This window comes from Cupriavidus consociatus (assembly GCF_017814975.1).
Lineage (GTDB): Bacteria > Pseudomonadota > Gammaproteobacteria > Burkholderiales > Burkholderiaceae > Cupriavidus > Cupriavidus consociatus.
Genome location: NZ_JAGIQA010000017.1, coordinates 54,893 through 163,326 on the forward strand (window position 1 = coordinate 54,893; position 108,434 = coordinate 163,326).

The window sequence follows — 108,434 nt, forward strand, 5'->3', positions numbered from 1 at the left end:
GTGTACGGCAGGCGATAGACCGGCATGGCGACCTGCGCCAGCGTGTAGCCGTCGGGCGCGGTGGCCTGCATCATCTGCGCGGGCAGCACGCCACCTGCGCCGGGCTTGTTCTCGACGATCACCGGCTGGCCCAGGATCTTGGACGCGTTCTCGGCCAGGACGCGGAACGGGATGTCGGTGGAGCCGCCGGCGGTATAGCCGATCACCAGGCGGATCGGGCGCTGCGGGAACTTGTCGGCCTGTGCCTGGGCAGGCATGGCGGCCAGGCCGATGGCTGCGGTGGCGGCGGCGAGGCCCGCGCGGGCGATAAATTGGCGGCGTTGCATTTGACTAGGTCTCCTTGTGCTGCAAGTCACTGCTGGAAAGGTCGGTGCTGCGTGTTTTCAGGATTGGCCGAAGGCGGCACGCAGCGCGGCGACGGCATCGGCATGCGCCTGCGCCACCGCCGGCACGAACCGGCCCAGCTTGAAGAAATCATGGATCATGCCCGGGTAGTCCGCCAGCGTTGCCGGCACGCCGGCGGCGCGCAGCTTGGCGGCGTAGGCGACGCCCTCGTCATGCAGCGGGTCGTAGCCCGCCACGGCGATCCAGGCGGGGCACACATTGCGCACGTCGGCGCCGGTGCCGCCACCATCCAGCGGGGCGAAGCGCCAGTCGTCGCGGCTGGCTTCCTGGTCCAGGTACTGCGCGAAGAACCAGCGGATCATTTCGGCGGTCAGCAGGTACCCCTCGGCCAGCGCGCGGTGCGATGGCGTGTCCTGGCGCGCGCAGGTGCCGGGATACAGCAGCATCTGCAGCACGGGGGCGTGCCCCGCGTTGCGCGCCTCCACGGCGCTGGCCGCGGCCAGCGTGCCGCCGGCGCTATCGCCGCCCAGCGCAATGCGGGCCGGGTCGGCCCCCAGCCGCCCGGCCTCGGCATAGATCCAGTGCAGCGCGTCGAATGCATCGTTGGCAGCGGTGGGAAAGCGCCATTGCGGCCCGAGGCGGTAATCCACTGCCAGCACCATGCAATCGGCCTGGCCGCACAGCAGCCGGCACAGCGCATCGTGCGAGTTGACGCTGCCGACCGTAAAGCCGCCGCCGTGGAAGTACACCAGCAGCGGCAGCGGCTCGGCCCAGCTGGCCTCGCGCGGCGTATACAGCCGCGCCGGGATGGCATGGCCGTCACGCGCGGGCACGTGCAGGTCTTCAATCGCGTGCACGGCGGGCGGGCTGATGTCGAGGATCGGCGCACTTTTCTCGTAGGCGATCTTGGCGTCCTCCGGATCCAGTGCGTGGATCGGTGGCCGCTTGGCGCGGGCGATCAATTCCAGCAACTGCGCCACCTGCGGGTCGAGCGGAGCCGATGGCCGGCCAGGCCTTTGGTTGACGGAGGAAGGTACGGCGGACATGGGAAATCGGTTAAATCCGGGCTTCGAGTGCAACGACAAGCGTGTCGAGCATGCCGCCCGCATCGGTGGAAGTTCGAATAGTGAACGATCGTTCGATTTTAGTATGATGCCAGATGTTTCTGAAACAAGGCAGTACGAGATAACCCCGAAACCCTCACGCCGGCCCGCCACACGAGCCAGTTTTTGCGCGATGATCGGCTGGACGCGCGGCGCGGGACACAGCAAACCATTGAAACCGAAGGCGGCGCGCCTGGCCAGTGCCTTACCCTGACCCCGGTTCGCGGCAGATCCCTGCAGGAGACAAGCAAATATGGCGTTCATCTACTATCTGACCCACATCCACCTGGATTTCGGCGCGGTCAACCTGCTCAAGTCGGAATGCGAGCGCATCGGCATCCGCCGTCCGCTGCTGGTCACCGACAAGGGCGTGGTTGCGGCCGGCGTGGCGCAGCGCGCCATCGACGCCATGCAAGGCCTGCCGGTCGCGGTATTCGACGAGACCCCGTCGAACCCGACCGAGGCGATGGTGCGCAAGGCCGCGGAGCAATACCGCGAAGCCAACTGCGACGGGCTGGTGGCCGTTGGCGGCGGATCGTCGATCGACCTGGCCAAGGGCATCGCCATCCTCGCCACGCATCCGGGCGAGTTGACCACCTATGCCACCATCGAAGGCGGCAGCAGCAAGATCACCGACCAGGCCGCACCGCTGATCGCCGTGCCGACCACCTCGGGCACCGGCAGCGAAGTGGCGCGTGGCGCGATCATCATCCTGGACGACGGGCGCAAGCTGGGCTTCCATTCATGGCACCTGCTGCCCAAGTCAGCCATCTGCGATCCGGAGCTGACGCTGGGCCTGCCTGCCGGATTGACCGCGGCCACCGGCATGGACGCGATCGCGCACTGCATCGAGACCTACCTCGCCCCCGCCTTCAATCCGCCCGCCGACGGCATCGCGCTGGACGGACTGGAGCGCGGCTGGACCCATATCGAGCGCGCCACCCGCGACGGCCAGGACCGCGATGCGCGGCTGAACATGATGAGCGCATCGATGCAGGGCGCGATGGCCTTCCAGAAGGGGCTGGGCTGCGTGCATTCGCTGTCGCACCCGCTCGGCGGGCTGAAGATCGACGGCCGCACCGGCCTGCATCACGGCACGCTCAACGCGGTGGTGATGCCGGCGGTGCTGCGCTTCAACGCCGATGCGCCCACGGTGGTGCGCGACGACCGCTACGCGCGCTTGCGCCGCGCCATGCATCTGCCCGACGGCGCCGATCTCGCGCAGGCCGTGCACGACATGACCGCACGCCTGGGCCTGCCCACCGGCCTGCGCCAGATGGGCGTCACCGAGGACATGTTCGACAAGGTGATCGCCGGCGCGCTGGCCGACCATTGCCACAAGACCAACCCGAAAGAAGCCAGCGCGGCGGATTATCGGCGTATGCTTGAGCAATCCATGTAGTGCATAGCAGCAAGGTGGCCCGCCGGCACCGCGGCGGGCGCGCTCTCAAACCAGGAGACGATATGACCGGCGAGCACCTGCAGGTAGTCCATGGCGACATCACCCGGATGGAAGTCGATGCCATCGTCAACGCGGCCAACAGCGGGCTGCTGGGCGGCGGCGGCGTCGACGGCGCCATCCACGGGGCCGGCGGCCCCGCCATCATGGAGGCCTGCCGCGCGATCCGCGACGCGCAGGGCGGCTGCCCCACCGGCGAGGCGGTTATCACCACGGGCGGGCGCCTGCCCGCGCCGTACGTGATCCACGCGGTCGGCCCGGTCTGGCATGGCGGCGGCAAGGGCGAGGACGAACAACTTGCCGACGCCTACCGCAACAGCATCCGCGTGGCCGCTCAGCACCACCTGCGCACGCTCGCCTTCCCCAACATCAGCACGGGCATCTACGGCTTCCCGCGCGAGCGCGCGGCGGATATCGCCATCGCCGCGGTGCGCGAAGCGCTCGCGGCAGCGCCCGAGATCGAGCAGGTGACCTTCGTCTGCTTCGACGACGAGAACTACCGCCTGTACCGCGAGCGCCTGGCCTGACGCTGGCCGCCGGGGCCGGCATCAGGCCTGATGGCGCGCATACCGGATGCGCGCCATGTCTTCGCCACGCGGCTAGCCCGCTGGCAGTGCGCGGCGGATCAGCAGGTTGACGTGCTCCGGCTGCTCGTGGACGACCCAGTGGGTGCCGTCCGGAATGCGCTCCAGGCGCAGGTCCGTGACAAAGTCCTCCAGGCCATTGAGCAGGGATTTCGGCAAGGCGCGGTCGCGTTCGCCCCAGATCACCAGCGTCGGCACGCGGATGACAAACCTGGCCGGATCGAGCTGCGACAGATCCGGCCCCGCGTCGCCATCGGCCGGCGGCCGCATCGGCGAGGCGCGGTAGAAGTTGACGCCGCCGGTCAGCGGATGCACCCCCTCCTCGCCAGGCTGCGACCACGCGGCGTGGTAGCGCTCGCGTGTCTCCGGCGTGTACCACGCGGCCGGCTTGCCGTCGGCGTCGGCCAGCATGCGGTCCAGCAGCGCAAAGTCGTTGGCGGCCAATGCCTTTTCCGAACCGGACTTGCGCAGCCAGTTCATGTAGGCGGAGGCGGCCTGCTGCTCCGGATCGGTGGCCAGTGCGCGCGCGAACAGGTATGGATGTGGGGAGTTGATGATGACGAGCTGGCGCACGAGTTGCGGGAACTGGATCGCCAGGTTCCAGCAGATCGCACCGCCCCAGTCGTGCGCCACCACGATTGCCTGGTCATAGCCCAGCGCACCGATGAACTGCACCAGGTCTTCGACGATATGGCGCGGCCGGTAGGACTCTACGTCGCCCGGTTTGCTCGACAGGTTGTAGCCGCGCAGGTCGGGCGCGACGGCGAAGTGCGTGTGCCCGAACTCGGCCAGCTGGGCTTCCCATTCGTACCAGAACTCGGGGAATCCGTGCACGAACAGCATCAGCGGCTTGCCGCGCTCGCCCGCGCTGGCGTAGTGCAGCCGGGTGCCGTTGGACAGGCTGGCGTATTGCAGGTGCCGGATAACGGCGGGGGCGGCCATGGTGGTCTCCATGTGCGTGGCTCCTCGTTGGTGGCGTTGGCGAGTCAGGCGCGCAGCGCGGCCACGAGGCCCGCACGGACTTCGGGCTTGTCGGCAAAGGGATCGCCGGGGTTGCGCGGCCCGACGATGTCCTCGAAGCGCTGGCGCACCGGCGCCAGTGCCTGCGGATGCGAATAAATATAGAAGCTATCGGCGCGGATGGCATCGAAGGTTGTCTGCGCGACCTCGGCCGCGGTCACCTTGCCCGAGCCCACCGCCTTGTCCGACAGCGCCTGCGACACCAGCTGTGAGCGCGTCGGCGGCGCCTGGTTGGCCAGCTCCGCCGGCCGGTTGCGCTGCGACTGGCTGATGCCGGTGGGCACGAAGTACGGGCACAGTACCGAGCAGCGCACCTGCTCGGTGACAAGGCCCAGATCCTGGTACAGCGTTTCCGACAGCGACACCACGGCGTGCTTGGACACGTTGTACACGCCCATCGCCGGCGGGTTCAGCAAGCCTGCCATCGACGCGGTGTTGACGATATGGCCCTGGTACGACGGGTCCTTTTCCGCGGCGGCCAGCATCAGCGGGGTGAAGATGCGCACGCCGTGGATCACGCCGTAGAGATTGACGCCGAGCACCCATTCCCAGTCCTGCAGCGAGTTTTCCCAGAGCAGTCCGCCTGCGCCCACGCCGGCATTGTTGAACAGCAGGTTGACTTGCCCGAATGCCTCCACTGCCGCGTCCGCCAGCGCCTGCACCTGCTCGGCGCGCGACACGTCGGTGCGCAGCCCGATCACCGGCACGTTGCGTGCCTTGAATTCGGCCACGGTTGCATCCAGCGCGTCTTCCTGCACGTCGGCGAGCACCAGCTTCATGCCGAGATCCGCCCCGATGCGGGCGAATTCCTTGCCGAACCCCGAAGCACCGCCGGTGATGACGGCTACCTTGTTGGAAAAATCCTTCATGTCGTCTGTCCTGTCGCGTGAAATCAATAGGGGGATGGCCGCGCGCAGCGGCGCAGCGCCGGTTCAGGCGGCGCGCTGCACCTGGTAGCCCTGCCGCGGGAAATGCACGTTGAGCGCGCCCGCGCGCGGGTCCTGCCGGCGCAGCGTGACGCGGTGCGGGCCCAGCGCCAGCAGCACGCCGGCGACGGGGTCGCGCGCGTAGTCGGTGGGCGTGACCGTGACCGGGTCGCCCGGCTGCAGCCCTTCGCCCTCGCGCACGCCTTCTTCGAGCGCTACCGGGTCGGCGCTGAGCGCCATGCCGATGGCCTGCTCGCCATCGATCACGCGCGGACGCCCGTGGCCGAAGATATTCATGCGCGCATACCACGCCTGCAGCCTGGGATAGGCCTCCAGCATCTGCGCCAGCGCGCCGGCGCGGCGGATAAACCAGAGGTTGTGGTACAGCGAAAAGTCCGCCACGGACAGCAATGGCCCGGCAACATGCTCCACGCCCGCGGCGAACTGCGCTTCGACCCTGCCAAAGGTATCGTGCAGCTGCGCGATGGCCTCGGGCAGCGGCATGCGCAGAGCGCTGGTGTCGCCACGCATGGCCTTGCGGTCGGCGACAAAGGCCTGGATCTGCGCCGGCGACAGATGGCCCAGCATGCTGGCGACGCCGGCCGGCTGGAATACGTAAGTCACCGCGGCGGTAAACAGCGCACTGTCGAACCATGCCGCCATCATGCGCGCCGTCGCGGCCTGCGCGGGCGGGTATAGCGGCGTGGCCGGCGCCATCGTGTCGATGATTTCGCAGATCAGTGCCGTGTCGCAATAGATATCGGCGCCGACCTGCATCACCGGCGTGCGGCGGTAGCCGCCGGTCAGCGCCAGCAGGTCGGGCTTGGGCAGGATGGCGGGGATTTCCACTGCCTGCCACGCCAGCCCCTTGGCGCCCAGCAACAGCCGCACCTTTTCCGAGAACGGCGAAGTTGCGTACTGGTGAAGGATGATGTCTGCCATGCTGCCACCTCACGGTTGTGGATCGACTGCAGGGATGGCCGCCATGCGGCGGCCGCATTGCAACGCTTTGTGGCGGCCGCTCAGTCCAGCAAATCGGGTTGTTCCTTGACGATGCGCGCGTACAGCGGCTGGAACTGGAACCAGCCCGCCTGCGCGGTGCCGACGATCGAATACGCCTGCCGGGCGGCAGCGTCGGCAATCACCTTCAGCGGCGCCTGCCTGCGCGCCGCGGCGGCTTCGGCCAGCAACTGCACCTGGCAGGAGCGCTCCATGGTGATGAACCACCACGCCGCCTCGTCCACGGTCTTGCCGACCGTCAGCAGGCCGTGGTTCTGCAGGATCGCCGCCTTGTTCTGCCCGAGCGCGTTGGCGATGCGCTGGCCCTCGTCCAGTTCCACCACCACGCCGCCAAAGTCGTCATAGACCGCGTGGTCGTTGTAGAAAGCGCACACGTCCTGCGTCAACGCATCGAGCGGGCGGCCGAGCGTCGACCAGGCGCGGCCATAGGTGCTGTGCGAGTGCGCGGCAGCGACTGCGTCGGGACGGGTCTGATGCACGCGCGAATGGATCGCAAAGGCCGCGGCATTGACCGGGTAGTCGCCCTCCACCACGTCGCCGTGGTGGTCGCACCGGATCAGGTTCGAGACCTTGACCTGGCTGAAATGCACGCCAAACGGATTGACCCAGAAGGTGTCGGGGAACTCGGGATCGCGCGCGGTGATATGGCCGGCCACGCCTTCGTCGAAGCCGAATTTCGAAAACAGGCGGAAGGCGGCGGCCAGGCGCTGCTTGCGATGCAGGCGCTCCTCGCCCACGGTGGCAAACTGCGGCGGCCGCGGCAGGTTGCGGTAGCGGGCCTTGACCTCTTCGGGCAGGCCGGCGCCGATGTCATCGCTTGTGTCTTGCTGGACTTGCGGAACTTGCGGGGCATTCATGGGTGTCTCCTCCTCTTGTCTTGCCTGCGCTGTCTTGCCTGCGCTGTCTTGCCTGCGCTGTCTTGCCTGCGTTCGCTGCCCGGCGCGCCCCTCGGGACGCGGCGTGCCGGTGCTGCGCTCAGACCAGCTTGACCAGCTGCTTGCCGAAGTTCTTGCCCTTGAGCAGGCCCATGAAAGCTTCCGGCGCGCTGGCCAGTCCTTCGGCAATGCTTTCGCGGAACTTCAGCTTGCCTTGTGCAACCGCGGTGCCGAGCTCCTTCAGCGCCTGCGGCCAGACTTCCATGTGCTCGGAGACGATAAAGCCCTCGATCGTCAGGCGCGAAACCAGGATCAGCTGCGGGTTCTTCAGTGGCAGCGGCTGGCCGTCATAGCCGGCGATCATGCCGCACATGGCGATGCGGCCGAAGGCATTCATGCGCGACAGCACCGCGTCGAAGATCTCGCCGCCGACGTTCTCGAAATAGCCGTCGATGCCGTCGGGCGTGGCTTCCTTGAGCATGGTGTAGAGCTCTTTCGGGTCTTTCGCCGCCTTGTAGTCGATACAGGCATCGAAGCCCAGCTCATTGACCACGTAGTCGCACTTGTCCTTGCCGCCGGCAAAGCCCACCGCGCGGCAGCCCGCCAGCCTGGCCAGCTGTCCCACCACGCTGCCGACCGCGCCCGACGCGGCGCTGACCGCAATGGTCTTGCCCGCCTTCGGCTGGATGATCTTGTTCAGGCCATACCATGCGGTCACGCCCGGCATGCCGACCGAGCCGAGGTAGGCCGACAGCGGGATATGCGTGGTATCGACCGGCTGCAGGCCGGTGCCGTCGCTGACGCCCATTTCCTGCCAGCCGAACATGCCGACCACCTTGTCGCCCGGCTTGAACTTGCTGTTCTTGCTTTCCACCACTTCGCCGACGGTGCCGCCGATCATCACCTCATTGAGCGGCTGCGGCGCGGCATACGACTTGCTGTCGTTCATGCGGCCGCGCATGTAGGGATCGAGCGACAGGTAATGGTTGCGCACCAGCACCTGGCCGTCGGCGATCTGCGGCACGGGTACTTCTTCCAGCCGGAAATTGGCCGGCGTCACCGCGCCCTCGGGACGCGAGGCCAGGACGATGCGCTTGAACGTGTTGGACATGGTCGGGTTCCTTCCAATGGGAGATGGAAACTGCATGGAAACAGCTGATGCGGGGCATGGACCGCCCCGCATGTCCTGGCGCCGGCGCTCAGCCGTCGGCGCCGGTATCGGTTTCGCCCGGGCGCTGCGGCGGCATGCGCCGGATGTACTTGAACGTGCCCGAGCCGCGCGCCACGGTCTTGCCGTCGGCATCGACGATCTCGGCCTCGCAGAACACCATGGTGGTGGTGCGATGCACTGTGGTACCGCGCGCGGTCAGATGGCCGCGGCCCGGCGCCATGAAGCTGCTCTTCATTTCGATGGTGACCACGCCGCGGCCATCGGCGTCGCTGCTGCGGCCGGCCACCGCCATGGCCACGTCGAGCAGCGTCATGATCACGCCGCCGTGGGCCATGTCCCAGCTGTTCTGGTGGCGCTTTTCGACCGGCAGCGAGATCTCGCTGCGCCCGCCTTCCGCGACGGTGCAGGTCACGCCGAGGTCGGCGAGGAACGGGATATGGCTCAGGGAGCCGGTGTACTGGTTCATGGCGATGCGAGTGGAAGTGGGGGTTGGAGAGGCGCCGGCGGCAGCTTGCCCGCCGGTACCGATCCCGCATTATTGCCGCAAACGCCGGCAGTCGCTCACACCGCGCTCAGACCGCGCTGACGCCGCCGTCGACCGCGAGGATCTGCCCGGTGATGTGCTTGCCGGCATCGCTGGCAAACAGCAGCGCGGCGCCCTTGAGGTCTTCGTCGTCGCCCAGGCGGTGCAGCGGCACGCCGGCGCACATCGCTTCGACGCCCATGCGCTCGAGCGAGCCCTTGGTCATCTTCGACGGGAAGAAGCCCGGCGCCAGCGCGTTGACGGTGATGTTGTGCTCGCCCCACTCGCCCGCCAGCGTGCGGGTGAAGTTGACCACCGCGCCCTTCGAGGTGTTGTAGGCGATGGTCTCCATCGACCCCGGCGGATTGCCGGCCAGGCCCGCGATCGACGCCACGTTGATGATGCGGCCGTAGCGGCGCGGGATCATCGACAGCTTGCCGATGCGCTGGCTCAGCAGGAACAGGCCGCGGATATTCAGGTTCATCACCTTGTCCCACGCTTCCACCGGATGGTCTTCGGCCGGGGCGCCCCAGGTAGCGCCGGCGTTGTTGACCAGGATGTCGACGTGGCCAAGCCTGGCGATGGCCTCGTCGGCCAGCCGGATGATCTCGGATTCCTGCGAGCCGTCGGCGGCGATCCAGTCAGCCTCGATGCCGAGGCCCTTCAGGTGTTCCTGCGCCGCGCGCAGCTCGTCGGCCTTGCGCGCCGACAGCACGATACGCGCGCCCTGCTCGCCCAGTGCCTCGGCGATCTGCAGGCCAAGGCCGCGCGAGCCGCCGGTGATCAGCGCGGTCTTGCCCTTCAGGTCAAACAGTTGCTGGATGGTGCGCATGTGTCTCTTCCTTGGTTGTCTTTGAATGATGTAGCAAGCGATCAGAACCAGTGATCAGAACCAGGCGTCCTGCATATCCAGCGTGGTGCGATCGAGCGATGCCAGCAAGTCGAGCTGGGGGCCGACCCTGGGCAGCTCGAAGCGGAAAAAGTACGCCGCCGCCGCCAGCTTGCCGCGATAGAAGTCCTGGTCCTCCTTGCCGCTGGACTGCGCCAGCGCCGCCTGTGCCAGCAGCGCCTGCTCCAGCCAGATCCACGCGACCACCACGTGCCCGAAGGCCTCCAGGTAGACCGACGCGTTGGCCAGCGTCACGTTGGCATCGCCGGCACTCCACAGCGTCTGGGTCACTTCGGCCAGGCGTTTCGTCGCGGCGCCGAGCGCGTGCGCCTGCTGGGCGAGTTCGGCATCGTCCGCGGCCAGTGCGCGGCCGATGGTGGCCTGCACGCGCTCGCCCAGCAGCCTGAACGCGGCGCCATCCTTCATCACCACCTTGCGGCCCAGCAGGTCCAGTCCCTGGATGCCATGCGTGCCTTCGTGGATCGGGTTCAGGCGGTTGTCGCGGTAGAACTGCTCGACGTTGTATTCGCGGGTATAGCCGTAGCCGCCGTGCACCTGGATCGCCAGGTTGTTGGCCTCCAGGCACCATTGCGACGGCCAGCTCTTGGCGATGGGGGTCAGGATGTCGAGCAGCAGCGCCAGGCGCGCGTGCGCTTCCTGGCCGCCCGCGGCGGCAGCGGCTTCTTCCTCGTCCACCAGCCGCGCGCAGTACAGGTTCAGCGCCAGGCCGCCCTCGACATAGCTCTTCTGCGCCAGCAGCATGCGGCGGATATCCGCGTGCTCGACCAGCTTCACCTGCGGGCTGGCAGCGTCCTTCCCGCCGGGCCCGACGGGGCGGCCTTGCGGACGGTTGCGCGCGTAGTCCAGCGCATGCAGGTAGCCGGTATAACCGAGCATCACCGCGCCCAGGCCCACGCCGATGCGCGCCTCATTCATCATGTGGAACATGCAGGCCAGGCCCTTGTGCGGCTCGCCCACCAGGTAGCCGATGGCACCGGCCTTGCCGCCCGGCTGGTACTTCATGCCTTCGCCGAAGTTCAGCAGGCAGTTGGTGGTGCCGCGGTAGCCCATCTTGTGGTTCAGGCCGGCCAGCACCACGTCGTTGTGCTCGCCGAGCGAGCCATCCTCGTTGACCAGGTACTTGGGCACGATGAACAGCGAGATGCCCTTCACGCCCGGGATCAGCTTGCCGTCCGGGCCGGGGATCTTGGCCAGCACCAGGTGGACGATGTTGTCCGACAGCTCGTGCTCGCCGGCGGAAATCCACATCTTGTTGCCGCGCAGGCGGTACTGCGCACCCAGCGGCGATTCGCCTTCATACTCGGCGCGCGTCGTGATATCCGACAGCGACGAGCCGGCCTGCGGCTCCGACAGGCACATGGTGCCGAAGAAGCGCCCTTCCATCTCCGGCTTGACGAAGGTTTCGACCTGCGCCGGCGTGCCGTGCGTCAGCAGCAGGTTGGCGTTGCCGATGGTCAGGAACGGGTAGGAACTGGTGCCGACGTTGGCGCCCTTGAAGTAGGCGAAGCCGGCTTTCTCGACCACCACCGGCAACTGCATGCCGCCCAGTTCGTAATCCTGGCCCGCTGCCATCAGCCCAGCCTCGCAGAAGGCCTTCAGCGCGGTGCTGACCTCGGGGATGATGCTGACGGTCTCGCCGTCGAATTCGGGTTCGTGCTGGTCGTTCTTCTTGTTGTGCGGCGCGAACAGGTCGGTGGCGATCTTCTCGCAGGTGTCCAGCGCGGCATCAAAGGTCTCGCGCGAGTGGTCGGCGTAGCGCGGAATGCGGGTCAGTTCATCGACCTTGAGCCATTCGTACAGAATGAAGTTCAGGTCGCGACGGGAAAGGATCATCGACATGGTGTCTCCAGGCGGAGCGCTGCGTGGGCGCTCGCGAATGCATGTAGCTTACTTGCCCGAACCGCCGGAACCCTGGAATACACCGCGTGGGTGTTCCCTCTCCCGCTCGCGGGAGAGGGTTGGGGTGAGGGCCGGGCGGTACTACGAAGTCCGGGCCGGCGGCATGCCACCGCCTGCCCTCACCCCCTGCCCCTCTCCCGCGAGCGGGAGAGGGGAGCAAACCGGCAGCGCGCCGGCGTCGCTGGCGATTACAGGACTTCGAACAACCCAGCCGCGCCCTGCCCGCCGCCGATGCACATGGTCACCACCACGTACTTCACGCCGCGGCGCTTGCCTTCGATCAGCGCATGGCCGACCAGGCGCGCACCCGACACGCCGTACGGATGGCCCACCGCGATGGCGCCGCCGTTGACGTTGAGGCGGTCCATCGGGATGCCCAGCTTGTCGGCGCAGTACAGCACCTGCACGGCGAAGGCTTCATTCAGCTCCCACAGGCCGATGTCCTCGACCTTCAGGCCGGCCTTCTTCAGCAGCTTGGGCACCGCGAACACGGGACCGATGCCCATTTCGTCCGGCTCGCAACCGGCCACGGCAAAGCCGCGGAACACGCCCAGCGGCTGCAGGCCGCGGGCCTCGGCCACGCGCGCGTTCATCACCACGGCAGCCGAGGCGCCGTCCGAGAACTGCGAGGCATTGCCGGCGGTGATCACGCCGCCCGGCACCGCGCTGCGGATCTTGGCCACGCCTTCCAGCGTGGTGTCGGCGCGGATCCCTTCGTCGCGGTCGATGGTGACTTCCTTCGTCACCAGCTGGCCGGTGGACTTGTCGGCGACGCCGGCAAGCACCGTCATCGGCACGATCTCGTCCTTGAACTTGCCGGCTTCCTGCGCGGCGGCGGCGCGTTGCTGGCTGCGCACGCCGTACTCATCCTGGCGATCCTTCGAGATGCTGTAGCGCTTGGCCACGTTCTCGGCGGTCTGCAGCATGTTCCAGTAGATTTCCGGCTTGTTCTTGACCAGCCAGCTTTCCTGGACCATGTGGCGGTTCATTTCCTGCTGCACGCAGGAGATGCTTTCCACGCCGCCGGCGACGAAGATGTCGCCCTCATCGGCGATCACGCGCTGCGCGGCCATGGCGATGGTCTGCAGGCCCGACGAGCAGAAGCGGTTGACGGTGGCACCGGGCACGGTGACAGGGCAGCCGGCGCGCAGTGCGATCTGGCGCGCAATATTGGCACCGGTGGCGCCTTCCGGGTTGGCGCAGCCCATCAGCACGTCTTCCACTTCGGCGGCGTCGATCCTGGCGCGGGCGATCGCGTGCTGCACGGCGTGGCCACCCAGCGTGGCGCCGTGGGTCATGTTGAAGGCGCCCTTCCAGCTCTTGGCCAGGCCGGTCCGTGCGGTGGATACGATGACTGCTTCGTTCATGTGTTGCTCCTCGGAATCTTGTGTCGTTCAGTTCGGTGGTTTTGGTTCAGCCCTGGCCCTTGAGCACATCGGTGGACATGACACGTGCAACGCCGGCGGCGCCGAGGTCCTGCCATGCCCTGGCCAGCGACCCCTGCAGGTCGATGGCGCGGCACGCATCCTCGATCACCGCGGCCTCGAAGCCAGCAGCGCGCGCATCGAGCGCGCTCCAGGCCACGCAGTAGTCCGTCGCCAGCCCGGCGCAGAACACGCGCTTCACGCCATGCTCGCGCAGGTAGCCTGCCAGCCCGGTGCGCGTGGCGCGGTCCGCTTCAAGGAAGGCGGAGTAGCTGTCCACGTCGGCATGGTGGCCCTTGCGGATCACCAGCCGGGCGTGCGGCACGTGCAGGCCCGCATGCAGCGCGGCGCCGGGCGTGTCCTGCACGCAGTGCACAGGCCACAGCACCTGCTCGCCATACGGCAGCGTGAGCATCTGGAACGGCTGCGTGCCGGCATGGTTGGCCGCGAATGAAACGTGCGCGGCCGGATGCCAGTCCTGCGTCACCACCACGTGCCCGAACGCACGCGCCAGCCGATTGATGACGGGCACCACCTCATCGCCGTTGGGCACGGCAAGCGCGCCGCCCGGCATGAAGTCGTTCTGCACGTCGATCACCAGCAGGCAATCGTCCGGTCCGATGGTGGTGTTCATGGCCGCTCCTGGCTGAACCCTGTCGGTGTATTAGCCGCTATTACCCGTTAAAGCCCTTGCCTTCGTCCGCCAGCTTCTGCAGCAGCGGCGCGACCTGCCAGGCTTCGCCGTGGTAGCCCTTGGCGTAGCGCCTCATAGCCAGCGCCACGTTGTACAGGCCGACCTGGTCCGCATACAGCATCGGGCCGCCGCGGAACAGCGGGAAGCCGTAGCCGGTCAGGTACACCATGTCGATATCCGAGGCCTTGGAAGCAATGCCCTCTTCCAGGATCTTGGCGCCTTCGTTGACCAGCGCGAACACCAGGCGCTCGACGATCTCTTCGTCAGAGATCTTGCGGCGCGTGATGCCCAGGTCCTTGGAGTGTTGCACGATCATGTCGTTGACCTGCTGGTTCGGGTACGGCTTGCGGTCGCCCGCCTTGTAGTCGTACCAGCCCGCGCCGGTCTTCTGGCCGTAACGGCCCATCTCGCACAGCAGGTCGGCGGTCTTGGAGTACTGGATCTCGGGCTTGTCTACGGCGCGGCGCTTGCGGATGGCCCAGCCGATGTCGTTGCCGGCCAGGTCGCCCATGCGAAACGGGCCCATGGCAAAGCCGAACTTCTCGATGGCCTTGTCGACCTGCTCCGGCAGCGCGCCTTCATCCAGCAGGTAGCCGGCCTGGCGGCTGTACTGCTCGATCATGCGGTTGCCGATAAAGCCGTCGCACACGCCCGATACCACCGCGGTCTTCTTGATCTTCTTGCCGATCTGCATGACCGTGGCCAGCACGTCCTTGCCGGTCTTCTCGCCGCGCACCACTTCCAGCAGCTTCATCACGTTGGCCGGGCTGAAGAAGTGCATGCCGACCACGTCCTGCGGACGCCTGGTGAACGAGGCGATCTTGTTCACGTCCAGCGTGGAGGTGTTCGAAGCCAGGATCGCGCCGGGCTTCATCACTTCATCCAGCTTCTTGAACACGACTTCCTTGACGCCCATTTCCTCGAACACGGCCTCGATGACCATGTCGACGTCCTTGATGTCGTCATAGGACAGCGTGGTGCTCAGCAGGCCCATGCGCTGCTCGACCTTCTCCGGCGTGAGCTTGCCCTTCTTGGCGCTGTTCTCGTAGTTCTTGCGGATGATGCCGATGCCGCGGTCCAGCGCTTCCTGCTTGGTTTCCAGGATGGTGACCGGGATGCCCGCGTTCAAAAAATTCATGCTGATGCCGCCGCCCATCGTGCCGGCGCCGATCACGGCAACCTTCTCGATCTTGCGCACGGGAGTGCCTTCGGGCACGTCGGGGATCTTGCTGGCGGCACGCTCGCCAAAGAAGGCGTGGCGCAGCGCGCGCGATTCCGGGGTGGTCACCAGGTACAGGAAGCCCTCGCGCTCTTCCTTCAGGCCCTGCTCGAACGGCTTGAGCGAGCCGGCCACCGCTTCCAGGCACTTCAGCGGCGCCGGGAAGTTCTTGGCCATCGCCGCCACGGTGTTGCGGGCAAAGCCGAGGTAGCCTTCGGCGTTCTCGTGGCGGACCTTCAGGTCGCGCACCTTCGGGTGCGGGCCGCTGGCGGCGCCGACGTTCTGCGCGAACTTGACCGCCGCGGGCAGCACGTCGCCCTCGACGATTTCATCGAACAGCTTGGTGCCGGCGAACTTCTCGGACAGCACCGGGGTGCCGGACACGATCATGTTGGCGGCGGCCTCGAGGCCGATCACGCGCGGCAGGCGCTGCGTGCCGCCGGCGCCGGGCAGCAGGCCCAGCTTCACTTCCGGCAGCGCGATCTGCGCGCCCTTGGAAGCCACGCGGTAGTTACAGCCCAGCGCCAGCTCCAGGCCGCCCCCCATGGCGACCGAGTGCACGGCGGCAACCACGGGCTTGGACGAGGCCTCCAGCACGCGGATCACCGAATGCAGCGTCGGCTCCTGCATGGCCTTGGGGGTGTTGAATTCACGGATATCGGCGCCGCCCGAGAATGCCTTGCCGGCGCCGGTAATGACGATCGCCTTGACGGCGGCATCGTCCAGCGCACGGGTCATGCCTTCGACGATGCCAAGACGGGTGCTGTGACCCAGGCCGTTGACAGGGGGATTGTCGAGCGTGATGACGGCTACGCCGTCCTGAACCTGATACTGCGCTGTCATGCTGGTTCCTTTGCTAAAGGTTGTCTCGGGATTCGAATTCTCGAATTATTGTTTTGCTGCCAGGTACGGGGGGGCGATTGGCACAGGGTAAACCCGCCGCGACTCCCGCTTGCCGCAAGCCTTCCGGGGCTTGGGCGAAACAAGCATACACAAAATAGCACGGTCGTTCAATTTTAATTTCGGGGGTTTTGGGGTGGCATGAGTGGGGTGAATTTTGGTTTTTATCGCGGTGCATGGAAGGTCTGAGTCGAGGATGGCGTCGCCCGTTCGCTGGTGGCGCATCGGGCACATCTTGGGAGAGCTGGGTTTAAGGTCAGTATGGGCGTTAAATTCGGGCTGGGGCGGGCCGAGTTGCATTGGAACTGGGTTGGTTTTGGCGTCGCTGTTGGTGGCATGCTGTCGGCCTTTGAAGCTTTGTTGTCGCCATTGATGACATGCTGTCGGCTTGTGAACCGCTTGGTTCCGCCCTCCTGGGCGGGTCACTTTTTGGCCGAGCGCCAAAAAGTAACCAAAAAGCGCGTTAACGGCCCTGCGGGCGGCCACTCTTATCGTAGTGCGCGAGAGCTTTCGTACGGGGCTAAGCTTCCTCACAAAGCAGGACTGCCTGACGCCCTGGTGCGCCGAGGCGGCTCGGGATAGACCCATTGGTTGAACGAGCCCAGAGCTGTGGGTGGCCCCTGCTGCTGGCGGCATGGTAGGAACGCCTTCGGCTGCGCTGCGCGCCGGCCCTAAGAGCAGGGTTGAGCCCACGTCCTCGCCCGGCTTCGGGTCCGGCGTCTTTCACGACGGCGCTGTGCGAGCGCAGCGACGCACTCCGTGCCCGAGCCCTAAATCCCAGATGCTGCCGGCGCGCAGCGCAGCCGAAGGCGTTCCTGCGTTGACGCCGGCAGCAGGCGGCCTACGCCCGGCATGGGGATCGTCCAATAGTGGGTCGACGTAGCCACTATCCCAAACTCACCTGGCGTAGCAGGTTCGAACCACCAGCCACATCGAACGGAAATCGCCACCGTCCGAACCACCCACGCCGATGAATGGATAGCCAGCCGCTCAGGCGACGCGTTTTTTGGTTACTTTTTGGCGCTCGGCCAAAAAGTGACCCGCCCAGGAGGGCGGAACCAGGCGGTTCAACGGCCGACAGCATGTCACCAACAGCGACCACAACGCTTCAAGCGGCCGACAGCATGTCACCAAGCAAGCCCCAAAAAACAAAAACGGCCCGCCTCCCGCCAATCGCGAGAGCCGGGCCGCAGGCCAATCCCAAAAACCAGCTTAGAACTTGAAGTTAGCCGTCAACATCCCAAATCGCCCAGCACCCAACGCCCCATAGTGGTTATGCGCCTTGGTGTAATAAGTCTTGTCAAACAGATTCTGCACATTCAACTGCAACGACAGATTCTTGTTGACGCGATAAGCCGCCATCAGATCAAAGCGCCAGTACGAAGGCACATACAGCGAGTTGGCCGGATTGGCATAGACCTTGTCGACATAGTACGCACCACCGCCCACCGTCAGCGCCGGCAGCACCTGGTAGGTGGTCCACAGGCTGAAGCTGTTCTTGGGCGTATTCGGAAACTGGTTCCCGTTGTTGGCCGCGTTGGCAGCCTGCGGACCGTTATCGATCAGTTCGCTATTCAGGTACGTATAGCCGCCGAACAGACCCCACTTGTCCGTCAGGTTTCCGGCAAAGCCCAGCTCGAAGCCCTTCACGCGCTGCTTGCCGGCATTGACCGTGGTGTTGGCATCGACCGCCACGCGCGCATTGTTCTTCTCGATCTGGAAGATCGCACCAGTCAGCGACAGGCGCTTGGCCAGCAGATCCCACTTGGTGCCGATTTCCACCGAGCGCGCGGTTTCCGGTTCCAGGTTTCGCTGTGCCGCCGTGATGTTGTCGGCGCCATCACCGTTGGTCGAACCCGGCGGCGTCGACGACGTGCCATACGACACGTAGATGCTGCCGAACTCGACCGGCTTGTAGACCACGCCGGCCTGGTAGTTGAAGAAATTCGACTTGTTGCGGATATCGACCTGCGCCACTGCCGCGCCGGTATTCGGGTTGGTATAGGCGTTGGTGAAGGCGTGCGTGTCATAGCTGTCGTAACGAACGCCACCATTGACCATCCACTGCTTGGTGATCTCTACCGTATCGAACAGGTAGACCGAGCGCGTGTTGGTGGTGGTGTTGGTGGTGAACGGCATCTTGGTGATATTGCCGCGCCACGGGTCATTCGGGTTCGGGTTGGCCAGCGGCGTGCAGTCGAAGCTTGCCACCAGCGATGCGTTGCAAATGCCCGGCACCGTCGGCACAGCGGCCGTGGGATTGGAAGCAGGATTTGCCGACAGAACGTTATACGGCGTGTTGTTGGTATCGTCGCGGCTGAATTCGAAGCCGAACAGCACGCTGTGCTTGAGGCTGCCGGTCTCGAACTTGGCGGTCAGGTCGGTCTGGTTGGTCAGCGTTTCGGTGGCCGAGTCACGGTTCTTGGTATTGCGCCAGACAAAGCCGCGCGGCACGTTGCCGCGGCTGTCGTCAGGATTGGTAACGATGTAGTTGTTGCTGGCGCGGCCCCAGCGCGTGGTGTTGCTGAACACCAGGCCGTTGCGGAAATCATGCTGGACCGTGGCCGTCGCAATATCCGACTGCGTCTTCTGGAAATCGCGACCGGTCAGGCCATAGAAGTTGTTGCGGTCGACGGCAACAGGCTGCGACGGATTGGCCTTGGTCGACTGGCTCGCCGGGCGCGAGTACGGAATGCTGTAGTCCGGCATGCCGTTGCCCTGCAGGTGGTAGTACGACAGCGTGACCTTAGTATCCGACTTCATGCCGAACGTCACCGACGGCGCGAAGCCCCACGAGTTCTGGTCGACCTCGTCGCGGCCCGGCACGTTGGCGGTATAGCCCAGCGCGTTCAGGCGCACGGCGGTATTGTCGTTGACCACGTAGTTGCCATCGGCCGTGGCGCGGAAGTAGGAGTCCGTGCCCACGCCGATCGAGCCCTGCGCAAAGTTTTCGGCCTGGGGCAGCTTCGACACGATATTGATCATGCCGCCGGCCGAGCCCTTGCCGCCGAAGGCCGAGCTGGGGCCCTTGATGACTTCGATGTTTTCGATGTTGAAGGTGTCGCGGGTCTGCGACGCGGTGTCGCGCACGCCGTCGACATAGATGCTCGACATCGAGTCAAAACCGCGGATGAAAGGACGGTCGCCGATCGGGTTGCCGCCTTCGCCGGCGCCGAAGGTGATGCCCGGCGTGGTGCGCAGCGCATCCTGCAGCGAGTTGGAGCCGGATTGCTGGATCACCTCGGCTGGCACCACGGTCACGGACTTGGGCGTATCGAGCAGCGGCGCGGTGAACTTGGGCGACTGCGCCTCTTCCACCTTGTAGCCGTCCTCGCGCTTGCCGGTGACGGTGACCCGCTCCAGCGTCACCGGCGCAGCCTTGCCGGTGGTGGTGGCGGCAGGCTGGCTCTCCTGCGCCGATGCACCCTGCATGGCAAACGCTGCGACGGCACCTGCCAGCGCAGCGGCGAGCGGGGTCAATTCAAACGACTTCTGGTTTCCTTTCACGGTCTTGCCTTCCCTGTGTTGTCTTGTAGTTCTTGACGCGAACAAGCGTGGTCATGAAGACAAGCCCAAGGAAGCGCTACCTCCGTCGCCCGTGAATCAAGTCATCCATCCCCGGCGGGCGATTATAGGGATGCAGGAATCGAAGTACAAATGCGAATCATTCCCAATGCGGAATTAAGACAAATTTACAACAGTGTTACAAAGAGACTTGTCAACGACAGGAAAGTTGAATACTTAACCTATCGAGAGGATCGAAGCGGCCTAAGGTGGCGAAGGAGCCGCTTTCCCCCGAGCGGCAACGAAAGCGCTGAAGTCGCGCCGACGCTACATGGGCTGCGGCGCCGGCGCATCGCTCAAACCTCCAGCCACTCCTTCCGGATCTGCGAGTTCGCCTTGAGCTCGCCAGGCGTGCCCTCGAACACGATATGCCCATGTCCCATGACATAGACCCGCTGCGAGATATCCAGCGCAATCGCCAGCTTCTGCTCGATCAGCAGTACGGAGACGCCCCGCTCCTTCAGCGTTTTCAGGTAGTCCCCCACCAGCGCCACGATCATCGGTGCCAGCCCTTCGGTGGGTTCGTCGATGAGCACCAGGTCGGGATCGCCCATCAACGTCCGGCACAGCGTCAGCATCTGCTGCTCGCCGCCGGACAATACGCCCGCGGCGGTGTTCTCGCGCTCCCTGAGGCGGGGGAACATATTGAACATGTCCTCCACCGACCAACGCGGCCTGGGCTGCCGCGGATTGCGCTTTTCGCCCAGCAGCAGGTTCTGCCGCACCGTCAGCGTCGGGAAGATATCCCGGTTCTCCGGCACATAGCCGATGCCGAGGTGCGCGATCTCGAACGTCCGCCGCCCCAGGATCTCCTCGCCGCGGAACTTCACCGAGCCCTCGGCCTTGACCATGCCGAGGATGGCCTTGGCCATGGTCGAGCGTCCGACGCCATTGCGCCCCAGCAGCGCGACGATCTCGCCTTCGTCGATATGCGCATCGACGCCATGCAGGATATGGCTCTTGCCGTAGTAGGCATGCAGGCCCGTGACTTCCAGCATCCGCTTGCCCATCAGTGCGCTCCTTCGGTGGCGTCTTCGTCCAGCGTGGTCCCCAGGTAGGCTTCCTTGACCTTGCGGTTGTTGCGGATCGCCTGCGGGGTATCGGTGGCAATCACTTCGCCGTAGACCAGAACCGAAATGCGGTCGGCCAGCCCGAACACCACGCTCATGTCGTGCTCCACCATCACCAGCGTCTTGCCGACGGTGACCTTGCGGATCAGCTCGACCGCATGGTCGGACTCGGAGCGGCTCATGCCCGCGGTAGGCTCATCCAGCAGGATCACCTCGGCTCCGCCGGCGATGGTGATGCCGATCTCCAGCGCGCGCTGCTCGGCGTAGGTCAGCAGGCCCGCCTGCGTATTGCGCCGATGCTGCATGCCGATCAGCTCCAGTACCTCATCGGCCCGCTCGCGCGCATCGCGCAAACCCGTCAGCCGGTGCCAGAACGAATACTTGTAGCCGAGCGACCACAGCACCGCGCAGCGCAGGTTCTCGAACACCGACAGCCGATGGAAGATATTGGTGATCTGGAAGCTGCGCGACAGCCCCATGCGGTTGATCACGAACGGCTGCAGCCCGCCAATCTCCTGCCCGTTCAGGCGCACCGTGCCGCTGGTGGGCGCAAAGCGGCCCGAGATCAGGTTGAAGGTGGTGGACTTGCCCGCTCCGTTGGGACCGATCAGCGCGTGGCGCTCGCCCTTGGGGATGCTCAGGTTCACACCGCGGATGATCTCCGTCTGGCCGAACTTCTTGCGTACCTCGGTCAGTTCCAGTGCCGCCGTCATGCCATGCCTCCCGCGATCTCCGCCTGCACCTTGTCCCATTCCGCGCGCGATGCGCGCACCGTCAGCCGCCATGCGGCCAGCCCCACGGCCCACAGCAGCGCCGCCACCGCCCATGGCGTCCACGTCGCGGCATCGAAGCCGACGCCGAACAGCTTCATGGCCGTGCCATTGGCGCTGTCGACCTGCACCTTGTAGACCAGCTCGACCGTCACGATCATCGCCAGCAGCAGCACCACGCCGGCCGCGCCGGCCCTGGCGTAGGACGGCAGCATGCGGCGCAGCTTGCCCTTCGCCGCCAGCGGCAGCTGCATCAGCAGCAGGCTGGCCAGGCCGCCCGGCACGAACATCACCATCAGCACGAAGAACAGGCCCAGGTACAGCAGCCACGCCTTGGTCAGGTCCGACAGCGCCACGGCGAACAGCACGAACACCACCGCGCCGATGATCGGCCCGAAGAACACGCCCGCGCCGCCGATGAACACCGCCAGCAGCACGCCGCCGGAGCGCACCGCGCTGACGTTCTCGGCCGAGACGATCTCGAAGTTGATGGCAGCGAGAGCGCCGGAAATCCCGGCGAAGAACGCCGACAGCACCAGCACCAGGTAGCGCACGCGCTGGGTGTTGTAGCCGATGAACTCGACCCGCTCGGGGTTGTCGCGTACCGCGTTGGCGATGCGGCCCAGCGGCGTCTGCGTCCACGCGTACATGGCCACCATCGACACCAGGCACCACACCGCGATCAGGTAGTAGACCTGCCGCCCGGGCCCGAAGGTGAGGCCCAGGATCGGGTCGCCGACCACGCGGTTGGTGGAGATGCCGCCCTCGCCGCCGAAGAACTCGGGGAACATCAGCGAGCTGGCGAACACCATCTCACCGATGCCCATGGTGATCATGGCAAAAGTGGTGCCGGCCTTCCTGGTGGTGACATAGCCGAAGATCACGCCAAAGAACGCGCCGGCCAGACCGCCCACCAGCGGCAGCATCGACACCGGCAGCCAGACCTTGCCGGCGCCGGCCATGTTCAGCACGTGCACGGCAATAAAGGCGCCCAGCCCGGAATACACCGCATGGCCGAACGACAGCATGCCGGTCTGCCCGAGCAGCATGTTGTACGACAGCGCAAAGATGATCATGATGCCCATCTGCGACATCAGCGTGATGGCGAAGCCCCCGGTAAACACCAGCGGCAGCACCAGCATGATGAGGATGGTCAGGCTCCAGATGACCCAGCGCGCCAGGTTCAGCGGGCGGTAGCGCAGGGTGCGGCCGGTCGACACCGGCTCGCGCGGTTGTTGCATCGCTTGCTCCATGGCCTCAGCTCTCCCGGGTTCCCATCAGTCCACGCGGGCGGAAGATCAGCATCACCACCAGCAACAGGTACGGCAGCACCGGCGCCACCTGGGCCACCGTGAGCTTCCACAAGGCATAGAACGGCGTGGCTTCGCTGACTGCCATGCCCAGGCTGCGCAGCAGCCCCGCGAGCGATGCGTCGATCGTGACCGCGAAGGTCTGCAGCACGCCGATCAGGATCGACGCGATGAAGGCCCCCACCAGCGAGCCCATGCCGCCGACCACCGCCACCACGAATACGATCGAGCCCACCGCCGCCGCCATCGACGGCTCGGTGACGAAGGCATTGCCGCCGATCACGCCGGCCAGCCCCGCCAGCGCGGCGCCGCCGCCGAACACCATCATGAACACGCGCGGCACATTGTGGCCGAGCGCCTCGACCATCTCCGGATGGGTCAGCGCGGCCTGGATCACCAGGCCGATGCGGGTACGTGTCAGTACCAGGTAGATCGCCACCAGCATGCCCAGCGACACCAGCATCATGAAGGCGCGGTATTTGGGGAAAGTCGAGGTGAATACCTGGAACAGCGGCCCTTCCAGCTCGGCGGGGATGCGGTACGGCACCGCGGCCAGCCCCCACACCAGCTTGACGCCCTCTTCGATCAGGTAGGCCAGGCCGAAGGTGAACAGCAGTTCGGCCACGTGGCCGTACTTGTGCACCGTGCGCAGGCCGAAGCGCTCCACCAGCGCGCCCGCGCCCGCGACCAGCAGCGGCGCGAAGATCAGCGCCGGCCAGAAGCCGACCTTGCTGGCGATGGTGTAGGCGAAGTATGCGCCCAGCATATAGAAGCTGGCGTGCGCGAAATTGAGCACGCCCATCATGCTGAAGATCAGGGTCAGGCCCGACGACAGCATGAACAGCAGCAGCCCGTAGCTGATGCCGTTGAGCAGGGAGATGACGAAAAATTCCACAGCGTGTCCTTCAAGCTGGTGCCGCCGCAGTGGCTACAGTCACGTTTGGCCGGCATCCGTCCGGTTGGATTGGGGTGAGCGTCCCCCTCCGCAGGGCGCATGGCGCCCCGGACGCTACCGCTATCGATCCAGAAAGACCGAGAGTATGCAGGATCGGGCCGCCACGCTGTCACGCTCGCTGTCACGTTGGACTACGCCGCGTGTCATCGTGGCCGGCCCGCCATGGACAGGATCAGCCCGGCCGCTTCATCTGGCAGGAAGTGGGCTGCGCGGACACGTACTGGTCCATCTGCGCGTTGGTCTTCCAGCCGTACCCGGTGTTTTCCTGGTCGTACTTGATCTCCTTGCCGTCGATCTTGGTCCAGGTAGCCACCACCAGCGGCTGCTGGGCCTGGTGGTCGGTGTTGCGCATCTCGACCAGGCCGTTCATGCTCTCGACCTTGATGCCTTCCAGCGCCTTGGCCACCTTGACCGGGTCGGTCGAGTTGGCGTCCTTGAACGCCTTGGACAGCATGGCGATGCCGGTGTAGGACGCCATCACGTAGAAGTCGTCGTTGTACTTCTTCTTGAATCCCTCGATGACGTCGGAGCCCTTGAAGCCCTTGTTGTTGGGGTTGTAGTAGCCCACATACTTGACGTGCTCGGCACCGGCCGCGCCCATGGCGGTCGGCACGCCGGTGGTGCCGGCGTAGTAGGTGTAGTAGTTGGTGGTCAGGCCGGCGTCCTTGCCCGCCTTGATCAGCAGTGCCAGGTCGCTGCCCCAGTTGCCGGTGATCACGGTATCCGCGCCCGAGGCCTTGATCTTGGCCGCATACGGCGCAAAGTCCTTCACCTGCGCCAGCGGGTGCAGGTCTTCACCCACGATCTGGATGTCCGGGCGCTTGCGCTTCAGGTAGTCCTTGGCCGCCTTGGCCACCTGGTGCCCGAACGAGTAGTTCTGGTTGATCAGGTAGACCTTCTTGACGTTGGGGTCCTTGGCCAGGAAGGTGGTGAGCGCCTCCATCTTCATGTCCGAGTTGGCGTCGAGCCGGAAATGCCAGTAATTGCACTTGGCATTGGTCATGTCCGGGTCCACCGCGGCATAGTTCAGGTAGACGATTTCCTTTCCGGGATTGCGCTCGTTGTGCTTGGCCACCGCGTCCTGCAGCGCCAGCCCGACTGACGAGCCGTTGCCCTGCACGATATAGCGGATGTTCTGGTCGATCGCCTGCTTCAGGATGGTCAGGCTTTCCTGCGGCGACAGCTTGTTGTCGAAGCCCACCACCTCGAACTTGTGCGCGCCGGCCCAGCCCTTCTGGTTGGCCACGTCGGCCACGTACTGCCAGCTCTTGAGCTGGTTCTGCCCAACGGGAGCCATCAGCCCCGAAAGCGGATCGATGAAGGCGATCTTCACCGTATCCGCGAGTGCCGAACCCGAAACCAGCGCAGAACCCATTGCGGCGAACATGGCCACACCAGCCACCAGCGGACGCATCTTGGTCATACTGTCTCCTTCACTCTTGTCGTTGGCTTGTCGTTGATTGCGGCCGGCGGCGTGGCGCCCTCCTGTTCGCGCCATGCAGCCGCGCCCCGGCAGCGCCGTGCCGCAAGCAGGCACGGCGCACCGGATGCTGCCCTGCCGGCCTCAGGCGGCCGGCAGCTTGTAGTCCTTGAACTGTTCGCGCAGCTTGAGCTTCTGCATCTTGCCGGTGGCGGTCAGCGGAATCTCGGTGACGAAGGCGACATCGTCCGGAATCCACCACTTGGCGACCTTGCCCTCGAAGAACTGCAGCAGTTCCTCGCGCGTCACCTCTGCGCCGGGCTTCTTCACCACCACCAGCAGCGGACGCTCGTCCCACTTGGGGTGGTAGGCCGAGATGCAGGCCGCCATATGCACCGCGGGGTGCGCGGCGGCGACGTTCTCGATGTCGATCGACGAAATCCATTCGCCGCCGGACTTGATCACGTCCTTGCTGCGGTCCGTGATCTGCATGAAGCCGTCTTCATCGATGGTGGCAACGTCGCCGGTCGGGAACCAGCCGTCGACCAGCGGGTTGCTGTCGTTGCGGTAGTACCTGTCGATGATCCACGGCCCGCGCACCATCAGGTCGCCGAAGGCCTTGCCGTCCCATGGCAGCTCCTTCCCTTCGCCGTCGACGATCTTCATGTCGACGCCGTAGATCACGCGCCCCTGCTTCTCCTGGATCTTGTGGCGGTCCGCGTCGGAGAGTGCGTCATGCTTGGCCAGCAGCTTGCACGAGGTGCCCAGCGGCGACATCTCGGTCATGCCCCAGGCGTGGATGACTTCCACGTCCAGCGCCTCGAGCGCGCGGATCATCGCCGGCGGCGCAGCCGAGCCGCCGATCACAGTGCGGCGGAAGGTGGAGAACTCCAGGTTGTTCGACTGCACGTATTGCAGCAGGCCAAGCCAGACCGTCGGCACGCCTGCGGAGAAGGTCACCTTCTCCTGCTCGAACAGTTCATACAGCGATGCGCCGTCGAGCTTGGCGCCCGGGAACACCAGCTTGGCGCCGACCAGCGGCACCGAGTACGGCAAGCCCCAGGCGTTGACGTGGAACATCGGCACCACGGGCAGGATCACGTCGTGCGCCGAGCAGCCGAGCGCGTCGGGCAACGCCGACGCGTACGAGTGCAGCACGGTGGAGCGGTGCGAATACAGCGCGCCCTTGGGATTGCCGGTGGTGCCCGAGGTGTAGCACAGGCTCGACGCGAGGTTCTCGTCGAACAGCGGCCATTCGTAGTTGCCGTCCTGCGCGTCGACCAATTCCTCGTAGCAGAGCAGCGGCACCTTGGACTCGGCCGGCATGTGGGCGCGATCGGTCATCGCGACCCAGCCTTTCACGTTGGGACAATGCGGCGCGACGCCCTCTACCAGCGGCAGGAAAGTCAGGTCGAAGAAGACGTAGCCATCTTCAGCGTGGTTGACGATATAGGCGATCTGCTCGGGGAACAGGCGCGGGTTGATGGTATGGCAGACGGCGCCCATGCCCGACACGCCATAGTAAACCTCCAGGTGGCGGTAGCCGTTCCAAGCCAGCGTGCCGACGCGCTCGCCCTGCTGCACGCCCAGCGCGCCGAGCGCCTGCGCCACCTTGCGGGCGCGCAGTTCGCAATCGCGGTAGGTATAGCGGTGCAGGTCACCCTCGGTGCGGCGCGAAACGATTTCGGTCGACCCGTAATAACGGGCGGCGTGCTTGATGATGGAGGAAATGAGCAGCGGCGCGCTCATCATTTGACCCATCAATGCCATGAAACTGCCTCCTGAAGTCTGGTGGATCCGTCTAAAAACGAACAACCGTACTATTTTTGGGCGGTTGTCCGCGTGCCTCGAAACAGCGTCAAGTTGAATCTGGTGTGCACTGCCGTACTGCTGAGCTTAAGCCGTGGGGTGAAGCGTGGTAATCGGGGCCGCAATTCTGCGAAATCCATGCACCGGATTCATGTGCGCACTGAAGGAGGGAAATAACTGCGCGGTGCGTGGCGGTCTCACCAGATGTGAGCCGTTGAGGACGTACAATACTGCGTGGCATGTTGCACCTCAACATGTCGTTTTCCCTAGCCATCTACGCATTCCCGTGCCCTCGTCATGCGGCGCCGCACCGCCCCCGAAGCGGCCCTGCACGCCGCACCCGGACCCGCGGATTGCGCTTGCCGCGCGCCTCATTCCCGCCCCGATTCGCGATGCCAGACACGCCCCAGTACAACGCCTTGCACGACTCCGATACCAACGGTGCCGCGGCGCTCGCCGTACCCTTCGCCACCACACCCGGCTTCTCCATGCTTGGCGAGAAATTCTTTACGCGCCTGCAGCCAACGCCGCTGCCCTCGCCGTACCTGGTAGGCGTGGCGCCGGCCGCCGCGGCGCTGCTCGGCTGGGATGCCGGGGCCGGTGCCGAGCCAGGCTTTGTCGAGACCTTTGTCGGCAACCAGGTGCCCCGCTGGGCCGACCCGATTGCCACGGTCTATTCCGGACACCAGTTCGGCATCTGGGCCGGGCAACTCGGCGACGGCCGCGCGATCCGGCTGGCGCAGGCCGACACGGCCACGGGCCCCTGGGAAATCCAGCTCAAGGGCGCCGGGCTGACGCCCTACTCGCGCATGGCCGATGGCCGCGCGGTGCTGCGCTCGTCGATCCGCGAGTACCTGTGCTCGGAAGCGATGGCCGCGCTGGGCGTGCCGACCACGCGCGCACTCAGCATCGTCGGGTCGGACGCGCCGGTGCGGCGCGAAACCATCGAGACCTCGGCGGTGGTCACGCGCCTGGCGCCGACCTTTGTCCGCTTCGGTCATTTCGAGCATTTCGCCGCGCATGACGACGTGGCCTCGCTGCGCCAGCTGGCGGACTTCGTCATCGACAACTTCATGCCGGCCTGCCGCGACGATGCACAGCCCTACCAGGCGCTGTTGCGCGAAGTCTCGCTGCGCACCGCCGACCTGGTCGCGCACTGGCAGGCCATCGGTTTCTGCCACGGTGTGATGAACACCGACAATATGTCGATCCTGGGCCTGACCATCGACTACGGCCCGTTCGGCTTCCTCGATGCGTTCGACGCCAACCATATCTGCAACCACTCCGATACGCAGGGCCGCTACGCCTACAGCCAGCAACCGCAGGTGGCATTCTGGAACCTGCACTGTCTGGCGCAGGCACTGCTGCCGCTGTGGCTGCCGGCGGAGGACACCGACAAGGAAGGCGCCCGCGATGCCGCTGTCGAGTCGGCGCGCGCAGCGCTCGACCCGTTCCGCGACCGCTATGCCGCCGCCTTCTTCCGCCACTACCGCGCCAAGCTTGGCCTGCGCCCGCCGGCCGGCGGCGACGGGGTTGCGAACGACAAGGCCGACGAACCGCTGCTGACCAGCCTGTTCCAGCTGCTGCATGGGCAGCGCGTCGACTACACGCTGTTCTGGCGCAAGCTGTGCGGCATCTCGTCGCAGGATGGCTCGCGCGATGCGCCGGTGCGCGACCTGTTCCTGGACCGCGCCGCCTTCGACGCCTGGGCCGCCGACTACCGCGCGCGGCTGCGTGCGGAGCAATCGGACGACGCCGCGCGCGAACTGGAAATGCTGGCGGTGAACCCCAAATACGTGCTGCGCAACCACCTTGCCGAGACCGCGATCCGGCGCGCGCGCGAAAAGGATTTCAGCGAAGTCGAGCGCCTGCTGGCGGTGCTGTCGCGCCCCTTCGACGAGCAGCCCGAGGCGGATCACTACGCCGCGCTGCCGCCTGACTGGGCCGCCGGGCTGGAAGTCAGCTGCTCGTCATGACTGGATTGCGCATGCGCCGGAGCCTGCACGCCGGCGCCGTACGGTGTAAGGTTCGCGCCAGTGCGACGACCAACGAAGGTTCCGGGGCCATGACCTCGGCAAGACCGTGAGGAAACGACAATGACCACCACCAAGACCGAAGCCCAGTGGCGTGACCAGCTCTCCGACATCGAATACCGTGTGACGCGCGAAGCCGCGACCGAGCGCCCCTTCACCGGCCGCTACTGGGACCACTGGGAACGCGGCATCTACAACTGTGTCGGCTGCGGCACGCCGCTGTTCGAGTCCGCCACCAAGTTCGACGCCGGCTGCGGCTGGCCCAGCTATTTCCGTCCCATCAACGGCGAGGTCATTGCCGAGCACGCCGACCATAGCCACGGCATGGTGCGGGTGGAAGTCCGCTGCAAGGAATGCGGCAGCCACCTGGGCCATGTGTTCGAGGACGGGCCGGCCCCGACCGGCCTGCGCTATTGCATCAACTCGGCTGCGCTAAAATTCGATGACCGCGACCCGGCGCAGCGTGAGGCGGATCATGCCCACGATGCCGGCAGCGGCAACGAACCCCGGCGCGACCCCCAGCGCTGAGGACAAGCCCCGGCCCTCGGGCCGGCAACTACCTGGTATCGCATGAAATTCCTGTTCGACCTGTTTCCGGTCATCCTGTTCTTCGCCGCCTTCAAGCTGGCCGACATCTACACCGCCACCGCCGTGGCCATCGCCGCGACGGTGGTGCAGATCGGCTGGGTCTGGTTCCGCCACCGCAAGGTCGAGCCGATGCAGTGGGTCAGCCTGCTGATCATCGCCGTGTTCGGCGGCGCGACGCTGGTGCTGCACAACGAAACCTTCATCAAGTGGAAGCCGACGGTGCTCTACTGGATGTTCGCCGTGGCGCTGCTGGGGTCGGTGATGGTATGGCGCAAGAACCTGATCCGCGCCATGATGGAAAAGCAGGTCACCTTGCCCGATCCGGTGTGGACGCGCCTGAATGCCGCCTGGGCCGGCTTCTTCGCGGCCATGGGTGTGCTCAACCTCTACGTGGCCTATCAGTTCTCCACCGACGTCTGGGTCAATTTCAAGCTGTTCGGCAGCATGGGGCTGATGCTGGTATTCATCGTCGCGCAGAGCGTCTGGCTGTCGCGGCACATGCCCGAGAACAGCCAGGACTGACGCTCCTGCCGATTTATCTCCGAGAAGGAAACCACCGATGGCAGCCAATCCCGCCACGATCGAGGCGTTGCTGCGAGAAGCGCTCGCCCCCAGCCACCTGGCCGTGCGCGACGACAGCGCACTGCACGCCGGACATGCCGGCGCCGCATCCGGCGGCGGACATTACGACGTGACAATCGTCAGCGAGCGCTTTGCAGGTCACAGCAGGGTTGCACGACACCGCATGGTGTATGATGCGCTGCGCAGTCTGTTCCCCGCGCAGATCCACGCCTTGGCCGTGACTGCGTACACCGACCAAGAGTACCAATCGCGCGCATAGGCGCGCTTCTTTCAGCAACTCTCAGACCAGATTCCATGAAGACCTCCGTCCTCTCGTTCAGCCTGGCGGCTGTGCTTGCAGCTGGCAGCCTGCCGGCCATCGCCCAGAATGCCGCCGTCGTGAATGGCAAGGCCATTCCGTCGGCAAAGCTGGACAAGTTGATCGCCGGCACCGGCCAGCCCGACAATCCGGAGCTGCGCAAGCGTGGCCGCGACATGCTGATCGACCGCGAACTGCTCGTGCAGGAAGCCAACAAGCGCGGTATCACCCAGCGCGACGACGTGCAGGAGCAACTGGAACAGGCACGCCTGAACGTGCTGGCCGGCGCGGTGTTCGAGGACTACGTCAAGACCCACGGCGCCAGCGACGCCGAACTGCGCAAGCAGTACGACAAGATCAAGTCGCAGTTCGGCAATGGCAAGGAATACCATGCCCGCCATATCCTGGTGGAAAAGGAAGCCGACGCCAAGGCCATCATCGCCAAGATCAAGGGCGGCGCGAAGTTCGAGGACCAGGCCAAGGCCGCCTCGAAGGACCCGGGCTCGGCCGCCAATGGCGGCGACCTGGACTGGGCCAACAGCAGCAGCTACGTGCCGGAGTTCTCCGCGGCCATGACCGGCCTGAAGAAGGGCCAGATGACCGATACGCCGGTCAAGACCCAGTTCGGCTGGCACATCATCGAACTGGTGGACGTGCGCGACGCCAAGATCCCGTCGTTCGAAGAGGTCAAGCCGCAGCTGATGCAGATGATGATGGGCGACCAGAACTGGCAGCGCGAGCAGTTCCAGGCCATGATGAAGTCGCTGAAGGACAAGGCGAAAATCCAGTAATCACGGACCGGTCGCCTCACCGGTCCTGCAAGGTTGAACGATGCAGCGTGTGGAGACGACCGCCCCCTACTGGCAACTGTGGCATCTCACTTCCCGGGGCATGTGCTATTGCGCGCTGGCCTGGGCGACCTTGGACGGCGCCGCTCCAGGCTGGCGCCAGCTCCATCCCTACCTTCCCCTGCGTGATCGTTATGCGCCTGAGAAAATCCTGCACGCTGTGGTGGCGTACAAGGAGGCTCGGGGCGAAATCAAGCCGGTGCCTGGCTTTGAGTCAGGGCGGATGTTGACGTATGCGTATGCGTCTTGGAGTTCTAGGTTGATGGCGCCGGTTTTGGGGTGAATCGGCTCTCGTAGATTCTCGACAGCCCTCGCAGCTGGTGACATGTCACCAGCCGCGAAGGCACCAAGCATTGAGGCAGGGCCCTTACCCCACCCACTTCCTCGCATTCCGGAACATCCGCATCCACGGGCTGGCACCATCGCCAACCTGCTTCCACGCATCCGGCGCCCAGCTCATGGTCGCAGCCCGGAACACGCGCTCCGGGTGCGGCATCAGCACGGTGAAGCGCCCGTCGACGGTGGTCACCGAGGTGATACCCTCGGGCGAGCCATTGGGGTTCAGCGGATAGGTTTGCGTCGGCGCACCGTAGTTATCGACAAACCGCAGCGCCACCCTGGCATCCCCGACATTCCCTTGCTGCGAGAAGTCGGCAAACCCTTCACCGTGTGCAACCACGATCGGAATGCGGCTGCCTTCCATGCCGGCAAAGAAGATCGACGGCGACGACTGCACCTCCACCGTGACGTAACGTGCTTCGTACTGCTCCGACTGGTTACGCGTGAACTGCGGCCACGCGCCCGCCCCCGGGATGATCGGGGCCAGGTTGCTCATCATCTGGCAGCCATTGCACACGCCCAGCGCGAAGGTGTCCTGGCGGTTGAAGAACGCCGCGAACTGCTCGGCCATCTGGGCGTTGAACAGGATGGTCTTGGCCCAGCCTTCACCGGCGCCGAGCACGTCGCCATAGCTGAAGCCGCCGCAGGCCACGAAGCCCTTGAAGTCAGCCAGGTTGGCGCGGCCGGCGATCAGGTCGCTCATGTGCACGTCGTGCGTATCGAAACCCGCACGATCCATGCTGTACGCCATCTCGATCTGCGAGTTGACGCCCTGCTCCCGCAGGATGGCCACGCGCGGACGCGCGCCGGTAGCGATGAACGGCGCGGCGATGTCCTCCGCCGGATCGAACGTCAGCACCGGGCTGATGCCAGGATCGGCAGCATCCAGCAGGCGGTCATATTCGCTGTCCGCGCAGGCCGGGTTGTCGCGCAGGCGCGCGATGCGCCAGCTGACTTCGCTCCAGTTGCGCTGCAGGTCCGTGCGCGACGCGCCGAACACCTTCTTGGCGTCGCGATAGATTTCGACCTGGTCGGTAGTATTGGGCTTGCCGACCACATGGCTGCATGCCGACAGGCCGGCCTCGCGCAGCACCGCGAAGACCGCGTCGCGGTCCTGCAGGCGCACCTGCACCACCGCACCCAGTTCTTCCGAGAACAGCGCGCGCAGGGTCTGGTCATTGCGGCGCTCGGCGATCTGCTGGGCCCAGTTCTTGGCGTCGCCGTAGTCCTGCTCCTGCTGCGGATCAAGCGCCAGCATGTCGACGTTCAGAGACACGCCGCAGTGGCCGGCAAAGGCCATCTCGGCCAGCGTGGCGATGAAGCCGCCATCGGAACGGTCGTGGTAGGCCAGCAGCTTGCCCTCGCGGTTCAGGCGCTGGATCACGTTGAAGAAGTTCTTCAGGTCCTCAGCGTTGTCGACGTCCGGCGCGCTGTCGCCCACCTGCTGCGTGACCTGCGCCAGGATGCTGCCGCCCATGCGGTTCTTGCCGCGGCTCAGGTCGACGGCGATCAGCACGGTGTCGCCCGCATCGGTGCGCAACTGGGGCGTCAGCGTGCGGTTGACGTCGTCCACCGCGGCGAAGGCCGAGATGATCAGGGACACAGGCGCCACCACTTCCTTGTTGACGCCTTCGTCCTGCCACTTGGTGCGCATCGACAGCGAATCCTTGCCGACCGGGATGCTGATGCCGAGTGCCGGGCACAGTTCCATGCCGACCGCATGCACGGTGTCATAGAGCTTTGCGTCCTCGCCTTCCACGCCACAGGCCGCCATCCAGTTGGCCGACAGCTTGACCTTGCCCAGGTCCTTGACCGGCGCGGCAGCCAGGTTGGTCAGCGCCTCGCCGATCGCCATGCGGCCCGAAGCCGGGGCGTCGATCACGGCCAGCGGGGTGCGTTCGCCCATGGTCATCGCTTCGCCGGCATTGCCCTTGTAGTCCAGCGTGGTCACGGCCACGTCGGCCACCGGAACCTGCCACGGACCAACCATCTGGTCGCGCGCGTTCATGCCGCCCACGGTGCGGTCGCCGATCGAGATCAGGAACGACTTGTTGGCCACGGTCGGATGGCGCAGCACGTCGCGCACGGCCTGCTCCAGGCTGATGCCGGTCACGTCCACGGCCGGCAGCGGCTGCTCGACGCGCTTGACGTCGCGGTGCATGCGCGGCGGCTTGCCCAGCAGCACGTCCATCGGCATGTTGACGGCGTAGTGCTCCTTGAGCGCGGCGTCGACACTGGCGTCGACCAGTTGCAGCTGCTTTTCCTCGGTGGCAATACCGACCACGGCGAACGGCGAACGCTCGCGCTCGCACATGGCCTGGAACTGCGGGAAGCTGTCCGGCGCGATCGCCAGCACATAGCGCTCCTGCGACTCATTGCACCAGATCTCCGCCGGCGACAGGCCGGACTCTTCCAGGTGCACCTGGCGCAGGTCGAAGCGCGCGCCACGGTCGGCGCCGTCAACCAGTTCAGGGAAGGCGTTCGAGATGCCGCCCGCGCCGACGTCGTGGATCGACAGGATCGGGTTGGCGTCGCCAAGCTGCCAGCAGGCGTTGATCACTTCCTGCGCGCGGCGCTCCATCTCGGGGTTGCCGCGCTGGACCGAGTCGAAGTCCAGGTCGGCGGTGTTTGTGCCGGTCGCCATCGAGCTGGCGGCGCCGCCGCCCATGCCGATGCGCATGCCCGGGCCGCCCAGCTGGATCAGCAGCGTGCCGGCCGGCAGGGGGTTCTTGTGCGTATGCGAAGCGTCGATATTGCCGATACCGCCCGCGATCATGATCGGCTTGTGGTAGCCGCGCACGGTGCCGCCGACGTTCTGCTCGTAGACGCGGAAGTAGCCCCCCAGGTTGGCGCGGCCGAATTCATTGTTGAACGCGGCGCCGCCCAGCGGGCCGTCGATCATGATCTGCAGCGGCGAGGCGATGCGGTCGGGCTTGCCGGTCACGCCGGGCTTGTCGTCGGGGTTGCGGTGCGCCACCGGCTGGGCGGCGTCGCGGTCGTTTTCCCAGGACTCGACGGCGTCGGGCAGCATCAGGTTGGACACCGTGAAGCCGGTCAGGCCGGCCTTGGGCTTGGCGCCGCGGCCGGTCGCGCCTTCGTCGCGGATTTCACCGCCGGCGCCAGTCGAAGCGCCCGGGAACGGCGAGATCGCAGTCGGGTGGTTGTGTGTCTCCACCTTCATCAGCGTGTGCGTCAGCGCCTCGTGGCGGCCGTACTTGTGGTCATCGCCGCGCGGGAACCAGCGCTCGGCCACATCGCCTTCCATCACCGCCGAGTTGTCCGAGTAGGCCACGATCGAGCCTTGCGGATTGAGCTGGTGCGTATTGCGGATCATCGCGAACAGCGACTTGTCCTGCTGCACGCCGTCGATGGTCCAGGTGGCGTTGAAGATCTTGTGGCGGCAGTGTTCGCTGTTGGCCTGCGCGAACATCATCAGCTCGACGTCGGTCGGGTTGCGCTCCAGCTTCGCGTAGGCATCGACCAGGTAGTCGATCTCGTCCTCGGACAGCGCCAGGCCCATCTCGACGTTGGCCGCGGCCAGCGCGCTGCGGCCGGCGGCGATGTCGATGAAGCGCAGCGGCTTGGCCGGCAGTTCCCGGAACAGGCCGGCGGCGTCCTCGCGCGAGGCGACCACGGTCTCGGTCATGCGGTCGAACAGGTGCGCGGCGACGGCGGCGCGGGTGTCCGCGTCCAGCGACTTGCGGCCGCGCAGCAGGCCCTTCTTGCAGACCACGGTGATCTCGATGCCGCGCTCGATGCGGTGGATATGCGTGAGGCCGCAGTTGTGGGCGATGTCGGTCGCCTTGCTGGCCCACGGCGAGATCGTGCCGAAGCGCGGGATCACGACGAAGCGGTCGCCCTCGGGCTGCTCGGCGAAGGGTGCGCCATAGGTCAGCAGTGCCGCCACGCGCGACTGGTCGTCGGCCGACAGCGGCGTCTGCGCGTCAACAAAATGCAGGAACTGGCCGTGCACCGATTCGATATCGGCATCGATTTGCCGCAGGGCGGTGAGCAGGCGTTGCTGACGGAAGGCGGAAAGCGCCAAAGCGCCGGGGAAGCACGAGAAATGCGCCATGATCGTAGCGGTCAGGGAGGCGTGGAGGTAAGGCCTGGGTAAAGGCTAACAAAGGCCTGGGTAATGGGCCTGGGTAATGCTGCTGCTTGGCCGGCACCGCTGCATGGGGCGTCCGGCTGGCGGGAAACCGCTATTGTACCTTGCCGGGCGGGGGATTTTGCATTGCGCCATCACGGCGGCGCGGTGTTGCATGGATTCGTGATAACGCTTATGCATCACTTTGCGCAATTTATCACCCGAGTGATGTTCTTCGTTACCGTGGGCGTCGACCGCCGCAGTGCGCTGCTGTCAACGCTTATGCGCGCCATTCGGCATTTTTAGCTTGACACTTGATTCGCGAATTATGAGCATGATCACCACCCCCGGTACCGCTCCGCCGCGCCCATGCCATCCATGCTTCCCGATCTCGATACCCTGAACAGCCGCCTGCGCGAGGGCGCCACCAGCCGCGCAGCCGTCCTTGAGCAGGCCGCCGCCGCAGCAGCCGCGCCCGCCGCCGAAGCCGTGTTCCTGCACAGCACCTTCGAGGCCGCCGCGCAGGTCGCGCGCGCCGCCGATGCCGCCAGCGGCGCCGGCAAGACGCTGCACCCGCTGTCCGGCCTGCCGGTCTCGGTGAAAGACCTCTATGACGTGGCGGGAGACATCACGCGCGCGGCCTCGGTCGTGCGCCGGGATGCCGCCCCGGCGACGGCGGACGCGACCGTGGTGGCACGCCTGCGCCAGGCGGGCGCGGCCATCGTCGGCCGGACCAATATGACGGAGTTCGCCTTCTCCGGCGTCGGCATCAATCCCCACTACGGCACCCCGGTCAACCCGGCCAGCGAGCCCGGCACGCCGCGCATTCCCGGCGGCTCATCGTCGGGCGCGGCAGTGTCGGTGGCGCTCGGGCTGGCGGTCGCGGCGCTCGGCAGCGATACCGGCGGCTCCATCCGCATCCCGGCCGCGCTGTGCGGCATCACAGGCTTCAAGCCGACTGCCCGGCGCGTGCCTCTGACCGGTGCCTTCCCGTTGTCGTACACGCTCGACACCGCGTGCGCCATGGCGCGCACGGTTGGCGACTGCGTCGCGGTGGATGCCGTGATCGCCGACCAGGCGGTGCTGCCGCGCGTCACCGGCCCGTCGGCGACGCGGCTGGCCATTCCCCGCCAGTATCTGCTGGACGATCTCGATCCTGTCGTGGCCCGCGCCTTCGACCGCGCACTCGGCCGGCTGTCGGCTGCCGGCGTGCAGCTGGAACATGTCGACCTGCCCGAGCTTGGCGAACTCGCCGCCCTGAACGCACAGGGCGGCTTCAGCGCGCCCGAGGCTTATGCCATCCACCGCCATGTGCTGGCTGCCAAGCGCGAGCTGTACGACCCGCGCGTGGCATCGCGCATCGACCGCGGCGCAGCGGTCAGCGCCGCCGACTATATCGACCTGGGCCGCGCCCGGCTCGGCTGGATCGCCCGCATGGAAGCGCGTCTGGCCCGCTTCGACGCCGTGGTGTGCCCGACCGTGCCGATGGTCGCCCCCGAGATCGCGCCGCTGCGCACCGATGACGCGCAATTCTTCCGCGTCAATGCCCTGCTGTTGCGCAACACCTCGGCCTTCAATTTCTTTGACGGCTGCTCGATCTCGCTGCCCTGCCACGCGCCGGACGAGCTGCCGGTCGGGCTGATGCTGTCGCACGGCCCGATGCGCGATGCCAAACTGCTGGGCACGGCGCTTGCGTTGGAACGGATCGTGCAACCGTCTTCGCGCGACGACTGAGACCACCGCCGCGCTGTTGATCTTGCGCTGACCGCGGCCCACGCCGCGGAAGGCACCAGGTAGTACGCAGACAAGCTGTACAACCGCGCCCCGCGCGCACACCAGGAGAGATCGAGATGCGAGTCAAGGCAATCGTTGCGGCCGGCCTGGCGCTGGCCGCCATGACGGTACAGGCGGATACCAAGTGGGATCTGCCCACCGGCTACCCGGCGGGCAACCTGCACACGGAAAACCTGCAGCAGATGGCCAACGACGTCGACAAGGCGACCGGCGGCAAGCTCAAGATCGTGCTGCATCCCAACGGCTCGCTGCTCAAGGCCAACGAGATCAAGCGCGGCGTGCAGACCGGCCAGGTGCAGATGGGCGAGATCCTGATGTCGCTGCTGGCCAACGAGAACCCGGTGTTCGGTGTCGATGCGGTGCCGTTCCTGGCCACCAGCTACACCGATGCCTACAAGCTGTGGCAGGCATCGCGCCCGGTCACCGAGAAGGTGCTCGACAAGCAGGGCATGAAGCTGCTCTATGCGGTGGCCTGGCCGCCCCAGGGCATCTACGCCAACAAGCCGATCAACTCGGCGGCCGACATGAAAGGACTGAAGTGGCGGGCCTACAACCCAGCCACCTCGCGCATCGCCGAACTGGTCAGCGCGCAGCCGGTGACGATCCAGGCGGCCGACCTGGCGCAGGCGCTGGCCACCGGCACGGTCAATTCGTTCATGTCGTCGGGCGCGACCGGGGTCGACACCAAGGTGTGGGAAAGCGTGAAGTACTTCTATACCGTGGATGCGTGGCTGCCCAAGAACATGCTGGTGGTCAGCAAGAAGGCCTTCGCGGCGCTGGACAAGCCCACCCAGGACGCGCTGCTCAAGGCCGTCGCCGACGCCGAGAAGCGCGGCTGGCAGGTCTCGGAGCAGAAGACCAGGGAGTACCTGGCCACCTTGTCGAAGAACGGCATGACGGTGCAGCCGCCCTCGCCGCAGCTCAAGGCCGACATGCAGAAGGTCGGCCAGACCATGGTGGACGACTGGGCCAAGACCGCGGGCGATGACGGCAAGGCCATCCTCAACGCCTATCGCAAGTAAGCTCGCCAGCACCGCAGCCTCCCGCCAGGCCGTGCAGGCTGGCATGGCGGGGATTTCCTCCTTCCTTACGCTGCCATCATGCCGACTGCCCCACTCCCCAAGCGCTGGCTCGACCGCCTGCTCGACCTGTTTGCCGCGCTCGGCGCGCTCTGCATTCTCGCCGTCTGCGTGATCATGATCCTGATGTCGCTGTCGCGCGAGACCGCGGTGATCTTCAAGGGCGGCGACGATATCGTCGCCTGGCTGTGCGCGGCCTCCGCCTTTCTCGTGCTTGGCCAGACCTTCCAGCACGGCGGCATCGTGCGCGTGGAAATGCTGCTCGAAGCCGTCGGCCCGCGCAGGCGCTGGGTGCTGGAGGTGGCCTCGCTGACCGTCTGCCTGGCGTTTGCCGCCTACGCGGCCTGGGCGCTCGGCACCTTCGCCTGGCAAAGCTGGGACATCGGCGATGTCTCGCAGGGACAGATCGTGATCCCGCTGTGGATTCCGCAGAGCTTCGCGGTGCTCGGCATCATCGGCTTCCTGCTGGCGGTGGCCGATGAATGGCTGCGCGTGGTGCGCCGGCAGAAGCCGCGCTACCAGCTGGCGCACGAAGCCAAGCTCGCTGCCGGCGATTTCGGGGAGACGGTCTGATGAGCACGGTCCTGGTTGCATTGATCCTGCTGCTGGTGATGATCGTCTTCCTGGCGATCGGCGCGTGGATCCCGGTGGCGATCGCCGTCACGTCGTGGATCGGACTGGTAGTGTTCTCCGACCGCGAGGCGCTGGTGAGCCTGGCCAACGCGTGGTGGTCGTCGAGCGCGTCTTACACGCTGGCCTCGCTGCCGCTCTTTGTGTGGATGGGCGAGATTTTGTTCCGCACCAAGCTGTCCGAGCAGATGTTCAACGGGCTGTCGCCGTGGCTGAACTGGCTGCCCGGGCGGCTGATGCACGTCAACATCCTGGGTTGCGGCATCTTCGGCTCGGTGTCGGGGTCGTCGGCGGCAACGTGCGCCACCATTGCCAAATCCGCGTTGCCGGAGCTGACGCGGCGCGGCTACGACGAGCGCACCACACTCGGCTCGCTGTCGTGCGCGGGCACGCTGGGCATCCTGATCCCGCCGTCGATCACGATGGTGGTGTATGCGGTGTCGGCGGACGTATCGATCATCCGCGTGTTCCTGGCCGGCTTTGTCCCCGGGCTGATGCTGATGCTGCTGTTCTCCGGCTATATCGTGGTCTGGGCACTGGCCAACCCGGACAAGACCCCCGCGCCGGACCGCTTCGACTGGCATGCGCGGCTGGCGTCGATACGGCAGTTGCTGCCGTGCATCGTGCTGATCGCCTTCATCACCTGGGTCATGGTCACCGGCTACGCTACCGCGACCGAAGCCGCGGCCTATGGCGTGGTGGCGTCGCTGGGGCTGGCGTGGGCCGGCGGCTCGCTCACGCGTGCGGCGTTCTGGGACAGCCTGATGTCGGCGACGCGCCTGACCGCGATGATCATGTTCGTGCTCGGCGCCACCTCGTTCCTGTCGGTGACGATGAGCTTTACCGGCATTCCGCGCGCGCTGGCCGAATGGGTGGCCGCGCTGCAGCTGTCGCCGTGGGCGCTGATCGCGGTGCTGACGGTGATCTACATCGTGCTCGGCACCGCGCTCGACGGCATCTCGATGATCGCGCTCACCACCGCTACCGTGCTGCCGATGGTGCAGGCAGCAGGGTTCGACCTGGTCTGGTTCGGCATTTTCATCGTGCTGCTGGTGGAGATCGCCGAGGTGACGCCGCCGGTCGGGTTCAACCTGTTCGTGCTGCAGAGCATGACCGGCAAGGACAGCAACTATATCGCCCGGGTCTCGCTGCCGTTCTTCATGATGATGGTGGTCGCCATCGGCATCATCACGATCTGGCCGCAGGTGGTGACGTGGCTGCCCGACCTGGTCATGCAGCAGGAGGTCAGATAGCATGGGCCGGACGCCGCTTTTGAGCCGATGCGCCGCGCGGAGGCGGCTGACCGCATGCATGTGATTGTCATCGGCGCCGGCGTGATCGGCGTCTGTTCCGCGTGGTACCTGCGCCAGGCCGGTTTCGACGTGACCGTGCTGGAGCGGCGCGCCGCGCCCGCGCAGGAGACCAGCTTTGGCAATGCCGGCATGATCGCGCCGGGCTATGTCACGCCGTGGGCGGCGCCGGGCATGCCGGGCAAGGTGCTGCGCACGCTGTTCGCGCGCGAGGCGCCGGTGGTGTTCCGCCCGTCGGCGGACCCGGCGATGTGGCGCTGGATCGCGCGGTGGCTGCGCGAGTGCAACCTGGAACGCTACCGCGCCAACAAGCTGCGCATGCAGCGGCTGGCCTTCTACAGCCGCGCCTGCCTGCACCGGCTGCGCAGCGAGCTGGAAATCGACTACGAGCAGTCGCAGGGCTACCTGCAGCTGTTCCGCACCGCGCGCGACCTGGACCTGGCAGGCCCGGCGGTGGCGCTGCTGCGCGAGAACAACGTGCCGCACCGGCTGGTCAGCGCGCAGGAATGCCGGCGCATCGAACCTGGCCTGGCGGCCGATACGCCATTGGCAGGCGGCCTGCACCTGCCCGAGGACGAGTCCGGCAACTGCCCGATGTTCGTGCGCGCGCTGCACCGGCATGCCGAGGCGGCGGGGGTCGCATTCCGCTTCGAAACCCAGGTTGCGCGCATCCGTACGGATCAGGGCGGCAAGCTGCGGGTCGAACTCGCGCACGGCGAGAACGCAAGCGCGCCGGTGCTGGCTGCCGACCGCGTGCTGGTCGCCGCCGGGGTCGACAGTGCCCCGCTGCTGCGGCCGCTGGGCTTGCGCGTGCCGCTGTATCCGGTCAAGGGATACTCGATCACGCTGCTGGTGCGCGACGAACTGCAGGCGCCGCTGGGCGCGCTGATGGACGAGTCGTACAAGATCGCGATCACGCGGCTGGGCAACCGCATGCGCGTCGCCGGCACCGCCGAGCTGGGTTCGCGCCGGCTCGACCTGCGCCCCGCCGCGCTGCGCACGCTGGTCAAGGTCGCGCGCGACTGGTTCCCGGTGGCGGGCAACTACCAGGAAGCCACGCAATGGGCCGGCGCGCGCCCGATGCTGCCGGACGGCCCGCCGCTGATCGGCCCCACTGCCGTGCCCGGCCTGTTCCTTAACCTCGGCCACGGTTCGACGGGCTGGGCGATGAGCTGCGGATCAGGCAAGATTGCGGCTGACCAGATCGCCGCCAGCGCCGGCGCGGCACGCGGGCCCGACATCGACATGGAGGGCCTGCTGCCAGACCGCCATGGCCTTGGCCCCGCCAGATAACCAACCCCACATGAGCCATCCTGCCGCTTCCACCGCCGCGCCGCCAGACCAGAGCGACGGCTGGTTTGAGCTCGACGCCGCTGCGCCATTGGCGGTTCCGCTGTACGACGTCGCCGCCATCCGTCGCATCGAGAACGACGCATTCGCGCGACTGCCGTCGTTCACGCTGATGTCGCGCGCCGGCGCCGCCGCCGCGGACTGGCTGGCACGGCATGCGCCAGCAGGTCCATTGCTGTTTCTTGCCGGGCCCGGCAACAACGGTGGCGACGCGCTGGTGGCTGCGACGCTGCTGCACGGCACCGGCCGCACGGTGCAGGTATGGAGCGCAGCGGACCCTGCCAGGCTGCCGGCCGATGCGGCCATCGCATGGCAGCGGGCGCAGGCGGCAGGCGTGCCGATACGCGAAGTCGGGGACATGCCGGCCTCCGCGTCAGATCCCGCACCGGACTGGCCGCCGCAGGCCGCCGCCATCGTCGACGGCCTGCTCGGCATCGGGCTGAACCGCGCGGCCAGCGGCGCCATGGCGTGGTGGATCGGTCAGGTCAACCGCAGCGGGCTGCCCGTATTCGCGCTCGACATCCCCAGCGGGCTGTTCGCCGACACCGGTGCGGGCGCACCGGCGATCCGCGCCCGCCGCACGCTGACCTTCATTGCCGCCAAGCCCGGCCTGCTGACGCTGGATGGCCGCGACTGCGCCGGCGCCATCGACATCGCGCCGATCGGCCTCGACTACCCTCCCGCTCAACCGCCGCATGCACTGGCCAATGGCACGGCGCTGTTCGGCGCAGCGCTGCCGCGACGGCACCATGCCAGCAACAAGGGCACGCATGGCTCGCTGGCGGTGATCGGCGGCAACCATGGCATGACCGGCGCGCCCTTGCTCGGTGCCCGCGCTGCGCAGTTTTTGGGCGCGGGCAAGGTCCATATCGGTTTTCTCGCGCAGCCGGCGCCGCTCATCGACCCTGTGCATCCGGAACTGATGTTGCATGCGCTTGACGGGCTGGCGCCGGGCGCGATGTCGGCACTGGTGATCGGTCCCGGACTTGGCACCGACGCCACGGCGCAGCGGCACTTCGCGCGGCTGCTGCAGGCACTTGCCGCGGCGCCGGTGCCAACGGTGCTCGACGCGGATGCGCTCAACCTGCTCGCCGCCGATTCCGCCAATGCAGGCGCGCTGGCCGCCGCCCGCGCACCCTGCGTGATGACGCCGCACCCGCTTGAAGCGGCGCGCCTGATGGGCACCCCGGTGGCAGACGTGCAGCGCGACCGCATCGCGGCGGCGACCGCGCTGGCCAGGCAATGGCAGGCAGTGGTCGTACTGAAAGGCTCGGGCTCGGTGATCGCGGCACCGGACGGCAGCCCCGCCACGCTGAACCCGACCGGCAACGCGGCGCTGGCCAGCGCCGGCACCGGCGACGTGCTGGCCGGCATGATCGGCGCATTGCTGGCGCAAGGCATGCCGCCGCTGCCGGCCGCGCAGGCGGCGGTATGGATCCATGGCCAGGCGGCGGACGACCTGGTCGCGCAAGGCACCGGACCGGCCGGCGTGACTGCCAGCGAGCTGTATCTGCCCGCACGCGCCGTGTTCAACCGTTTGCTAGCGGGGAACGGCGCATGACGGCTGGCGCGGCATTGCTGCGCGACCCGTCCGACCGCCGCCAGCTGCTGGCCGGCATCGCCCTGCTGGTGATCGGCCAATGGGTACTGAGCCTGCTCGACGCCACCAGCAAGACGCTGACGCAGCAGGGCCTGCCGCTGGTCGCGGTGGCGTGGGTGCGCTATGTCGGCCATGTCATCGCAATCTTCCTGCTGCTGCGGCCGGCCGGCTGGCGGCGCCACTGGCGCCCGGCAAAGCCCGGCCTGCAGTGGCTGCGCGGCGGCCTGATGCTCGTGTCGACGCTGGTGTTCTTCAGCGTGCTGATGCTGATGCCGCTGGCGCAGGCCACGGCGCTGAACTTCTGCGCGCCGCTGTTCGTGGTGGCGCTGTCGCCGTGGTTGCTGGGCGAGCGCCCCGGGCGGCACGCGCGCTGGATGCGCTGGACAGGCGTGATCGTCGGCTTTGCCGGCATGCTGGTGGTCGTGCGCCCCGGCGGGCAGCTTAGCCCGCTTGGCGTGGGCCTGGGGCTGCTGTCGGCAATGGTGTTCGCGCTGCTGCAGATGCTGACGCGCCGCATTGCCGCGCATGACGCGCCCATGACCACGCTGATCCAGAGCGGCGTGACCGGCGCCTGCCTGACCTCGCTGATCGTGCCCTTCTTCTGGTTCACCGCTTGGCCCACGCCGATGCAATGTGCGCTGCTGCTGTCGGCGGGGATCACGGGGTCGCTCGGCCACTATTTCGTCATCCGTGCCTTCCAGCACGCCGATGCCTCGTTCCTGAGTCCTTTCCTGTACCTGCAGATCATCTCGGCCACCGTGGTCGGCTACCTGGCGTTCGGGCAGTTGCCTGACTGGACGACGGCGGCAGGGATCGGCGTCATCTGCCTGGGTGGACTGTGCGTTGCCGGCGGCGAGCCGGTGTTGCGCGCGGTGGCGGCGCGGTTGCGCGCGCGGCCGGTCACGACGGGGCCGTCAGACAATGTCCGATAGCTGGCTGGCACGCCCGATGCTATGTTGCAAGTGGTAACGATATGGCGCGGCGCCCTGCCCGAATGGTCACATTGCTGACGCTATACTTTCGCCTGCGACTCGGTTCACCCCTGCAACCTGAATTGTCCTGCATGCCCACTGACCTTCACGCCTGGAACGCCCTGCTTCGGCACCATGACACGATCCGCGATGCACAGATGCGCGAGTGGTTCGATGCCGAGGACAAGCAGCGCGTCTCGCAGTTCTCGCTGGAAGCCGCCGGCCTCTACCTGGACTACTCGAAGAACCGCATCACGCCCGAGACCATGCGGCTGCTGGTGCAACTGGCGGCCGAATCCGGCGTGCCGCTGCGGCGCGACGCGATGTTTGCCGGCGAGCATATCAACACTACCGAAGACCGCGCGGCGCTCCATGTCGCGCTGCGCGCGACGGCCGGCGATGGCTACAAGGTCGACGGCGAAAGCGTCATGCCGGCAATCCAGAAGGTGCTGGAGCGCATGCGCAGCTTCTCCGAGCGCGTGCGGGGCGGCGAATGGAAAGGCGCCTCGGGCCAACGCATCACCGACGTCATCAACATCGGCATCGGCGGCTCCGACCTCGGGCCGCGCATGGTGTGCCGCGCGCTGTCACACCTGTCCGACTCCGACGGCCAGCACGGCCCGCGCATGCACTTCGTCTCCAACGTCGATGGCACCGACCTCGCCGAGACGCTGGTGCGCCTCGACCCGCAGCGCACGCTGGTGATCGTCTGTTCCAAGACTTTCACCACGCTGGAAACCATGGCCAATGCGCGCAGCGCGCGTGCCTGGTTCATCGCCAATGGGGTGGCCGAGAACGAACTGGCCAAGCATTTCGTCGCGGTCTCGACCAATACCGAAGCGGTGCGCGAGTTCGGCATCGATCCCGCCAACATGTTCGAGTTCTGGGACTGGATCGGCGGGCGCTTCTCGCTGTGGTCATCGGTCGGGCTGTCGATCACGCTGGCCGTGGGCTTCAACGCGTTCGCCGACCTGCTCGCCGGGGGCCGCGCCATGGACGAACACTTCCGCACCGCGCCGCTGGAACGCAACATGCCGGTGATCCTCGGCATGCTGGGCATCTGGTACCGCAATTTCTGGCACCTGCCGACCAGCTGCATGGCGCCCTACTCGACTTCGCTCGAACTGTTCCCCGCGTTCCTGCAGCAGCTGGAGATGGAGAGCAACGGCAAGTCGGTGCAGCTCGACGGGCAGCGCGTGCGCACGCATACCTCGCCCGTGGTGTGGGGCACGGCCGGCACCAATGGCCAGCATGCCTACTTCCAGCAGATCCACCAGGGCTCGCAAGTGGTACCGGTGGATTTCGTCGCGCCGCTGGTGCCGCCGCGCCGGCTGCCGGGCCATCACGCCAAGCTGCTCGCCAATTGCTTTGCGCAGGCCGAAGCGCTGATGCGCGGCCGCAGCGCAGACGAATTGCGCGCCGCCGGCCTGACCGACGAAGTGCGCATCGCGCATATGGTGTTCGATGGAAACCGGCCCAGCAATACCTTGCTGATGGAGGACCTGACGCCGCACGTGCTGGGCGCGCTGATCGCGCTCTATGAGCACCGCACCTTCGTGCAGGGCGTGGTGTGGAAGATCAATTCGTTCGACCAGTGGGGCGTGGAGCTGGGGAAAATCCTGGCCAGGCCGATCGAGGCCGAGCTCACCGGCGCCGGCACCGGCCAGCACGATGCCTCGACCTCGGCGCTGATCGAGCGCGCCCGCGCGGTCCTGAAGGCAGGCGCTGCCAGCTAGCGCGTCAGACCTCCGCGCCCATCCATTCGTCGCTGGCCACGCGGCCGGCGTCGATGGTCAGGATGCGACCGCAGCGTGCCGCCACCGAGCGGTCATGCGTGACCAGCACCAGCGTCGAGCCGGCATCGCGGTTGAGCGCGAACATCAGCGCGATCACGGCCTCGCCGGTGGCCGTGTCGAGGCTGCCGGTCGGCTCGTCGGCAAACAGGATGTCGGGACGCGCGACAAATGCGCGTGCCAGCGCCACGCGCTGCTGCTCGCCGCCCGACAACGTGCGCGGATAGTGGCTCAGGCGCGCACCCAGGCCGACGCGCTGCAGCATGTCCATTGCGCGCTCGCGCACCTGCGACGTTTCACCGCGCAACTCGAGCGGCAGCATCACGTTTTCCAGCGCGGTCAGGTGCCCCACCAGCTGGAACGACTGGAACACAAAACCGACATGCCGGCCGCGCAGCGCTGCGCGCTGGTCCTCGTCCAGTGCATACAGATCCTGCCCGTGCAGGCGCACCGTGCCCGCGCTGGGCAGGTCCAGCCCGGCCAGCAGTCCCAGCAGTGTCGACTTCCCCGAGCCGGAGGCGCCCACGATGGCCAGCGTTTCGCCCGGCGTGACGGAAAACGACACCTCGTGCAAAATCGTCAGCGAACCTGTCGTGTCGGCTACGGTCTTTCCAAGGGACTCGACGGCAAGAATGGAAGAGGACATGGATAAAGTGATCCGAGTGATCCGGGGCAAAAGGCGCAGGCTGCTGCTGGCAGCCGCGGTGACGCTGACGATGTTGGGCGGGATGCAGCCCGCACAGGCCGCAGCGCCTGCGCTGCTGGTGCTGGGCGACAGCCTGTCCGCCGAATACGGCATCACGCGCGGCACCGGCTGGGTCACGCTGCTGCAAGACCGGCTCAGGCAAGAGCGGTTCGATTATAACGTCGTCAATGCCAGCATCAGCGGCGAGACCACCATCGGCGGCAAGACCCGCTTGCCGGACCTCTTGTCGCGGCACAAGCCGGCCATCGTGGTGGTGGAGCTGGGTGCCAACGACGCCCTGCGCGGCCTGCCGCTGCAGACCACGGAGTCCAACCTGCGCCAGATCGTCAGCAGCGCGCAGAAGGCCGGCGCCGGAGTGCTGCTGGTCGGCATGCGCATCCCGCCCAACTATGGCCAGGACTACACCGAAAAGTTCTTCTCGCTGTATCCGAAGCTGGCCGGCGAATACAAGGTGCGGCTGGTGCCGTTCTTCCTCGACAAGGTGATGGCCAGGCAGGACTGGTTCCAGCCAGACCGCATCCACCCCACTGCCGAGGCGCAACCTGCATTGCTGGAGACGGTGTGGCCGCAGCTCAAGCCGATGCTCAAGCGCAGCGCTGACAAATAGACCCTGAAAAATAGACGTTTGCGACGAAGCTTCCAACAACAAAAAACCCCTGCCGCCATGGCAGGGGTTTTTACTTGCGGCGCGCCACGTGGCGCGGGGGCGCCTAGCTGGCCTTACTCGGCACCCTGCGCTTGCTTGCCCGCCGGCGTCAACAGCTTGACCTTGGAGCGCGCCTTCAGGCTTTCATAGAAGGCCTGCAGGTCGGCCTGGCCGGCGAGCTGCGACAGTTGCTGCGCCTCGGCCTGGCGTTGCGCCGGGTTGGCTTGCGCCGGCTGGTTGACCTTGGAGATGCGATAGACGGCATAGCCATCGGCGCCGAGGTCAACGCCAACCACCGCGGGCAGCTTGGTGGCATCGGCCCGCATCACTGCCTCGACTGCCTTCGGCGGCACGCCATCGGCCTTGGCGCGCGACACGGTCTGCACCGCGCCGAAGCCATCGGCGCTGTCGGTTTTCTTCAGCGCCTCGACGCGCGCCTCGCCGTCCTTGCGAGCCAGTTCCGCAGCCTGCTGGGCGATATAGCCTTCGCGCACCTTGGCTTCCACTTCCTCGAACTTGCGCACGGTGGCCGGGCGATAGTCGACGATGCGGGCCGCGACCAGCGTATTCGGTGCGACCTGGACGGCTTCGGTATTGCGCTTCTTCTGGATCGACTCTTCGCTGAACAGTGCCTTCAGCACCTTCTCGTTGTTGAGCGGGTTCTGCGCGCCCAGGGCCAGGTTCGGCTGGCGGGTCACGTTGTCGGCGGTCTGGATCGTCAGCTTGAACTTGTCGGCGGCCGGCTTCAGGCTGTCAGCCTGTTCGTACACCGTGTTGCCGAAGGCGTCGGCCTGCTCGGCGAACTTTTTGTCGGCCAACTGCTTGCGCAGTTCCGCTTCCAGTTCGGTGCGCACAGATTCAAGCGGTTTGGTTTCCGACGGCTTGGTGCCGGTCAGCTTGATGATGTGGTAGCCGTAGTCGGTCTCGACCACGTCGCTGATCTGGCCATCCTTGAGCGCGTACATCGCGTCTTCGAACGGCTTGACCAGGGCGCCCCGGCCCATGAAGCCGAGATCGCCGCCCTTCTCGGCCGAGCCCGGATCCTGCGACTGCTTCTTCGCCACGTCGGCAAAGGTCTCGGGATGCTTGCGCAGCTCTTCCAGCATCTTGGCCGCCTTGTCCTTGGCGGCCTGGCGTTCGGCAGCCGGCGCATCCTTCGGCGCGACGATCAGGATATGGCTGGCGCGGCGCTGCTCATCGGTACGGAAGCGCGCGATATTGCTTTCGTAGTACGACTTCAACTCTTCCGGCGTGACCGCCTGCGCGGCGGCAAGCGCTTCGCCCGACAGCACGAGGTATTCGACCTTGGCCTGCTCCGGCACCGAGAATGCCGACTGGTGGCCGTCGTAGTAAGCCTTCAGCGCGGCTGCATCGGGCTGCACCTTGGCGGTGTAGCTGGCCGGCTTGAACACCAGCGCCTGCACGTCGCGCTGCTGGTCGCGCACGGCGATCAGGCGCTCGAGCAGCGACTTGGGCATGAACGCCGTGGCGGCCACCGATGCGCCCAGTTGCTGCGTCGCCAGCTCGAAGCGCATGCGGGCATCGAACTGCTCGGGCGTCATGCCCTGCGACTGCAACAGCTGCAGGTAGGCCTTGTCATCGACCTTGCCGTCCGCCTTGCGCGGCAGCTGGGCGATCGCCGGCAGGTTGCTGATTTCCTCGAGCAGCTTGGCATCCGACACGGTCAGGTGCTCGCGCGCCACGGTGTTGGCCATCACGCGCTGCAGGATCAGCTGGTCCAGTACCGACTTGCGGGCTTCCGGGCCTTCGAACTGGCGCGGATCGTAGTTGTTGCCCAGGATCTGGCGCGCACGCTCGCTCTGGTCACGCACGACGTTGTCGACTTCCTGCACGCTGATGGCCCGGCCATCGACCTTGGCCGCGTCGTGCGAGCTGTCCATGAAGCGCGAGTAGCTCTCCACGCCGAAGAACACGAACGACGGGAAAACAAGCACCAGCAGCAGCAAGAGCATCAGGCGCCGGTTGTTGCGTACGAAATCAAGCATGCGGATTCGGGTAATGGATTGGCACGAAAGACAAACTCCGCGATTCTAGCAGGAGCCGGTGGTGGCGGACCTTTTGTGGCGGCAGCCAAACACGGCGCAGAAATGAAAAACGCCCGCTGAAGCGGGCGTTTCGTAAAACTGTGGCGGAGTGGACGGGACTCGCCCACATCCTGCGGGCCGCGGCTGCGCTTGCAAGCGCAGCCCTTCGTGTCCCGCCGGAAGCCGCGCAGGCGGCTTCCTCCACTCCGCACAAATGAAAAACGCCCGCTGAAGCGGGCGTTTCGTAAAACTGTGGCGGAGTGGACGGGACTCGAACCCGCGACCCCCGGCGTGACAGGCCGGTATTCTAACCGACTGAACTACCACTCCTTTGTCGGTTGCTTCCTGCCGCATATTTGCCGCGATTGCGATGGGGGAACGTGGTGGGTGCTGAGGGGCTCGAACCCCCGACCTACGCCTTGTAAGGGCGCCGCTCTACCAACTGAGCTAAGCACCCATTCGACCATCGCAGGCAGGCTGCCTGCAGGTTGCTTTCGCTTCGCACCTCGCGGCAGCTGCCGTGGTTTGCGTTGCGAGGGCGCAAGTGTAATACAGGAGATTTCAGTTTGCCAAGGCCGTGCGCATAAAAAAACGCCGCCGGGCATCGCTGCCCCGCGGCGCTCATTTCACGTAGCCCGATCAGTGGTGCAGACGCTCCACCTTGGCCGTGGCCTTGTCCGCCACGTCAGCGGGCTTGGCATCTTCTTCCGCCAACGGCTCCGGCTTGCGCTCGAGCGCCAGTTCCAGCACCTTGTCGATCCAGCGCACCGGCACGATCTCGATGGCGTTCTTCACGTTGTCGGGGATCTCGGCCAGGTCCTTGACGTTTTCCTCCGGAATCAGCACCAGCTTGATGCCGCCACGGTGGGCCGCCAGCAACTTTTCCTTCAGGCCACCGATCGGCAGCACCTCGCCGCGCAGCGTGATTTCGCCGGTCATGGCGACATCCGCGCGCACCGGGATGCCGGTCAGCACCGACACCAGCGCGGTGGTCATGGCACCGCCTGCCGACGGGCCGTCCTTGGGCGTCGCGCCTTCGGGCACGTGGATGTGGATGTCGCGCTTCTCGAACATCTCATCCGTGATGCCCAGGCGGCGTGCCCGCGAACGCACCACCGAGCGCGCGGCCTCGACCGACTCCTTCATCACATCGCCCAGCGAACCGGTGCGGGTGATGTTGCCCTTGCCCGGCATGATCGCGGCTTCGATGGTCAGCAGGTCGCCGCCCACCTCGGTCCACGCCAGGCCGGTGACCTGTCCAACCTGGTTTTCCTTGCCGGCCAGGCCGAAGTCGTACTTGCGCACGCCCAGGAATTTGTCCAGGTTCTCGGAATCGACCTTGATCGTGCCGGACTCCTTCCTCAGCAGCAGGAGCTTGACCGCCTTGCGGGCAATCTTGGACACCTCGCGCTCAAGCGAACGCACACCGGCTTCGCGCGTGTAGTAGCGGATGATGTCGCGAATCGCAGCATCGGTCACTTCGATCTCGCCAGCCTTCAGACCGTTGTTCTTGATCTGCTTCGGCAGCAGGTAACGCGTGGCGATGTTGAGCTTCTCCTCCTCGGTGTAACCCGACAGGCGGATCACTTCCATACGGTCGAGCAGCGGCGGCGGGATGTTCAGCGAGTTCGACGTCGCCACGAACATCACGTCCGACAGGTCGAAGTCCACCTCGATGTAGTGGTCCTGGAACGTATGGTTCTGTTCCGGGTCCAGCACCTCGAGCAGCGCCGACGACGGATCGCCGCGGAAATCCATGCCCATCTTGTCGATTTCATCGAGCAGGAAGAGCGGATTGCGCACGCCGACCTTGGACAGGCTCTGCAGGATCTTGCCCGGCATCGAGCCGATGTAGGTACGGCGGTGGCCGCGGATCTCGGCCTCGTCACGCACGCCACCCAGTGCCATGCGCACGAACTTGCGGTTCGTCGCGCGCGCAACCGACTGGCCGAGCGAGGTCTTGCCCACGCCGGGAGGCCCGACCAGGCACAGGATCGGCGCCTTCACCTTGTCCACGCGCTGTTGCACCGCGAGGTACTCGAGAATGCGTTCCTTGACCTTCTCCAGGCCGTAGTGGTCTTCATCCAGTACGCGCTCGGCGTTGGCCAGGTCATTGTTGACCTTGCTCTTCTTGCGCCACGGCAGGTTCACCAGCGTGTCGATGTAGTTGCGCACGACGGTGGCCTCGGCCGACATCGGCGACATCAGCTTGAGCTTCTTGAATTCGGCGTCGGCCTTCTTCTTGGCTTCCTTCGGCATGCGCGCAGCCTTGATGCGCTTGTCGAGCTCTTCCAGGTCGGCGCCTTCCTCGCCCTCGCCCAGTTCCTTCTGGATGGCCTTGACCTGCTCGTTCAGGTAGTACTCGCGCTGGCTCTTCTCCATCTGGCGCTTGACGCGGCCACGGATGCGCTTTTCAACCTGCAGGATGTCGATCTCGCCCTCGAGCTGCGACAGCAGGCTTTCCAGGCGCTCGGTCACATTGACCATCTCCAGGATCTTCTGCTTCTGCTCGAGCTTGATCGGCAGGTGCGCGGCGATAGTGTCGGCCAGGCGCCCTGCCTCGTCGATGCCCGACAGCGAGGTCAGGATCTCCGGCGGGATCTTCTTGTTGAGCTTTACGTACTGGTCGAACTGCGACACGATCGCGCGGCGCAGGGCCTCGGTCTCGGCGCTTTCGCCAGGTGCGGGCGGCACGGGCACGGCTTCGCACATGAAGTGCGACTCGTCCTCGCTCACCTCGCGGATATTGGCACGCTGCGTACCTTCGACCAGCACCTTCACGGTACCGTCGGGCAGCTTCAGCATTTGCAGGATATTGGCGATGCAGCCGACCTCGTACAGGTCGTCGGCGGTCGGCTCGTCCTTGGCCGCCGTCTTCTGGGCTACGAGCATGATGCTCTTGCCCGCCTCCATCGCAGTCTCAAGCGCCTTGATGGACTTCGGGCGTCCCACGAACAGCGGGATCACCATGTGCGGAAACACCACCACGTCGCGCAGCGGCAACAGTGGGAGGCGAATCGGCTCGGCCGGGAGGAGTTGTGTTCCGGACATCATTTTCCCCAAGTCAGTCATTTAAGGCGTAAATTGGGCCGCCTGATTCGATTACAAGATACATGCCAATCGATTCACCAAGACAGGAAGATGCCGCTCCCTGCACTTGCAGGCCCCTCTGAAACAGCATACCCGCGTTTCCTCCTTCTCGTCGGTGGAAATAAACAAAAAAAGCCGCTCGCTTCTACGCGAACGGCTTTCTCGCCTCGCTGCCGGTGTGGTTCCAAACACTTACCACCCTTGGCAGCTCTCGCGTCAGTTGGAGCCTGCCACTTTCGGCTGCTGCTCTTCGTACATCAGCAGCGGTGGTGCATCTCCGGTGATCGTATTTTCATCGATCACCACCTTTTGCACGCCCTTGTAATTCGGCAGGTCATACATGACGTCCATCAGCGATTGCTCCAGGATCGAACGCAGGCCGCGGGCGCCGGTCTTGCGGCGGATCGCCTTGCGCGCGATCGCGGTCAGCGCACCCGGGCGGATTTCCAGCTCGACGCCTTCCATCGCCAGCAGCTTCTGGTATTGCTTGACCAGCGCGTTCTTGGGCTCGACCAGGATCTGCACCAGCGCGGCCTCGTCCAGCTTGGCCAGCGTGGCGACCACCGGCAGGCGGCCGATCAGTTCGGGGATCAGGCCGAATTTGATCAGGTCTTCCGGCTCGGTCTGCGGCAGGACTTCGCTGACGTCGCGCTCTTCCTTGCTCTTGACCTGCGCGGCGAAGCCGATGCCGGTCTTGTCCGAGCGCTGCATGATGACCTTTTCCAGGCCGTCGAACGCGCCGCCGCAGATAAACAGGATGTTGGTCGTATCGACCTGCAGGAAGTCCTGGTTCGGATGCTTGCGGCCACCCTGCGGCGGCACCGAGGCCATCGTGCCCTCGATCAGCTTCAGCAGGGCTTGCTGCACGCCCTCGCCCGAAACGTCGCGCGTGATCGACGGGTTGTCGGACTTGCGCGAGATCTTGTCGATCTCATCGATGTAGACAATGCCGCGCTGCGCCTTCTCGACTTCGTAGTTGCAGTTCTGCAGCAGCTTCTGGATGATGTTCTCGACGTCCTCGCCCACGTAGCCGGCTTCGGTCAGCGTGGTCGCGTCGGCGATCACGAACGGCACGTTGAGCAGGCGCGCCAGCGTCTGCGCGAGCAGCGTCTTGCCGGAGCCGGTCGGCCCGATCAGCAGGATGTTGCTCTTGGACAGCTCGACATCGTCCTTCTTGCCGAGGTGCTTCAGGCGCTTGTAGTGGTTGTAGACCGCGACGGCCAGGATTTTCTTGGCCTGTTCCTGGCCGATCACATACTGGTCCAGGCTTTCGCGGATTTCGTGGGGCGTGGGCAGGTCCGAGCGCGCGGCCGCGGCGGCGTCTTTCTCGGTTGCGGTGGCTTCGTCACGAATGATCTCGTTGCACAGGTCGATGCATTCGTCGCAAATGAACACCGAGGGGCCCGCAATCAGCTTCTTGACCTCATGCTGGCTCTTGCCGCAGAAGGAGCAGTAGAGAAGCTTTTCGCTGGATGAACCTTTTTTGTCCGCCATAGGAATCAGTCACTTTTGCATTGCGCACACCGCGGGGCGAAAGGCTCCCCGGCAATACGCTTTAAACGCATCATACGCCAAAACAATTGGCCTCACCGGCGCTCTCCCCCAGCCTGTGGGGCAAAAGCAAAAAACGAGGCACAAGGCCTCGTTCAGGTGTAGCCTTCGCGTTTTGGGCAATGCTGCCGCGCCAAGGCGTTCCGCGCAATGCGGGTTTCCCGGCAGACCGGCATAGCCGCCGTTGCGGATTGCGCCGCGGCGGCCCGTGGCATCAGCCGCGGCGGGCGATGACCTTGTCCACCAGGCCGTAGTCCACCGCCTGGTCGCCGCTCATGAAGTTGTCGCGATCGGTATCGCGCGCAATCTTCTCGACCGGCTGGCCGGTCACTTCCGACAGGATGCTGTTCAGCCGCTCGCGCAGGTACAGGATCTCGCGCGCCTGGATTTCGATATCCGAGGCCTGGCCGCGCGCGCCGCCCAGCGGCTGGTGGATCATGATGCGCGAGTTGGGCAGCGCGAAACGCTTGCCCTTGGCGCCGGCCGCCAGCAGGAAGGCGCCCATGCTCGCCGCCATGCCCATGCACAGCGTGGACACGTCCGGCTTGATGAACTGCATGGTGTCGTAGATCGCCAGCCCCGCCGAGACGGAACCGCCCGGCGAGTTGATGTAGAGCGACACGTCCTTGTCGGGGTTCTCGCTTTCCAGGAACAGCAGCTGTGCCACCACCAGGTTGGCGGTCTGGTCGTTGACCTCGCCCACCATGAACACCACACGCTCCTTCAGCAGGCGCGAATAGATGTCATAGGCGCGCTCGCCCCGGCCGGACTGCTCGACGACCATCGGCACCAGCCCCAGGCCCTGGGTTTCCAGTGCCGAAGCCTGCGTGGTGGCGAGACGGTCAAGCAAATCATTGCGGGTCATGCAGGTTCTCCATGGATTCGTCGGATCGCAAGGCAATCAGTCACTCGGGGCACCGGCCCGCTTTCGCTTGCCTCCGCGCCGTGGCGCGGAAGAAAGCGGGCTAGCGGGCTATCCCCGACCTCAGGCAGCTTGCTGCTGGTTGCCTTCGGCGGTGAGTTCCTCGAAGGACACCTTCTTGTCGGTGACCTTGGCCTTGTCGCACACGAAATTTACCACGTTGTTTTCGAGCACGTAGGCTTCCATTTCAGCCAGGCGCTGCTGGTCGCCGTAGTACCAGCGCATCACTTCCTTCGGGTCTTCGTAGCTCTTGGCGAAGTCTTCGATCTCGGCCTTGATCTGGTCGGCCTTGGCTTCCAGGCCGTTGGCCTTGACGATCTCGGCCAGGATCAGGCCCAGCTTGACGCGGCGCTCTGCCTGCTGCGTGAACATCTCGGCCGGGATCGGCATGTCTTTGGCGTTGGGCATGCCACGCTGTTCCAGATCACGGCGGGCCATCTCGACCAGGCGCTCCTGGTCCTGCTCGATCAGGGCCTTCGGCACGTCCAACTCGCTTGCCTTCAGCAGGGCTTCCATGACCTGGTCCTTCAGCATCGAATGCGTGCGGCGCTTGACTTCACGCTCCAGGTTCTCGCGGATGTCAGCGCGCATCTTCTCGACGCTGCCGTCGGCGATGCCCAGCGACTTGGCGAAGGCTTCGTTGATTTCCGGCAGGTGGGCCCACTCGATCTTCTTCAGCGTCACGGTGAACTCGGCGGTCTTGCCGGCCACTTCCTTGCCGTGGTAGTCCTCCGGGAAGGCCAGCGGGAAGGTCTTGCTCTCGCCCACCTTCAGGCCCAGCGCGGCCTGCTCGAACTCGGGCAGCATGCGGCCTTCGCCCAGCACGAACGGGAAGTCCTCGGCCTTGCCGCCAGCGAACTCTTCACCGTCGATCTTGCCGACGAAGTCCAGCGTCACGCGGTCGCCGTTCTGGGCGGTAACGTCGGCACCGCCGTCGCCATGCTCGCCGGCTTCGCCGCGGGTGTGGTAATGCACGCGCTGCTTGCGCAGGATGTCGACGGTCTTGTCGACTTCGGCGTCGGTGATCTCGGTGCCGGTGCGGGTGACTTCGGCGGCCGACAGGTCGCCGATCTTCACTTCCGGGTACACCTCGAAGGTGGCATCGAACGCGACTTCGTCAGCGCCCACGCCTTCGGTCTTGACTTCGAACTTGGGCTGGCCGGCAACCTTGACGTCCTGTTCCTTGGTGATGTCGAAGAACTTGCGCGCGGCCTTGTCGAAGCGCACTTCGAACTCGACTTGCTGGCCGTATTGCTTCTCGACCATCTTCATCGGCACCTTGCCCGGACGGAAGCCCGACATCTTCACGGTCTTCGACAGGCGAACCAGGCGCTCCTGCTTTTCCTTCTCCACTTCGGCCTTGGGGATGGCCAGGGTCACCTTGCGGTCCAGCTTGCCGAGGTTCTCAATCACGTTCGACATGGTCGTAGATCCAATCCAGAAATGTAGTTGTGTTCGTTGGCGCTACCGCTTGCGCTGCGCCATATGCAGCACTGCCTGGGGCCGCCGCGGCGCGACGGCGCACGGAGGGCTCCGCGCAAACGGAAAACGGGGATTATCGCACGATTTTGGTTCGGTTCCGGCGTTTTTACCCTGAAGCAGGCCCGGAACCGCTTTCTTACACCCTCGCCGCTAGCCCGCCTGGCCGTGGCGCAGCGCGCGCAGCAGCAGGCGTGCAGGGTCGATGGCGTCGGCCAGGTCGGCCTCGAGCGGCAGCGGCTCGCCTTCGATCTGGCTGGCCAGCAGTTCGGCCCCCAATGCAGCCCACGTGAGGCCGCGCGACGCATAGGCAAGGGCCGCGTACAGCCCGGGAACACGCGGCAGGTCGCGCAGGTGCGCGCCGCGCAAGGCACCCGCGTGCGCAAATGCCGCCGCTTCGTCGGCGACTTGTCCAATCAGCGGCAGCCGGTTGTGCGTGACCGTGCGCACGCCGACGTAGCCGGTGAGCGCGGCGGGGTCGATCCCGGCCACCGCGCCGGCCTGGCGCGGCAGCAGGCCAGCCAGGCGTGCGAGGTTGGCGGCATGCACCTCCGGACGCTCGGCCAGTGGCCCTTCGTCGGGGTCGTAGCTGGAGCCGACGCGGCCCGCGCCGTCCGCGGCACGCGGCAGCAGGTAGCCGGCGCCCGTGACCACGCAGTCCGGCCAGCCGCCGAGCGCATCGACCTGTGCGGCCGGCAGCGTGGTGAGCTGGCCACGCACGCGCCGCATGGTCCAGCGTTGCTGCGGCAGCAGCAGCTGCGCCTCGTGCGCATTGGCCAGCACCAGCACCGGCGCTGACGCCAGCACGCCGCCGTCGGCAGCAAGCGCGTGCCACTGGTCATCCCCGCGCGCGATGCTTGCCACGCGGCAACCGAAGCGCGCGGCGACGGCATCGCCCGCACGCGCCAGCTGCGCCCTGCAGACATCGGGGGGCGCAACCCAGCCGCCGGCCGGGAACCACAGCCCCCCTCGCGGCACGCCGGCCCGGTGGGCAGACGCCGCCTCCTCGGCGCTCATCCAGCGCACGAACGATTCCGGCAGGCCCATGGCAGCGAGCGCGGCGCGCTGGGCCTCGCCCTCGGCTTCGTCCTCGCCGATCTGCAACACGCCGCAGCCGTGCCAGCCGACCGGATACCCGGCGTCGCGCAGCGCCGCCCAGGCTCGCAGCGCATACTGGTTGCCGGCGCGCGAAAGCCGCGACAGCAGGCTGTCGTCAGCCGACAGATGGGCATGCATGGCTGCCGCGCGATGCGCCGAGGTCTGCCGCGCCGGGCCGTCATGGGCATCGAACAGCGTAATGCGCCAGCCGCGCGCAGCCAGGCGCTCGGTCACGGCACAGCCAGCCAGGCCGGCACCGATCACGATGGCATGCCGGTCGGGCCATTGCGCCGCGAGCGGCGGCGCATGGCGGCGCGACTTCCACAGCGGACGGAAGCGCGCGACCGTCATGTCGCGCTTGCCACCGAAACCTGGCGCCTTGCTGACTTCGAATCCGACTTCCTTCAGCCCGCGCCGGACAAACCCGGCGGCGGTGTAGCTGGCGAGCGTCGCGCCCGGCCGGGCCAGCCGGGCCAGCCCGCGGAACACCGGCGGCGACCACATGTCCGCATTGCGCGCCGGAGAAAAGCCATCGAGGTAGAAAGCGTCGGCGCCCACGGCCAGCCTGGGCAGCACTTGCCCGGCGTCGCCAAGCGCAAGTGTCAGCACCACTTGCCCCCCGTCGAAGGCAAGCCGGTGCAGGCCCGGCAGGGCCTCGGGCCATTGCGCCTGAAGTGCCTGCGCCAGTGGCTCCAGCCCTTGCAGGCCGGCATGCAGCCGGACCAGGCCCTCGCGCGTGAAGGGATGTTTCTCGATCGAGACGAAATGCAGCGTGCCGCAGCGCCGGGGATCGTCGCGCCACGCCTGCCACGTCGCCAGGAAATTCAGCCCCTGGCCGAAGCCGGTCTCGACGATGACGAACTGCCGCTGGCCGGCCCATGCCAGCGGCAGGCCGTTGCCGCCAAGGAAGACATGGGCGGCCTGCGCCAGCCCGCCTTCGGTGCTGTGGTAGACGTCGTCGTAGCGGGGGGAATACGGGGTGCCTTCGGCAGACAGGATAGGCTCGGCGGGCTCGAGTGCGCGCGGCATGGGATACGGATACTTGGGGCCCGGGCGGAAGTGCCGGACATGGGGAGGGGGCGACTCGCGGCGGATGGTAGCATAGCGGCCTTCCCCGCAGTGGCCACGCCGCCCTGCCCCCGATCCTGCGCCTCAGCGGCGCCCCGCTTCGCCATGCTCAGCTATCGTCACGCCTTCCATGCCGGCAACCATGCCGATGTCCTCAAACATGCCATCGTCGTGCAGTTGCTCGAGCATCTGACGCAGAAGGACAAGGCGTTCTGGTACATCGACACCCACGCCGGCGCCGGTCTTTACGCGCTCGAGCACGAGTGGGCGCAGAAAAAGGCCGAGTTCGAGACCGGCATTGCGCCCCTGTGGCAGGCCGCCGCCAGCGGCACCGCACTGCCGCCGCTGCTGGGCGAGTACCTGGACCAGGTCCGCGCGCTGAACCCGGATGGCAACCTGCGCCATTATCCCGGTTCGCCATGGCTGGCCTGGCAGATGCTGCGCGAGCAGGACCGGCTGCGCCTGTTCGAGCTGCACAGCACCGAAATCCAGGTGCTGCGCGACAACTTCCGCGGCGCCGGCCGCCGTGTGATGCTGTACGACGGCGACGGCTTCGGCGGCATCAAGGCGATCCTGCCGCCGCCGCCGCGGCGCGCGCTGGTGCTGGTGGACCCGTCCTACGAAGACAAGCAGGACTACGCCCGCACCGTGCAGACCGTGCGCGACGGCCTGGAGCGCTTCGCCACCGGCGTCTACGCGGTCTGGTACCCGCAGGTGCAGCGGCGCGAATCGCTGCAGCTGCCGGTGCAACTGAAGGCCCTGCCACTGAAGAGCTGGCTGCACGTGACGCTGACCGTCAGGAACCCGGTCGAAGGCGGCCTGGGCTTGCACGGAAGCGGCATGTTCATCGTCAACCCGCCGTGGCTGCTGAAGGAGATGCTGCAAGAGGCGATGCCGCTACTGGTCGACCTGCTCGGCCAGGACGACGGCGCGAAGTTCACGCTGGAAGCCGAAGAGCGGTAGCGCGACAGGCGCCGCCGCGCAAGCTAGCGCGGCAAGCGCCGGCCGCGGCCGCGCCGCAGCCAGTCCAGCGCCAAGCCGGCCAGCAGCCCGCAGGTGTCCGCCACCAGATCGAGCCAGTCGGCCTCGCGGTAGCCGGTCATGCCCTGCAGCAGCTCGATGACGCCGCCATAGACGACCAGCGCCAGCAGCAGGGCCAGCCAGTGGCCGGCAAACGCGCGCCGCCCCAGCAGTGCCAGCACACCGAAGGCCAGCAGGTGATTGCTCTTGTCCCAGCCGGTTGTCGGCAGTTGCGGGGACGGCGGCATCAGCGACAGGGCCAGCACGGCGGCGGCGCAAGCCCAGAACAGCAGGCGCCATGGCGGCGCCTTCAGGGAGGAAATTTGACCAGGGGGCATGGGACGGGGAGCGCGCCGCCCCATGCGGCACGCGTTGGCAATGCCGACAATATATATCGCCGGCCGGCAGGGCTGGATTCCCCCCGCGCCTTGCGCTACAATCCGCAGCCTCGTTGCGCTGCAGGCGCATGACCTGCCACGGCAGGCGCCGGCAGAGCGGACCGATGAAGGGCGGGCAGTTCCAGCCGCCTTTTTTGCTTTCGTGTCTTGCGCAGGCAACGAGCATCGCGGCCGCCCGTCCGGGCTGCGCCGCAAGGACCGCGAGGGTGGCGAAATTGGTAGACGCACCAGGTTTAGGTCCTGACGCCAGCAATGGTGTAGGGGTTCGAGTCCCCTCCCTCGCACCATCCGCCCCTTCCTGTGGCGGCGCCAACACATCCGCCGAACGCCAACGCTGACACTGCCGGAACCGGCCGCGCCGACCGGGCATGGCCAGAAATTCTGCTCAGCGGACAGTCCCTGCGCTTGCGGCGCTCGGCTACGTCGACACGCACTGACGCCGGCGGGGCATGCGCATCCCGATGGATTGCACCGGTTCCGGCCGCGCCAGCCTGAGTAGGCTGCCCGAGGAAAAAGTGCGGAGATGCCGGAACAACCCGAGCGCATCCGCACGCCGGCGACGCTGACTGCCATGTCGGCGATCCTGGCCCGTGTCGGGCCGAGTCGGAGATGCCCGCAATCGGAGGAACTTTTCATCGGCGACATGGGTCTCGCCCCACCGATCGTCAACAGCGAGCCAGGCGTGTGTGACCGCTTGCAAGCCGCCGGACCATGGCCGATGCCAGGAAAGGACTGGCGCCGCTGGCGCAGGAATGCGCGTTGGCGATCTTCGGTTCGATTGCCCACAGATCGCTGGCGCCGCCGAGTCTCGCGGGAGGTGGTAGAACACCTGAGTGCCAACGGCTTTCGCAGCTCCTCGCAGCGATCTATGCTGAAGATGTTGGAGCGGTGTTGCGCACTTCGCCGCCCGCTTCAGTCTTCACCTCAGCCCTATCGGAGGGCATATGAAAGTTTCTGCCTTGCTGTTGGCCGCGTCGATGGCCGCTGGCTGGTCATCCCTCGCCCAGGCTGCCGGATGCCAGTACGACATGCAGTGCAAAGGGGAGCGGATCTGCCAGCAAGGGCAGTGCGTGTTCCCTGATGCCGAAGAAACGGCCGAAGCCGGCGGGCCAGCCCCGGCGCAGACCCTCAAGCGCACACCGATGCCGCCACCGCCGCGCGGCTGCTGCACGGTGGCAGGCAAGCTCAAGCTGTCGCCGGCTTCGGCCTCCGATACCAGCCTGACCATCGGCGACGCATGCCAGGGCCTGACCAATTCAGGCAAGCCGGTTCCCGGCACGATCTGCAACTAGGCGCGCAGGCTTGGGCGGCAAGCGCCTGAAAGTGCCGCGCGCTCGCCGCGCGGCATTTCGCTGCCGGGATCGGCCGGCAGCGACCGAAACCCGGTTGCGCCGGAAAAGCGGATCGCCGCAACGCGGGCCTGAGAGCGCGGCGCCGCGGCCCTCAACCGGCCAGCGCCTCCACCCCTGCCTCGGTCCGCCTGATGCGGAACCACGCCGCGTACAGCGCCGGCAGGAACAGCAGCGTCAGCACGGTGGCGATGATCAGCCCGCCCATGATTGCCACCGCCATCGGGCCCCAGAACATCGAGCGCGACAGCGGGATCATCGCCAGCACGGCCGCCGCCGCGGTCAAAATGATCGGGCGGAAGCGGCGCACCGCGGCTTCGACGATGGCGGTCCAGGGCTGCACGCCCGCGCTGATGTCCTGCTCGATCTGGTCGACCAAAATCACCGAGTTGCGGATGATCATGCCCAGCAGTGCGGTGATCCCCAACTGCGCCACGAACCCCATCGGCGCGCGCAGCAGCAACAGCGTCGCGGCGGCGCCGATCAGGCCCAGCGGGCCGGTCAGGAATACCATCAGCGCGCGCGAGAAGCTGTGCAGCTGCAGCATCAGCAACGTGAAGATCAGGAAGATGCACAGCGGCAACTGCGCGGCGATTGACGCGCCCGCCTTGCCGCTTTCTTCTTCCGCGCCAGCCACGGTGATGCGGTAGCCCGCCGGCAGTTGCGCGCGCAGCTTGTCCAGCTGCGGGTTGATCTGCGCGGTCACGGTCGGGCCCTGGATGCCGTCTGCCACGTCCGCCTGCACGGTCACGCCGAAGTCACGGTTTTCGCGCCAGACCACGCCGGGCTCGGACTTCAGCGCCACGCGGGCTACCTGGGTCAGCGGCACGGTGCGGCCGGTATTGGTCGGCACCAGCACGTTGTTCAGGTCGGACATGGCATCGCGCTCGTTGCGCGGCGTCCGTATCAGGATCTCGATCAGCTTGTCGCCGTCGCGATACTGGCCTACTGGCACGCCGGTCAGCACGGTCTGCGTCACGCGCGCGATCGCGCTGGTGGTGACGCCCAGCGCGCGCGCCTTGTCCTGGTCGATCTCCAGGCGCAGCATCTTGACGTTCTCGTTCCAGTTGTCATTGACGCCGACCGTGTTCGGGTTGGCGCGCATCACGGCCTTGACCTGGTCGGCCAGCTGGCGCACCGCGCCTGCCTCCGGGCCGATCACGCGGAACTGCACCGGATACGCCACCGGCGGCCCGTTCGGCAGCAGCTTGACGCGGCCGCGCAGGTATGGGAATTCGGTGTCGAGCAGCTTGATGATCCGACGGCGCAGCGCGTCGCGCACCTCGGTGCTGACTGGCATCACGATCACCTGCGCCACGTTGCTCTGCGGGAATATCTGGTCGAGCGGCAGGTAGAAGCGCGGCGCGCCGGTGCCGACGAAGGTGGTCAGGCTTTCCACCTGCCTGTCCTTGCCCACCAGCCGCTCGAAGCGCTTGGCTTCGGCTTCCATCTGGGCAAAGCTGGTGCCTTCCGGCATCCACAGCTCCACCATCAGCTCGGGCCGGCTGGAGTCGGGAAAGAACTGCTTCTCGACGAACCTGAACGCATAGATGCCCAGCACGAACGTCACCAGCGTGATGGCGATCACGGTCTTGCGCCAGGTCACGCACCAGTCCACCAGCAGGCGGAAGCGGGCGTAGAACGGCGTATCGAACACCTCATGGTGCTCGCCAGCGCCCGCGCCGCGCGTCTTTAGCAGCAGGTAGCCGAGGTAAGGCGTGAAATACACCGCCGCCAGCCACGACAGCACCAGCGCCAGCGCCGTCACGGCAAAGATGGCGAAGGTGTACTCGCCCACGGTCGAGCGCGCCAGCCCCACCGGCAGGAAACCCGCCGCCGTGATCAGCGTGCCGGTCAGCATCGGCATCGCCGTCGAGGTATAGGCAAAGGTGGCGGCCTCCATCTTGGAGAAGCCTTCTTCCAGCTTGCGCACCATCATCTCGACCGCGATGATGGCATCGTCGACCAGCAGCCCCAGCGCCACGATCAGCGCGCCCAGCGAGATCTTGTGCAGGCCGATGCCGAAGATGTGCATGAACAGGAAGGTCACCGCCAGCACCAGCGGAATCGTCAGCGCCACCACAAGCCCGGGCCGCACGTCCAGCCGCAGCGGCCGCGTATGCAAGCCCAGCGCGACGAAGCTGACCGCCAGCACGATCACCACGGCTTCGATCAGCACGCGCACGAACTCGCCCACCGATTGCCTGACCGCCTTGGGCTGGTCCTGCACCTGGTCCATCTCGATGCCGACCGGCAGCTGGCCGCGCAGCTTCTCGAAGGCCGCGCGCAGGTCCTTGCCGAGCTGGATGATGTCGCCGCCCTTCTGCATCGAAATGCCCAGCCCGATCACATCCCTGCCGTTGAAGCGCATCCGCGTCTGGGTCGGGTCGACATAGCCGCGGTACACCTGCGCGATATCGCCGAGACGGATATTGGCGATGCCGTTGGGCCCACGCAGCACCAGGTTCTCCAGGTCCCCGACGCTGGCGAACTGGCCGGACAGGCGCACCTGGAGGTTGTCGCTCGGCGTGACCAGCACGCCGCTGCCAGTCAGGTTGTTCTGCTGCGAGATCTGGTCGGCGATGCCATTGATGTCCAGCCCGAGCTGGGCAAAGCGCGCCTGGTTGAATTCGATATAGACCTTCTCGTCCTGCAACCCGATCAGCGACACCTTTGCCACCGATGGCACGCGCAGCAGCTCCTGCCGCACCAGGTCCGCATACTCGCGCAGCTCCTTGTAGCTGAAGCCGTCGGCGGACAGCGCATAGATGGTGCCGTAGACGTCGCCGAACTCATCGTTGAAGAACGGCCCGCGCACGCCCGCGGGCAACGTGTGCTGGATATCGCCGATCTTCTTGCGCACGGTGTACCAGATCTGCCCGGTTTCCTTCGCGGGCGAGGTGTCCTTGAGCTGGAAGATCACCGTGGTCTCGCCGGGCTTGGAGAAGCTGCGGATCTTGTCGGCGTAAGGCACCTCCTGCAACTGGCGTTCGATCTTGTCGGTCACCTGCACCGCGATCTGCTCGGCGGTGGCGCCCGGCCAGAATGCCTGCACCACCATCACGCGGAAGGTAAAGGGCGGATCCTCGTCCTGGCCGAGCTGGAAGAACGCCAGCAGGCCGCCCAGCAGCAGCACCACCAGCAGGTAGCGGGTCAGCGGCTGGTGCTCGAGCGCCCAGCGCGACAGGTTAAAGCGGGAATGATCCATGCCGACTTCAGCCCTGCTTAGTGGCTGCGGCAGGGGCTGCGGCAGGGGCTGCGGTCGGCGCGGAAGCAGGCGCTACGGCCTGCAGCGGCCGCACCTTCTGCCCCGGGCGCAGCAGGTGTACGCCCGCGGTGACGATGGTCTGGCCTGGCGCCAGCCCCTGGCGCACTTCCACCTCGTTGCCGACGGCGTCGCCCAGCGTCACCGTGACCGGCTTGACCGTACCAGCGGCGGCGTCGTAGATCCACACCTGGTTGCGCCCCTGCTCCTGCAGCAGCGCGGTCAGCGGCACGCGGATCGCGGAGGTGGCCCCGGTCCGCACGAACGTCACCACGGCGGTCATGCCGAGCTTGAGATCGGCGGGCGGATCAGGAATGGTGACGCGGGTGGCATAGGTGCGCGTAACCGGGTCGGCGGCAGCGGCAATCTCGCGCACGCGGCCGGGCAGCTCGCGCTTGGGCTCGGCCCAGGTATGGATGCTGACATCGGCAATGCCGCGCAGCAGGTCGACCTGGTCTTCCGGCAGGCCGATCGCCACTTCCTTTTCCGCGGTCTGGGCCACGCGCACCACCGGCTGGCCCGGGGTGACGACCTGGCCCACCTCGGCGTCGATGGCGGTGACCACGCCGTCGGCGTCGGCATGCAGCACGGCGTAGGCGGTCTGGTTGGCCTGGCTGCGCAGGCCGGCCTGGGCCTGGCGCAGGCGCGAATCGGCGGCCTCGAAACTGGCCTGGCGACGGTGCTGTTCGGCGGCGCTGATAAAGCCCTTGGCGAACAGGTCGTTGTAGCGCTTCAGGTCGGATGCGGCGAGGTCGCGATCGGTCTTCGCCGCCTCGAACTGGGCGCGCGAGCCTGCTTCGGCCAGGGAAAGGTCAGTCGGATCGAGCCGGGCCAGCGGCTGGCCCTTGGTGACGACGGCACCGACGTCGACCAGGCGGGCGGCGATCTTGCCACCCACGCGGAACCCCAGCCGCGACTCGACACGCGGACGCACGTCCCCGGAAAACTCGAAGGCGGTCTTGCCGCTGTGCTGGCTGAGCTGCATCAGGCGCACCGGACGGACTTCCGGCGCCGGCTCGACTTTTTTTCCGCAGCCCGCGACTGCAACGGCGGCGATGGCCACCAGCGCGGCAGCCACGCGCCGTCCCAGGCGCTTGAAGCGCTCGGAGCGCTCGGTGCGAGCGCGGCGTAACGATTTTGTGTCAAAAAGAGTCGCTGCGGCCGCAACTTCCGGCACTGGGCAAAGCACTGGCATCGGTAAGCTAGGAGTCGGATGGAACAGCTGGCAAGGCAGGCCGTCGGCCGCGGAGGCAAGTGCGGGGCAATAAATAACTGGCCGGTCAGCAATATAGCGATCCCCGCGGGGGTGCGTCAAACGACAGGCGACCAAACGTCTGGAATGCCCCCTCGGGTGCCGTTCCCGCGGATGAGCTGTGATTAGATGTCTGCCGCCGGCCATCCCGGCGGCGCCCGGCTGTCCGGATCTGCGATGCTACAATCGGCGCCCCGCGCTTCCCCCACCCATCTTCAGATTGAGACCGGCGTGACGCCCGATCAGTATTGCCAAGAGAAAGTCGCCCAGAGCGGCTCCAGCTTCTATTACAGCTTCCTGTTCCTGCCGGCCGAACGCCGGCGCGCCATCACCGCGCTGTACGCCTGGTGCCGCGAAGTCGACGACGTGGTTGACGATACGCATGATACTGGGCTGGCGCACCAGCAGCTGGACTGGTGGCGCGCGGAACTGCGGCGGCTGTTCGACGGGGCGCCCACGCACCCGACCACCCAGGCGCTGCAGCCGCATGTTGCCGGCGCCGCCCTGCCGCAGGGCGAAATGGCCGAAGTGCTCGACGGCATGGAGATGGACCTGACGCAGACGCGCTACCTGGATGAAGCCGGACTGAACCGCTACTGCCATTGCGTCGCCGGCGTGGTCGGCACGCTCAGCGCGCGGCTGTTCGGCTATACCGACCCGAAGACGCTGGAATTTGCCGAGAAGCTCGGACTGTCGCTGCAACTGGTCAATATCCTGCGCGACGTGGGCGAGGACGCCCGGCGCGGCCGCATCTACCTGCCCGTCAGTACGCTGCAGCAGTTCCAGGTGCCGGCTTCCGAAATCCTCAAGGGCCAGCATTCCGAGCGCTTCGTCGCACTGATGCAATACCATGCCGAACGCGCCCGCAGGCTGTACCGCGAGGCGCTGGCGGCGCTGCCCCGCCAGGACCGCCGCGCCCAGCGCGCCGGCCTGCTGATGGGGGCGATCTACCATGCGCTGCTCGATGAGCTGGAGGCCAGCCAGTTCCAGGTCCTCAGCCAGCGCATCGGCCTGACGCCGCTGCGCAAGCTGTGGATCGCCTGGAAGACCTGGATCCGCAATAGCTGACCCATAGCAAACAGGCCGCAAGGCACGACACCCGCCGACACCCCTTATGTCCCAGACCACTGCTTCCCTCGGCCAGGCCATCCTCGACCACGCCGACCAGCTCGCCCGCTTCTCCGACATGGAAGGCGGCCTGACCTGTGCCTACCTGTCGCCGGCGCACCGCGCCGCGCAGGACCGGCTGGCGCAATGGATGGAAGCCGCGGGCATGCAGGTGCGCATCGACGCCATCGGCAATGTCATCGGCCGCTACGCCGCCGACCCCGCCGTTACCGATGCGCGCGTGCTGATGACCGGCTCGCACTTCGATACGGTGCGCAATGGGGGCCGCTACGACGGGCGCCTCGGCATCCTGCTGCCGATCGCCGTGGTGGATGCGCTGAACCGGGCCGGGATCCGGCTGCCATACCACTTCGAAGTGGTGGGATTCGCCGAGGAGGAAGGGCTGCGCTTCAAGACCAGCTTCCTGGCCAGCAGCGTGCTGGCGGGCCGCTTCGATCCCGCGCTGCTTGCCCGCACCGACACGGACGGCCTCACGCTGGCCGAGGCCCTCGCCGCCTCCGGCCTGCCCGGCGCGGGCGGCCTGGACGCGCTGCGCGCGGCGGCGCTGGACCCGGCGACGCTGCTGGGCTTTGTCGAAGTGCATATCGAACAGGGTCCCGTGCTGCTGCACCACGACCTGCCGCTGGGCGTGGTCACGCAAATCGCCGGAAGCAGCCGCTTCCAGGTGCGGGTGGAAGGCCAGGCCAGCCATGCCGGAACGACGCCGATGGGCATGCGCAAGGACGCCGCCGCGGGCGCGGCCGAAATGGTGCTGCTGGTGGAACAGCGCTGCGCCGCCGCGCCCACGCTGGTCGGCACCGTCGGCCAGCTGCAGGTGCCGGACGGATCGAGCAACGTGATCCCGGCGGCCTGCACGTTCTCGATGGACATCCGCGCCGGCGCCGACGACATCCGCGAGGCGGCCATCGCGGACATCGTTGCCGGCATCGAGCAGATCGCCGCACGGCGCGGGCTGTCGGCGCAGGTCGAGCGCGTGCCGCCGGTGAACAACGCGCCTTGCGCCCGCTGGCTGATGGACCAGTTCGGCGCGGTATTGAAGAAGCGGGGGATGGAGGCGTTCGAGCTGCCTTCCGGCGCGGGCCACGACGCCATGATGATGCACCGCATCACCGACGTGGCGATGCTGTTCGTGCGCTGCGGCAATGGCGGCATCAGCCACAACCCGCTGGAGACCATCACCGCCGAGGATGCGCAGCTGGCGGCCGAAGTCTTCGTCGACTTCCTGCGCCATTTCCAGCCGCGCGGTTGACAGCAGACGGCAGCGCTCAGCTGCCGTCGTACATCTCCCGCCCGAAATCGTAGAGGCTCTTGCGCAAGCGGCGCCGCTCGTCCGGCGACAGCCGCGAACCGCCGCGATCGCGTTCGTCCACGCGGCGGCGGTCGGTCTCGCGCTGCTCGGCGCGATGGCGCTCGGCACGGGCGCGCGCCTCGCGCTGGCCGTTGCCAGGATCGCTCGCCTGCGCCGACGGATGGCGCTTGAGCAGGTTGGCCATGCCGGCCGACTGGGCCCGCGCCGGACCGGCCGGCCCAAGCAGCCATGCGGCAACCGCAAGCGCAATGCATGCGCCGGCGATACCATGCTGCGGAGGCCCGTGCCGGGTTCGGTTCACTTTCATTGATAATGGCGGTCTTGGCTTCGGAAAACGCGGTCGTTGAAACCGTCTGAAGCCGGGAAATTTTCGTTACCCCGTCCGATCCCCGTCTGGCGCTGCGGCCCTATGCAAGCATCGAGCCAGGGCTTGCGAACCGGGTCGGCGGATCCCGTGGATCCTGCGCAGCAAATCCGCGAAAAATTGGCGCGCAAGGTGCGCAAAAAGACGGGATGGCGCAGTGTAATCGCACGGTTGATGCACGCTGCCATACCACGGGGTAAAGTATGTAACGTTTTGTTAAGCCATTTTGAGCGAAAGCGATAGTCGCTAAGATACCGCCATGGAAAATACCAGCCACAAGATTCTTGTCGTCGACGATGACCCGCGTCTGCGCGATCTGCTGCGCCGATATCTGGGCGAACAGGGTTTCACCGTGCTGGTGGCGGAAAACGCCACCGCGATGAACAAGCTCTGGCTGCGCGAGCGTTTCGACCTGCTGGTGCTGGACCTGATGATGCCGGGCGAAGACGGCCTGTCGATCTGCCGCCGGCTGCGCGGTGCCAACGACCAGACCCCGATCATCATGCTCACCGCCAAGGGCGAGGACGTGGACCGCATCGTCGGCCTGGAAATGGGCGCCGACGATTACCTGCCCAAGCCCTTCAATCCGCGCGAGCTGATCGCGCGCATCCATGCGGTGCTGCGCCGCAAGGGCCCGGCCGAGGTGCCCGGCGCCCCGTCGGAAACCCCCGAGACCTTCGCCTTCGGCGACTTCGTGCTCAACCTGGCCACGCGCACGCTGACCAAGAACGACGAGGAAATCACGCTGACCACCGGCGAGTTCTCGGTGCTCAAGGTATTTGCCCGCCATCCGCGCCAGCCGCTGTCGCGCGAGAAGCTGATGGAAATGGCGCGCGGCCGCGAATATGAAGTGTTCGATCGCAGCCTGGACGTGCAGATCTCGCGCCTGCGCAAGCTGATCGAGCCGGACCCGAGCAACCCGCGTTTTATCCAGACGGTCTGGGGCCTGGGCTACGTCTTCATTCCCGATGGCGTGAAATAACCGATAACGGCCGCTGTTCCTATCGTGGCGACCGTTATCGGCAGAACCGCGACGCGGTTCTTTGGTTCGCTGTTCTGGCGAACCTTCATGCTTATCGCCCTGCTGCTGGCGATCTCGCTGGGCATCTGGTTCCAGAGCTATCGGCTGTTCGAACGCGCCCCGCGCGCGCAGCAGATCGCCATGCAGGTGGTCAGCGTGGTCAAGCTAACGCGCGCCGCGCTGCTCTACTCCGACCCCGCTCGGCGCCGCTTCCTGCTGCTCGACCTGGTGCAGAACGAAGGCATCAAGGTCTATCCGCGCGAAAAGGACGACGATTTCGCCGCGCCCACCGCCAACCCTTTCCTGACATCGCTGGTCCAGCAGGAAATCCGCAGCCGCCTGGGCGAGGACACCGTGCTGGCCACCACCGTCAACGACATCCCCGGCGTGTGGGTCAGCTTCGAGATCGAGGGCGACGACTACTGGGTGGCGATCAGCCCCGAGCGCTTCGAGCGCGTGCCAGGCATCCAGTGGCTGTGGTGGAGTATTGCGGCGCTGCTGCTGTCGATCATCGGCGCGGCCTTTATCACCGCGCGCGTCAACTATCCGCTCAAGCGCCTGGCCAATGCCGCGCGCGCGATCGGCGCCGGCGGCGACCCGCCGGCGCTGCCGGAGCGCGGCGCCAGCGAAGTGGCGCTGGCTAACCACAGCTTCAACCAGATGGTGCAAGACCTGCGCCAGCTCGACGACGACCGGGTGGTGATGCTGGCCGGCATCTCGCACGACCTGCGCACGCCGCTGACGCGGCTGCGGCTGGAGACCGAGATGTCGCCGATGGACACGCCCACGCGCGACGCCATGATCGCCGACATCGAGCAGATGGACGCCATCATCGGCCAGTTCCTCAACTACGCGCGGCCGCCGCTGGAAACCGTCGAACCGGTCGACCTGTCGGCGCTGGTGCACGACGCCGTGGGCGTCTATGCCGCGCACGACGACGTGCGCGTGCATGTGCGCGCCCACGAGCCGGTGATGGCCGTGGCCAACCGCATGGAAGTCCAGCGCATCCTCGACAATCTGGTCGAGAACGCGCGCCGCTATGCCAAGGACGAGCAGAGCGGCATGGCGGTGGTCGAGATCTCCACCCGCGTCGACGACAAGGAAGCGGTGCTGACCGTGGCCGACCGCGGCAATGGCGTGCCCGATGGCCAGCTGTCGCTGCTGACGCGGCCGTTCTACCGGCTCGACAGCGCGCGCAGCGAGGCCAAGGGCGCGGGCCTGGGCATGTCCATCGTCAACCGCATCATGCAGCGCAACGGCGGGCGGCTGCTGCTGGCCAACCGTGCCGCGCCGGATTCGGGCCTGGTGGTCAGCGCCTGCTTCCGCCGCGCATGAACGACGCCATCCGGCAGCCATGCCGCGCGTTGACAGGGGATCCATGCCACCGGCAACAAGGCCGCGCCCGGCCTGTGGCTGATGTTCGCTGCAATGTGCGGCCTGGTCGCCACGCATGTGATCTTCCACGCGGGCCGCAGCAGTGCCCCTCCTGCAGAGAGCTTGAATTCCCCGCGGACCGTCACCAACTTGCCATTTGCGTGCTTGCCTTGCATGGCATGCTTGCCGCTCCGCATCGTCCCTCGGCGATGCAGGCGGCGCTGAAGCGTCACATGCCATGCCTATCGGGCTCTTTGAGAATATCAATTAGCCCCGTGCGGCATGTTCACGCATAATCACGTTTTGTCGCGGTGCACCGCAGCAAAGCTGCCTGGCAGGATCCACGCCGGGCATGCATTGACGTGCACTGTACTCATTGCAACCGTATCTGGAGATAGTCTTATGAAGACCGTTGGTGAAAAGCTCGAAGCCTTCCACGTCGTCGGTGTCAAGCCGGGTTTCAACAATCACGAAGAGAACGGCCAGTCGGCTTTCGAAGACATCACCGAAAAGTCGTTCGAAGGCAAGTGGAAGGTCATCTACTTCTACCCGAAGGACTTCACCTTCGTGTGCCCGACCGAAATCGTTGCCTTCGCCAAGCTGAACGGCGACTTCGCTGACCGCGACGCGATCGTGCTGGGCGGCTCGACCGACAACGAGTTCGTCAAGCTGGCATGGCGCCGCGAACACAAGGACCTGAACAAGCTCAACCAGTGGCAATTCGCCGACGTGACTGGCTCGCTGATCGACCAGCTGGGCGTGCGTGACCAGGCCGCCGGCGTGGCCCTGCGCGCGACCTTCATCGTCGACCCGGACAACGTGATCCAGCACGTTTCGGTGAACAACCTGAACGTCGGCCGCAATCCGGACGAAGTCCTGCGTATCCTGGACGGCCTGCAAACGGACGAGCTGTGCCCTTGCAACCGTGCCGTCGGTGGCGCAACGCTGTAATTTGCAGTACTTCGCCAGACACCGTGGCGATCCGCGGAGGGTTCCGCCCTCCGCTCCGAAACCCGCTCGCGCGGGTTTTTTGGGCCCCGATCGATAGGAGAAATATATGGAATTCCTCAGTACAATTAAAAATCTCATCCCCGATTACGCCAAGGACATCCGCCTCAACGTAGACGGCACCATCGCCCGCTCCTCGCTGGAAGGCAACGATGCAGTCGGCGTGGCGCTGGCGGCGGCATTCGCGGCGCAGAGCAAGGTGCTGGTGGATGCCATCCGCAACGCCGGTGTGCTGTCGCCCGAAGAAACCAATAGCGCGCTGACCGCCGCTGCGCTGATGGGCATGAACAACACCTGGTACCCATACGTCGAGATGGCGGACGACACCGACCTGTCGACCCAGCCGGCCGGCCTGCGCATGAACGCCTACGCCACCCATGGCGGCGTGGACAAGCGCCGTTTCGAGATGTACGCGCTGGCAGCCTCGATCGTGGGCAAGTGCCACTTCTGCGTGAAGTCGCACTACCAGCTGCTGAAGAACGAACAGGGCATGACCGCGCAGCAGCTGCGCGACGTGGGCCGCATCGCCGCGGTGATCGTGGCCGCGGCCAACGTGATCGCTGCCCAGTAAGTACACAGCGCGCCCCCGCGCCCTCCGACAGGGGCCGTCCCACGGCCCCTGTAGCACAGCAGCCGGCAGCTTCCCAGCGGGAAATGCCGGCTGTTCCCATCTTGCAACCGACCCCGCACCGGCACTGCACTGGCGCTGCGATCGGCCTACAATCCAGGCAGCCTATGCACTTTCAGCCTGCCATGACCCTGCCTTCGCCGACTTCTCCCCGTTTCCACTACCGCCTTGCCGCGGTGCATGACTGGGGCGACATCGCTGCCGTCACGCAGCAAGCCTATGGGCAGTATGAGCTGGAAATCATGGAAGACTGCCGGGCATCGTTCCAGCGCGGCATGCAGGCGGTGCTGGCGACCAGCAATCCCGACATGGAATGGTGGGTGGCGGAAACCGATCACGGCATCATGGGTGCGGTGCTGTTCTGCCATCCCGGGGCAACGCTGCCCGCGCTCGACGGCAGCACTATCACGCTGACGCAGCCAGAGGCGCGGCTGCTGTCGGTCAGCCCGCAGGCGCGCGGCCTTGGGCTGGGGCGCACGCTGATGCAGATCTGCATCCAGCGCGCGCGCGATATCGGTTCGCCCACGCTGCTGGTACGGACCATGCCGGAGATGGCCTCGGCCAACCGGCTGGTGCAGCAGATGGGCTTCACCAAGCGCACCGAGGCCGGCGCGCGCTCGGGCGCGATGGCGCGCCTGATCGACTACACGTACGCCATCCCGCCGGAAAACGCTCCGGCGGATGCGCCGGGCAGCTAGCAAAGCTCGCCCACCGCATCCGTCACAGCGCGCTCAGTCCTGCGCGCCCGTCACCGAGGCGCGCCAGACCAGCACCGCGGCCTGTGCCACGATCCCTTCCTGCCGTCCTTCAAAGCCGAGCTTTTCGTTGGTCTTTGCCTTGACGTTGCAGCGCCCGGGCGCCAGCCCCAGGTCTTCCGCCAGGTTGGCCACCATCGCGCCGATATGCGGTGCCAGCCTGGGCGCCTGCGCAATCACGGTGGCATCGACATTGCCGATCTCATAGCCCGCCTCGCGCACGCGGCGCGCGGCCTCGCGCAACAGCGCGCGGCTGTCCGCGCCGGCAAAGCGCGCGTCGGTATCGGGGAAATGGCGGCCGATATCGCCCAGCGCGGCTGCGCCGAACAGCGCGTCAGTCACCGCGTGCAGCAGCGCGTCGGCATCGGAATGGCCCAGCAGGCCGCGGTCGTGCGGGATTTCCACACCGCCCAGGATCAGCTTGCGGCCGGGCACCAGCGCGTGGACGTCATAGCCCTGGCCCACGCGGATATCGAAAGGCATCATTGCGGTTACGCTCCTTATGCTCCATTAGCTCCAGTCCCCAACAGCACTTCGGCAAGCGCGAAGTCTTCCGGGTATGTCACCTTGAAATTGCGCAGCGAGCCGTTGACCAGCCGCGGATGCAGTCCCAGCCGTTCGATCGCGCTGGCTTCGTCGGTCACCACCGCGCCGGCCGCCAGGGCATCCTGCAGCGCCTGGCGCAGCACGCCCAGCCGGAACATCTGCGGTGTCTGCGCCTGCCACAGCCCTTCGCGCGGCACGGTGCCGCCGATGCGGGCATCGTCCTGCGCGCGCTTGAGGGTATCGGGCACCGGCACCGCCAGGATGCCGCCGATGGCCGCATCCGGGTCGTCGTCGCCGTCGCTTTCGACCGCGCGCACCAGCGCGTGGATCATCGCGGGGGTCAGGCCCGGGCGCGCCGCGTCGTGCACCAGCACCCAGTCGGTATCGGTGGCGCCAAGCTGGGCCAGGTGATGCAGCCCCGCCAGCACCGATGCATGCCGCGTGTCGCCGCCAACGAAGGCGGTGTCGAAGCGCAGCCCGGCGAACGTGGCGGCGCCGAAGCGGGATTCCAGCGGCATGTCGTCAGGCGCCAGCACCAGTGCGGTGGCGTTGATCGCGTCGCATGCCGAGAACGCCGCCAGCGCGTACCAGATCATCGGCCGGCCGGCCACGGTCTGGTATTGCTTGGGAACGGTGCCGCCGGCGCGGCTGCCGGTACCGGCACAGGGAATCAGGGCAAAGCGGCGAGCGGACACGGCTGGGGCAGGAAGTAAATGGCGAAGTCAAGCTGCAGGGCTGGGCCAGCGCCGTGGCGCCAGCGGGACAATCGGGTCGCATTCTATAATACGGCCCTTGCCCGTCGCCATGGCGCATGCGTGCCTGGCGGCGTGGGCGGGTGCCGCTATGTGCCCGCAGCATTCTGTCCGACCCCCGCCCGCGATGCCGGCGGGGTGTCGTCGTTTTGAACGCCCCGTTGCCGACATGCCTGACGCTACGTCCCCCCTGCCCTTCGTCAACCTGCCGCTGGTCAAGCCCGGCCTGCGCCACACCGTGGCCGGCCTGCGTGGCTCGGCCGATGCCCTGGCCATTGCCGCCTACGCGCGGCAGCACCGCGCGCGCGCGCCGATGCTGGCTGTGGTGTGCGCCAATGCCGTCGATGCCCAGCGCCTGGCCGAGGAAATCCCCTGGTTCGCGCCCGAGCTGCGCGTGCGCCTGCTGCCCGACTGGGAAACGCTGCCCTATGACAGCTTTTCGCCGCACCAGGACCTGGTCTCCGAACGCCTGGCCACGCTGCACGATATCCAGGGCGGGCAATGCGACGTGATGCTGGTACCGGCCAGCACCGCGCTGTACCGGCTCGCGCCGCCGTCCTTCCTGGCCGCCTACACCTTCTTCTTCAAGCAGGGCGAGCGCCTGGACGAGGCTGCGCTGAAGGCGCAGTTCACGCTGGCCGGCTACGAGCACGTCAGCGCCGTGATGCGCCCGGGCGAATACAGCGTGCGCGGCGGCCTGATCGACCTGTACCCGATGGGCTCGGCGCTGCCGTACCGGATCGACCTGTTCGGCGACGAGATCGAGACCATCCGTGCCTTTGACCCGGACACGCAGCGCAGCCTGTACCCGGTCAAGGAAGTGCGCCTGTTGCCGGGCCGCGAGTTTCCGCTCGACGAGGCCGCGCGCACCGCCTTCCGCGGCCGCTGGCGCGAAGTCTTCGAGGGCGACCCGACCAAGTCGCCGATCTACAAGGACATTGGCAATGGCGTGCCGTCGGCGGGCATCGAGTACTACCTGCCGCTGTTTTTCGAAGACAGCGCGACGCTGTTCGACTACCTGCCGGCGGATACGCAACTGGCCTTCGCGGGCAACATCGATGAAGCGATCCGCCGCTTCTGGGCCGACACCACGCAGCGCTACAACTTCATGCGGCACGATCGTGAGCGCCCGCTGCTGCTGCCAGCCGACCTGTTCCTGTCCGAGGAGCAGTTCTTCGTCGGCGCCAAGCCGATGGCACGGCTGGTGCTGCAGGCGGAGCCGGGCGCGGACCAGACGCCGTTCTCGGCGATCCTGCCCGATGTCTCGGTCAACCGGCGCGCCGACGATCCGCTGGTCAACCTGGAATCGCTGCTGCTCGACAAGCAGATCCGCGTGCTGATGTGCGCGGACTCCGCCGGCCGGCGCGAGACGCTGCTGCAGCTGTTTGCCGAAAGCGGCCTGCGCCCGCAGCCGGTGGACGACTTTGCCGCATTCCTCGCCGGCGAATCGCATTTCTCGATCGCGGTGGCACCCTTGCAAAGCGGCTTCGCGCTGCCGCAAGGACCGTTTGCCTTCGTCACCGAGGCCGAGCTGTACGCCGGCACCGCGCGCCGCACTGGCCGCCGCAAGCAGGAGCAGGCCACCGCCGTCGACTCGATGGTGCGCGACCTGGCCGAACTGAAGATCGGCGATCCGGTGGTGCACAGCGAGCACGGCATCGGCCGCTACCATGGCCTGGTGTCGCTCGACATGGGCCAGGGCGAGGAGGAATTCCTGCACCTCGAATACGACAAGAGCAGCAAGCTGTATGTGCCGGTGCACCAGCTGCACGTGATCTCGCGCTATTCCGGCGCCGATCCGGACACCGCGCCGCTGCACCACCTGGGCTCGGGCCAGTGGGACAAGGCCAAGCGCCGCGCCGCGCAGCAGATCCGCGATACCGCCGCCGAACTGCTGAACCTGTACGCGCGCCGCGCCGCGCGCGAGGGCTTTGCCTTCCCGCTGTCGCCGAAGGACTACGAGACCTTTGCCGAGAGCTTCGGCTTCGAGGAAACGCCGGACCAGGCCGCCGCCATCGCCGCGGTGATCGCCGACATGACCTCGGGCAAGCCGATGGACCGGCTGGTGTGCGGCGACGTCGGCTTCGGCAAGACCGAAGTCGCACTGCGCGCTGCCTTCGTCGCGGTGCTGGGCGGCAAGCAGGTGGCGATGCTCGCGCCGACCACGCTGCTGGCCGAGCAGCATTTCCAGACGCTGTCCGACCGCTTCGCCGAATGGCCGGTGCGCATCGTCGAGCTGTCGCGCTTCAAGACCAGGAAGGAGATCGACGCGGCCATCAAGCAGATCAACGAAGGCAGCGTCGACATCGTTATCGGCACGCACAAGATCCTGTCCGACCAGGTCAAATTCCAGCGCCTGGGGCTGGTCATCATCGACGAGGAACACCGCTTCGGCGTGCGCCAGAAGGAAGCGCTGAAGACGCTGCGCGCCGAGGTCGACATCCTGACGCTGACCGCCACGCCGATCCCGCGCACGCTGGGCATGGCATTGGAAGGCCTGCGCGATTTTTCGGTGATCGCCACCGCGCCGCAGAAGCGGCTGGCAATCAAGACCTTCGTACGGCGCGAGGAGGATGGCGTGATCCGCGAGGCCATCCTGCGCGAGCTCAAGCGCGGCGGGCAGGTCTACTTCCTGCACAACGAGGTCGAGACCATCGAGAACAAGCGCGCCAAGCTCGCCGAGCTCGTGCCCGAAGCACGCATCGCGGTGGCGCACGGCCAGATGCACGAGCGCGAGCTGGAGCGCGTGATGCGCGACTTTGTCTCGCGCCGCGACAACATCCTGCTGTGTACGACCATCATCGAAACCGGCATCGACGTACCGACCGCCAACACCATCCTGATCCACCGCTCCGACAAGTTCGGGCTGGCGCAGCTGCACCAGCTGCGCGGCCGCGTGGGGCGTTCGCACCACCAGGCCTATGCCTACCTGCTGGTGCACGATGTCGACGGCCTGACTAAGCAGGCGCAGCGCCGGCTCGAAGCGATCCAGCAGATGGAGGAACTCGGCTCGGGCTTCTACCTCGCCATGCACGACCTGGAAATCCGCGGCGCCGGCGAGGTGCTGGGCGACAAGCAGTCGGGCGAGATCCACGAGATCGGCTTCCAGCTCTACACCGACATGCTCAACCACGCGGTCAAGGCGCTGAAGGCCGGCAAGGAGCCCGACCTGATGGCGCCGCTGGCGGCGACCACCGAGATCAACCTCGGCACGCCGGCGCTGCTGCCCAACGACTACTGCGGCGATGTGCATGAACGCCTGTCGCTGTACAAGCGGCTGGCCAACTGCGAGACCGCCGAGCGTGTCGACGATATCCAGGAAGAACTGATCGACCGCTTTGGCAGGCTGCCGGCGCAGGCGCAGGCGCTGGTGGAAACGCACCGGCTGCGCATCGCCGCGGCGCCGCTGGGCGTGCGCAAGATCGATGCGGGCGAGGCCACCATCAGCGTGCAGTTCGTGCCCAATCCGCCGATCGATGCCACGCGCATCATCGACCTGGTGCAGAAGAACCGGCATATCAAGCTGGCCGGGCAGGATAAGCTGCGCATTGAGGCCAAGATGCCGGATGTGACGGTACGCGCGCAAACAATCAAGCATACGCTGCGGCAACTGGCGTAAAGCTGCGGGGCGGTGTCATGGCCGATTGCATGGACTCGGCATACGACCGGGTGTAGCATCGGACTCTTGATCGGTTAGTGATAGCGCCCCATGCCAGCCCAAGCCGCCGCCCCGACCCAGACCCACACCCACACTCACACCCAGACTGCCAATGACCATGCCGCGCGCGGCAGCGCGCTCGAATGGACCCAGCGGCTGGTCGCCTACGACACTACCAGCCGCCATTCCAACCTCGGCCTGATCGAGACCGTGCGCGACCACTTCCTGGCCAAGGGCCTGAAGCCGCATCTCACCTACAACCCGCAGCAGGACAAGGCCAATCTGTTTGTCACGGTGCCCGCGGCCAATGGCAGCACCAACGGCGGCATCGTGCTGTCGGGCCACACCGACGTGGTGCCGGTGGACGGCCAGAAGTGGACTACCGATCCGTTCAAGCCGGTGATCCGCGACGGCAAGCTGTATGGCCGGGGCACGTGCGACATGAAGGGCTTCATCGGCACCAGCCTGTCGCTGCTGCCGGCCATCCTCGACGCGAAGCTGCGCGAACCGGTGCACTACGCCCTCTCTTTCGATGAAGAGATCGGCTGCATGGGCGCGCCCTATCTGCTGGCCGAACTGCGCGAGCGTGGCGTGACGCCCGGCGGCTGCATCGTCGGCGAGCCGACCAGCATGCGCGTGATCGTCGCGCACAAGGGCATCAACGCCTACCGCTGCTGCGTCCGGGGCCAGGCCGCGCACTCGTCCCTGACGCCGCGCGGCGTCAATGCCATCGAATACGCTGCGCGGCTGATCTGCTTCATCCGCGATATCGCCGATGAGTTCAAGGCCAACGGTCCTTACGACCAGGCCTTCGACGTGCCCTACACCACGGCGCAGACCGGCACCATCCAGGGCGGCATTGCGCTCAACACCATCCCCGCGCTGTGCGAGTTCGTGTTCGAGTTCCGCAATTTGCCTGGGGTGGATCCGGAAGTGATCTACGCGCGCATCCATGCCTACGCCAACGACGTGCTGCTGCCGAAGATGCGCGCCGAGCATGCCGATGCCGACCTGACGCTCAGCAAGATCGCCGCCGCGCCTTCGCTGGATGTTGCCGAGCAGGCCGCGATCACACAACTGGTGCGGGCGCTGACGGCGGACCGCGAGACCAACAAGGTTGCCTATGGCACCGAAGCCGGGCTGTTCCAGCGCGCGGGCATTCCGGCGGTGGTGTGCGGGCCCGGCGATATCCAGCAGGCGCATAAGCCGGATGAGTTCGTCGCGCTGGAGCAACTGGCGGCATGCGAAGGGTTCTTGCGTAAGGTGGTGGACAGCCTGCGCATGGCCTGACCTTCATCAGCGCTGGCTTGCTCCCCTCTCCCAAAGAAACCCAAAGGGAGAGGGGAGAAGATCACACCGCATTCCGATCGGCCGGGGCGGCTACAATATCGGTTTTTCCGCGGTGCCGCCCGGCCTGACTGCCATGCGGCGCGCGCCCGATCCCACCTGTCATGCCCCTGATCCTCCAGAGCACCGCCCCGCTTTCCGCCGCCGACCTCGACACCGCCCGCACCCTCGCCCGCGCCTCCGAACTGGTGCCGCGCAGCGACACCGTGGCCGCTGCCGAGGACTGCGCGCCGCTGACGCCGGCGCTGCGCGATGCGCTGGACGATTTCTGCGGTCCGCGCGCGATCGACTGGGCCGTAGTCCCGGCCGGACGCAAGCTGTCGGACTTCCGGCTGGTGGCAATGGACATGGATTCGACGCTGATCACCATCGAGTGCATCGACGAGATCGCGGATTTCTGCGGCCTCAAGGCCGAAGTTTCTGCCATCACCGAAGCAGCGATGCGCGGCGAGATCACCGACTTCAACGAAAGCCTGCGGCGCCGCGTGGCGCTGCTCAAGGGCCTGGACGCCAGCGTGCTTGACCGCGTCTACGCCGAGCGCCTGCGCCTGTCGCCCGGTGCCGAACGCATGCTGCAGGCCGTGCAGGCGCTGGGCATCAGGACGCTGCTGGTGTCCGGCGGTTTCGTCCACTTCACCGACCAGCTCAAGCCGCGCCTGAAGCTGGACTTCACCCGCGCCAATACGCTGGAGATCATCGACGGCAAGCTGACCGGCAACGTGGTCGGCGAGATCGTCAACGCCGACGTCAAGGCCCGTACCGTGCAGGAGATCTGCGCGCAGATCGGCGCCACGCCGGACCAGGCCATTGTCATGGGCGACGGCTCCAACGACCTCAAGATGATGGCGGTCGCCGGCCTGTCGGTGGCCTTCCGCGCCAAGCCGGTGGTGCGCGCGCAGGCCAGCGTCGCGTTCAACCACGTCGGGCTGGACGGGCTGCTGGCGCTGTTCCCCCACTGAGGTCACGCCAGCGGCCCGTGGCGCCGCTGCGCCGTACTTTTCTGGATGGGTAGCGGCTCTGCCACATTTCGACGACGCTCCCTTCCAACATTCCGCTTGCAGGGACAAATGCGAATCATTACCATTAATGTTTCGATTCGCTAACATTTCCCCTCATGCAAGTTCTGGCCGTTTTCCTGGGCCTGGCCGCGGCCGCGTGCCTGTACCTGGCTGCGCCTAACCAGGTCCTGCTGCCGCCCGGACGCGGCCCGGGGCCGCGCGTATTTGGCTGGCTCGGCCTGGCGCTGGTGATCGCCAGCACCTGGCTGTGGAGCACGACCAATGGCTGGCCGGTGGCGATCGCCGCCAGCCTGGCAACGGTCCCCTGCGCGCTGTCGGCCTGGCCTTTCGTCGGCACTTATGCCCAACGCAAGCGCCAGGCGGGTCAGGGCCGGATGGTGCAGACAGGGCAAGGGAGCCAACGGGCATGAACGGCGCCGCCGATACCATGGGCACCAAGTGGCTGGCTGGCACCCTGCTCGGGCTGCCCCTCGCCGTAGTGCTGTGCACGCTGTCGATCCTGTGGCTGCCCGGCGGCTGGGAAACCGGCATCGTTGCCGCGGTCGTGGCTTGCCTGCCGGTGTGGGTGGCCATCATCAGTTGCAGCCTGCTGTTCCGCACCAGCCGCTCGGCCTGGCTGTGGCTGGGAGGCGCCAATCTGCTCTGCTTCGGCGCGCTGTGGGCCCTGCGCCTGGCGGGCCTGGCCCCGGCCGCGCTGCCCGTCTCCTGAGAACGCCATCATGAAAACCGCAACCCTGCGCCTGTACCAGACGCTGCATACCTGGGTCGGCCTGATGGCCGGCTGGGCACTGTTTATCGCCTTCTTTGCCGGCGCCGTGACCGTGTTCCACCACGAGCTCCACGTGTGGCAATCGCCCACACGCCTGAAAGGCAATGGGCCGGTCGAAGCCAGGGCCGACCCGGCCGCGGTCGACCGCTTCATGCACAGGCTGGTGGCGATCCACCCTGACGCGGCCGCCAGCGCTTATGTGATCATGCCGTCCGAAGGCGAGCCAAATATCGCCGCCTATTGGCAGGACAAGGCCGGCGAATGGCAGATGACCACCGACGCACGCCTGGCCGGCGACGCCGCGATGCAGCGCGACACCTCGCGCGACCACGTGATCGGCGAACTCTCGGCGTTCCTGAACAGCCTGCACTATTCGCTCGGCATTCCGGTCGGCGGGATCTACTTCATGGGCGCGATCTCGGTGCTGTACGGGCTGGCGCTGGTGTCGGGCGTGCTGCTGCACCTGCCGCGCCTAAAGAAGGACCTGTTCGCGGTGCGACCGGGACGCAACCTCAAGCGCTTCTGGATGGATGCGCACAACGTGCTGGGACTGTTCAGCCTGCCCTTCCACCTGGTCTTTGCCATCACCGGCGCGCTGTTCTGCCTGTCGCTGGTGCTGATGATGGTGTTCAACACGCTGACCTTCGACGGCCGCCTGTTCGAAGCCGTGCCGCGCGCCACCACCGCGGTGCCGGAGGTGGCTGCCGCCGGCCGCGCCGTGCCGACGATGCCCACCGACACCCTGGTGCGGATTGCGCAACAGCACGGCGGCGAACGCTTCACGGCAGGGTCGTTCCGCTTCCAACGCTTTGGCGATGCCAATGCCGTGGTCGAAGTGCGCGGCACCAGCGCCAAGGCCCTCGGCAATCTCGGCTCGGTCGGCATCCACGCCGCGCAGGGCGAACCCAACGCGGGCCTGCTGACCGCCAACCAGACTGCCGGCGCGCGCGACGGCAATCACGGGCTGTACAGCGCGCTGTATGCGCTGCACTTCGGCACCTTCGGCGAGTTGCCGGTGCGGCTGGTCTACCTGCTGGCCGGCCTGGCCGGCGCGTTCCTGTTCTATTCGGGCAACCTGCTGTGGATCGAATCGCGGCGCAAGCTGCGCCAGGCCGAACAGCCGCGCGTGCACCGCTTGCTGGCGCAGGCGACCGTCGGCGTCTGCATCGGCTGCTGCATCGGGGTGGCGCTGTGCTTTCCGGCAGCACTGCTGTGGCCCGAACGCGCGGTGAGCTACACCTACTTCACGGTGTTCGGCATTGCCTGTGCGTGGGCGCTGCTGCGCCCGCCGGTACGCGCGGCGATCGAACTGCTGTACGTGGCGGCACTGGCCGCGCTGACCGTGCCGCTGGCCAACGCCATCCTGACCGGCGACCACCTGATGCGCAGCATCCCCAGCGGGCACTGGATCATCGCCGGCTTCGATATCGGCGCCATCGCGCTGGCGGCGGGTTTCGTCGCCCTCGCCCGCGCCACCCAGCGGCGTGCGCGCAGCGGACCGGCCGAGTCGGTCTGGGCAATGCCGCGTGCCGCCGCCTCGTCCACGTCCACGTCCACGTCCACGTCCACGTCCACGGCCACGGCCACGGCCGCCGCCGGCGCCAAGCCGATGTCCGGCGCGGACGCGCGCTGAGCGCCGGCTGTTGCCCGGGACTCGCCTACACTACATGAGTCCCCAACCAGCAACCCCGACCGCCATGGAACCGACCTTCCACCAGTTTTCCGAACTGTTCGCGCAACTCGGCCTGGCTTCCGATGAAGCCAGCATCCGCAGCTTCATCGGCCAGCACGCACCGCTGCCAGACGATATGGAACTGGCGGAGGCGCCGTTCTGGACGCCCGCGCAGTCAGCGCTGCTGCACGACGAACTTCTCGACGACGCCGACTGGGCCGAAGTGGTCGACCAGCTCAACCTGGCGCTGCGCAAGCCTGCCTGAAGCGGCGCGGGGCGCCTGCGCGCCCCGCCCCCGCCTTTACATCCCTTACACCGCGCCCAGCTTCGCCTCCATCGCCTGGCGCAGGTCGGCGATCAGGTCGCGGGTGTCTTCCAGGCCGATATAGAGCCGCACCAGTTCGCCGGTGTCCTGCCAGCCGGCCGGCGGCCAGGTGCCTGCCGGGCGCATGCCCTGCACGTGATAAGGCACGGCCAGGCTGTGCGCACCACCCCACGACCAGCCGATCGCGAACAACTGCAGCGCCTCGACAAAGGCATCGACCTGCTGGCGCGAGTAGCGCGCGCGCAGGATGATGGCGAACAGGCCGGTGGCGCCGGTGAAGTCGCGCCGCCAGTTGGCATGGCCGGGGCAGTCGGGCAGCGCGGGATGCAGCACGCGCGCCACCTCGGGCCGCTGGCGCAGCCATTCGGCGACTTCGCGCGCACCGCGGTCGTGCGCCGCCAGCCGCACCGGCAGGCTCGGCAGCCCGCGCAGCACCAGGTGGCAGTCATCGGCGGACACCCCCCAGCCCATCAGCATGCGGGTGCGCCGCAGGCGGTCGTGCAGCGCATCGTCACGCGTCATCACCGCGCCCATCAGCACATCGCTGCCGCCGGACTGGTATTTGGTCAGCGCCTGCACCGAGATATCGATGCCCTTGTCGAACGGGCGGAAGTAGACGCCGCCCGACCAGGTGTTGTCGATTGCCGTCAGCACGCCATGCGCCTGCGCGGCGGCGACGATGGCATCGGTGTCCGCCACTTCCATCGTCACCGAACCCGGCGACTCCATCCAGATCAGGCGCGTCTCGGGACGGATCATCGCGGCCATGCCAGCGGCGTCCATCGGGTCGTAGTAGCGTACCGACACGCCGAAGTCGCGCGCCAGCCATTCGCCATGGTCTCGGTTGGGGCCGTAGACGTTGTGCGGCATCAGCACGTCGTCGCCGCTCTTGAGCAGTGCGAAGTAGACCAGCGAAATCGCCGCCAGCCCCGAAGGCAGCAGCAAGGTATGCCGCGCGCCTTCGATCAGTGCCAGGTGCTGGCACAGCGCTTCGCTGGTCGGGGTGGCGTGCAGGCCGTAACGCCAGTAGGTGGTGGTGCCGTCGCCCTGCGCCCGAAGTTCAGCCAGGTTGCGGAACACCACGGTCGAGCCACGGTGGGTGGCGGGAGAGAATGAGGCAAAGCCGGATGCGATGTCCAGTTCGGGCTGGACCGCCACGGTCTGCAGGTAATGGGGGCGGGATGCGGGCTTGTCGGACGATGAATCGGACACGGCGGATTCCTTGCTGGCTGCTGGCCGGCGCTGGCGCGATGCCAGGCAGGCATCACACTGTCCGGGCCAGGAATGAGACTCGGTGAGCCTTCGAGCTTACCAGCAAATGCCGGCCGCGCCACCGGGAACGGTGGCGGTCGGCATAGCGCGCGAAAATGGTGCCGGATTACCAGCCGGAGATCGACGACTTGGGCGGCGGCGGCGCGTAGGTGACGCCGCTGCCGGGCGTCATGTCGAATGGTGGAATGACCAGCACGCCCAGCGGGCGGATAAAGAACGGCAGCACGATGGCGGGATTGAAGGCATCGGTCCAGGTGCCGCGCACGGCGCCGCTGGCGTCGATATTGCCCTCCCAGTTGCCCGTTACGCGCGTACCATCGTCCGACTCTTCCATCAGGAAAGCGCCGTTTTCCCATTCGCCGGCGAGCAGGCGCACACCGGCGCCGCGGCCGCTATATTCGCCGCGCACGCTGTCGCGCTCGTCGGGCTTGGGGCCGAGCCGCAGCCGCACGGGCTGGTCGCCGACCTTGCCGACATAGACAGGCAGCGATGAATACTCGGGGCGCGGTGCCAGCGGCCTGGGCGTGCCGGTCGACAGCGCCGTGCCGCGCCTGGCCTCGCCATCGCGGATGGCCTGGTTGATGCCAAGGCTCTCGCCGCCAGCCGAGGCCGCCCCGACCGGGCCGGTCGACAATTCAGTCGCCGGTGCGGCCTGCGCCGTGCCCGCCAGGGCGAGCACGGCAGCCAGCGCCGGGATGGCCGTTTTCAGCAGCACACGGCGCAAGGCGAACCTCAGATCCGCTCAAAGATGGCGGCAATGCCCTGCCCGCCGCCGATGCACATCGTCACCAGCGCGTAGCGGCCTTGCACACGTTGCAGCTCGTACAGCGCCTTGACCGTGATCAGCGCACCGGTGGCACCGATCGGGTGGCCCAGCGAGATGCCCGAGCCGTTCGGGTTGACCTTGGCCGGATCGAGGCCCAGGGCCTTGGTCACGGCGCAAGCCTGCGCGGCGAAGGCTTCGTTGGCTTCGATCACGTCCAGGTCCGACACCTGCAGGCCGGCACGTTCCAGCGCGATCTTCGTCGCCGGCACCGGGCCAATGCCCATGGTCTTCGGATCCACGCCGGCATGGCCGTACGACACCAGGCGCGCCAGCGGCTTCAGGCCGCGGCGCTCGGCCTCGGCACGCTCCATCATCACCACCGCCGCGGCGGCATCGTTCAGGCCCGAGGCATTGCCGGCCGTGACCGTACCGTTCTCTTTGACGAAAACCGGCTTGAGCTTGGTCATGTCGTCCATGGTGGCGTCATGGCGCACGTGCTCGTCGGTGTCGAAAGTGACCTCGCCCTTGCGGCCCTTGCTTACCACCGGGACGATCTGGTCCTTGAAGTAGCCGGCCTTGATCGCGGCGGACGCGCGGCGGTGCGATTCCAGCGCGGCCTCGTCCTGCTGCGCGCGCGAGATGTCATACTCCTTGGCCACGTTCTCGGCGGTGACGCCCATGTGGATGCGGTGGAACGGATCGTGCAGCGCGCCCAGCATCATGTCGACCAGGCCGGCGTCGCCCATGCGGGCGCCCCAGCGGGCCGCCGGCGCCAGGTACGGGGCACGGCTCATGCTTTCGGCACCGCCGCCGATGGCGACGTTGGCATCGCCCAGCAGGATGGTCTGCGCGGCGCTGACGATGGCCTGCAGGCCCGAGCCGCACAGGCGGTTCACGGTCAGCGCGGGCGCGTTGGTCGAGACCCCGCCGTTGACCGCGGCCACGCGGCCCAGGTACATGTCGCGCGGCTCGGTCTGGATCACGTTGCCGAACACCACATGGCCGACGTCGTCGCCGGATACCTGCGCACGGGCCAGCGCCTCGCGCACGACCAGCGCGCCCAGTTCTGCCGGCGCCACATCCTTCAGGCTGCCACCAAAGGTCCCGATCGCGGTACGCACACCGCTCACCACTACGACTTCACGTGTCATGACTTGTCTCCAAGGAGGTATGTTGCACCGCACAGTATAGCGGCGGCGGCGCAAAAACGAACGACCGTACTTTTACCTAATCGCCACCGCGCCGGCCTCGTCCGGCAGGACTAGCTCAGACCTCGCCCCACAAGTCATGGCCATCGGCGCCCGTGATCGTGACGTCGACGAACTCGCCCGCGCGGTAGCGCTGCGAGGTGCGCTCCGGCGGCGCGATATAGACCAGGCCGTCGATTTCCGGCGCATCCGCCGACGAACGGCCAATGCCGCCGTCCTGGTTGACCTCGTCGACCAGCACGCGCAGGGTCTGGCCGACCTTGCGCTGCAGTCGGCGCGCCGACACTTCCTCGGCCACTTCCATGAAGCGGGCGCGGCGCTCTTCGCGCACCTCGTCAGGCAGTGCGCCCGGCAGGTCGTTGGCCGTGGCGCCTTCCACCGGCGAGTACGCAAAGCAGCCGACGCGGTCGAGCTCGGCCTCGGCGATAAAGTCCAGCAGCGTCTGGAACTCGGCCTCGGTTTCGCCCGGGAAGCCGGCGATAAAGGTGCTGCGGATGGTCAGCTCGGGGCAGATCTCGCGCCAGGCGCGGATGCGGTCCATGGTCTTTTCGGCGTTGGCCGGGCGCTTCATGCGCTTGAGCACATCCGGGTGGGCGTGCTGCAGCGGCACGTCGAGGTAAGGCAGCACGTGGCCCTGCGACATCAGCGGGATGATCTCGTCGACGTGCGGATACGGGTAGACGTAGTGCAGGCGCACCCAGGCACCATACTGCGCGGCCAGTTCGCCCAGCGCCGCTACCAGCTCGGTCATGCGGGTCTTGAGCGGGCGGCCGTTCCAGAAGCCGGTGCGGTACTTGACGTCGACGCCATAGGCGCTGGTGTCCTGCGAGATCACCAGCAGCTCCTTGACGCCTGCCTTGAACAGGTTCTCGGCCTCCAGCATGACTTCGGCCACCGGGCGCGACACCAGGTCGCCGCGCATCGACGGGATGATGCAGAACGAGCAGCGGTGGTTGCAACCCTCCGAGATCTTCAGGTAGGCGTAGTGCTTGGGCGTCAGTTTGATGCCGGCAGCCGGCACCAGGTCGGTGAACGGGTCGTGCGGCTTCGGCAGGTGCGTGTGCACGGCCTGCATCACTTCGCCCAGCGCATGCGGGCCGGTCACGGCCAGCACCTTGGGGTGCACCGACGACACGATGTCCTGCCCCGCTGCGTCCTTCTTGGCGCCGAGACAGCCGGTCACGATGACCTTGCCGTTCTCGGTAAGCGCCTCGCCGATGGCGTCCAGGCTTTCCTGGACGGCCTCGTCGATAAAGCCGCAGGTATTGACCACCACCAGGTCGGCGCCGTCATAGGTGCCGCTGATGGCATAGCCCTCGGCGCGGAGCTGGGTGATGATCTGCTCGGAGTCGACCAGGGCCTTGGGACAGCCAAGCGAAACGAAACCCACGCGAGGACTATGGTCTTTCTGGGTCGTTGATTCTGAAGGGTTTTTCACGGTGCGATACGAATGTAGGGCAGGCGGGCGGAGTATATCCGGTTATCGCGCGGGCGATCGGGCGCCCGGCAATTGCAGGCCAATCGCGTATTTTACCCTTTCGCCGGGCTTTGCCGGCGCCTGACGCCACACTTGATGACCTGATTCAGTCAGGAATCGGAGCGGCGCCGGGAACACTCGGCAGCAGGCGCGCGATCTCGGCCGAGTCGTGCATGCGCCGGATTGCGGCATGCAGTTCGGCGGCCTGCGGCCAGGTCCGCTTCAGGTAGCTGAGCCAGAGCTTGACCCGCCCGTGCTCATGGCAGGACGAGATCCGATCGTGCAGCTTCTTCAGGTACAGCGAGATCTGGCGCAGCACCAGCGGCCATTCGGCGGCGGACGGCGTACTCTCCATCTGGCCGCGGATACGCCGGGCCAGGAACGGGTCGGAGACCGCGCCGCGCCCGATCATCACATCGTCGCAACCGGTCACTGCGCGACAGCGCTCCCAGTCGGCAACGGTCCAGACATCGCCGTTGGCAACCACCGGAATGTCGATGGCCTCCGCGATCCGCGCGATCCACTCCCAATGCGCGGGCGGCCGATAACCCTCGTCGCGCGTGCGCGCATGCACCACCAGCGACGCCGTCCCGCCTTCCGCCAGTGCGGCGGCGCAGTCCAGGGCGAGCGCGGTATCGGAAATGCCCAGCCGCATCTTGGCGGTCACGGCAATATGCGACGGCACCGCCGCGCGCACGGCGGCAACGATGCGGTTCAACAATTCAGGTTGCCCGAGCAGCATGGCGCCGCCGCCATGCCGGTTGACCACCTTCGCCGGACAGCCGAAGTTGAGGTCGATGCCGTGCGGCGACAGGGTTGCGGCATAGGCGGCATTTCGGGCCAGCCATTCGGGATCGCTGCCGAGCAACTGGATCACCATCGGTGTGCCACTGCGGCTATAGCCGCCATCCAGGGTTTCGGGCGTATCCCGCTCATAGACACGCGCGGGCAGCAGCGAGCCCGTTACCCTGACGAACTCCGACACACAGCCGTCGAAGCCGCCCAGGCCGGTCAGCACATCGCGCAAGACATAGTCCGCAAGCCCCTCCATCGGAGCGAGGATCAGCCGGCTCATAATCAGGAGTGCGCCAGGCGGCGCGCGCCGGGTGCACGGGCGCGCGATTGGCAAGGACGGTGGATTCTGGAAGGCATCGGGATTCGCGCTTTGCAGGCGAGTCCGCAAATGAGCCGCCAGTTCAGGAGGTCGGCATTTTAACCGCTTTGGCCGCTACGCTGCACGCTGGAAGTTTTTATCAACAGCGCACAGGAAAAGCGGCAGGCCAGGCGGCCCGCCGCCACATCGATTACTTCTTGTCCGGCTGGTTGAACGGGAACGTCCCGAACATATTCTTGGCCTGGTTCTGCATCTGTTCCTGCATCTGCACGAACAGGTTCTTGCTCTGCTCGATGTAGTTGCTCATCATGCCCTGCATCATCGGACCCTGCATGTTCATGAACTGCGACCACATGTCCGGGCTGAAGGCTTCACCCGAATACAGGCCCTTGGAGTTCTCGGCCAGCTTGTTCTGGATATCGATAAAGGCCTGGATGTTCTTTTCCAGGTAGGTGCCCATCATGCCCTGCATGGCATGGCCATAGAACCGGATGATCTGCGACAGCATGGCACTGGAGAACATCGGCACGCCGCCGGTCTCTTCTTCAAGGATGATCTGCAGCAAAATGCTGCGGGTCAGTTCATCCCCAGACTTGGCGTCAACGACCTTGAACTCTTCGGAATCCATGACCAGCTGCTTGACGTCAGCCAGGGTGATATAGGTGCTGGTCTGGGTGTCGTAGAGCCTGCGGTTCGGATACTTCTTGATCAGTCGCTCTGCGCCTTTTTTGGTCGTGGCCATCGGTGCTCTGTCCTTGTGTCGTCGCTGATTGCGCGCTGCTGCACCGCATGGGGTGCACTGCGCAAATCGGTACCGCCTGCGCCATCTGTGATTGTCGTGTTGGCTTGCCGCGGCCTGTTCGCGCATGGCTGCGCGTTGCGGCTTCGCCACCTCGCCCCCGCGAGGGCCGCGCTGCACGACTATGGTGCTGGCTGCGCCGCTGCCCTGATTCTATGCCCAACACAGCACTAAGAAAAGCGACCCAGCTTAAGGAAAACCCGGTAAACCCCTGCCAAATCTGCAAAAATGCCGCGGCGCAAAAATGATTCGCGGGCCCTTGAGGCCCGCGAAAGTGACATCGGAATGAAAGCTCCGCCGCCTTGTGCGCCGCGCTGGCTGCACCGCAAAATGCGGCCGCCGGCGCGGTTGCCGATCACGCCGGCCGGTCAGCCCATGTGCAGGCCGCCGTTCAGCGAGAAGTCGGCGCCGGTGGAGAAACCGGATTCCTCGGACGACAGCCATGCGCAGATCGAAGCGATCTCGTCCGGCTCGCCCAGGCGCTTGACCGGGATCGTGCCGACGATCTTGTCGAGCACATCCTGGCGGATCGCCTTGACCATATCGGTGGCAATGTAGCCCGGCGAAACGGTGTTGACCGTCACGCCCTTGGTCGCCACTTCCTGCGCCAGCGCCATGGTGAAGCCGTGCAGGCCGGCCTTGGCGGTGGAGTAGTTGGTCTGGCCGAACTGGCCCTTCTGGCCGTTCACCGACGAAATATTGACGATCCGGCCCCAGCCGCGGTCGACCATGCCGTCGATCACCTGCTTGGTGACGTTGAACAGCGAGGTCAGGTTGGTGTCGATCACCGCATCCCAGTCGGCGCGGGTCATCTTGCGGAACACCACGTCGCGCGTGATGCCAGCGTTGTTGATCAGCACATCGACCTCGCCGACCTCGGCCTTGACCTTGTCGAAGGCTGCCTTGGTCGAATCCCAGTCAGCGACGTTGCCTTCCGAGGCGACGAAATCGAAGCCGAGCGCCTTCTGCTGCTCGATCCACTTTTCACGGCGCGGCGAGTTGGGGCCGCAGCCGGCCACCACACGAAAGCCATCCTTGGCCAGCCGCTGGCAAATGGCGGTCCCGATGCCGCCCATGCCGCCGGTCACATACGCAATGCGCTGAGTCATGTCCACTCCTTGATTGGCTCTTCGTTATCGTTGCCGGGCCCGCGAGGACCGCTGGCCCGGCCTACTGCTGATTTGTTGCAGCCTGGTTGCGGATCAGTTGCGGATCAGTTGCGCTCCACCGCCAGCGCCACGCCCATGCCGCCGCCGATGCAGAGCGAGGCCAGGCCCTTCTTGGCGTCGCGGCGCTTCATCTCGTGCAGCAGCGTCACCAGGATACGGCAGCCCGATGCACCGATCGGGTGGCCGATGGCGATGGCGCCGCCGTTGACGTTGACCTTGGAGGTATCCCAGCCCATTTGCTGGTGCACCGCCAGCGCCTGCGCGGCGAAGGCCTCGTTGATTTCCATCAAGTCGAGGTCCTGCGGCGTCCAGCCGGCACGCGACAGCGCGCGCTTGGAAGCCGGCACCGGGCCCATGCCCATCACCTTGGGATCGACGCCGGCGTTGGCGAAGCTCTTGATCGTGGCCAGCGGCGTCAGGCCCAGTTCCTTGGCCTTGGCGGCCGACATCACCACCACCGCGGCGGCGCCGTCGTTCAGGCCCGAGGCGTTTGCCGCGGTCACCGAACCGGCCTTGTCGAAGGCGGGCTTCAGGCCGGACATGCTGTCCAGCGTGGCGCCCTGGCGGACAAACTCGTCGGTCTTGAACGCCACCGGGTCGCCCTTGCGCTGCGGAATCAGCACCGGCACGATTTCCTCGTCGAACTTGCCGGCCTTCTGGGCGGCTTCGGCCTTGTTCTGCGAGCCGACCGCGAATTCATCCTGCGCCTCGCGCGTGATGCCGTATTCCTTGGCAACGTTCTCGGCGGTAATGCCCATGTGGTACTGGTTGTACACATCCCACAGGCCGTCGACGATCATGGTGTCGACCAGCTTGGTGTCGCCCATGCGGAAGCCGTCGCGCGAGCCCGGCAGCACGTGCGGCGCGGCGCTCATGTTTTCCTGGCCGCCGGCCACCACGATCTCGGCATCGCCGGCAGCGATGGCATTGGCCGCCAGCATCACGGCCTTCAGGCCCGAGCCGCAAACCTTGTTGATGGTCATGGCGGGCACCATGGCCGGCAGGCCGGCCTTGATCGACGCCTGGCGCGCCGGGTTCTGGCCCGAGCCGGCGGTCAGCACCTGGCCCATGATGACCTCGCTGACTTGTTCCGGCTTGATGCCGGCGCGCTCAAGCGCCGCCTTGATGACCACGGCGCCCAGTTCCGGGGCCGGGATCTTGGCCAGCGATCCGCCAAACTTGCCTACTGCGGTACGGGCCGCGGAAACGATGACAACGTCAGTCATGGTGTAGTCCTTTCGATGGAAATGGAAAGCCTGCAACGTTGCCGGCGCCGCCGGTGTGGCGGCGCCGGCGCCATTCTGCAAGCATCAAGCCTTGGCTTTGACGTAACGCCCAGGCGCGGGTTCGATCATGGGATAGCGTGCGTTGCCGTATTCGGCGGGTGCGGCGCGCTTGGCGCCGGCATGGCCGCCGAGCCATGCCATCCAGTCCGGCCACCAGCTGCCGTGGTGCTCGGTGGCACCGGCCAGCCATTGCTGCGGTGATGCCGCCAGCGTGTCATTAGTCCAGTGGCTGCGCTTGTTCTTGGCCGGCGGGTTGATCACGCCGGCGATATGCCCGGATGCGCCAAGCACGAAGCGCACCTTGTTCTTCAGCAGCGCCGCCGAGGCATAGGCGGCGGTCCACGGCACGATATGGTCCTCGCGCGAGCCGTAGAGATACGTCGGCGTGTCGATGCTGCCCAGGTCGACCGGCACGTTGGCCACGGTCAGCTTGTTGGGCACCTTCAGCTCGTCCTGCAGGTAGGTATGGCGCAGGTACCAGCAGTACCACGGGCCCGGCAGGTTGGTGGCATCGCCGTTCCAGAACAGCAGGTCGAACGGCACCGGCGTGTTGCCCTTCAGGTAGTTGTCGACCACGTAGTTCCACACCAGGTCGTTCGGACGCAGGAACGAGAACGTATTGGCCAGCTCCAGCCCGCGCAGCAGCGAGCACGGCGCGCCGGCAGCGCCACCCAGCGTGGCTTCGCGCAGCTGTACGTGGGCTTCGTCGACGAAAACGTCGAGGATGCCGGTATCGGCAAAATCGAGCAGCGTGGTCAGCAGCGTCAGGCTCGAGGCCGGATGCTCGCCGCGCCCGGCCAGCACCGCCAGCGCGGTCGAGACGATGGTGCCGCCCACGCAGAAGCCCAGCACGTTGATCTGGTCCTGGCCACTGATATCGCGCGCGACCTCGATGGCGCGGATGGCGCCGTGCTCGATGTAATCGTCCCAGGTAGCGGCCGCGAGGCTGGCATCGGGATTGCGCCACGACACCAGGAACACGGTATGGCCCTGCTCGACCACATGCCGCACCAGCGAGCTTTCCGGCTGCAGGTCGAGGATGTAGTACTTGTTGATGCACGGCGGCACCATCAGCAGCGGGCGCGCGTGGACCTTGCCGGTCAGCGGCTTGTATTGCAGCAGCTGGAAGAATTCGTTTTCATAGACCACCGCGCCTTCGGTCACGGCGACGTTGCGGCCGACCTCGAACGCGGTCTCGTCGGTCTGCGAGATCTTGCCGCGCGTCAGGTCTTCGAGCATGTTGCGCACGCCGGCGCGCAGCGATTCGCCGCCCGATTCGATCAGCAGCCGCTGCGCTTCGGGGTTGGTGACCAGGAAGTTGGCCGGCGACATCGCATCGACCCATTGCGAGATCGCGAAGCGGATGCGCTGGCGCGTCTTGGCGTCGGCCTCGACGGCATCGGCCAGCTCGGTCATGGCGCGTGCGTTGAGCAGGTAGAACGCGGCCGCGAAGCGGTAAGGAACATTGTTGCGCCACGCTTCGCCGGCAAAGCGCCGGTCATGCAGCGGCCCCGCGGCGTCGGGATTACCCTCGGCCATGGCCTGCCACAAAGCCACGAAGTCGTTCATGTAGCGCTTCTGGATATCGCCCAGCTGCGCCGGGGCGATCTTCAAGCCTGCGAGCGCATCCAGGCCCGGAATGCCTGCACCGGCCGCATGGCCGTTGCCGTCTGTGCCCTGCCACTGGCGGGACCATTCCAGCCATGTGGCTGGATCGAATGGCCCCGGCGTGAACTTGAACGGTTGGGACTTGCCTTCCTGTGTGGAAGCTGCCGCACCTTTGCCGGTCGCCATGATGTGAATTGTCTCTCTGCCGTCACTATACGAACCGGCTCCGGGCATTGCCCTGGCCGGCACTCTTGCATTGGGAGATGCTATCCGGATGGACCCGGCGCGTCCTCACCCGAATCGGGCAGGCTAGCCAGATAATTTCGCCGGAACCCAGTCGCCGCGCTTGCGCGGCGGGCTCCGCCCATCCCGATAGCAACTCCCTTTTTTACCGGCTACCGCGGCGCTCTGGCTGGCAACGCCATGCGGTATGCTTGCCGGCAAAAAACCTTGGAATCGTCAGCGATTCCGAGACATCTGAGGCCATTGTTGCCTTGCAACGCACGCGCTGTCAATGCGGAAATCGGCCCCCGGCGCGGCGCGCTGCCCGACCTACCGGACGGTATGCCGCGCCTGCCTCCGCCGAGGCTCCGCAGGATAGACGAGAAGGATGAAAATTTTATGTACATCGTGGCCATTGGCTGGCTCTATGTCGCGCTGATGATGGCAATCACCGAGCACACGGTGGTGGCGGGCGTCGCCACGTTCGTGTTCTATGGCCTGGCGCCGGTGGCACTGGTGCTGTACATCCTCGGCACCCCGGCGCGGCGGCGGCGCAAGCTGCAAGCCGAGCGCAGCGCGCAAGCCGAGCGCGCCACGCAGGCCGGCAGCGATGTGCCGCCGGCCGCGGAAACAACGCCGGAGAGGAAAGACTGACGCCTCAGTCGGCCAGCCAGACCAAACTGGCCATGCGGCCGGTCACGCCGTCGCGGCGATAGGAGTAGAAGCGCGCTGCGTCGGTGACGGTGCAGGCGGTGCCGCCATACACCTCGGTGCAGCCGGCGCGTGCCAGCCGCGTGCGCGCGAGGGCATAGATGTCGGCCAGGTACTTGCCCGGGGCACCGGCACGGAAAGCCGCGCCGACAACGGCCTGCTCGCCGGGATGCGCCTGCGCCAGGAAGGCGTCACGCACCTCGGCGCCGACTTCGAACGCATCCGGCCCGATGGCCGGCCCGAGCCACGCCAGCCAGCGCCGGCCATGACCACCGGCTGCGGCCTCCATGCGTGCCAGCGTGGCTTCGATGACGCCGTTGCACAGCCCGCGCCAGCCGGCATGCGCAGCGCCCACCACCAAACCTTGCGTATCGCACAGCAGGACCGGCAGGCAATCGGCCGTCATCACGGCGCAGACATCGCCCGGTGCGATCGCGACACTGGCATCGGCCTGCGGGGCGCGATCGCTTGCACCGGCCACGTGGTCGGCCGTGACCACGGCGCAGCCATGCACCTGGTCAAGCCAGCGCGGCATCGACGGCAGGTGCGCGGCGAGGCGTTCGCGATTGCGCGCGACGTCCGATGGATCGTCGCCCACATGCGTGCCCAGGTTGAGCCCGCCCGGCACGCCGCCGGCAAGCCCGTACGGTGCCTGGCTGACGCCGCCATGGCGCGTGGTCGACAGCGCGCGCACGCGCGCCGGCGCCGGCCAGTCGGGAACCAGCCATTGCGAGTCAGGCGTCGCGCTCATCATCATCGTCGTCATCGTCGTCACCATCCTCGCCATCCCCGCCGGCATATTCCCAGTGGGCTTCACCGCCCTCCCACACTTCGCCCCAGGCCTCTTCTTCGCCCTCATCCTGCGCGCCTTCGAAGTCGAGCGCATCGACCAGCGCCTGCAGGTCCGCTGGCGGCTGCGCGGTCCACGACATATGGCGGCCGGTCGCCGGATGCACCAGCCCGAGCTTGTACGCATGCAGCGCCTGGCGCTCGAATGGCACCGGCAGCGGCACACGGATCGCCGGACGCTGGCCGCGCTGCGTCGCGCGGAAGTAGACCGGATCGCCCACCAGCGGATGGCCGATCGATTCGAAGTGCACGCGGATCTGGTGCGTGCGTCCGGTTTCGAGCTTGCACATCACCATCGAGACAAAGCTGCGGCCCAGCGGCACCGTGGCCAGCGTGCGGAAATGCGTGCGCGAGGGCTTTCCACTGGCCGTGTGCACGACCGCCATGCGGGTGCGTTCGCGCGCGTCACGGCCGATTGGCGCATCGATGGTGCCCTCGTCGTAGGTGCGGCCCCACACCAGAGCAATGTACGTGCGCTTGACCGTGCGCGCCTGCAGCTGGCGCACCAGGTCAGTCTGCGCGGTCAGCGTGCGCGCGACCACCATCAGGCCGGAGGTTTCCTTGTCGAGCCGGTGCACGATGCCGGCGCGCGGCAGCGCCGCGGCAGCTGGATCGCGATGGAGCAGCCCGTTGAGCACGGTGCCGCTCCAGTTGCCTGCGGCCGGATGCACCACCAGCCCGGCGGGCTTGTTGATCACCAGCAGCGTATCGTCTTCATAGACCACGTCCAGCGGCACGTCTTCCGGCGCAAAGGCGGAAGACTCCGGCGCGGCCTGCGGCTGCACCTCGATGCGGTTGCCCATCTGCACCGCATCGCGCGGGCGACGCACCTGGCCGTCGACACGCACCGCGCCGCTCTCGATCCACTGCTGCAGGCGACTGCGCGAGAATTCGCTGAAGTGACGCGCGAGCAATTTGTCGAGGCGTTCGCCATGCGCGGCACTGTCCACCTCGAGCGACAGCGTCACCCCCGCCTCGGCGCCTGGCGCGGCATTGGCCGGCGCGGCATCGGCAAGGTCTTCGAATTCCTCTGAATCGGCCACGGCCGCGGCCGCGCGTACCTGTTCGGGTGGCAGTCCTCCCACACCTGCGCCCGGTCGGGCTTGAGGTTGGGGGCTTGGGCTATAATGCTTGACGCTATTTTTCTTCATCCGGGATACGATTGCCCATGCAATTGCAGAGCATGAAACGCGCGCCGTGGCGCGCGACAATTGGAGCGGTTCTGCTCGCAGGCGGCTGCGTCATGCTGTCGGCATGCGGCCTGCTGGCCGACCAGCCCGACGAGACCGCCGGCTGGTCGGCCAACAAATTATATTCGGAAGCCAAGGACGCACTGGATGGCGGCGACTACACCCGCGCCGTCAAGCTGTACGAAAAGCTCGAGGGCCGCTATCCGTTCGGGCGCTATGCGCAGCAGGCGCAGATCGACACCGCCTACGCCAACTACAAGGACGGCGAGACGGCCGCAGCGCTGGCCGCGGTGGACCGCTTTATCCAGCTGCACCCGAACCACCCCAACATCGATTACGCCTACTATCTCAAGGGGCTGATCAACTTCAACGACAACCTGGGCTGGCTGGGCCGCTTCTCCGGCCAGGACCTGAGCGAGCGCGACCCCAAGGCCGCACGCGCGGCCTACGACGCGTTCAATACGCTGATCACCAAGTACCCGGACAGCAAGTACGCCGCCGACGCCGCGCTGCGCATGCAGTACATCGTCAACTCGCTGGCCCAGCACGAGGTGCATGCCGCGCGCTACTACTACAAGCGCGGCGCCTACCTGGCCGCGGTGAACCGCGCGCAGCAGGCGCTGAAGGACTATGACGGCGCGCCGGCCAACGAGGAAGCGCTGTACATCATGATCCGTTCGTACGATGCGATGGGCATGAAGGACCTGCGCGACGATACCGCCCGCGTGATGGAGAAGAACTTCCCGGAAAGCGACTTCATCAAGTACGGCGAACGCCGCAAGGACAAGGCCTGGTGGGAAGTGTTCTGAACCTCGCCCACGCGCACCGGCGGCGATAAAAAAACGGGACGTGTCGCATGACCGTCCCGTTTTTGTTTTCCAGGGGTGCGCTTTTCAGCCTGCCGCGCCCGCTTCCTCGGCGGGCGCCGCCTTGCCCTCGCCGCGCAGCGATTCCAGGAAGCGCACCACCGTGGCTGCCTCGCGCGTGCGCGTGAACGGCGGCAGGCTCTGCCAGATCTGGCGGCCATAGGGTTTTTCCACCAGCCGGGTGTCGAAGATGGCCAGTACGCCGCGGTCGGACTCCGAGCGGATCAGCCGCCCCGCGCCCTGCTTCAGCGTGATCACCGCATGCGGCAACTGGTGCACGGCAAACGGGCTCAGCCCCTTCTTCTGCAGCACTTCCATGCGCGCGGCCAGCACCGGGTCGTCCGGCGGCGCGAACGGCAGCTTGTCGATGATCACCAGCGACAGCGCCTCGCCGCGCACGTCCACCCCTTCCCAGAAGCTCTGGCTGCCTACCAGCACGGCGTTGCCCAGTTCGCGGAAGCGGTCGAGCAGCTCGGTACGGCTGGCCTGGCCCTGCACCAGCAGCGGCAGGTTCAGGCCGCGCTCGGCGAAGGCATCATAAAGCAGGTCAGACGCGCGCTGCACCGCGCGCAGCGTGGTGCACAGCAGGAAAGTGCGCCCGCCGGCCGCCTCGATCAGCGGCAGCGCGGCCTGCACCACCGCATCGGTGAACTGCGGCGACTGCGGCGCGGGCATGTCGCGCGGCACATACAGCAACCCCTGCTTCGCGTAGTCGAACGGGCTCGGCAGCGTCAGCGACCGGTCCTTGTCGAGCCCAAGCTGGGCCGCATAGTGCGTAAAGTTGCCCTTGACCGACAGCGTGGCCGAGGTAAAGACCCACGCGCGCGGCTGGCCGCCGCGCTGGCGCGAGAAGATCGGCGCGATCGACAGCGGCGTGCGGTGCAGTTGCACGGTGTGGGAGAACACTTCGACCCAGCGTACTGTTTCCGCGGGCGTCGGCGCCTGGGCTGCCGCGCCGCCCTCGCCGCCCTCGCCTGCCGGCGCGGGGGGCAAGGGCGCGGCAACGGCATCGCTGCGCCATGCCGCCAGCCGCTCGGCCAGCTCCAGCGCGCGCCGATGGCACTGCTGCAGCGATTCGGCGCGCTCCGCCTGGCTTTCCAGCATCTCGACGAAGGCGGACAGCGCCTCGTCCAGCGCATCGAGCGTTTCATTGAAGGGCTCGGCGATGCGGCGGTCGGCCTCGATCTGGCCCAGCGCCAGCCGCGCGTTGTCCTTGCTGAACGCCAGCCGCAGGTCGCGCGCGGCACGCTCCAGCGGCGCGCCCAGCGCCACCCAGTCGACCGCGTCGCGCGCATGCGACAGGCCCTCCGCCACGGTGTCGCGGGCCAGTTCGAGCAGCTGGCTGGTCGACAGCGTCTCGCCGAAGAACAGCGTCGCGGTCTCGGGCAGCTGGTGCGCTTCGTCGAAGATCACGGTGTTGGCGGCGGGCAGCAGCTCGGCCATGCCAGTATCGCGCAGCACCACGTCGGCAAAGAACAGGTGATGGTTGACCACCACCACGTCGGCCTGCTGCGCTTCCTTGCGCGCGCGCATCACGAAGCAGTCCTTGTAGAACGGGCACTCCGAGCCCAGGCAGTTGTCGCGCGTCGACGTCACCATCTGCCATACGGGCGCGTTCTCGGGCACGGCGGCCAGCTCGGCCTTGTCGCCGGTCTTGGTTTCCTTGACGAAGCGGCCGATGTCGCGCAGCCACGCGGCGTCCTGGCGCGATGCCAGCCGCCCGGCAGCCTGCGCGCGTTCCAGGTGATAGTGGCAGACGTAATTGGCGCGGCCCTTGAGCAATGCCACCGAGACCGGCACGTTCAGCGCATGGCGTACCGTCGGGATATCGCGCAGGAACAACTGGTCCTGCAGGTTCTTGGTACCGGTGGACAGGATGACCTTGCCGCCCCACAGCATGGCCGGCACCAGGTAGGCGTAGGTCTTGCCGGTGCCGGTGCCGGCCTCGACGATCACTGTGTCGTTGGACGCGATCGCCTCGGCGACGGCATCGGCCATCTTGTGCTGCGAAGCGCGCGGCCGGTAGCCCGGAATGGCCTGCGCCAGCGTGCCGGTATCGGCAAAGATGGTGCCAAGTTCGGCGCTTCGGCTGGCTCCGGCGTCCATGGCGCTGGCGGCGCGCGCGGCGGCGTCATGCACGCCCGTTGCGTCGTCCGCGCTGGTGGCGTCGTCTTGCTCGGGGGAATCGGAAAGATCGGACAAGGTGGGGGAATACTTTGTGTAAGCCGCCGGTCGGTGTGCCGGCGGCATCTGGAGCGGCGGCCCGGATGCTCAGGCCGGCACGTCGGGTTCAAGCTGCAACTGCAGCAGCGTGATGGCGTCCTTCAGCTTCAGTCGGCGCTTCTTCAGGCGGCGCAGCTGCAACTCGTCATGGACGGCGTCGCTGGAAAGCCGGTCGATCAGGAAGTCCAGGTCGCGGTGCTCGATCTGCAACTCCATGATGCGCCGCTCCAGGGTATTCAGGTTGCTGTCCATGTGCGCCTCCGCTGTACGGTCACCGTGCGATCGGCTCAGAAGCCAAACGGGCGCGGCGCCGACGCCTGGCCCTGCTGTTCCTTGGCCTTGGCACGCCGCTCTTCCAGTTCCTTCTGGCGCCGCTCGAGATCGCGCTGCTTGGCCTCGTACGCCTTCACGTTCTCCTCGCGCTGGCGAGCCTGCTCGGCGCCCTTCTGCTGCGCCTCTTTCATCCTGGCGTCAAAGTCGGACTGCTTCTGCTGATACGCCTGTGCATTGGCGGCACGTTGCGGCGCTTCGCCCTGGCGTTGCGCATCGCGCAGCTGCTGTTCCTGTTGTTTCTTTTCGAACGCGGTACGGCTGGATTGCTCGCTGGCGGCGCGCTGCGGCTGGCTGGCCTCGAACTCGGCACGGCGCAGCGCCTGCTCGCGGTCCCGTTCGGCGGCGCGGTGCGCACGCTCTGCCTCGCCGACTTCCAGTTCGCGCTTGCGCAGCACCTGCAGCTCCTGGCGCTGGGCTTCCTTGGCCTTGTCGATGCAGCTGTTGACGAAGAACTTGCTGTAGCACTCGTGCTCGGCCGCGGAGAAACGGTAGTTGGTCCAGGCGCGCGAATCGCCGATGGCCTTGCGTTCGGCCCCGAAATCGCGCGTCGCCCCGGCGGCCGGCGCAGAAGCCTGCGCCAGTGCCGGCCGCGCCGGCAGCAACGCGGCGCCGGCGGCCAGCGCCAGCACTGCCAGGCTGGCAGCTTGAAAGAGTACGGGTTTCGGCACGTTGGCGACGGTTGGCATGGCCGGCGAGGATGCGGGCGGGACTATGGTCGAGGATAGGGGCGAGACTGCCGCTGAAGTGGCCTGGGCGGCGGCCGGACGGGGCTTGGCGATCATGACGGGATTCTAGCATCCGGGCCGCCTCGCGGCCTGCCCCGCACATGCCGGTAACGCCCCTTGCGCGGCGCCGGCGGCAAGCGTGGCCGAACTGCGGCGCGCTTGTGGCAAAATGCCCCGCTTTCGACCGACTGCGTTTTCAGATGTCCAACCTGCCCGCTTCCGTCTCGCAAAAAATCGTGTCGCTCATCGCGGCTGAGCTGTCCGTGCAGCCGCGCCAGGTCGCGGCCGCCGTGGACCTGCTCGACGAGGGCGCCACCGTCCCGTTCATCGCCCGCTACCGCAAGGAAGTGACCGGCAACCTGGACGACACGCAGCTGCGCAACCTGGAAGAGCGCCTGCTCTACCTGCGCGACATGGAAGACCGCCGCGCGGCCATCCTGGCGTCGATCCAGGAGCAAGGCAAGCTCACGCCTGAACTGCAGGCCGCCATCGAGGCCGCCGAAACCAAGCAGGCGCTGGAAGACCTTTACCTCCCCTACAAGCCCAAGCGCCGCACCCGCGCCCAGATCGCGCGCGAATGCGGACTGGAGCCGCTGGCGCTGGCGCTGCTGGCCGACCCCACGCTCGACCCGCAGGCCGAGGCCGCCAAGTACGTCAACGGCAACCCGACCGCCGACGGCGGCGTGCCCGATGTGAAGGCCGCGCTGGACGGCGCGCGCGACATCCTGTCCGAGCAGTTCGGCGAGACCGCCGAGTTGCTGGGCAAGCTGCGCGAACACCTGTGGAACAACGGCGTGGTCGCATCGACCGTGATGGAAGGCAAGGAAACCGCCGAGGAAGAGAAGTTCCGCGACTACTACGCCTACAGCGAAACCATCCGCACGGTGCCGTCGCACCGCGCGCTGGCGCTGTTCCGCGGCCGCAACGCGGGCGTGCTGATGGTCAAGCTGGGCCTGGGCGAAGAGCAGGACGCGATGGTGCCGCACCCGTGCGAAGGCATGATCGCGCGCCATGTCGGCATCCAGCAGCTGGGCCGTCCCGCCGACAAGTGGCTGGGCGACGTGTGCCGCTGGTGCTGGCGCGTGAAGGTGCAGCCTCACCTGGAAACCGAGTTGCTGACGCAACTGCGCGAAACCGCCGAAAGCGAAGCCATCAAGGTGTTCGGCCGCAACCTGCATGAACTGCTGCTGGCCGCGCCGGCCGGCCCCAAGGCCGTGATGGGCGTCGACCCCGGCATCCGCACCGGCTGCAAGATCGCGGTGGTCGACAGCACCGGCAAGCTGCTCGATACGGCAACCATCTACCCGCACGAGCCGCGCCGCGACTGGAACGGTTCGCTCGCCACCCTGGCGCGCCTGGCCAGGCAGCACAACGTCGCGCTGGTCTCGATCGGCAACGGCACCGCCAGCCGCGAGACCGACAAGCTGGTGCAGGACCTGATGAAGCAGATGCCCGAACTGAAGCTGACCAAGATCGTGGTCAGCGAGGCCGGCGCATCGGTCTATTCGGCGTCGGAACTGGCCGCCAAGGAATTCCCGGACCTGGACGTGTCGCTGCGCGGCGCGGTGTCGATTGCACGCCGCCTGCAGGACCCGCTGGCAGAGCTGGTCAAGATCGATCCCAAGTCGATCGGCGTGGGCCAGTACCAGCACGACGTCAACCAGCGCGAACTGGCGCGTACGCTCGATGCCGTGGTGGAAGACTGCGTGAACGCCGTGGGCGTGGACGTCAACACCGCCTCGGCGCCGCTGCTGGCGCGCGTGTCGGGCCTGAACACGGTGCTGGCGCGCAATATCGTCGAGTACCGCGATGCCAATGGCGCCTTTGCCAACCGCCATGCGCTGAAGAAGGTGCCGCGCCTGGGCGACAAGACCTTCGAGCAGGCAGCCGGCTTCCTGCGCATCAACGATGGCGACAACCCGCTGGACCGCTCCTCGGTGCACCCGGAAGCCTATCCCGTGGTGCAGCGCATCCTCGATGCCATCAAGAAGGGCCTGCGCGACGTGATGGGCAACCGCGAAGCCCTGCGCGGCCTGTCGCCGGAAAAATTCACGGACGAGTCGTTCGGCCTGCCGACCGTGCGCGACATCCTGTCCGAGCTGGAAAAACCCGGCCGCGACCCGCGCCCCGAGTTCAAGACCGCGACCTTCCAGGAAGGCGTGGAGGACGTGAAGGATCTGCAGCCCGGCATGGTGCTGGAAGGCGTGGTCACCAACGTGGCGGCGTTCGGCGCGTTCGTCGATATCGGCGTGCATCAGGACGGCCTGGTTCACATCTCGGCGCTGTCGAACAAGTTTGTCAAGGACGCGCACGAAGTGGTCAAGGCCGGCCAGATCGTCAAGGTCAAGGTGATGGAGGTCGACGTCAAGCGCAATCGCATCGGGCTGTCGATGCGGCTGGATGACGAGCCGGGCCAGGCGGCGCCGCGCAGCGGCAGTGGCGAGCGTGGCGGCCAGCGCAACGGAGGCAAGGGCTTCGGCGGCGGCCGCCGCGAGCCGGAGCCGGCGGGCGCCATGGCGGCGGCATTTGCCAAGCTCAAGCGCTGAACGGCACGCGCCACGCAAAGCCCGGGACGCCCCGCACGAAGCAGTGCGGGGCGTTTTTCATTGCGTGCCGCCGCGGGCGATCGTCACGACCAATCCCGTCGCGCCGTCGGTCCGGTTGGTGAAGGCAAGGTCGAGTCCGTGCAGCCTCGCCACGCGCAGAGCGATGGAAACGCCTAGACCATGCCCATGCTCCCGGTGCGTCCCGCCCCCACGAAAGAACCGGTCGCCCAGCCGCGCCAGCACATCGGGGGCGATGCCTGGCCCCTGGTCGCGCACGGAAATGCCGTCCTGCCCGAAATCCACCGTGACCAGCGCCCCCGGCGGGCTGTAGCGGATGGCATTGTCGAGCAGGTTGCGCAACAGCAAGGACAGCAGGTTGGCATCGCCCGCGACCGGCAGCGGGTTCCCTCCCTGCTCCGGCCATTCGAGCTCCACATCGACCTGCTTCTGCTGCGCCAGCGCCAGGCAGTCCGACAGCGCCTGCTGCGCCACCGGCAGCCAGCTGACCGGCTGGCGCGACGGCAGCGCCGAGGCATCCTCCAGCCGGCTCAGCGTCAGCAGCTGCGATACCAGCCGGCTCATGCGGTCGATGCCGGCGGCGACGTTGGCGCGGGCCTGGTTGCGCTCCGCGGCGTCCGGCGAGCGCTCGGCAAGCTCCCATTGCGCCTTCAGCGCGGCCAGCGGCGTGCGCATCTCATGCGCGGCGTCGGCAGTCAGGCGGCGCTCGTGCTCGATCGAGTCTGAAACGCGCGCCAGCAGCCGGTTCATCGCGTGGACCAGCGGCACCAGCTCGCCAGGCACCGCCGCCAGGCTGAGCGGCTGGCGGTCGTCGGGCGCGCGCCGTTCGATGTCGGCCGACAACGTCCGCACCGGCGCCATCGCGCGGCGCGTGAACCAGATCAGCAGCCCGATCAGCAGGGGCAGGCCCGCGGCCCATGGCAGCACCTGCGCGGCGATATAGGACAGGATCAGCTCGTTGCGCTCGGCCAGCTGCTGGCCGACGCAGACGCGCCAGCCGGTATCGGGATCGTCGAGGTAATAGAGCCGCCAGCGCTGGCGGTCGAGCACGGTATCCGTAAAGCCCTTCACGCCCGGCGCGCGCGGCAGCAGGTCGCCCTCCGGATCGATGTGCAGGGGCTGCCCGTCCGGCAACCACGCGGCGATGGCAAGGTCGCCCAGGCCGGCATCGCCCTGGTCGCCATCCACCAGCTGCGGCAGCCGGGTGCGCGACTGCCCGGCGGCAAGGTCGACCATCGGCACCACCGAGTGCATCTGCAGCGCCATGCGCACCATGTCGGTGTCGTACAGCTCGTTGATCTCATGCCGGGCGCGCACGTAAGTCAGGCCGATGGTCAGCAGCCAGACCACCGGCGTGGCGATCAGCACGGCGAGGATAAGCCGTCGCTGCAGCGTCATTGGCAGTCCTCGGCGGCGCCCAGCGTGTAGCCCGCGCCACGGAAGGTGCGCACGATCCTGGGATGGATCTTGCGGCGCAGGTGGTGAATGTGGACTTCCAGGGCATTGCTTTCCACGCCGCCCTGCCAGTCATAGAGCTTGTCGCGCAGGAAATCGCGCGTCAGCAGGCGGTTGGGGTGGGCCAGCAGCAGTTCGAGCAGCATGGCTTCGCGGCTGGTCAATTCCACCGGCGTGCCGGCCCAGTACGCCTGCCTGCCGGCGGGATGGAATTCCAGCGCACCGTGTTTCCACACCGGCGACGACATCCCCACGGCCCGGCGTGTCACGGCGCGCAGGCGCGCGGCCAGTTCGTCGAGCGCGACCGGCTTGACCAGGTAGTCGTCGGCGCCGGCGTCGAGCCCGCCGATGCGGCTTTCGATCGCATCCCGCGCGGTCAGCACGATCACGGGAATGCAGCAGCCGCGCGCGCGCCAGCGCGCGAGCAGCGCCATGCCGTCCTCGCCGGGCAGTCCCAGGTCCAGCACCACGGCGTCATAGCCGGCCATCTCGAGCGCATGGTCGGCTTCCGCGGCCGTGCTGAACCAGTCGACCGCATAGTCCAGCAGCTGCAGCCCGCGCCGCAGGCCGTCGCCGAGCATGGGGTCGTCTTCAACGATAAGGATTCTCATGTTGCGGGGGTGTCATGCGGGGGTTATGCGCGTGTTATGCAGGTGTTATGCGGCCGTCACGCCGTGCAGGACATCGATTGTGCACCCGCAGGCTTAATGTGCCATTAAGGTTGGCGGCTTATCCTCGCGCTCGCATTGCCAGGCCTTGTCCTGTTCAACGCCGCGCCTTGCGCCGGCGCCGACAAGGCCTTCAACTCTTCCGCCCGCGCTGCCTTGCCGTCACACCTGCCCTCCAGCCCTGCCAACCCAGTCGTGCTGACGCACGCCGAGCGTCTCGCCGCGCGGCCCCTATATGCCGTGCGGGTGGCAGGCATCCCCGCCGGTGCGCTCGTGCTGGCGGTGCTGGCGTTCGCGCTGCTGTGGTTCGGCACGCTGGGCGCACGCCACTTGCTGGGACCGGACGAGGGCCGCTATGCCGAGATCGCGCGCGAGATGCTGGTCAGCGGCGACTGGGTCACGATTCGCTACAACGGGCTGAAGTACTTCGAGAAGCCGCCCTTCCACATGTGGGTGACGACCTTGTCATACACGCTGTTCGGCATCGGCGAATGGCAGGCGCGGCTGTGCGTCGCGCTCGCTGGCTTCGCCGGCGTGGCCGCGTCGATGCTGGCGGCGGGCCGCTGGTTCGGCGTGCGCGCCGGATGGCTGGCAGGACTGGTGCTGGCATCGGCGCCGATGTGGAATGCCGCGGCTCACTTCAATACGCTCGACATGACGCTTTCCGGCGTTCTGGCCTGTGCGCTGGCGAGCATGTTGGTGGCGCAGCACCCTCGCGCCACGCCATCGGCGCAACGCAACTGGATGCTGGCGTGCTGGACGTCGATGGGTATTGCGCTGCTGACCAAGGGGCTGGTCGGGGTGGTGCTGCCGGCACTGGCGCTGGTGGCGTACACCTGCGTCACGCGCGATCTGGCGCTGTGGCGGCGCTTGCATGCGCTTGCGGGCATTGCGCTGATGCTGCTGGTGGCGGTGCCGTGGTACTGGCTGGTGGCACGACGCAATCCCGAGTTCCTGCACTTCTTCTTCGTGCACGAGCACTGGCAGCGCTACACGTCGACCGTGCATTCGCGCCAGGGTCCGCCGTGGTACTTCGTCCCGCTGGTGCTGGGCGGCTTCATGCCGTGGCTTGGGGTATTGCCGGCGATGGTCCGCATCGTCAGGCAACGCGCGGGGAGCACCGTGACCGCAGTGACAAGCTGCCCGGCACCGTTCCAGCCCGCGCTGATGTGCGCTGTGTGGGCATTGTCGATCTTCGTCTTCTTCAGCCTGTCGGGTTCCAAGCTGCCCGGCTACATCCTGCCGGTGTTCCCGGCGCTGGCAATCCTCGCCGGTGCCGCGCTGGCGCAAACCGGCGTGCCGGCGTGGCGCACGCAGCTTTGGGCGATGCTGGCGATCGGCGCGCTGGGGCTGCTGGCGAGTCCCGTGGTGGCGACCCTCGATTCCAACAACACACCGAACCTGCTCTATCGCGCCTACGCCGTCTGGGTCGCGATGGCGTTTGCCCTCGTCTGCGCCGGCACGCTCGCCGCGCTGTGGCTGCTGCGCCGGCACGGGCGCATGGCAAGCATCGCGGCTTACGCGCTGGGCATGCTGCTGGCATTCACCGTTGCCCTGCTCGGCCATGAGGCCATCGGCCGATCGGCATCGGGCATCGGCCTGGCTGCACCGATCGAGCGCGTGTTGCGGCCCGGCATGCCGTTCTATGGCGTGGGCATGCTCGACCATACGCTGCCCTTCTACCTGCGACATCCGCTCACCATGGTGGCGCAGCCCGATGAACTGGCCTTCGGCACGGAGCAGGAGCCGCAGAAGTGGTTGCCGACCATCGATGCTTTTGTCGATGCGTGGCAGCACGGCCCGCGTGCCGTGGCGCTGCTCTCGCCGCGGGCGTTTGCCGAATTGAGCGCGCGCGTGCCGATGCACGTGATCGCGCGCGACTGGCGGCGCGTGGCCGTGGCCAACTTTCCCGTCGCCGGCGCGCGCTAGCGTGCCGCCGGTGTTTCGTGCTGCGCTCGCGTGGCACGCCTTCTTTTCCATGCGATCGTCAACACAATGCAAGGCAAGAAAGTACTGATTCTCGGCGTCAACGGCTTCATCGGCCATCACCTGACGCGCCGCATCCTGGAAACCACGCCGTGGGAGGTCTA

At 66.7% G+C, this 108,434-nt stretch carries 86 protein-coding genes and 3 tRNA genes (1 of these 89 cut by a window edge); 37 read left to right on the plus strand and 52 right to left on the minus strand.

The genetic code is table 11. The annotated features are described in order from the left end of the window. Together J8I82_RS22685 and J8I82_RS22690 are read right to left on the minus strand one after the other, a co-directional pair. A protein-coding gene (locus J8I82_RS22685; protein WP_209761130.1) for a tripartite tricarboxylate transporter substrate binding protein crosses the window boundary here: on the minus strand, positions 1-326 show its 5' end (the start). The gene continues 658 nt to the left of window position 1, outside the view; the window shows 326 of its 984 coding nt (coding positions 1-326); it begins with the start codon at positions 324-326; its stop codon lies beyond the left edge, outside the window. 57 nt (positions 327-383) lie between these two features. Beyond that, positions 384-1,391 (minus strand): alpha/beta hydrolase, encoded by a 1,008-nt coding sequence (locus J8I82_RS22690; protein ID WP_209761131.1) that lies wholly within the window; start codon positions 1,389-1,391, stop codon positions 384-386. Positions 1,392-1,701: 310 nt separating this feature from the next. Between J8I82_RS22690 and J8I82_RS22695 the strand changes: the two genes are divergently transcribed. Together J8I82_RS22695 and J8I82_RS22700 are read left to right on the plus strand one after the other, a co-directional pair. Continuing rightward, entirely contained in the window at positions 1,702-2,850 is a 1,149-nt protein-coding gene (locus tag J8I82_RS22695) for an iron-containing alcohol dehydrogenase (protein WP_209761132.1), read from the plus strand. Between the two features lie 62 nt (positions 2,851-2,912). Further along, a complete protein-coding gene (locus J8I82_RS22700; RefSeq protein ID WP_209761133.1) occupies positions 2,913-3,434 on the plus strand; it encodes an O-acetyl-ADP-ribose deacetylase in 522 nt (173 codons plus the stop codon). A 72-nt stretch (positions 3,435-3,506) separates the two neighbouring features. Here J8I82_RS22700 and J8I82_RS22705 read toward each other — a convergent pair whose 3' ends face one another. From J8I82_RS22705 to J8I82_RS22790, 18 genes are all read right to left on the minus strand, one after another. Then, positions 3,507-4,445, minus strand: coding sequence for an alpha/beta fold hydrolase (locus tag J8I82_RS22705; RefSeq protein WP_209761134.1), 939 nt, complete (start codon positions 4,443-4,445; stop codon positions 3,507-3,509). A 32-nt stretch (positions 4,446-4,477) separates the two neighbouring features. Then, on the minus strand, positions 4,478-5,380 hold the full coding sequence (locus tag J8I82_RS22710; RefSeq protein ID WP_209761135.1) for an SDR family oxidoreductase: 903 nt from the start codon (positions 5,378-5,380) through the stop codon (positions 4,478-4,480). A gap of 63 nt (positions 5,381-5,443) precedes the next feature. Then, the gene (locus J8I82_RS22715; RefSeq protein WP_209761136.1) at positions 5,444-6,379 is read right to left on the minus strand and encodes a glutathione S-transferase family protein; all 936 of its coding nucleotides are present in this window, start codon (positions 6,377-6,379) and stop codon (positions 5,444-5,446) included. An 80-nt stretch (positions 6,380-6,459) separates the two neighbouring features. Then, positions 6,460-7,314, minus strand: coding sequence for a class II aldolase/adducin family protein (locus J8I82_RS22720; RefSeq protein WP_209761137.1), 855 nt, complete (start codon positions 7,312-7,314; stop codon positions 6,460-6,462). 118 nt (positions 7,315-7,432) lie between these two features. After that, the gene (locus tag J8I82_RS22725; RefSeq protein WP_209761138.1) at positions 7,433-8,443 is read right to left on the minus strand and encodes an NADP-dependent oxidoreductase; all 1,011 of its coding nucleotides are present in this window, start codon (positions 8,441-8,443) and stop codon (positions 7,433-7,435) included. Between the two features lie 88 nt (positions 8,444-8,531). Next, entirely contained in the window at positions 8,532-8,969 is a 438-nt protein-coding gene (locus tag J8I82_RS22730; RefSeq protein WP_209761139.1) for a PaaI family thioesterase, read from the minus strand. 106 nt (positions 8,970-9,075) lie between these two features. Then, positions 9,076-9,858, minus strand: coding sequence for an SDR family oxidoreductase (locus tag J8I82_RS22735; RefSeq protein ID WP_209761140.1), 783 nt, complete (start codon positions 9,856-9,858; stop codon positions 9,076-9,078). Positions 9,859-9,912: 54 nt separating this feature from the next. After that, complete coding sequence (locus J8I82_RS22740; protein WP_209761141.1) at positions 9,913-11,775, minus strand: acyl-CoA dehydrogenase; 1,863 nt, start codon at positions 11,773-11,775, stop codon at positions 9,913-9,915. A gap of 248 nt (positions 11,776-12,023) precedes the next feature. Then, positions 12,024-13,202 (minus strand): acetyl-CoA C-acyltransferase, encoded by a 1,179-nt coding sequence (locus J8I82_RS22745; RefSeq protein WP_209761142.1) that lies wholly within the window; start codon positions 13,200-13,202, stop codon positions 12,024-12,026. 46 nt (positions 13,203-13,248) lie between these two features. Then, positions 13,249-13,893: a bifunctional nicotinamidase/pyrazinamidase gene (gene pncA / locus J8I82_RS22750; RefSeq protein ID WP_209761143.1), complete on the minus strand. Its 645-nt coding sequence runs from the start codon at positions 13,891-13,893 to the stop codon at positions 13,249-13,251. Between the two features lie 40 nt (positions 13,894-13,933). Further along, positions 13,934-16,015 carry a 3-hydroxyacyl-CoA dehydrogenase NAD-binding domain-containing protein gene (locus J8I82_RS22755; protein WP_209761144.1) on the minus strand — a complete coding sequence of 694 codons (2,082 nt, stop codon included), beginning with the start codon at positions 16,013-16,015 and terminating at the stop codon, positions 13,934-13,936. Between the two features lie 1,269 nt (positions 16,016-17,284). Beyond that, entirely contained in the window at positions 17,285-19,579 is a 2,295-nt protein-coding gene (locus tag J8I82_RS22760) for a TonB-dependent receptor (protein WP_431831572.1), read from the minus strand. Positions 19,580-19,932: 353 nt separating this feature from the next. Further along, a complete protein-coding gene (locus J8I82_RS22765; protein ID WP_209761145.1) occupies positions 19,933-20,646 on the minus strand; it encodes an ABC transporter ATP-binding protein in 714 nt (237 codons plus the stop codon). Beyond that, positions 20,646-21,419 (minus strand): ABC transporter ATP-binding protein, encoded by a 774-nt coding sequence (locus J8I82_RS22770; protein ID WP_029048188.1) that lies wholly within the window; start codon positions 21,417-21,419, stop codon positions 20,646-20,648. Before J8I82_RS22770 ends, J8I82_RS22765 begins: the two co-directional genes overlap by 1 nt. Then, the gene (locus J8I82_RS22775) at positions 21,416-22,729 is read right to left on the minus strand and encodes a branched-chain amino acid ABC transporter permease (protein WP_209761146.1); all 1,314 of its coding nucleotides are present in this window, start codon (positions 22,727-22,729) and stop codon (positions 21,416-21,418) included. Before J8I82_RS22775 ends, J8I82_RS22770 begins: the two co-directional genes overlap by 4 nt. 4 nt (positions 22,730-22,733) lie before the next feature. Beyond that, entirely contained in the window at positions 22,734-23,681 is a 948-nt protein-coding gene (locus J8I82_RS22780; RefSeq protein ID WP_029048186.1) for a branched-chain amino acid ABC transporter permease, read from the minus strand. A 232-nt stretch (positions 23,682-23,913) separates the two neighbouring features. Next, complete coding sequence (locus J8I82_RS22785) at positions 23,914-25,164, minus strand: branched-chain amino acid ABC transporter substrate-binding protein (protein WP_209761147.1); 1,251 nt, start codon at positions 25,162-25,164, stop codon at positions 23,914-23,916. Positions 25,165-25,305: 141 nt separating this feature from the next. After that, a complete protein-coding gene (locus tag J8I82_RS22790) occupies positions 25,306-26,931 on the minus strand; it encodes a 3-(methylthio)propionyl-CoA ligase (protein WP_209761148.1) in 1,626 nt (541 codons plus the stop codon). 431 nt (positions 26,932-27,362) lie between these two features. Here J8I82_RS22790 and J8I82_RS22795 point away from each other — a divergent pair, with 431 nt between their 5' ends. The 5 genes from J8I82_RS22795 to J8I82_RS22815 all read left to right on the plus strand — a co-directional run bounded on the left by J8I82_RS22795 (position 27,363) and on the right by J8I82_RS22815 (position 31,262). Beyond that, positions 27,363-28,946, plus strand: coding sequence for a protein adenylyltransferase SelO (locus J8I82_RS22795; RefSeq protein WP_209761149.1), 1,584 nt, complete (start codon positions 27,363-27,365; stop codon positions 28,944-28,946). Between the two features lie 120 nt (positions 28,947-29,066). Continuing rightward, the gene (gene msrB / locus J8I82_RS22800) at positions 29,067-29,531 is read left to right on the plus strand and encodes a peptide-methionine (R)-S-oxide reductase MsrB (protein WP_209761150.1); all 465 of its coding nucleotides are present in this window, start codon (positions 29,067-29,069) and stop codon (positions 29,529-29,531) included. Positions 29,532-29,573: 42 nt separating this feature from the next. After that, positions 29,574-30,113 carry a septation protein A gene (locus tag J8I82_RS22805; protein ID WP_063242134.1) on the plus strand — a complete coding sequence of 180 codons (540 nt, stop codon included), beginning with the start codon at positions 29,574-29,576 and terminating at the stop codon, positions 30,111-30,113. A 37-nt stretch (positions 30,114-30,150) separates the two neighbouring features. Continuing rightward, positions 30,151-30,432 carry a BolA family protein gene (locus J8I82_RS22810; RefSeq protein WP_133098355.1) on the plus strand — a complete coding sequence of 94 codons (282 nt, stop codon included), beginning with the start codon at positions 30,151-30,153 and terminating at the stop codon, positions 30,430-30,432. 35 nt (positions 30,433-30,467) lie between these two features. Continuing rightward, positions 30,468-31,262 (plus strand): peptidylprolyl isomerase, encoded by a 795-nt coding sequence (locus J8I82_RS22815; protein ID WP_209761151.1) that lies wholly within the window; start codon positions 30,468-30,470, stop codon positions 31,260-31,262. Between the two features lie 424 nt (positions 31,263-31,686). Here the strand turns inward: J8I82_RS22815 and purL are convergent, their stop codons facing one another. Then, a complete protein-coding gene (purL, locus tag J8I82_RS22820; protein WP_209761152.1) occupies positions 31,687-35,733 on the minus strand; it encodes a phosphoribosylformylglycinamidine synthase in 4,047 nt (1,348 codons plus the stop codon). A 384-nt stretch (positions 35,734-36,117) separates the two neighbouring features. Here purL and J8I82_RS22825 point away from each other — a divergent pair, with 384 nt between their 5' ends. From J8I82_RS22825 to pgi, 8 genes are all read left to right on the plus strand, one after another. Beyond that, complete coding sequence (locus J8I82_RS22825; RefSeq protein WP_209761153.1) at positions 36,118-37,482, plus strand: amidase; 1,365 nt, start codon at positions 36,118-36,120, stop codon at positions 37,480-37,482. Between the two features lie 116 nt (positions 37,483-37,598). Then, positions 37,599-38,564 (plus strand): TRAP transporter substrate-binding protein, encoded by a 966-nt coding sequence (locus tag J8I82_RS22830; protein ID WP_209761154.1) that lies wholly within the window; start codon positions 37,599-37,601, stop codon positions 38,562-38,564. A gap of 78 nt (positions 38,565-38,642) precedes the next feature. Next, positions 38,643-39,194 carry a TRAP transporter small permease subunit gene (locus J8I82_RS22835; protein ID WP_209761155.1) on the plus strand — a complete coding sequence of 184 codons (552 nt, stop codon included), beginning with the start codon at positions 38,643-38,645 and terminating at the stop codon, positions 39,192-39,194. After that, on the plus strand, positions 39,194-40,504 hold the full coding sequence (locus J8I82_RS22840) for a TRAP transporter large permease (RefSeq protein ID WP_209761156.1): 1,311 nt from the start codon (positions 39,194-39,196) through the stop codon (positions 40,502-40,504). The genes J8I82_RS22835 and J8I82_RS22840 overlap by 1 nt, the downstream gene beginning before the upstream one ends. Positions 40,505-40,558: 54 nt before the next feature. Further along, positions 40,559-41,854, plus strand: coding sequence for a D-amino acid dehydrogenase (locus tag J8I82_RS22845; RefSeq protein WP_209761157.1), 1,296 nt, complete (start codon positions 40,559-40,561; stop codon positions 41,852-41,854). Between the two features lie 10 nt (positions 41,855-41,864). Beyond that, entirely contained in the window at positions 41,865-43,472 is a 1,608-nt protein-coding gene (locus J8I82_RS22850) for an NAD(P)H-hydrate dehydratase (RefSeq protein ID WP_209761158.1), read from the plus strand. Continuing rightward, the gene (locus tag J8I82_RS22855; RefSeq protein ID WP_209761159.1) at positions 43,469-44,443 is read left to right on the plus strand and encodes a DMT family transporter; all 975 of its coding nucleotides are present in this window, start codon (positions 43,469-43,471) and stop codon (positions 44,441-44,443) included. The genes J8I82_RS22850 and J8I82_RS22855 overlap by 4 nt, the downstream gene beginning before the upstream one ends. Positions 44,444-44,574: 131 nt before the next feature. Next, positions 44,575-46,218, plus strand: a complete 1,644-nt coding sequence (gene pgi, locus J8I82_RS22860) for a glucose-6-phosphate isomerase (protein ID WP_209761160.1) — start codon at positions 44,575-44,577, stop codon at positions 46,216-46,218. A gap of 4 nt (positions 46,219-46,222) precedes the next feature. Here pgi and J8I82_RS22865 read toward each other — a convergent pair whose 3' ends face one another. Beyond that, complete coding sequence (locus J8I82_RS22865; RefSeq protein ID WP_209761161.1) at positions 46,223-46,921, minus strand: ABC transporter ATP-binding protein; 699 nt, start codon at positions 46,919-46,921, stop codon at positions 46,223-46,225. Between J8I82_RS22865 and J8I82_RS22870 the strand changes: the two genes are divergently transcribed. Beyond that, complete coding sequence (locus J8I82_RS22870) at positions 46,920-47,588, plus strand: arylesterase (protein ID WP_245180007.1); 669 nt, start codon at positions 46,920-46,922, stop codon at positions 47,586-47,588. The two genes, J8I82_RS22865 and J8I82_RS22870, sit on opposite strands and share 2 nt — an antisense overlap. A 113-nt stretch (positions 47,589-47,701) precedes the next feature. Here J8I82_RS22870 and J8I82_RS22875 read toward each other — a convergent pair whose 3' ends face one another. The 8 genes from J8I82_RS22875 to mnmC all read right to left on the minus strand — a co-directional run bounded on the left by J8I82_RS22875 (position 47,702) and on the right by mnmC (position 58,841). Further along, positions 47,702-49,633, minus strand: a complete 1,932-nt coding sequence (locus J8I82_RS22875) for a SurA N-terminal domain-containing protein (protein ID WP_209761163.1) — start codon at positions 49,631-49,633, stop codon at positions 47,702-47,704. Positions 49,634-49,925: 292 nt separating this feature from the next. Continuing rightward, a tRNA-Asp gene (locus J8I82_RS22880) sits at positions 49,926-50,002 on the minus strand. 51 nt (positions 50,003-50,053) lie between these two features. Beyond that, positions 50,054-50,129: transfer RNA gene (locus J8I82_RS22885), tRNA-Val, on the minus strand. Positions 50,130-50,311: 182 nt separating this feature from the next. Further along, complete coding sequence (lon, locus tag J8I82_RS22890; RefSeq protein WP_209761164.1) at positions 50,312-52,723, minus strand: endopeptidase La; 2,412 nt, start codon at positions 52,721-52,723, stop codon at positions 50,312-50,314. Between the two features lie 255 nt (positions 52,724-52,978). Next, positions 52,979-54,256, minus strand: coding sequence for an ATP-dependent Clp protease ATP-binding subunit ClpX (clpX, locus tag J8I82_RS22895; RefSeq protein ID WP_029049268.1), 1,278 nt, complete (start codon positions 54,254-54,256; stop codon positions 52,979-52,981). A gap of 271 nt (positions 54,257-54,527) precedes the next feature. Beyond that, positions 54,528-55,178 (minus strand): ATP-dependent Clp endopeptidase proteolytic subunit ClpP, encoded by a 651-nt coding sequence (clpP, locus tag J8I82_RS22900; RefSeq protein ID WP_029049269.1) that lies wholly within the window; start codon positions 55,176-55,178, stop codon positions 54,528-54,530. A 120-nt stretch (positions 55,179-55,298) separates the two neighbouring features. Then, positions 55,299-56,657, minus strand: coding sequence for a trigger factor (tig, locus tag J8I82_RS22905; RefSeq protein WP_209761165.1), 1,359 nt, complete (start codon positions 56,655-56,657; stop codon positions 55,299-55,301). Between the two features lie 210 nt (positions 56,658-56,867). Continuing rightward, complete coding sequence (gene mnmC, locus J8I82_RS22910; RefSeq protein WP_209761166.1) at positions 56,868-58,841, minus strand: bifunctional tRNA (5-methylaminomethyl-2-thiouridine)(34)-methyltransferase MnmC2/FAD-dependent 5-carboxymethylaminomethyl-2-thiouridine(34) oxidoreductase MnmC1; 1,974 nt, start codon at positions 58,839-58,841, stop codon at positions 56,868-56,870. 144 nt (positions 58,842-58,985) lie between these two features. Here mnmC and J8I82_RS22915 point away from each other — a divergent pair, with 144 nt between their 5' ends. Next, positions 58,986-59,843 (plus strand): 23S rRNA (adenine(2030)-N(6))-methyltransferase RlmJ, encoded by an 858-nt coding sequence (locus tag J8I82_RS22915; RefSeq protein WP_209761167.1) that lies wholly within the window; start codon positions 58,986-58,988, stop codon positions 59,841-59,843. 23 nt (positions 59,844-59,866) lie between these two features. Here the strand turns inward: J8I82_RS22915 and J8I82_RS22920 are convergent, their stop codons facing one another. After that, positions 59,867-60,238 (minus strand): VanZ family protein, encoded by a 372-nt coding sequence (locus J8I82_RS22920; protein WP_209761168.1) that lies wholly within the window; start codon positions 60,236-60,238, stop codon positions 59,867-59,869. 260 nt (positions 60,239-60,498) lie between these two features. Here J8I82_RS22920 and J8I82_RS22925 point away from each other — a divergent pair. Both J8I82_RS22925 and J8I82_RS22930 read left to right on the plus strand, forming a co-directional pair. Beyond that, a tRNA-Leu gene (locus tag J8I82_RS22925) sits at positions 60,499-60,585 on the plus strand. Positions 60,586-61,242: 657 nt separating this feature from the next. After that, on the plus strand, positions 61,243-61,590 hold the full coding sequence (locus tag J8I82_RS22930) for a hypothetical protein (RefSeq protein WP_209761169.1): 348 nt from the start codon (positions 61,243-61,245) through the stop codon (positions 61,588-61,590). 151 nt (positions 61,591-61,741) lie between these two features. Here the strand turns inward: J8I82_RS22930 and J8I82_RS22935 are convergent, their stop codons facing one another. Together J8I82_RS22935 and J8I82_RS22940 are read right to left on the minus strand one after the other, a co-directional pair. Beyond that, positions 61,742-64,855, minus strand: coding sequence for an efflux RND transporter permease subunit (locus J8I82_RS22935; RefSeq protein WP_209761170.1), 3,114 nt, complete (start codon positions 64,853-64,855; stop codon positions 61,742-61,744). 7 nt (positions 64,856-64,862) lie between these two features. After that, the gene (locus J8I82_RS22940; RefSeq protein WP_209761171.1) at positions 64,863-66,107 is read right to left on the minus strand and encodes an efflux RND transporter periplasmic adaptor subunit; all 1,245 of its coding nucleotides are present in this window, start codon (positions 66,105-66,107) and stop codon (positions 64,863-64,865) included. 288 nt (positions 66,108-66,395) lie between these two features. Between J8I82_RS22940 and hpnD the strand changes: the two genes are divergently transcribed. Both hpnD and J8I82_RS22950 read left to right on the plus strand, forming a co-directional pair. Next, positions 66,396-67,232 (plus strand): presqualene diphosphate synthase HpnD, encoded by an 837-nt coding sequence (gene hpnD / locus J8I82_RS22945; RefSeq protein WP_209761172.1) that lies wholly within the window; start codon positions 66,396-66,398, stop codon positions 67,230-67,232. 46 nt (positions 67,233-67,278) lie between these two features. Next, positions 67,279-68,541 carry a Zn-dependent hydrolase gene (locus J8I82_RS22950; RefSeq protein WP_209761173.1) on the plus strand — a complete coding sequence of 421 codons (1,263 nt, stop codon included), beginning with the start codon at positions 67,279-67,281 and terminating at the stop codon, positions 68,539-68,541. Positions 68,542-68,557: 16 nt separating this feature from the next. Here J8I82_RS22950 and J8I82_RS22955 read toward each other — a convergent pair whose 3' ends face one another. Beyond that, the gene (locus tag J8I82_RS22955) at positions 68,558-68,908 is read right to left on the minus strand and encodes a hypothetical protein (protein ID WP_209761174.1); all 351 of its coding nucleotides are present in this window, start codon (positions 68,906-68,908) and stop codon (positions 68,558-68,560) included. A 316-nt stretch (positions 68,909-69,224) separates the two neighbouring features. Here J8I82_RS22955 and ompR point away from each other — a divergent pair, with 316 nt between their 5' ends. From ompR to J8I82_RS22980, 5 genes are all read left to right on the plus strand, one after another. Further along, positions 69,225-69,947 carry an osmolarity response regulator transcription factor OmpR gene (gene ompR / locus J8I82_RS22960; RefSeq protein WP_010810107.1) on the plus strand — a complete coding sequence of 241 codons (723 nt, stop codon included), beginning with the start codon at positions 69,225-69,227 and terminating at the stop codon, positions 69,945-69,947. 24 nt (positions 69,948-69,971) lie between these two features. Next, complete coding sequence (locus J8I82_RS22965; RefSeq protein WP_209761175.1) at positions 69,972-71,321, plus strand: ATP-binding protein; 1,350 nt, start codon at positions 69,972-69,974, stop codon at positions 71,319-71,321. Positions 71,322-71,762: 441 nt separating this feature from the next. Next, the gene (locus J8I82_RS22970) at positions 71,763-72,311 is read left to right on the plus strand and encodes a peroxiredoxin (RefSeq protein WP_133096856.1); all 549 of its coding nucleotides are present in this window, start codon (positions 71,763-71,765) and stop codon (positions 72,309-72,311) included. Positions 72,312-72,417: 106 nt separating this feature from the next. Continuing rightward, positions 72,418-72,939 carry a carboxymuconolactone decarboxylase family protein gene (locus J8I82_RS22975; protein WP_209761176.1) on the plus strand — a complete coding sequence of 174 codons (522 nt, stop codon included), beginning with the start codon at positions 72,418-72,420 and terminating at the stop codon, positions 72,937-72,939. 182 nt (positions 72,940-73,121) lie between these two features. After that, positions 73,122-73,694: a GNAT family N-acetyltransferase gene (locus J8I82_RS22980; RefSeq protein WP_209761177.1), complete on the plus strand. Its 573-nt coding sequence runs from the start codon at positions 73,122-73,124 to the stop codon at positions 73,692-73,694. A 33-nt stretch (positions 73,695-73,727) separates the two neighbouring features. Here the strand turns inward: J8I82_RS22980 and ispF are convergent, their stop codons facing one another. Both ispF and ispD read right to left on the minus strand, forming a co-directional pair. After that, positions 73,728-74,237 (minus strand): 2-C-methyl-D-erythritol 2,4-cyclodiphosphate synthase, encoded by a 510-nt coding sequence (ispF, locus tag J8I82_RS22985; RefSeq protein ID WP_209761178.1) that lies wholly within the window; start codon positions 74,235-74,237, stop codon positions 73,728-73,730. A gap of 14 nt (positions 74,238-74,251) precedes the next feature. Continuing rightward, positions 74,252-74,992: a 2-C-methyl-D-erythritol 4-phosphate cytidylyltransferase gene (ispD, locus tag J8I82_RS22990; protein ID WP_209761179.1), complete on the minus strand. Its 741-nt coding sequence runs from the start codon at positions 74,990-74,992 to the stop codon at positions 74,252-74,254. A 226-nt stretch (positions 74,993-75,218) separates the two neighbouring features. Here ispD and mfd point away from each other — a divergent pair, with 226 nt between their 5' ends. From mfd to J8I82_RS23025, 7 genes are all read left to right on the plus strand, one after another. Continuing rightward, positions 75,219-78,668, plus strand: a complete 3,450-nt coding sequence (gene mfd, locus J8I82_RS22995) for a transcription-repair coupling factor (RefSeq protein WP_209761180.1) — start codon at positions 75,219-75,221, stop codon at positions 78,666-78,668. 90 nt (positions 78,669-78,758) lie between these two features. Continuing rightward, positions 78,759-79,997: an acetylornithine deacetylase gene (argE, locus tag J8I82_RS23000; RefSeq protein ID WP_209761181.1), complete on the plus strand. Its 1,239-nt coding sequence runs from the start codon at positions 78,759-78,761 to the stop codon at positions 79,995-79,997. Between the two features lie 161 nt (positions 79,998-80,158). Continuing rightward, positions 80,159-81,013: a phosphoserine phosphatase SerB gene (gene serB / locus J8I82_RS23005; protein ID WP_209761182.1), complete on the plus strand. Its 855-nt coding sequence runs from the start codon at positions 80,159-80,161 to the stop codon at positions 81,011-81,013. A gap of 155 nt (positions 81,014-81,168) precedes the next feature. Then, on the plus strand, positions 81,169-81,483 hold the full coding sequence (locus tag J8I82_RS23010; RefSeq protein ID WP_209761183.1) for a hypothetical protein: 315 nt from the start codon (positions 81,169-81,171) through the stop codon (positions 81,481-81,483). Next, positions 81,480-81,782: a hypothetical protein gene (locus J8I82_RS23015; protein ID WP_245180011.1), complete on the plus strand. Its 303-nt coding sequence runs from the start codon at positions 81,480-81,482 to the stop codon at positions 81,780-81,782. The genes J8I82_RS23010 and J8I82_RS23015 overlap by 4 nt, the downstream gene beginning before the upstream one ends. A gap of 10 nt (positions 81,783-81,792) precedes the next feature. Further along, the gene (locus J8I82_RS23020; RefSeq protein WP_245180013.1) at positions 81,793-83,475 is read left to right on the plus strand and encodes a PepSY-associated TM helix domain-containing protein; all 1,683 of its coding nucleotides are present in this window, start codon (positions 81,793-81,795) and stop codon (positions 83,473-83,475) included. 64 nt (positions 83,476-83,539) lie between these two features. Further along, positions 83,540-83,779, plus strand: a complete 240-nt coding sequence (locus J8I82_RS23025; protein WP_209761184.1) for a DUF2789 domain-containing protein — start codon at positions 83,540-83,542, stop codon at positions 83,777-83,779. A 45-nt stretch (positions 83,780-83,824) separates the two neighbouring features. On the opposite strand, the gene J8I82_RS23030 is transcribed toward J8I82_RS23025, so the two are convergent. The 9 genes from J8I82_RS23030 to phaC all read right to left on the minus strand — a co-directional run bounded on the left by J8I82_RS23030 (position 83,825) and on the right by phaC (position 94,724). Then, positions 83,825-85,051, minus strand: a complete 1,227-nt coding sequence (locus J8I82_RS23030) for a cystathionine beta-lyase (RefSeq protein WP_209761185.1) — start codon at positions 85,049-85,051, stop codon at positions 83,825-83,827. Between the two features lie 166 nt (positions 85,052-85,217). Then, a complete protein-coding gene (locus J8I82_RS23035) occupies positions 85,218-85,835 on the minus strand; it encodes a hypothetical protein (RefSeq protein ID WP_245180015.1) in 618 nt (205 codons plus the stop codon). Positions 85,836-85,843: 8 nt separating this feature from the next. Then, positions 85,844-87,028, minus strand: coding sequence for a beta-ketothiolase BktB (gene bktB, locus J8I82_RS23040; RefSeq protein WP_209761186.1), 1,185 nt, complete (start codon positions 87,026-87,028; stop codon positions 85,844-85,846). Between the two features lie 115 nt (positions 87,029-87,143). Further along, on the minus strand, positions 87,144-88,523 hold the full coding sequence (gene rimO / locus J8I82_RS23045) for a 30S ribosomal protein S12 methylthiotransferase RimO (protein ID WP_209761187.1): 1,380 nt from the start codon (positions 88,521-88,523) through the stop codon (positions 87,144-87,146). A gap of 145 nt (positions 88,524-88,668) precedes the next feature. After that, positions 88,669-89,637 carry a tRNA dihydrouridine synthase gene (locus J8I82_RS23050; RefSeq protein WP_209761188.1) on the minus strand — a complete coding sequence of 323 codons (969 nt, stop codon included), beginning with the start codon at positions 89,635-89,637 and terminating at the stop codon, positions 88,669-88,671. Positions 89,638-89,866: 229 nt separating this feature from the next. Continuing rightward, on the minus strand, positions 89,867-90,418 hold the full coding sequence (gene phaR / locus J8I82_RS23055) for a polyhydroxyalkanoate synthesis repressor PhaR (protein WP_018004481.1): 552 nt from the start codon (positions 90,416-90,418) through the stop codon (positions 89,867-89,869). A 425-nt stretch (positions 90,419-90,843) separates the two neighbouring features. Next, on the minus strand, positions 90,844-91,584 hold the full coding sequence (locus tag J8I82_RS23060; protein WP_209761189.1) for a 3-ketoacyl-ACP reductase: 741 nt from the start codon (positions 91,582-91,584) through the stop codon (positions 90,844-90,846). Positions 91,585-91,688: 104 nt separating this feature from the next. Further along, complete coding sequence (locus J8I82_RS23065; protein ID WP_209761190.1) at positions 91,689-92,870, minus strand: acetyl-CoA C-acetyltransferase; 1,182 nt, start codon at positions 92,868-92,870, stop codon at positions 91,689-91,691. Positions 92,871-92,954: 84 nt separating this feature from the next. Next, on the minus strand, positions 92,955-94,724 hold the full coding sequence (phaC, locus tag J8I82_RS23070) for a class I poly(R)-hydroxyalkanoic acid synthase (RefSeq protein ID WP_209761191.1): 1,770 nt from the start codon (positions 94,722-94,724) through the stop codon (positions 92,955-92,957). A gap of 435 nt (positions 94,725-95,159) precedes the next feature. Between phaC and J8I82_RS23075 the strand changes: the two genes are divergently transcribed. Next, complete coding sequence (locus tag J8I82_RS23075; RefSeq protein WP_209761192.1) at positions 95,160-95,414, plus strand: hypothetical protein; 255 nt, start codon at positions 95,160-95,162, stop codon at positions 95,412-95,414. A 4-nt stretch (positions 95,415-95,418) separates the two neighbouring features. Here J8I82_RS23075 and pgeF read toward each other — a convergent pair whose 3' ends face one another. Both pgeF and J8I82_RS23085 read right to left on the minus strand, forming a co-directional pair. Further along, positions 95,419-96,222, minus strand: coding sequence for a peptidoglycan editing factor PgeF (gene pgeF / locus J8I82_RS23080; protein ID WP_209761205.1), 804 nt, complete (start codon positions 96,220-96,222; stop codon positions 95,419-95,421). After that, positions 96,206-97,471, minus strand: coding sequence for an RluA family pseudouridine synthase (locus J8I82_RS23085; RefSeq protein WP_209761193.1), 1,266 nt, complete (start codon positions 97,469-97,471; stop codon positions 96,206-96,208). The genes pgeF and J8I82_RS23085 overlap by 17 nt, the downstream gene beginning before the upstream one ends. A gap of 17 nt (positions 97,472-97,488) precedes the next feature. On the opposite strand from J8I82_RS23085, the gene J8I82_RS23090 reads away from it, so the two are divergent. After that, positions 97,489-98,319: an outer membrane protein assembly factor BamD gene (locus J8I82_RS23090; RefSeq protein WP_209761194.1), complete on the plus strand. Its 831-nt coding sequence runs from the start codon at positions 97,489-97,491 to the stop codon at positions 98,317-98,319. Between the two features lie 84 nt (positions 98,320-98,403). On the opposite strand, the gene yoaA is transcribed toward J8I82_RS23090, so the two are convergent. Genes yoaA through J8I82_RS23105 form a run of 3 tightly spaced genes read right to left on the minus strand, consistent with a single transcriptional unit; the run spans position 98,404 to position 101,714 of the window. Next, complete coding sequence (gene yoaA / locus J8I82_RS23095) at positions 98,404-100,626, minus strand: DNA repair helicase YoaA (RefSeq protein ID WP_209761195.1); 2,223 nt, start codon at positions 100,624-100,626, stop codon at positions 98,404-98,406. A 21-nt stretch (positions 100,627-100,647) separates the two neighbouring features. Next, positions 100,648-100,851, minus strand: coding sequence for a DUF465 domain-containing protein (locus J8I82_RS23100; protein ID WP_209761196.1), 204 nt, complete (start codon positions 100,849-100,851; stop codon positions 100,648-100,650). Positions 100,852-100,886: 35 nt separating this feature from the next. Continuing rightward, on the minus strand, positions 100,887-101,714 hold the full coding sequence (locus J8I82_RS23105; protein ID WP_209761197.1) for a hypothetical protein: 828 nt from the start codon (positions 101,712-101,714) through the stop codon (positions 100,887-100,889). A 143-nt stretch (positions 101,715-101,857) separates the two neighbouring features. Here J8I82_RS23105 and J8I82_RS23110 point away from each other — a divergent pair, with 143 nt between their 5' ends. Next, positions 101,858-104,203 carry a Tex family protein gene (locus tag J8I82_RS23110; protein WP_209761198.1) on the plus strand — a complete coding sequence of 782 codons (2,346 nt, stop codon included), beginning with the start codon at positions 101,858-101,860 and terminating at the stop codon, positions 104,201-104,203. Between the two features lie 57 nt (positions 104,204-104,260). Here J8I82_RS23110 and J8I82_RS23115 read toward each other — a convergent pair whose 3' ends face one another. Continuing rightward, the gene (locus tag J8I82_RS23115) at positions 104,261-105,619 is read right to left on the minus strand and encodes an ATP-binding protein (protein WP_209761199.1); all 1,359 of its coding nucleotides are present in this window, start codon (positions 105,617-105,619) and stop codon (positions 104,261-104,263) included. Then, entirely contained in the window at positions 105,616-106,287 is a 672-nt protein-coding gene (locus J8I82_RS23120; RefSeq protein ID WP_209761200.1) for a response regulator, read from the minus strand. The genes J8I82_RS23115 and J8I82_RS23120 overlap by 4 nt, the downstream gene beginning before the upstream one ends. A gap of 252 nt (positions 106,288-106,539) precedes the next feature. Here J8I82_RS23120 and J8I82_RS23125 point away from each other — a divergent pair, with 252 nt between their 5' ends. Further along, positions 106,540-108,273, plus strand: coding sequence for a phospholipid carrier-dependent glycosyltransferase (locus J8I82_RS23125; RefSeq protein WP_431831574.1), 1,734 nt, complete (start codon positions 106,540-106,542; stop codon positions 108,271-108,273). The last annotated feature ends 161 nt before the right edge of the window (positions 108,274-108,434 follow it).

What these genes read in the sequence shown, in the direction of transcription:
- phaR (WP_018004481.1), bottom strand. Translation starts at nt 90,418, where the DNA reads ATGGCCACGACCAAAAAAGGCGCAGAGCGACTGATCAAGAAGTATCCG.
- J8I82_RS23015 (WP_245180011.1), top strand. Translation starts at nt 81,480, where the DNA reads ATGAACGGCGCCGCCGATACCATGGGCACCAAGTGGCTGGCTGGCACC.
- J8I82_RS23120 (WP_209761200.1), bottom strand. Translation starts at nt 106,287, where the DNA reads ATGAGAATCCTTATCGTTGAAGACGACCCCATGCTCGGCGACGGCCTG.
- J8I82_RS22830 (WP_209761154.1), top strand. Translation starts at nt 37,599, where the DNA reads ATGCGAGTCAAGGCAATCGTTGCGGCCGGCCTGGCGCTGGCCGCCATG.
- J8I82_RS23110 (WP_209761198.1), top strand. Translation starts at nt 101,858, where the DNA reads ATGTCCAACCTGCCCGCTTCCGTCTCGCAAAAAATCGTGTCGCTCATC.
- J8I82_RS22930 (WP_209761169.1), top strand. Translation starts at nt 61,243, where the DNA reads ATGAAAGTTTCTGCCTTGCTGTTGGCCGCGTCGATGGCCGCTGGCTGG.
- tig (WP_209761165.1), bottom strand. Translation starts at nt 56,657, where the DNA reads ATGTCGAACGTGATTGAGAACCTCGGCAAGCTGGACCGCAAGGTGACC.
- purL (WP_209761152.1), bottom strand. Translation starts at nt 35,733, where the DNA reads ATGGCGCATTTCTCGTGCTTCCCCGGCGCTTTGGCGCTTTCCGCCTTC.
- J8I82_RS22740 (WP_209761141.1), bottom strand. Translation starts at nt 11,775, where the DNA reads ATGTCGATGATCCTTTCCCGTCGCGACCTGAACTTCATTCTGTACGAA.
- mfd (WP_209761180.1), top strand. Translation starts at nt 75,219, where the DNA reads ATGCCTGACGCTACGTCCCCCCTGCCCTTCGTCAACCTGCCGCTGGTC.
- yoaA (WP_209761195.1), bottom strand. Translation starts at nt 100,626, where the DNA reads ATGCCGCCGGCACACCGACCGGCGGCTTACACAAAGTATTCCCCCACC.
- J8I82_RS22710 (WP_209761135.1), bottom strand. Translation starts at nt 5,380, where the DNA reads ATGAAGGATTTTTCCAACAAGGTAGCCGTCATCACCGGCGGTGCTTCG.
- lon (WP_209761164.1), bottom strand. Translation starts at nt 52,723, where the DNA reads ATGTCCGGAACACAACTCCTCCCGGCCGAGCCGATTCGCCTCCCACTG.
- J8I82_RS22720 (WP_209761137.1), bottom strand. Translation starts at nt 7,314, where the DNA reads ATGAATGCCCCGCAAGTTCCGCAAGTCCAGCAAGACACAAGCGATGAC.
- pncA (WP_209761143.1), bottom strand. Translation starts at nt 13,893, where the DNA reads ATGAACACCACCATCGGACCGGACGATTGCCTGCTGGTGATCGACGTG.
- J8I82_RS22765 (WP_209761145.1), bottom strand. Translation starts at nt 20,646, where the DNA reads ATGGGCAAGCGGATGCTGGAAGTCACGGGCCTGCATGCCTACTACGGC.
- J8I82_RS23065 (WP_209761190.1), bottom strand. Translation starts at nt 92,870, where the DNA reads ATGACTGACGTTGTCATCGTTTCCGCGGCCCGTACCGCAGTAGGCAAG.
- J8I82_RS22745 (WP_209761142.1), bottom strand. Translation starts at nt 13,202, where the DNA reads ATGAACGAAGCAGTCATCGTATCCACCGCACGGACCGGCCTGGCCAAG.
- J8I82_RS22920 (WP_209761168.1), bottom strand. Translation starts at nt 60,238, where the DNA reads ATGCCCCCTGGTCAAATTTCCTCCCTGAAGGCGCCGCCATGGCGCCTG.
- J8I82_RS23105 (WP_209761197.1), bottom strand. Translation starts at nt 101,714, where the DNA reads ATGATCGCCAAGCCCCGTCCGGCCGCCGCCCAGGCCACTTCAGCGGCA.
- J8I82_RS22690 (WP_209761131.1), bottom strand. Translation starts at nt 1,391, where the DNA reads ATGTCCGCCGTACCTTCCTCCGTCAACCAAAGGCCTGGCCGGCCATCG.
- J8I82_RS22875 (WP_209761163.1), bottom strand. Translation starts at nt 49,633, where the DNA reads ATGCTTGATTTCGTACGCAACAACCGGCGCCTGATGCTCTTGCTGCTG.
- J8I82_RS23050 (WP_209761188.1), bottom strand. Translation starts at nt 89,637, where the DNA reads ATGAGCCGGCTGATCCTCGCTCCGATGGAGGGGCTTGCGGACTATGTC.
- J8I82_RS22955 (WP_209761174.1), bottom strand. Translation starts at nt 68,908, where the DNA reads ATGAAAGTGAACCGAACCCGGCACGGGCCTCCGCAGCATGGTATCGCC.
- J8I82_RS22725 (WP_209761138.1), bottom strand. Translation starts at nt 8,443, where the DNA reads ATGTCCAACACGTTCAAGCGCATCGTCCTGGCCTCGCGTCCCGAGGGC.
- J8I82_RS22755 (WP_209761144.1), bottom strand. Translation starts at nt 16,015, where the DNA reads ATGACAGCGCAGTATCAGGTTCAGGACGGCGTAGCCGTCATCACGCTC.
- pgi (WP_209761160.1), top strand. Translation starts at nt 44,575, where the DNA reads ATGCCCACTGACCTTCACGCCTGGAACGCCCTGCTTCGGCACCATGAC.
- clpX (WP_029049268.1), bottom strand. Translation starts at nt 54,256, where the DNA reads ATGGCGGACAAAAAAGGTTCATCCAGCGAAAAGCTTCTCTACTGCTCC.
- J8I82_RS22705 (WP_209761134.1), bottom strand. Translation starts at nt 4,445, where the DNA reads ATGGAGACCACCATGGCCGCCCCCGCCGTTATCCGGCACCTGCAATAC.
- argE (WP_209761181.1), top strand. Translation starts at nt 78,759, where the DNA reads ATGCCAGCCCAAGCCGCCGCCCCGACCCAGACCCACACCCACACTCAC.
- J8I82_RS22865 (WP_209761161.1), bottom strand. Translation starts at nt 46,921, where the DNA reads ATGTCCTCTTCCATTCTTGCCGTCGAGTCCCTTGGAAAGACCGTAGCC.
- phaC (WP_209761191.1), bottom strand. Translation starts at nt 94,724, where the DNA reads ATGGCGACCGGCAAAGGTGCGGCAGCTTCCACACAGGAAGGCAAGTCC.
- J8I82_RS22970 (WP_133096856.1), top strand. Translation starts at nt 71,763, where the DNA reads ATGAAGACCGTTGGTGAAAAGCTCGAAGCCTTCCACGTCGTCGGTGTC.
- clpP (WP_029049269.1), bottom strand. Translation starts at nt 55,178, where the DNA reads ATGACCCGCAATGATTTGCTTGACCGTCTCGCCACCACGCAGGCTTCG.
- J8I82_RS22715 (WP_209761136.1), bottom strand. Translation starts at nt 6,379, where the DNA reads ATGGCAGACATCATCCTTCACCAGTACGCAACTTCGCCGTTCTCGGAA.
- mnmC (WP_209761166.1), bottom strand. Translation starts at nt 58,841, where the DNA reads ATGCCGCGCGCACTCGAGCCCGCCGAGCCTATCCTGTCTGCCGAAGGC.
- pgeF (WP_209761205.1), bottom strand. Translation starts at nt 96,222, where the DNA reads ATGAGCGCGACGCCTGACTCGCAATGGCTGGTTCCCGACTGGCCGGCG.
- J8I82_RS22775 (WP_209761146.1), bottom strand. Translation starts at nt 22,729, where the DNA reads ATGGAGCAAGCGATGCAACAACCGCGCGAGCCGGTGTCGACCGGCCGC.
- J8I82_RS23100 (WP_209761196.1), bottom strand. Translation starts at nt 100,851, where the DNA reads ATGGACAGCAACCTGAATACCCTGGAGCGGCGCATCATGGAGTTGCAG.
- J8I82_RS22975 (WP_209761176.1), top strand. Translation starts at nt 72,418, where the DNA reads ATGGAATTCCTCAGTACAATTAAAAATCTCATCCCCGATTACGCCAAG.
- J8I82_RS22855 (WP_209761159.1), top strand. Translation starts at nt 43,469, where the DNA reads ATGACGGCTGGCGCGGCATTGCTGCGCGACCCGTCCGACCGCCGCCAG.
- bktB (WP_209761186.1), bottom strand. Translation starts at nt 87,028, where the DNA reads ATGACACGTGAAGTCGTAGTGGTGAGCGGTGTGCGTACCGCGATCGGG.
- J8I82_RS22980 (WP_209761177.1), top strand. Translation starts at nt 73,122, where the DNA reads ATGACCCTGCCTTCGCCGACTTCTCCCCGTTTCCACTACCGCCTTGCC.
- J8I82_RS22730 (WP_209761139.1), bottom strand. Translation starts at nt 8,969, where the DNA reads ATGAACCAGTACACCGGCTCCCTGAGCCATATCCCGTTCCTCGCCGAC.
- J8I82_RS22785 (WP_209761147.1), bottom strand. Translation starts at nt 25,164, where the DNA reads ATGACCAAGATGCGTCCGCTGGTGGCTGGTGTGGCCATGTTCGCCGCA.
- J8I82_RS22790 (WP_209761148.1), bottom strand. Translation starts at nt 26,931, where the DNA reads ATGGCATTGATGGGTCAAATGATGAGCGCGCCGCTGCTCATTTCCTCC.
- ompR (WP_010810107.1), top strand. Translation starts at nt 69,225, where the DNA reads ATGGAAAATACCAGCCACAAGATTCTTGTCGTCGACGATGACCCGCGT.
- J8I82_RS22810 (WP_133098355.1), top strand. Translation starts at nt 30,151, where the DNA reads ATGGCAGCCAATCCCGCCACGATCGAGGCGTTGCTGCGAGAAGCGCTC.
- J8I82_RS23115 (WP_209761199.1), bottom strand. Translation starts at nt 105,619, where the DNA reads ATGACGCTGCAGCGACGGCTTATCCTCGCCGTGCTGATCGCCACGCCG.
- J8I82_RS23090 (WP_209761194.1), top strand. Translation starts at nt 97,489, where the DNA reads ATGCAATTGCAGAGCATGAAACGCGCGCCGTGGCGCGCGACAATTGGA.
- J8I82_RS22825 (WP_209761153.1), top strand. Translation starts at nt 36,118, where the DNA reads ATGCCATCCATGCTTCCCGATCTCGATACCCTGAACAGCCGCCTGCGC.
- J8I82_RS22700 (WP_209761133.1), top strand. Translation starts at nt 2,913, where the DNA reads ATGACCGGCGAGCACCTGCAGGTAGTCCATGGCGACATCACCCGGATG.
- J8I82_RS22795 (WP_209761149.1), top strand. Translation starts at nt 27,363, where the DNA reads ATGCCAGACACGCCCCAGTACAACGCCTTGCACGACTCCGATACCAAC.
- J8I82_RS22770 (WP_029048188.1), bottom strand. Translation starts at nt 21,419, where the DNA reads ATGACGGCGGCACTGGAACTGACCGAGGTACGCAAGAAGTTCGGCCAG.
- J8I82_RS22870 (WP_245180007.1), top strand. Translation starts at nt 46,920, where the DNA reads ATGGATAAAGTGATCCGAGTGATCCGGGGCAAAAGGCGCAGGCTGCTG.
- J8I82_RS22940 (WP_209761171.1), bottom strand. Translation starts at nt 66,107, where the DNA reads ATGCCAGTGCTTTGCCCAGTGCCGGAAGTTGCGGCCGCAGCGACTCTT.
- J8I82_RS22805 (WP_063242134.1), top strand. Translation starts at nt 29,574, where the DNA reads ATGAAATTCCTGTTCGACCTGTTTCCGGTCATCCTGTTCTTCGCCGCC.
- J8I82_RS23010 (WP_209761183.1), top strand. Translation starts at nt 81,169, where the DNA reads ATGCAAGTTCTGGCCGTTTTCCTGGGCCTGGCCGCGGCCGCGTGCCTG.
- J8I82_RS22915 (WP_209761167.1), top strand. Translation starts at nt 58,986, where the DNA reads ATGCTCAGCTATCGTCACGCCTTCCATGCCGGCAACCATGCCGATGTC.
- J8I82_RS23060 (WP_209761189.1), bottom strand. Translation starts at nt 91,584, where the DNA reads ATGACTCAGCGCATTGCGTATGTGACCGGCGGCATGGGCGGCATCGGG.
- msrB (WP_209761150.1), top strand. Translation starts at nt 29,067, where the DNA reads ATGACCACCACCAAGACCGAAGCCCAGTGGCGTGACCAGCTCTCCGAC.
- J8I82_RS23075 (WP_209761192.1), top strand. Translation starts at nt 95,160, where the DNA reads ATGTACATCGTGGCCATTGGCTGGCTCTATGTCGCGCTGATGATGGCA.
- J8I82_RS22840 (WP_209761156.1), top strand. Translation starts at nt 39,194, where the DNA reads ATGAGCACGGTCCTGGTTGCATTGATCCTGCTGCTGGTGATGATCGTC.
- J8I82_RS22695 (WP_209761132.1), top strand. Translation starts at nt 1,702, where the DNA reads ATGGCGTTCATCTACTATCTGACCCACATCCACCTGGATTTCGGCGCG.
- J8I82_RS22950 (WP_209761173.1), top strand. Translation starts at nt 67,279, where the DNA reads ATGTCCCAGACCACTGCTTCCCTCGGCCAGGCCATCCTCGACCACGCC.
- J8I82_RS22845 (WP_209761157.1), top strand. Translation starts at nt 40,559, where the DNA reads ATGCATGTGATTGTCATCGGCGCCGGCGTGATCGGCGTCTGTTCCGCG.
- J8I82_RS23020 (WP_245180013.1), top strand. Translation starts at nt 81,793, where the DNA reads ATGAAAACCGCAACCCTGCGCCTGTACCAGACGCTGCATACCTGGGTC.
- J8I82_RS23085 (WP_209761193.1), bottom strand. Translation starts at nt 97,471, where the DNA reads ATGAAGAAAAATAGCGTCAAGCATTATAGCCCAAGCCCCCAACCTCAA.
- J8I82_RS22815 (WP_209761151.1), top strand. Translation starts at nt 30,468, where the DNA reads ATGAAGACCTCCGTCCTCTCGTTCAGCCTGGCGGCTGTGCTTGCAGCT.
- J8I82_RS22735 (WP_209761140.1), bottom strand. Translation starts at nt 9,858, where the DNA reads ATGCGCACCATCCAGCAACTGTTTGACCTGAAGGGCAAGACCGCGCTG.
- J8I82_RS22850 (WP_209761158.1), top strand. Translation starts at nt 41,865, where the DNA reads ATGAGCCATCCTGCCGCTTCCACCGCCGCGCCGCCAGACCAGAGCGAC.
- J8I82_RS23025 (WP_209761184.1), top strand. Translation starts at nt 83,540, where the DNA reads ATGGAACCGACCTTCCACCAGTTTTCCGAACTGTTCGCGCAACTCGGC.
- J8I82_RS22835 (WP_209761155.1), top strand. Translation starts at nt 38,643, where the DNA reads ATGCCGACTGCCCCACTCCCCAAGCGCTGGCTCGACCGCCTGCTCGAC.
- J8I82_RS22935 (WP_209761170.1), bottom strand. Translation starts at nt 64,855, where the DNA reads ATGGATCATTCCCGCTTTAACCTGTCGCGCTGGGCGCTCGAGCACCAG.
- ispF (WP_209761178.1), bottom strand. Translation starts at nt 74,237, where the DNA reads ATGATGCCTTTCGATATCCGCGTGGGCCAGGGCTATGACGTCCACGCG.
- serB (WP_209761182.1), top strand. Translation starts at nt 80,159, where the DNA reads ATGCCCCTGATCCTCCAGAGCACCGCCCCGCTTTCCGCCGCCGACCTC.